The organism is Thermovibrio ruber, assembly GCF_055380895.1.
The window spans coordinates 454,216-569,558 of sequence record NZ_AP042397.1 but is presented as its reverse complement, the minus strand read 5'-3'; the positions used below and the strand labels follow the sequence as shown (position 1 = coordinate 569,558).

Sequence of the window (115,343 nt, the reverse complement as noted above, 5' to 3'; positions counted from 1 at the left end):
AACTCCCCTTAAGAGTAAAACGTCTCCCTTTTTAAGCTCAGAAGCTTTTTTCCAGAGGAGCTCTCCGTCTTCGGTTAAAACTTTAAACATCTGGCCGGGGGTGCACTTTAGGCTGATGCCGCTTCTGAGTTTAACCTCTTTTAACTCTTGAGGGGGCATTACGTAGAGCTCTGTAACCTTTCCGATTCCTGTTGACGTATAAACCTCGTCTCCGACCCTTATGTCCTCTATGTTCTTTAAGCCTTTTGGTGTAAAAACCTTCGTTCCCTTAACAAAACACTCTCCTACGATTCTTGCGCTTTTCTTGTATGGTTTATCGGGATAAAGTCCCAATTGGTACATTGAGTAGAGAATTCTCCTGTGGACTGGCTTAAGACCGTCTCTTGCGTCCGGTAGTGCCCTACCTACGATTACGCTCATTGCGTAATCAAGGTAGGACTGTTTCATTTCATCTTCTATCGGAACCGGTATTATCTTCTCCAACTTTTCCCTCCTATTTGTCGTTGGATTCTTCCTCTCCCAGCTGGTTAATTAACTGGTCGTAGTAAATCTTCTCCATCTCCTCTTCGGGGAAATGGGTAGGTGGAGGATAGTTTTCAACTATCTCATCGTAAGTGGGAACGAACCTTCCACACTCAAACTTTTCGCACATTTTCAGTGCAATTTTACCCCAAGGTGGGGCCGATACGCCTCCACCTGTTGCTCCTCTCCACATGGTTTTGTAGCTGTCCCTTCCGAACCAGACGCTCATTACGAAAGAAGTTGTAAAACCGGTAAAGTAGGTATCCCTGTAGTCGTTTGTAGTTCCTGTTTTTCCTGCTACGTCAAACTGGTCAGTCAGGTAAGAGATAGCGGCTGCCGTTCCCTCTTTAACAACATCCTGCAGAATAGAGCGGAGAATAAATACAGATTGAGGATCAGAAACTTTTTTGAGTTTTGGGTAACCAATGTAGACAGTTCTACCGTATCTATCTTTCACTTTTAAAACAGTGTAGGGTTCTTTGAGTATTCCTCCGCTCTGAAAGGCGGTATAAGCTCTTACTACTCTAAAGAGGTTTGATGGAAAGCTCCCAAGAACGTAGGAGAGGTCAAAAGGAGAGTCAGGGGATATCATCTCAAACTTTATGAGGTTCTGTCTTATTTTCTGTGGGAAGTGCATTGCAAGGTGAAGGGTTGCAACGTTTACAGAGTGTATCAGAGCCTGTCTTAAGGTCATAAACGGAGTAAACCTCTTGTTGTAGTTTTCTGGTTTCCACCAGAGATTTTTCCCCGTTTTTGGGTCTTTTTTATCCATCGGCATTTCTATCGGTTCGTTGGAGACAAAATCAAGGGGAGACCAGCCGTTTTGGAATGCTGTTAGATAGGTAAACGGTTTGGCCGTAGAACCTATAGGTCTTTGAACCTGAAAGGCCCTGTTCAGTTTTGATTTTGAGTAGTCGTTTCCTCCGACAACAAAAATTACTCTTCCGTCTTTATCAACGGCGAAACCTGCACACTGAAGGTCGTCTAACTTGTGGGATTTGCTGTAGAACTCGTTATACTCTGAAAGGACTTGCTGGGCGTAATTTTCTATTTCGGGGTCAATAGATGTGTAGATTGAGTAACCGCCAGTGTAGAGCTGTTTAGGTGAAAGGATACCCTTTTTTAGGATTTCATACTTGACAAAGTCAAGGTCATAACCTGCTGTTCTTGGGTAGTTTGGAGCTTTTAACGGAGTTAGGGGTTCCTTTATGGCCTCTTGATACTGGGCTTCGGTTATGTATCCCTTCTCAACCATTTTCTTAAGGATAAGGTTTCTTCTTTTGAGAGCTCTCTCAGGGTGTTTAAACGGGTTGTAGTATTCAGGACCTCTGATTATTCCTGCAAGGAGGGCACACTGGGCGGGAGTTAGCTGGTTTAAGTCCTCTCCGAAGAGAACCCAAGTAGCGGCTTTTACTCCGTAGGCTCCGTTTGAGAGGTAGATGTAGTTAAGGTATAGCTCCAGTATCTCCTCTTTCGTTAAGTTCTCCTCTATCCTTTTGGCAAGCTCTATCTCTTTTAGTTTCCTCTCTATAGTTCTTTTGGGGGAGAGGAAAACCATTTTTGCAAGCTGCTGTGTAATTGTGCTTCCGCCCTGAACTATCTTTCCCTTTGAGATATCTGTTATTGCTGCCCTTACTATTCCGATTGGGTCTATTCCGCTGTGCTTGAAAAACCTTTCGTCTTCGGCAGTTATTACGGCGTAAATGAGTGTTTTGGGAATTTCACTGTAGGGGGCGTAGAGTCTGAACTTTCCGATGTAGAAGAAACCTATAGGTTTTCCGTTGCTTCCGTAAACTGTTGAGGCAAACGGCGGCATGAGTTGGTTTTTGTAGGCTGTTGATCCAAAGGAAGAAACAGTAGTTACTAATACGACTAAAAAAGCGATTAGAAGCCTTAACATGGGGATCCACCTCGTATTATATTTCCTGCCATGAATGCGAAAATTTATTCTACCCTCTCTAAAGTTGCCAAATACGTTTTAAGTGAGTTTCTCTTTTTCGTGTTAGGGGGTTTTTTCTCTACCTGATGCTCGTTAATTGATAAAATCTCTGTAGAAAAATTTAAACTGGAGAGAGAAAGTGGAGTTTGAAGCAGTAATAGGACTTGAAGTTCATGCACAACTCTTAACGAAGACGAAGATATTCTGTTCCTGTAAGAACGAGTTCGGAGCTCCCCCGAACACCAACGTCTGTCCTGTCTGTTTGGGAATGCCGGGATCCTTGCCGGTGCTTAATAAGAAGGCGGTTGAATACGCCGTAAAGGCGGCTTTAGCCCTCAACTGTAAGATTAACCGCTACTCCGTATTTGCCCGTAAACACTACTTCTACCCAGACCTTCCTAAGGCTTACCAGATTACGCAGTATGAACTTCCCTTTGCCGAGAACGGTTGGGTTGAGATAGAAAAGAGCGACGGAACTAAGAAGAGGATAAGGATAAGGCGTATCCACATGGAGGAGGATGCCGGTAAGACGATCCACGGTGAAGGGTTTGACGATAACTCCTACGTTGACCTGAATAGAGCTGGAACTCCTCTGATTGAAATAGTTTCAGAGCCTGACATATCAACTCCTGAAGAAGCCCGTCTCTACATGCAGAAGCTGAGGGACATACTGGTCTGGATAGGGGTAAACGACGGAAACCTTGAGGAGGGTTCTTTAAGGTGTGATGCTAACGTCTCAATCAAACCGAAAGGGAGCAAGGAGCTCGGGACGAGAACAGAGATAAAGAACGTTAACTCTTTCCGTTTTATCCAGAAAGCCCTTGAGTATGAGATTCAAAGGCAGATAGATGTAGTGAAGAGTGGCGGTAAGATTGTTCAGGAGACGAGGCTCTTTGATTCAAGTAGGGGGATAACAAAAACCATGAGGACGAAAGAGGAGGCCGAGGACTACCGTTACTTCCCGGAGCCTGACCTTCCGCCTCTGATAATAGACGACGAGTGGCTTGAGTCTATAAGGGAGAGTCTGCCGGAGCTCCCCGACCAAGTTAAAGAGAGGTTCGTTGAGGAGTTTCAGATAACTTCCTACGACGCAAGTATTTTAGTTAGGGAGAGGGCTCTTGCCGAGTTCTTTGAGAAGGCGGCAAAGGCTTACAGCGGTGAACCTAAAAGGGTGGCAAACATCATCATTTCAGACTACCTGGGAATACTCAACGAAGAGAAGCTCTCGGTAGAGGAGTCTCCCGTTAAGCCTGAGCAGGTGGCGAAGCTCCTTGAGCTTGTAGATAAGGGGGTTATCTCTATAAGGGTTGCAAAGGAGGAAGTTCTCCCTGAAATGGTTAAAACCGGTAAACCACCGAAGGAAATCGTTGAAGAGAAAGGTTTGGTTCAGATTTCCGACGAGTCTGCCCTTAAGGAGATAATTAAGAAAGTCCTTGCAAGCAACGAAAAGGCCGTTAAGCAGTATAAAGAAGGGAACGAGAAACAGAAGCAGAAAGCTGTTAAGTTCCTAATTGGTCAGGTTATGAAGGAGACCCGCGGAAAGGCCAACCCGAAGCTCCTGAACGAGCTCATTCCACAGGTTTTAGACGGGGAGGGGTAGGAGCTCCTTCCCCTTCAAGTTTTCCGAAAGACAAATTTTCTTCCTTTACTGTTACTGTTGTCATTTTTATTTTTTCGTTTGCAAACAGTAATAGTAATCATTAAATTGACATTAAAGCCGATAACAGGAGGTATCTTTGGATAGGAGGAATTTCCTCAAAAAAACACTTCTTGGAACTGGTGCACTGGTTGTTGGGGGAGCTCCCGCCGTTGCCAAGGTAGCAGAGGCTGCAGGTAAGAGAGACGTTCCCGTCTTCGGCCCCGATTTAAAGACGGTAGGAGGCAGGAAACACACTCCTTTCGTTAAAGCTCCAAAGAAAGTGAAGGCAGGAGATTGGTTTGACGTTTTCGTTGAAGTTGGCCACTACAAGCCCCATCCCAACACGATGATCCACTGGATTGAGTCTGTTTCCCTCTGGATTGACAATTTTGAAGTGGCAAGTGCAAGGTTTAGAGCAACTCAGGGAGCTCCCAGGGCTACATTTACAGTAGAGGTTGACAGACCTGGTAAAGTTACACTTAGAGGTTTCGGATACTGTAACATCCACGGTCTATGGGTCAGCCTTCCTGTTGAGGTAGAGGTAGTTTGAAGGGAAAGTTAAGGGAGTTCTACTTGAAAGTTCGGCGGCTGCCGAAGAGGAAACTGATTCTCTACTCGGTGGCTGCCAAACTCGTAGAAGTGGCCATTTCGGCTTACTTAATCAAGAAGTTTTTGCTCCGTTAAGTTCAATAAACATCCTTTCTGGTTCATAGGTTCCCCAAACCGTCGGGTAGAAGTTCTTAACCCTATTCCTTGCAGCTTCCAATACTAAGGGAGCCGCTATGTAGATGAGGGGCTGCTGGTAGGCGATTATGTAGTAAGCCTTCTTGTAGAGCTCCACCCTCTTTCTAAAGTCAAGTGTTGTTGCGGCTTCCTCAAAAAGCCGGTCAACCTCTGCTTCCCACTCCGTTTCCGGCTTTTTCTGGTTTGGGTTCCACATGTGGAGCTGTCCGCTACTCATCCAGACGTTCTTACCGCCATTGGGGTCTATTGAGCCTGTAAGCCCTATTATTACTGCGTCAAAGTCGTGGGTGTGGAGGAGCTTCTCAACCAAGTTGTTAAAGTCTAAGGCCTGAAAATTTACCTTTATCCCGAGCCTTTTCAGGTCATACTTGAGGATTGCTCCTATCTGAACTCTTGCTGGATTGTTTGAGTTTGTTAGAAGGTTAAACTCAACTCTGTAACCGTCTGGAGTTTCAAGCCAGCCGTCTCCGTTCCTGTCTTTTAGGCCTATTAAGGCAAGGAGCTGTTTTGCCTTTTTCAAGTTATAGGGGAACTTCGGGTAGTTTGGATCCCAGTAGAGCTTGTTTGCAGGCGTAACAGGAGCGTAAACAGGGTAGCCTAAGCCGTTGTAAACTGTTAAGACTATCCCTTCTCGGTCTACAGAGTGGGAAATTGCCCAACGGAATAGCCTGTTCCTGAAGAGTTTTAGTTTCCATTGGGGAAGATTTCCCCTTTTCTGGTTAAAACAGATGAAGTCTGCCGTTAAAGAGGGGCCAAGGTTGTATATAGTGTAGTCCCCTCTTTTCTCTCCCTCTTTGAGCTCCGGGTAGTCATCTCCCCTAATGCTGTAAAAATCAAGCTCTCCTGCTTTAAACCTAAGTAGTTGAGTGTTTTGGTCTGGAAGTATCGCCTTTACCTTTTTATCAACGTAAGGAAGTCTCTTTCCCCGGTTATCAAACTTCCAGTATCTTCTGTTTCTTTCGTAAATGAGATACTGACCGGGAACGTATCTGACTAACCTGTAGGGGCCAGTTCCAACGAGCTTTTCAGGAGGAGTTGATACCGTCCAAAACTCCATAAATTTATCGCTCTCAACAGCTTCCTTTACTACATGTTTTGGGAAAATTGGAGCTGAAAGGGAGTATAGGAGCGGGGCAAAGGGAACGGGAAGTGTAAACTCAACGGTGAGGTGGTCAACTTTTCTCACCTTTGGGAGCTCTTCCTTAACCGTAAAGGAGTCTTTCGTTGAGTTGGGAATTTTCGGGTTAAAGTAGATGCGGTTATACGTATAGACAACGTCGTCTGCCGTAAAGGGTTTTCCGTCAAACCAGAAGACGTTTTCCCTTAGGTGGAAAATCCACCTCAGGCCGCCTTCTCTGAACTCCCACGATTTGGCGAGAGCCCCCCTGGGTTTTAAGGTTTTCAGGTCAACATCTGTTAAACCTTCAAAGAGCTCTCCTACGGCCTCTGTTGATGAGGTTTCGTTTGCAAGGACTAAGTTAAAGGTCTTTGGGTCTGAAGAGGTTGCCGTGTAAAGAGTCCCACCGTAAACTCCCGGCAGGAACTCTGCCTTTTCAAGGTCAACTCTTTTTCCGGTTTCAAACTTTCTCTTCTTGGCCTTCGGCTCCAGAAAAAAAAGAGGAAGTGCGAAGGGGGATAGAGCCAAAGCTCCACCAAAGAGCAATAGTTTTAGAATAGTTCTCCTTTCAAGTATAAAGCCATTGCCGTTCAACCTTTTTCTCCCGTTGAAAACTTATAGAAAAATCCTAAATTTAGGATAGCCAAATATTAGCTGGTGCCCCGCCAGAGTTTCCACTCTAACCCAATTCGGAGGTTTCAATGGCAAATCAGAAAATCAACTATTGGACAACTATTGTAGAAAAAGTTGATTCAATTTTGGGGAAAGAGGGAGTTCTTGCCGTTCAGGAAGTTCCCGGAAGAGGAAGAGTTTTAGTAGGCTACAGGCCTCAGTTCGTTATAGACGCCCTTAATCAAGTCATCGGGGCAAACAACTGGGGTTATGAAGTTCTTGACCACTCTTTAGAGAAGGTTGAGAACAAAAAAGGTGAAGTTAGATACTTGGCTTGCGTTAAGTTAAGGCTCTGGTTAATGGAAAAGGAATCTGCAAAGGACGTTTTTGGAGGGAGTGAGAACTACACTCCTGGAGATGCCCTTAAGGGAGCCGTTACAGACGCAATTCAGAAAGGGCTTTCTCTCTTTTCAATCGGAAGGAAAGCCTACAGGGGAGAGTTAAAGGAGCTCCTGCCCCGTAAAGAGCAGGAGAGGGAAACGAAGGCAACATCAAGACAGGTTGAGTTCATCAAAAGGCTCGCTCAAGAAACGGGAACCGACATTTCTAAGCTCAACCTGAACCGTCTTACTTCTGAGAGAGCATCAAAAATTATAGAAGAACTAATGGCAAAGAGGAAGGTAAGTTAATTCTCGGCGGGGCACCAGCTTGTATAATTGAACCCGGAAAACTTGGAAAAGAGAAGAGGGAGTAAATGGCAAACGGAGAAAAGTACGACGCTTCTGCGATAAAAGTTCTTGAAGGTCTTGAGGCTGTTAGGAAAAGACCGGGAATGTACATCGGAGATACAGGGTCTTACGGCCTTCACCACCTTGTGTTTGAGGTTGTTGATAACAGCGTTGACGAAGCTCTTGCCGGTTACTGCACGGAGGTAGAGGTTATTATCCACCCTGATAACTCGGTAACCGTTGCAGATAACGGAAGAGGGATTCCCGTTGATGTACATCCTGAATACGGTAAGCCGGCGGCTGAGATAGTTCTTACCGTTCTACACGCAGGCGGTAAGTTTGAGAAGAAAGCTTACAAGTACTCCGGAGGTCTTCACGGAGTTGGAGTTTCTGTCGTTAACGCGCTTTCAGAGTGGTTAAAGCTTGAAATACACAGAGACGGAAAGGTTTACAAGCAGGTCTACGAGAGAGGAAAGCCCGTTACTCAGTTTGCCTGTGTTGGAGAGACAAAGAAAAGGGGAACTATAGTAACCTTCAAGCCAGACCCGGAGATATTTGAGGTTACAGAATTTAGCTGGGATATCCTTGCAAACAGGTTGAGAGAGCTTGCCTTCTTGAACAAGGGATTGAGAATTACACTCGTAGACGAGAGGGTAGAGCCGCTGAGGAGAGAAGTTTTCTACTACGAAGGTGGAATTGTAGAGTTCGTTAAGAAGATAAACGAGAAGAAAGACCCTCTCTTCCCTGAGCCCATCTACATAACCGGAGAGAAAGACGACGTTTTAGTAGAGGTTGCTCTCCAGTATAACTCAACCTATACGGAGCAGATTTTCAGTTTTGTTAACAACATAAACACAAGGGAAGGCGGAACCCACGTAGCCGGTTTCAGAATGGCTCTAACAAGGGCCATTACGAAATTCATTGAGGAGAACAACCTCCTTCCGAAAAACGCTAAGATTTCTGTAACGGGAGACGACGTTCGGGAAGGCCTTGTTGCCGTTATCTCCGTTAAGGTTCCTAACCCTCAGTTTGAGGGGCAGACGAAGGCCAAGCTTGGAAACTCTGAAGTTCGGCCGATTGTCGCTTCTATCGTTTACGACAAGCTCTGGAGTTTCTTAACTGAAAGGCCGGACGTTGGAAGGAAAATTGCTGAGAAGGTTATAACCGCCGCAAGAGCGAGGGAGGCTGCAAAGAGGGCAAGGGAGCTTACAAGAAGGAAGAGTGCATTGGAGGAGTTCTCCCTTCCCGGAAAACTTGCAGACTGCTCTGAGAGAGACCCTGAGAGGACGGAGCTCTTCTTGGTTGAAGGGGACTCTGCCGGAGGGAGCGCGAAACAGGGAAGAGACAGGCGCTTTCAGGCAATACTGCCACTTAAGGGAAAAATAATAAACGTTGAGAAGGCAAGGATAGAGAAAGTTCTCTCTAACGACGAGATAAAAACGATAATTACTGCCCTTGGAACAGGAGTTGGAAAGAACTTTGACATTAGTAAGCTCCGTTACAACAAGATAATCATAATGACAGACGCAGACGTTGACGGAGCCCACATCAGAACGCTTCTTCTAACGTTTTTCTTTCGCCAGTTTCCCGAAATTGTTGAGAGAGGGCATCTCTACATAGCCCAGCCGCCACTCTACAGGCTTAAAAAAGGGAAGAAGGAGATATACATAAAGAGCGACGAGGAGCTTGAAAGGGTTGTTTTGGAGTTTGCTCTGGACTCTGTGGAGTTCCTCTCTCCCGAAGGTAACCCCTTAAGGGAAGAAGAGGCAAAAGAGGTAGTTGACAAGCTTCTTAAACTCCAGGATGTTCTTTCAATCCTTGCAAGGAAGAGGGACAGGGAGCTCATAAATCTCCTATTAAGGGTTGGGGCCGACTACAGGGAGCTCTACGAGAAGGAAAAGGCTGAAGCCCTTGTAGAGAGGTTTAAAGAGAACCTACCTGATGAGCTCAAGGGAACGGAGTTTGAGATTGTTGAGGACAAGGAGCACTGCTCTTTCAGGATAGTGGCCAGGATTCCCTTTGACAAATACCTCAAAAAAGAGGACGTGATAGACGAAGACCTGCTCATTTCAGACCTGTTTAAGCAGGGAAGGGGTCTGAAGAGGAGGTTAAGGGAGCTCTTAGGAGAACCTCCTTACAGGGTTAAAACTAAAAAGGGAGAAACTCTTGAGTTTAAAACGGCTGATAATCTCTTTAACTACCTAATAGACACAGGTAAGGAAGGGATATACATTCAGAGGTACAAAGGTCTTGGGGAGATGAACCCTGAGCAGCTGTGGGAAACTACGATGAGCCCAGAAAACAGGACGCTCCTCAAGGTTACCGTTGAAGACGCCGTTCAGGCAGACGAGGTCTTTACTGTTCTGATGGGAGATAAGGTTGAACCGAGGCGGGAGTTTATCCAGAAGTTTGCAAAAGAAGTTAGAAACCTTGACGTTTAAGGGGGAGCTGTGAATTACCAGCTCCTCTTCGTTTACGGAACCCTCATGAAAGGGCTGTCAGCCCACGCGTTTCTCGTTGATTCCCACTTTGTTTCCCACGGAATTCTCTACGGAGCTAAGCTTCTCCACCTTAAAGACGGATTTCCCGGAGTCATTGAAGGCGAAGGAACCGTTTTCGGAGAGGTTTACAGGGTAGACGACCTTACGCTTAAGGCTATAGACCTGTTTGAAGAATTTAACGAGCTCTTTCCAGAAGAGAGTTTCTACATAAGGAAGTTAAAACCTATAAGGCTCATTCCTATGAACGAGTTTGTAGAGGCTTGGGTTTACGTTCTTAACCCTATACTCCTTGAAGACTTAGAGTTTACGGAAGTTCCCTTTGGAAACTGGAGGGAGTTTCTGAGTAAGTTCTTAAAGATGTAAGGGGCAGCAGGGCTACCCCGAAATTCTGTCGTGGCCTACTACAACCTTTCCTGCCCAGTCGGAAAGAATCCTACAGGCAACGTCAACGCCGCTTCCCGCTGCCGTTGCAACCATAGTTATCTCCCCGGCAGCAAGTCCTGCAACGAAAACGCCTTCTTTCTTAGGTTTTAGTGCAATCTTTCCGGGCCTCGGAGAGCGTGGATGGGGAATCACCTCTACTAAATCCGTTTTAACGTCAAAGGAGTGGAAACCTGTTGCAAAAACAACCAGCTCCGCCTCAAACTCCCTACCGTCGGACAGAACAACCTTAAAGTTTCCCTTTTCTCCGGTTACCTCTGATACCTCTCCTTCTGTGAGGTTAACATCTTCAAACTCCTCAACCTGAGTCCTTAAGAACTCAAGGTATTCCTCTCCGCTGGTTCCCCTTTTCACTCCCGGAACGTTGTTTAGAACTGCCTTAAGGACGTCGGAGTTCCCGCTGTCTACCACTAAAAACTTCTTTCCACTTGCAAACTCAAACCTCTTTGCTCCGTCTGCAAGGGTCAAGGCACAGGAAAGACCTGCAACTCCTCCGCCTACAACTGCAACGCTGTACATTCTCTCCTCCTCGTTTTTAGTTAAAAATACTTCTATGTAGTATTATTTTCAAACTCCGAAGGAGGTTATTGTGAAGTCTTACACGGAGTATCTGACTTTCAAAACGAAAAAGAGAAGAGACCTTGTAAGAATTACCGATACCGTTAAGGAGGCCGTTAGAAAATCGGGAGTTAAAGAGGGACTGTGTCTTGTCTCTGCAATGCACCTTACTGCTGCAGTTATCATTCAGGATGACGAGGAGGGGCTCCACGAGGACATATGGGAGTGGCTTGAGAGGTTGGCTCCCTTTAAACTGGACTACAAGCACCACAAAACTGGTGAGGATAATGGAGACGCTCACCTAAAGAACCTTTTAGTCCACCTTCAGGTAGTCCTTCCAATAACTAACGGAGAGTTAGATCTTGGCCCCTGGCAGGAGATATTCTACGCAGAGTTTGACGGTCAAAGGCCGAAAAGGGTGATAATAAAGATTATTGGAGAGTAGATGAAAGAGGCCGTTTTAGTAACCTACATGGGAGCTCCCTCAAACCTTAAAGAAATTAAACCCTTCCTCTACCGGCTCTTTTCAGATAGAGACTTAATAAACTTTGGAGTTCCTTCACTTCTTCAAAAGCCCCTTGCCTACCTGATAGCTACCTTTAGAGCTCCGAAGGTCAAACCTCAGTACGAAGCTATAGGTGGAGGAAGTCCTTTAGTTGCAAATACCCTTGAGCAGGTTAGGTTGGTCTCTGGAAGAGTAGGTTTAAAAACCTACGCTGGAATGCTCTACTCTAAGCCCCTTCTTGAAAAGACTGCAGAACAGATTGTGGTTGACGGAGTAAAGAAGCTCTACCACATAACCCTTTACCCTCAGTTCTCCTACGGAACAACTGGTGCCTGTATAAGAGATGTTGAAAGGCTTTTAAGCGAAGAAGTAGCCAAGATAAAGCACGTTAAATCCTGGACTAATAATCCTTTTTACATTCGTTGGATAAAGGAGTTGGTAGGAAAGAAGTTAGAAAGGCTATCTCCTGATGAAACTGTTGTTCTCTTCTCAGCCCACAGCCTTCCGAAGTATTTTGTTGAGGAAAAGGGAGACCCGTACCCTAAAGAGGTTAGTTCAACTGTTAAGAAGGTAATGGAAGCTTTTACCGATTTTAACTACAGAATTTCCTACCAGAGTAAAGTCGGTTCTATTGAGTGGCTTGAGCCTTCAACGGAGGAAGAACTTCACAGGATAAAGGAGGAAGGGTTTAAGAACGTAGTTGTTTTTCCAATTAGTTTTGTCTCTGAACATGTAGAGACCCTCTACGAGCTTGATATTGAATACAGTAAAGTAGCCCGTGAGCTTGGGCTTAACTTTTTCAGAGTTAAGCTTGACCATAAGCATCCCCTCTTGATAGGTGCCATTTCTAAAGAGATTAATAAATTGAGAAATGAATAAAAGTTTGAGGGAATAGAATGAAGGTCTGTGTTGTTGGAGCTGGAGTTTCGGGTCTTTCTGTTGCTTTCTACTTAAAGAGGAGGGGAGCTGAGGTTGTTGTCCTTGAAAAGGATAGAGAACCTGGCGGTAAGATGAGAACTGTTTATGAAAAGGGCTACATCGTTGAAGCTGGTCCCAATGGCTTTTTAGATGGAAAGCCCTACACCCTCAACTTGGTTAAAGCCCTTGGAATTGAAGAGAAACTTTACAGGAGCTCCGACAAGGCAAGAAAACGCTTCATATATACAAACGGTAAGCTCGTAAGGCTTCCGGAGAACCCGATAACCTTCCTCTCAAGTTACCTGATGTCTTGGAAGGGGAAACTTAGGCTTTTAGGAGAGTTCTTCGTTCCTCCGAAAAGAGACGGTACAGATGAGACACTTGGGAACTTTGTGAGGAGGAGGTTAGGGGAGGAGGCTTTAGAGAAACTCTTAGATCCGATGGTTGCCGGTATATTTGCAGGAGACCCAGACAGAATGAGCCTTAAGGCAGCTTTCCCCACTATCTACAACCTTGAAAAACAGTACGGCGGTCTGATTAAAGGGCTTATTGCAAAGATGAAGGAAGCCAAAGAAAGTGGGAAGAGTTCTTCCGGCCCTGCAGGTCCAGGAGGGGTCCTTACCTCCTTCTTAGGTGGAACAAAGGACTTAATTAATGCACTATCAGAGAGTTTAAGTGAGGAACTCCGAACAGACGTTTCTGTTGAAAGGATTGAAAGGTCTGAAAGGGGCTGGGTTGTTACCTGGAAAGAGAAAAGTGGGGAGTTTACAGACCGGTTTGACCACTTAATCGTTTCAACTCCTGCTTACGCTGCGGCTGAGCTCCTAAAGGGGGTTAGCGAGGAGCTCTCAGAGCTCCTTTCAAAGATTGAATACTCTCCGATTTCTGTTGTTGCTCTTGGGTTTCAAAAGAAAGGGTTAGGACACGACCTTGACGGCTTTGGATTCTTAGTTCCAAGGAGTGAGGGGAGGAAAATATTGGGAGCTCTTTGGGACAGTTCAGTTTTTCCAAACAGAGCTCCAGAAGGTAAAGCACTCATAAGGGTGATGGTAGGAGGGGCGAGGCAGCCCGAACTTGCTCTTTTACCGGAAGAGGAGCTTGTAGAGATTGCGTTAAAAGAGCTCCGCCGGATAATGAAAATTCGCCACTACCCGGAGATGGTTAAGGTCTTTAAACACGAAAAAGGGATTCCTCACTACACCTTAGGCCACTGTGAAAGGGTTGACAGAATATTTGAGATTGGAGAGCAGTTGGGGAACCTTCACTTTTGTTCAAACGCATACAGGGGAGTTGGAGTAAACGACTGCACAAAGCTTGCCCAGGAAACTGCTGAGAGAATAGCGGGAAAATGAGAAAAGTTAGGCTTTTAGACTGGCAGATAAAAGTTGATGTAGTAATTCAGAAAGGTACAAACAGACCGATTGAAAAGAGAGCACTTGAAGAGGGAGTTGAACTTTGAGGGAGAAGTTCTTAAAGGTCCTCCAAGAGGAAGAAAAGCACCTTAAGCGATTGAAAGAGGCCTACTCACTACTTAAGGAGTTAGGTTATGAACTTCATTTAAATGGTAGGTCTGTAGAAGAGCTCTTAAAGATTAGGAAAGGAACTATGGCTCTTGACCAGATTGCCTACCGTTTTTCAAAACTTCAAGGTTCCTTAGGAAAACTGCTCAGGGCTGTTGAGAGTCTTTCAATGGTTGATGTTTTCTCAACGGCCGAAAAGTTGAGATTTCCGGTTAGTGAAGAGAAGTAGTTTGAGCTCAGGGAGTTGAGGAACATAATTGCCCACGAGTATGAGGAGAAACGGGTAAAATAGCTGAGCTCGTTAACAGGGTTTACGGGGAGCTCCCCTACTTACAGGAACTCGTTGAATACATTTCAAGGAGGGTTAAATGATACCGCGCTACACTCTTCCTGAGATGGGGAAGATTTGGGACGAACAGAACAAGCTTAGGAACTGGTTAAAGGTTGAAGTTGCAGCTGTAGAGAGCTGGGCAGAGATAGGGAAGATTCCGAAAGAAGCAGTTGAGAAGATTAAAGATAAAGTTAAGCCCTACCTTGAGGGAGAGAAGGACTTTGATACCAAAAGAATTGCGGAGATAGAGGAGGTAACGAACCACGACGTTATAGCCTTCCTCACCTACGTAAAAGAGATAGTCGGAGACGAAGCCAAATACCTCCACTTTGGAATGACCTCTTCAGACATGCTTGACACGGCTTTTGCCCTACAAATAAAGCAGGCTGGGGAGCTTCTACTGAAAGATATTGAGAGGGTAATGGAGGCCATAAAGAAGAGGGCATTTGAACACAAGATGACAGTTATGGTTGGAAGGACCCATGGAATCCACGCAGAGCCCATAACCTTTGGCCTAAAGCTTGCCATATGGTACGACGAGATGAGGAGACACTACGAGAGGTTAAAGGCTGCAACTGAGAGGGCAGCAGTAGGGAAGATTTCAGGAGCCGTTGGAACCTTTGCGAACATAGACCCAAGGGTTGAAGAGCTTACCTGTAAGAAGCTTGGAATCGGCTACGCAAAGGCTTCAAACCAGGTTGTTCAGAGGGATAGACACGCAGAGTTTCTCTGTGCCTTAGCTCTTACCGCCTCATCAATTGAGAAGTTCGCAACAGAAATTAGACACCTTCAGAGGACTGAAGTTAGAGAGGTTGAGGAACCATTCAGGAAAGGACAGAAAGGCTCATCTGCAATGCCACACAAGAGAAACCCGATACTTTCAGAGAGACTCTGCGGTTTGGCAAGGGTTGTAAGGAGTTCCTCTATAGTCGGAATGGAGAACGTACCTCTTTGGCACGAGAGGGACATCTCCCACTCCTCAACGGAGAGGACTGTTTTTCCAGACGCCTGCATCGTTTTAGACTACATGCTTCAGAAGTTTGCAAACCTTATGGAGAACCTTGTCGTTTACCCTGAAAACATGATAAAGAACCTTAACCTTTTGAAGGGATTAATCTTCAGCCAGAGAGTTCTTCTGACCCTTATAGAAAAGGGAGGCCTTTCAAGGGAAGACGCTTACGCAATAGTTCAGGAAAACGCCATGAAGGTCTGGAACGAGGGAGCGGACTTTAAGGAACTCCTCAAAAAGGACGAAAGGGTAAGAAAGGTTCTAACAGAGAAGGAGATTGAAGAGATATTTGACCTCTCCTACCATACAAAACACGTTGACTACATATTCAAGAGAGTTTTCGGCGAGTCTTAAGGTCGGCCCCTGCCGGCCTTTACATCTTTTCCATCAGGCTGTAGAGCTCTCTCCTGTAAAAGATCAAAAGGGCATCTTCTCCTACCTTTAACTTTCTTAAAGGTTTAACCTTAAAGGCCTTTTCAATTGAGCCGAAGCTCCCTCTGAATGCTGGTACTCCGTCTTCCCCTAAAACTTTTGGAGCGTAAAAGAGGGTCAGTTTATCTACTAAGTTTTCCGAAAGGAGTGACCAGGCGAGGAGCGCTCCTCCCTCACACAGAACGGAGTATATTCCCAGTTCCTCCTTTAGCCTCGTTAATGCTTCCTTTAGGTCTAACCGGTCTCCAAGGTCAAAGACGGGTAATAACTTTACTCCCAAGTCTTTAAGTATTCCTGCCTTGTAGGAAAGGAGAGATTCCTGAGCGGTAATAACGATTAACTCTTCCGGTCTCTCTTTTACCAGGTAGCAGTTTGTCGGGATTTTGAGCTGTCTGTCAACGACTACTGCAAAGGGCTGTCTATCAACGGGAAAATCCCTAACGGTCAGTTTTGGGTTGTCTTTTAAAACCGTTCCTATTCCGACCATTACGGCGTTGTGCCAACTCCTCAGTTTCTGGACAAAATTCCTTGCGGCCTTACCGGTTATCCACTTTGAGTTTCCGTTTTTGTCTGCAATCTTCCCGTCTAAAGTGAGGGCGAGTTTCAAGTTTAAAAAGGCTCTCTTTTTCAAGATGTTTACGACGAAGTCTTCAATGAGCTCAAAGCACTTCTTTTTTAAGACCCCAATTTTTACCTTAATTCCGGCAGACCTTAACCTCTCAACCCCTCCGGCTGCTACAGGGTTGGGGTCTCTTATGCCGATTACTACCTCTTTTACTCCCGCCTTTATTATTCTTTCTGTGCAGGGTGGGGTTCTCCCGTAGTGATTACACGGCTCTAAGGTAACGTAAAGAGTTGCTCCCTTTGCCCTCTCTCCTGCCCTTTCAAGTGCAATCGCCTCGGCGTGGGGAAGTCCCGCTCTTTTGTGGTATCCCTTAGCTATTACCTTGTCGTCTTTTACCAATACGGCCCCAACGGCAGGGTTGGGCAGAGTCTTCCCCTTTCCTCTGTAGGCTTCTCTTATGGCGAGGTTCATAAACCTGATGTCTTCAAGAGTAACCTTTTCCATTAGAGATTCCTATGGAAGATGTAGAAGAGAAGAAGCCCGATAAGGAAGATGAGAATCCCTATCTGGGCTCTTATCTTTTTCTTCGTTTTCAAGATCTACTCCCTGAGGAAGTTCATTGCCTCTCTTACCTCTTCCATCGTTTGGGAGGCAATTTCCTTTGCCTTCTCTGAACCTTCCCTGAATATGTCTATTAGCTCGTTCCTTTTTGAGAGGAGCTCTACTCTTTTACTCCTTATCGGCTCTAAGAACTTATTGAGGTTCTTTGCAAGCTCCCTCTTACACTGAACGCATCCTATCTCTCCTTTCCTGCAGGACTCCTCTATCTCTTTAACTCTCTCTGGCTGGGTGAATATTTTGTGGTAGGCAAAGACCGAGCAGACCTCAGGATGTCCCGGGTCTGTTTTCCTGACCCTTGCAGGGTCTGTAACCATTGACATTACCTTTTTCTTTACCTCTTCTTCCGTATCTGAAAGGTAGATGCAGTTTCCGTAAGACTTGCTCATCTTTCTGCCGTCTAACCCGGGGAGTTTGGGAGCTTCAGAGAGGTAGGGGCGTGGTTCCGGGAAGAGTTCTCCAAAGAACCTGTTGAAGCGCCTCGTTATCTCTCTTGAGAGCTCTAAGTGTGGAATCTGGTCTATCCCAACTGGGACTGTATCTGCCTTGTAGATGATGATATCTGCAGTCTGAAGGACTGGATATCCTAAGAAGCCGTAGGTTGCAAGCTCTCTGTCTTTCAGGTTCTCCATCATCTCTTTGTATGTTGGGTTTCTCTCAAGCCACCTAACGGGAGTTACCATTGAGAGGAGTAGGTGGAGTTCCGCGTGTTCCTTAACCCACGACTGGACGAAGAGGACGCTCTTTTCAGGGTCTAAGCCGGAAGCTAACCAGTCTGCCATCATCTCAACGGTGTTCTCTGAGAGTTTACTGGTGTCGTGGTAAGAGGTGGTTATTGCGTGCCAGTCGGCTATAAAGAAGAAACTTTTAGCCCTGTCCTGAAGCTTTAGCCAGGTTTTGAGAGCTCCAAAATAGTTCCCAAGGTGGAGCTTTCCGGTTGGCCTCATCCCTGAGAGAACTCGCTTAATGTCTTTCGGTTCCTCGTACTTCTCAAGGGCTATTTTCATCTCTTTGTCAACGTTGCTTACAAGGAACTCCCTCTTCACCCTTACTCCTCCACCTTCTCGTACTTCTCCATAATTCTTCTGTAAACTTCCTTGTAGCTCTCAACCACCTTGCCCATGTCTTTCCTAAACCTGTCCTTGTCTAAAACCTCTCCTGAAGACTTGTCCCAGAGCCTGCAGGAATCCGGAGTTATCTCGTCTGCAAGGAGAATCTCTCCGTTATGTCTTCCAAACTCAAGCTTAAAGTCAACAAGCTCAATGTCTATCTCGTCAAAGAACTTCTTGAGGAGTTCGTTTACCTGTAGTGCCGTTTTCGTCATGTAGCCTAACTCTTCCCTTGTTGCCCATCCAAAAAGGTAAACGTGGTTTGGGCAGACCATTGGGTCGTGGAGCTCGTCGTTCTTGTAGAAGTACTCAACCAAAGGCTCTTTAAGTGGAGTCCCTTCCTTAACTCCATATCTCCTTGAGAAGCTTCCAGCTGCTACGTTCCTTACGACAACCTCAACAGGGATAATTTCACACTTCTTGACTAAGATCTCCCTCGGAGAGAGCCTCTCAACGAAGTGGGTCTTAACCCCATTTTTTTCAAGGTACTCAAAGATAACGGTAGTTATTGCACAGTTGATAACTCCCTTGTCCTCAAGGACTTCCTTTTTCGCTCCGTCAAAGGCTGTAGTGTCGTCTTTAAAGTAGGTTATGACAAGGTTTTCGCTGTCTGTAGCGTATATTGTCTTTGCCTTACCTTCGTAAAGCTTTTCCCTCTTTTCCATAGTCCCTCCGTTAACTGTTTGCCTAATTATAAGCCATTGGGGTGTATAATAATTTGCTCTACAACCTTGTGTGAGAGGAGAGATGAAGGAGTTCTGCGGAGTATTTGGCATATACAACAACCCCAACGCAGCCTACTACACCTACTTAGGCCTTTACGCCCTCCAGCACAGGGGACAGGAAAGTGCGGGTATAGCAGTTACAAACGGTGAGAGGATTACATACCACAGGGACTTCGGACTTGTCTCTTCAGTTTTTACAGATGAAAGTTTGAAGAAACTTTCAGGTCACGTTGCCATAGGCCACAATAGGTACTCAACTTCGGGGGCTTCAGACTCTCCAGACAACGTTCAGCCCATCGTCGTCTCCTATAAAAACGGGCAGATGGCGATAGCCCACAACGGAAATCTTGTTAACGCCTTGGAGCTCCGGGAGCAGCTTGAGGAAGAGGGTTCAATCTTCAGAGGAACTTCAGACTCAGAGGTTATCGTTCACTTAATAGTGAAGTCAAAGAAGAGGAAGTTCTTAGAGAGGCTAATGGGAGCTCTCTCAAAGCTTAAAGGGGCTTATTCCCTTTTAGTTATGACGAACAAGAAGCTGATAGCTATAAGAGACCCTTGGGGTTTTAGGCCTCTCTGTATGGGAGAGCTTGACGGAAGCCCGGTTTTTGCCTCTGAAACCTGTGCATTTGACCTTATTGGAGCAAAGTACATAAGGGACGTTGAGCCTGGAGAGGTGGTTCTGATTGAGAACGGCCAGATTGAGAGCTTCAGGATACCGGGAAGTGACGGGGCAAGGAAATCTCAGTGTATCTTTGAGTTTGTTTACTTTGCCCGTCCGGACAGCAAGATATTTGGAAGAAGCGTTTACCAGGTTAGAAAAGAGTTTGGAAAGCTCCTTGCAAGGGAAAACCCTGTTGATGCAGATATCGTCATTCCGGTTCCAGATTCTGGAGTTGTTCCAGCCCTCGGCTACTCCCAGGAGAGCGGAATTCCCTTTGAGATGGGATTGATAAGGAACCACTACGTTGGGAGGACGTTCATAAAGCCCCAGCAGAAGATGAGGGACATTGGAGTTAAGGTTAAGCTCAACCCCGTGCCGGAGCTCCTTCAAGGTAGAAGGGTCGTTGTAGTTGACGACTCAATCGTAAGGGGAACGACCAGCAGGAAGATAGTAAGAATGCTGAGGGAAGCCGGGGCTAAGGAAGTTCACATGAGGATTAGCTCTCCTCCAACCAAGTGGCCTTGCTACTTTGGAATTGACACTCCAACGAGAGACCAGCTTATAGCCTCAAGCCACTCCGTTGAAGAGATATGTAAATACATAGAGGCAGACTCTTTGGGTTATCTTTCGTTAGACGGAATGGTAAAGGCTGCTGGCGGAGACGAGGCCGGTTACTGCACCGCCTGTTTCAACGGAGACTACCCGATAAACGTTCCGGAAAGGATAGTTGAACAGGCGAAGAAAGAGTAGTGGTGCGCCTGGCGGGATTCGAACCCGCGACGCCAGGATCCGGAGTCCTGGGCTCTATCCAGCTGAGCTACAGGCGCGTTTTGTTAATCAATAATATAAGTGGCTGAAAGAGATATGAAAAGTCGTCAGGTGAAGCTCTGTTATCTTCTTTATGCCGTTTCTTTAGTAGCTTTTATAGTTTTAGCTATGAAAGTTGTTAACGTTCGTTCAAAGTGCACAGGGGAAAAGGCCAGGATTTCAAAGCTCGTTTCCGAGATTAGGTCTTTGAAAGATAAGAATAATAGACTTATTGTAGAGTTCTACAGGGAAGTTCGTCCTAAGGTTGTGGACGAAGAGACAAAAGACATGAAGATACTCCACGAGAATGAGGTAAAGTATCTTAAATGAGGCTGCTTTTTTATATAAGGGATTTTCTCTTAAGGGTTTACGGTTTTATAAAACCATTTAAAGATGACCGGTTAAACCTATTTTTTTTCTTGTCTGTTCTGTTGGCTATTATCTATTCCTATAGGATTTTTGACCTCGCACATTTTAAAAAGGACTACTGGATAGAGAAGGTAAAGAGTCAGTTTGCCGGAGTAATAAAGCTATTCCCTCCAAGGGGCTCTATCCTTGATAGGAACGGAACAGTTCTTGCAGCAAGTGAAAAGGTTGTTTCCTTTTACGTGAGGCCTTCAGAGGTAAAAAACTGGGATTTATTTAAGAAAATAATTCTTAGAGACGAGTATGTTCTTAAAGAATACTCTCAGCTGAAAAAAGTTTCCGTTGAGGAAGTAAAATCCCTTCTTTCTCCTTTCTCGTCTATAACCGAAAAAGACCTTGATGATGCCTACAGGAAAAAGTTTACTCTTGTAGAGAGGAAAGGGAGGGAGATAAAGGTTCCCTTCGTTTGGCTTAAGAAGAGGCTTTCTTTGGGAGTAGATGAGAGCTCCGCAGCAGTAATGGTTGCTTTGAGAATTTACTACACCCTTTCTGGTGAAAACCGATTTCGGAAGAACTACCCTGACCTTATCGGTTTAACGACAGAGTATAAGAGGGTCTATCCTTATGCTGTAGGTTCAACAGTTGTCGGTATAACCAGTCCGTTCGGTGAAGGTCTTACTGGACTTGAAAGGTATCTGGAGAAGAAAGGATTGATTATTGGTAAAACGGTGGAGCTCTGCGGCAGTAAAGATGCAAGGGGTCGGGTTTACCTTGGAAAAAACGCTACAGTTTTCGTTACGAAGGAGAAGGGGAAAAACGTTGAGTTGACTATAGACGGAAACATTCAGTATATAGTTGAGAAAGTTATCTCTGAATACGGTGAAAAGTGGCACCCGCAATTCATAAATGCCGTTCTCATGGATCCGAATACCGGAGAGATACTTGCTGCAGCTTCCTGGCCTTTCTATAACTACGATGGCCCGAAGGAAGGAGGTTCCTTAACTCCCCGCTATGCCGTTACTCCTTACGAGCCCGGTTCTGTTATGAAACCTTTGGTCCTTGCAGCAGCCCTTAACGAGAGCCTTATAACTCCAAATACTGTTTTTTTCTGCCCTGCCCACTACAAGGTTGGAGATAAAACGTTTAAGAACGAGTTCTACGGTAGAGATGTTAAGCTCAGGGCCTGGGAGATTATTCAGTATTCCGACAACGTAGGAATTATTCAGGTAGCCCAGCTTCTGGGGAAGGAAAAACTCTATAAATACTATAGGGCTTTCGGCTTTGGAGAGAAAACGGGAGTGGAGCTCCCCGGAGAGAGCCATGGAATATTGAGGCCATGGCAGAAGTGGAGAGACGTTGACTTTGCTACTCTTGCCTTTGGTCACAACATTTCAGTGACAACTCTTCAACTTGCCGCTGCCTACTCGGCACTGGTGAACGGAGGTGTTTACTACAGACCGACATTTCTAAGGGCCTTGGTTGACGATAAGGGAAAGGTTATAAGGCGTTTTGAGCCCATTCCTGTAAGGAGGGTTATCTCTGAAAAAGTCTCTAAAGAGATGAGGAGAGTTTTAACTATGGTTGTTGAGGGAGGAACTGGAACAGCTACGAAGTTTGAGAACTTCTACGTTGGAGGAAAAACGGGAACAGCTTTAAGTTACAACCCCAAGATCCACGGCTACGATAAGACAAAGATTAACGCTACATTTGCCGGCGCTTTTCCAATGACAGATCCTAAGTACGTTCTTGTTGTAAGTGTGGTTGAACCGAAAGTTCCGAAGAACATGCTCTGGGCGAGTAAAATTGCTGTTCCGATCTTTAGGGACATTGCAGAGAGGGTTCTCCTCTACGAGAGGGTGGCTCCCGACAGGAGAGAATACTTTGTAAAAGGCTGCTGCGTAAAATCTAAGGAGTTTAACCAAGGTTTCGTTTTTAAAAACGGCCTTCAGCAGAAGAAAAATTAGTAGAATACGGCGGAAAATAAAAGGATAGAGAGGTTCAGAATGGTTGTTATAGAACTCCCCGATGGTTCTAAACTGGAGTTTGAGAAGGAAACAACTGTAAGAGAGGTTGCCAGCAGGATTTCAAAGAGTTTAGAGAAGAACGCCGTTGGAGCTCTCTTCAACGGAGAGTTAATAGACCTTCACACTCCCATAAGGGAGAGCGGGAAGATAAGGATAATTACCCAGAAAGACCCTGAGTCTTTGGAGATTTTAAGACACAGCGCCGCCCACATCCTTGCAAAGGCAGTAAAAAGGCTCTACGGCTACGATAGGGTAAAGCTTGGAATAGGGCCTGCAACTGAGGAAGGGTTTTACTACGACTTTGACCTTCCTGTCTCCATCTCTGAGGAAGACCTTCCAAAGATTGAAGAAGAGATGGAAAGAATTGTTAATGCAAAAGAACCCTTTAGGAGGCAGGAGGTAACAAGGGAAGAGGCAAGGGAGCTCTTTAAGGACGACCCTTACAAGTTGGAGCTACTTGAGTCTATTCCGGAAGATGAGCAGGTAACCATCTACTGGCTCGGAGAGGACTTCTACGACCTGTGTAAAGGTCCCCACGTTGAACACTCCGGAATGGTTAAGGCCTTTAAGCTTCTCTCTGTTGCTGGTGCCTACTGGAGAGGGGACTCAAGGAACAAAATGCTCCAGAGGATATACGGAACCGCTTTCTGGAAGAGGAAAGACCTTGATGAGTACCTCCACAGGCTTGAGGAGGCAAAGAAGAGGGACCACAGGGTTTTAGGTAAGCAGCTTGACCTCTTCTCAATATACGAGGAGGCTGGCCCTGGGCTTGTCTTCTGGCATCCAAACGGTGCGATAGTTAGGCAGGAGATAGAGAAGTGGGCTGAGGAGGAGCACAGGAAGAGGGGTTATCAGAGGATATACACTCCCCACATAATGAAGGCAGACCTCTGGAAGACCTCAGGCCACTACAACTTCTACAGGGAAAATATGTTTTTCGTTCCGGTCGTTGAACATGACGAGGAGGAGAGGCTCGGAAACGACGAAGTTCCGCTTACCTGTGAAGAGATAGAGAGGGCAAACTGGTACGCCGTTAAGCCTATGAACTGTCCAGGCCACATCCTCATCTACAAGTCACAGGTAAGGAGCTACAGAGATCTACCAATCAGGTTCTTTGAGTTTGGAACTGTCTACAGGTACGAAAAGAGCGGTTCACTTCACGGTCTACTTAGGGTTAGAGGATTTACTCAGGACGACGGCCACATCTTCTGCCGTCCTGACCAGCTGAAGGAGGAGATACAGGGGGTTTTGGACTACGTTATGGAGCTCCTCTCAACTTTCAAGCTTGACTACGTAATAAATATCGGCACTAAACCAGAGAAGTATATAGGGACAGACGAAGCTTGGGAGCACGCAACTCAAGCCCTTATAGAGGCCCTTAAGGAAAGGGGATTTGAGTACAACATAGTTGAAGGAGATGGAGCCTTCTATGGCCCTAAGATTGACATAGCCGTTTTAGATGCAATCGGAAGGAAGTGGGACGGACCTACAATTCAGGTTGACTTTAATCTCCCTGAGAGGTTTGACCTTACCTACGTTGACAGGGATGGTCAGAAGAAGCGTCCCGTTATGGTCCACAGGGCAATAATGGGAAGTATAGAGAGGTTCATTGGCCTTCTGATAGAGCACTACGCTGGCCTATTCCCTACTTGGCTCGCTCCAACTCAGGTTGTAATTATTCCCGTCAGCGACAAGTTTTTAGACTACGCTGACGAGGTTTACAGGAAGCTCAAGGATGCTGGAATAAGGGTAAAGCTTGACGACGAGAGCGCTAAAGTAGGCTACAAGATTAGGAAGGCCGAGACGATGAAGATTCCCTACATGCTCATAGTTGGACAGAAGGAGCAGGAGAGTGGAACTGTTTCTGTCCGCTCTAAGAAAGAGGGAGATTTAGGAAGTATGGAACTTTCTCAGTTTTTGGATAAAATCCTAACGGAAATTAAGGAAAAGACCTAAAACCAAATGAGGAGGAGGTAGGCCATCAGTAAGAAGCTCAACGAAACAAGGGTTAACGAGAAGATTAGGGCGAGGGAGGTTCTGGTAATTGACGAGGACGGAACTAAGCTGGGGGTGATGCCAACGATGGAGGCACTCAACTTAGCAAGAGAAAAGGGTTTAGACCTTGTTGAGGTCTCTCCAAACGCCAACCCTCCCGTCTGCCGGATAATGGATTACGGAAAGTACAAGTACCAGATGCAGAAGAAAATGCATGAGGCGAAGAAGAAGCAGAAGACCGTTGAGGTAAAAACGGTTAAGGTTCGTCCGAGAACTGACGAACACGATATGCAGGTGAGGATAAAGCAGGCGAGGAAGTTCCTTGAGAAGGGGAACAAGGTTAAGGCCGTTGTAATGTTCAGAGGAAGGGAACAGGCACACGTTGACATAGGGGAAACTCAATTGATGAAGATTTACGAGGCGGTTAAGGACATTGCAGAGATAGAGAAGAAACCCAAGAAAGAGGGCAGGGACATGATAATGATACTTGCTCCGAAGAAGAAATAGACTATAATTTCAGCCCGTTTAAAACCTTAAGGAGGCTTGAGGATGCCAAAGATAAAGACCCGCAGGTCTGCAGCCAAGAGGGTTAAGGTAACGGCGACAGGGAAGATTAAACACTGGTCTCCCGGAAAGAGCCACATCCTCACTAAGAAGAGCCGTAAGAGGAAGAGGAAGCTCAGGAAGGCCAGATACCTTGAGGGAGCCCAGGCTGCAAACTACAAACAGCTTGTAATTTACATGTAAGATGCTGCGCAGGCTCTAAGTCCCTTAAAGGGCGCCTGCAGCTCACAAAAGGAGGAAAAAGATGAGAGTAAAGTACAGCCCGAGAAGGAAGAGAAGGAAGAAGCTGAAGAAGCTAACCAAGGGTTACTTCGGCGGACGTTCAAGGCTCTACAGGACGATGAAGATTGCTGTAATGAAGTCTCTCTTCTACGCCTACCAGCACAGGAGAACTAAGAAGAGGGACTTTAGAAGGCTCTGGATTGCCCGTATCAACGCTGCAGTAAGGCCTTTCGGTATTAACTACAGCAGGTTCATAAATGGCCTGAAAAAAGCTGGAATTGAACTTGACAGGAAAGTTCTTGCAGATATTGCAGTAAGGGACCCTGAGGCATTTAAGGTAATCGTTGAGAAGGCAAAAGCTGCTCTTCAGTAACTCTTTAGCTTTTAAAACTGGAAAGCCCGCCTCAAGGCGGGCTTTTTATTTTCCTCTCTTAGTTTTAGGTTAAAAATTAACGGTTTGGAGTCTTCAGTTGAAGCTCCACAGGGAACTTAGTGAGAAGTTAGGTCTTAAAGAGCTCATAGCTATCGGCGTTGGAGGAATGATTGGAGGGGGTATCTTCTCCGTTTTGGGAGTTGCTGTTGGGTTTGCAGGCCACGGAGCTCCCCTCTCTTTCCTAATAGACCTTCTGATAGCCCTTGCTGCAGGATACCACTACGTAAAGCTTGCTCTCACTTTTAGGGACGACGGAGCCAGCTATACCTACTTGAGAAGAGCATTTCCAGATAAACCTTGTATAGCCGGAATTGAGGGCTGGACTGTAATAATCGGTTACATCGGAACTTTAGCCCTCTATGCTTTTACCTTTGGAGCCTACGGAGCAGACATTTTGGGTTGTCCGAATTCGGGAGCTCTCAGGGTTTTCCTCTCAGTTTCCGTTCTCCTTTTCTTCTTTCTCGTTAACCTTAAAGGAGTGAGGATATCTGGAATAACTGAAGACCTAATAGTTTACTCAAAGATTGCAATTCTCTTCCTCTTTGCAGTTATCGGCCTAAGTAGAGGGCTTCACGGTTTTTCTCCTCTATTCAATAAAGGAGTTCACTCAGTCTTTTTGGGGGCAGCTGTTATTTTCGTTGCCTACGCGGGATTCCAGCTGATAACTAACGCAGTTGTTGAAACTGAAGATCCCGATAAAAACATTCCTCGGGGAATCTACGGTTCTATACTCATTACCGGTGCTATTTACTTTCTTCTCTCAGTCGTCGCCGTTGGGACTCTTTCCTACGAGGAGATAGTTAAGTCAAAGGAGTATGCCCTTGCTGCCGTTGCAGAGCCGATACTCGGGATTTGGGGAAGGTTTTTAATAGGTTTTGCTGCCCTTCTGGCTACGAGCTCTGCAATAAACTCAACCCTCTTCGGCGCTTCAAGGATGGCTGCAGAGATGGCCGAGGAGGGTATGATGCCTAAGTTCATGGCAGTTAGGAACAAAAATGGTGTTCCAGCTGTTTCCCTTTTAGTCCTTACGCTTTTTGCCCTTGCCTTTACTTCTCTGTCAACTTTGAGCGTTATTGCAGAGTTCTCAAGTATAACTTTTCTTTTGGTTTCAATAGGGGTTTCGGTGGCAAACCTTAAGTTAAGGGAGCTGACAAAGGCCAACTTGAGGTTAGGCCTATACGGTCTTGTGTTAATGGTGATAACCTCTTTAACTTTCTTCGTCTACCTCGCCTTTGTTAACAGAGAGGAGCTCCTATCCATTCTTTTTATCTACTTAGTAACGGGAGTTCTTTCCTACCTCTACATCAGGTTTTCTACCCTAAGAGGAGCTCCCCGTTTTCCATCAGCTTAAACTCCTTGCCTTTAGCCTTCAAAGTAACCGTCGGTTTTTCAATTAACAGGTCAATGTGAACGTTTGCCCTAACCTTTCCTCCGAAAGAGCTGTTGTCTCCAATGGCTATGTGGCACGTTCCAAGTATCTTTTCAGCCTCTAAGATGTTGTCAAACCTTACTGTTTTTTCGTTTGTTCCGATACCAAACTCTGCAACGTTTCCGGCGTTCTTCTCCCTGTGAAGAAGGTTGTTTAGAAACTCTGAGAACTCTTCTTCTCCTTTAACTTCCTTCACTACTCCGTTTTCAACTTCTAAAACTACCGGCTCTTTTAACTCCCTGTTTGGAGCGTATTTTGTTACAAACCTTCCATTTGCTGTTCCTTCAACGGGGGCTATAAAGGCCTCCCCTGCCGGAAGGTTTCCAAAGTCTCCAGGCGAGCAGAGTTTTCCAGTGTCTGCAAGGCCTTCTCTTCCTTCAACTGAAAAGGAAATTTCAGTTCCTAAAGGACAGGTTACCGTAACCTCTTCGGCGTCTGTTAAGAGTGATGCTATTTCATTTGAGCGCCTTGCAACCAGGTTCCAGTTTGCCTGAAGAGATGTATAGAACATGAAGGGCTCAAAGAGGGGCATACTGGCAAAGCGTATAGACAGAAACTCTGTGCAGAGCTTTCTAAAGAGCGTGTGGCTTATTGAGTGCTGGTTAACTGCTAAAACTGCAGTTGGGAGCTCCTCGGGAGAGGTCGTCTCAAGGAGAATCTCTTTAACTTCAAGCTCGTCTCCCTCTGAAATCTCCTTCTTTACTATCCTCTCAAACAGACTTTTTCCTTTAACCTCTGCTAAGAACTCCTCTCCGAAAGCTACTTTCCACACTTCTTCAGGCGGTTCAAGTCCGTGCCTTCCCGTCGGTCTGTAGGTAAGGTGGAAAACGTTCGGCGTAAACTCTGTTCCGAACCAGAAGAGGAGCTCTCCTACCCTCTCTTTAAACGTGTCTGTAAGTATTAAAACTTTATCTACCCTGTTTACGCAGAGGTTGTGTTTAAATATGTTCCTCACCCCTCTTATCAGTTTTTTGTCCTTCCAGTCGTACATTTTCCCCTCCTAACTGAACGTTTTCCTTGCCCTTTCTATCACTTCCTCTGCAACTTTTCTTGGTATTCCTATCTTTACCAGCTCCTCAGGTGTTGCCGCTGAGAGTTCCCTCAAGTCAGGGTAGAACTTCTCTATGAGTTTTCTCCTCTTTACTCCAAGTCCCTTTATACCGTCTAAAGGACTCTTGAGCAATTTACTGGTTCTCACTTTTCTGTTGTAGGAAAGGGCAAACCTGTGGGCTTCGTCCCTTAGGCTCGTAAAGAACCTGAAGAGGAGTGGGTATTTCTTCGTCTCAACGACCTCCCCGTCGTCTGTAAAGACGATTTCTTCCCTCTTTGCAATTGAGAAGACCCTGAAGTCCAGCCCTAAAGAGTCTCTGACCCTTATCGCAACGTTGAGCTGTCCTAACCCTCCGTCTATTAAAGCGAGGTCTGGCTTTTTAACTTCCCCTTTCTTTATCCGTTTGAACCTTCTGGTTAGGAGCTCCTCCATCGCTGCGTAGTCGTTTACTCCTTCAAGGCTCTTTATCCTGTAACGTCTGTAGTCGTCTTTTACGAATTTTCCTCTCTCCCAAACAACGCAGGAGCCGACGGTTGCCTCTCCCTGAAGCGTTGAGATGTCAAAGGTTTCAACCCTCTCAGGGAACTGTTCGTAGAAGACCCTCTCAAACTCTTCCTTTAACCTTTCAAGGTCGTAGCTGACCTTTACTGTCTCCCTGTTCCGTTTAACGAGAGGAAGGAGTTCCTCAGGTATCCTTTCAGCTTTAAAGGAAGGGTCTAAAACCCGAAAGTTCGTCAGTATTTTCTCTGGGAACTCTCCGTTTCCGTAGCTGTTCTTTACCCAAATTGTTCCGACTACAGACTCGTCAATCTTGGGTTTTCCGTATGAGAACAGGCTCTCAAGGAGCTCCTCGTCCCACGGGTCAACCGGGTCAAAAGAGAAGGTCTCCTTCCCGTAGATTATCCCGTTCCTCACGGTCAGTTTAACTCCGTTAAAGAGGCCGCTTTTCTTCTCTAAGTAGTAGATGTCGCAGTTCGGATAGGAGTCAAAGAGGAGAGAGCTCCTTGAGTAAACCTCCTTAACTGCCAATAGCTGGTCTCTCAAAGAGGCAGCTCTCTCAAACTCCAACCTCTCTGCTGCCTCTTCAATCTCCCTGTAGAGCTCCCTTATCAGCTCCTTAACTTCTCCCTTTAGGAAGGAGAGAGCTCCCTCAACCTGTTTTGAGTATTCCCTCTTACTCACTAAACCACAGCAGGGGGCTGTACACCTCTCTATGTAGAACTGAAGGCACGGCTTATCCCTCTTCTTTAACTCCTTACACTTCCTAAGCTTGAAGGTTTTGTGAAGGAGCTCCTTTAACTTCCTTGCATTCTTGGGTGGAATGAACGGGCCAAACTTCTCCCCCTCAACAGAGTCCTTTTTCCTTACAACCTTTACAGTTGGGAACTCCTCGTCTGTAATTACTAAGTAAGGGTAGCTCTTGTCGTCTTTTAAGAGGACGTTAAAAGGAGGAAGGTGTTTCTTTATCAGCTCCGCCTCAAGCTCTAAGGCTTCCCTTTCATTCTTAACCACTATGTATTCAAAGTCTTTAGACGCCTTTACAATCCTGTAGCTCTTTTCGTTAGGGTCGGTTGACGAAATGTGAGATGAGAGTCTGTTCCTGAGTGACTTGGCCTTACCGACATAGAGAACGTTTCCCTTCTCGTCTTTAAACAGGTAAACGCCGGGAAGGTCTGGAACTTCCTTCAGTTTCTCCTTCATCTTTCTGAATAAGAAGCACAGGATGTTGGGGTCTCGTATATTTCAACCCTTGAGCACTTAACGTTTAACGGCTCCACGTTCTTTGAGACGAACCTGTAGAAGAACCTTGATAGATTTTCAGATGTCGGGGAGCCTTTAAAGAGGGCTATTCCGTCAATTAGTCTCTGGTAAAAATCCGTCAGCGGCGAAGTCTCCTTTGAGGAGTAGTTGTTGAGAGTGAAGAACCGGTATTCCTTGACTTTTTCCAGGGAAATCCTCTCCAACGTTCCCGTTTCAACTCTAAAGTCTGGGTTTACCGCCGTAAACTGTGCCTTCCCAAAGGGAACTGTTAGGTCTTCTCCATCTAAAAGTCCTAACTTACTAAAGAGAAGCTCAAAGGCCGGGTCGTCTATTCCTACTATCAGCTTATGGTCAAAACAGTCGTCAATGAACTCTTTCAGCCACTTAAGGTGGCCAAAATCTGTAACCATCTGAGACGGGTCAAGTTCTTCTGACCTTAAGTAAACAACCAACCTGTAGTTGTGTCCGTGTCCGGGGAGGCGTCTACACTTGGGGTAGGAGCTCCCAGCCCACTCGGGGTTTAGCCTTTGTGAGTGGACAGAGTGGGCAGCAGAGAACTCAAAAGTCTTTGAAATCTCAAACATTACTTTCCCTCCGGGTTAAAGTTTAGGAAACTCACAGTCGTTGTTCCGTAGTGTCTCTTCTCAACCAGCCACTCTTCATCTTCCGGTATAAAGGGGTTCTTCTTCGGCTCCTCAAGAATTAATAGGCCGTCCCTGTCTAAAAGCCCTAACCTTCTGACCATGTTTACAATTCTCGTGTAGTAACCCTTTTCGTAGGGAGGGTCTGCGTAGATAAAGTCAAAGACCTCTCCTCTCCTTGAAAGTTTTTTAAGGGCGTCTGTATAGTCTGAACAGATGATTTCATACTTTTCCCTTGGGACTTTAAGCCTTTCAAGGTTCTCCTTTATAAGCTTGCAGAACCTCCTGTCGTTCTCAACGAAAACTACCCTATTTGCTCCACGGCTTAACGCTTCTATTCCAACTGCTCCCGTTCCTGCGAAAAGGTCTAAGAACTTCGTTCCCTCTAAGTAGTTGTTGAGTATTGAGAAGACTGACTCTTTTACCCTCTCAGTTGTCGGCCTTAGAAGTTTTGTGTCTTCCTTCTTAGGCATTGACTTGATTAACCTGCCTCTATACCTTCCTCCTAAAACCCTCATTTTCTCTCCGGTATTGAATTTCCAAGTTAAATTTAATGGCTCAGGAGGAGTTGTGAAGGGCGTTTTAACTCTACTCTTTTTTCTGTTTATACATTCCTCTGTAAGTGCAGGAGAAGTTCCCCAAACCCTCTTAAACCTCTTTAAAGGGGTAAAGACTGCTCAAATAGTTTTCAGCCAGAAAACAGTTGTTCCCGTCGCAGGAAACGAGGTTACGCTCTACAGGGGAGAGATTTTCTACAAGAGGCCTCTAAAGTTCCTATGGAGGTATACTTGGGGAAGCAGGATGTTCATCGTTTCAGACGGGGAGCTCCTTGAGACCGTTTTTGACGACGGTTCTTGCCAGCTCTCTTCTATAAAAGGAAATTTAGACCTCTTTCCACTGCTTTTATTGGCAGAGTCTCCTGATAGGTTCCTCAAAAGGTTTACCCCCGTGGAATACCTAAAAGAGGGGAGTGGTGAGGTTATCACTTTTAAGTCAAAGTACAGTGATTCCTTTTTCAAGAAGATTACGTTCTTCTTTGAGGAAGGGAAGTTGAAGGAGTTAAAAACTGTTCAGAGTGACGGAACGGAGGAGACCTTTAAAGTGGAAAGGGTAGAGCTAAACCTTCCTCTGAAGGATTCTCTCTTTCGGGTTAAAGAGTGTAAGCCGGCCGACGCCGGCTAAGGAGGGTACCATGGGAACTAGAAGGAGGGAGGGTGGCAAGGAATATAGTCGGTTGTTTAGAATATGTCAAGTGTTGTAATGTTAGACCTTCTTCTCCTTGTGGTATCTTTAGTCTCCACATCTTTTCAGGAGGAGCTCTTGAAAAGAACCGTCTGCACCTACTGTGGAGTCGGTTGCGAGCTGGGCTTTAAAAACGGAGAAGTTGTCCCTCTAAAGGAAGGAGTTGTCAGTAAGGGAAAGCTCTGCATAAAAGGGCGTTTTGGCCACCAGTTTGTAAACCACCCTGAAAGAATAAGGGGAGCTATCGTTAGGGGGGAGCTCCTTGATGAGTTAGGCTACAACAGGAGCTCCTTTAAGGAGAGAGAAGGCTTCTTTGAAGTTCCCTACAGTGTTGCCTATGAAATTGTGGCAGAAAGACTAAAGTCAATAAAGGAGAGGTTTGGGGGCACTTCCTTTGCAGCTATTGGAGGAGCGAGGACAAACTGCGAGAGCGCATACCTCTTTCAGAAGTTTTCAAGGGAAGTTGTTGGAACTCCCCACGTTGACAACTGTGCAAGGATATGCCACGCTCCTTCACTTAAAGGACTCAGGATAACAGTTGGAGAGGGAGCAGCCTCCATTTCCTTTGACGAAATTTACAACGCAGAGTTCATTTTCGTTTTGGGTTCAAACACCACGGAAGCCCACCCTATTGTAAGCCACCGAGTTATAGAACAGGTAAGGAAAGGAGTCCCGCTGGCAGTTTTAGACGTTAGAGAAATTGGCCTCTATAGGTTCGCAAAGTATAGGTTGACTATTCCCTTTGAGTCAAACCTTCTCTTTCTAAACTCCCTTTCAAGGGTTATCGTTGAGAGGGAGCTTTACGACAGGGAATTCGTGAAGACGATGGTTTCAAACTTTGATGAGTTTAAGGAGAAAATCCTCTCAGACGACCTTTCAAGGCCGGAAGTTTTTAGGGAGCTCCCGGGCTACGAGTATTTAACCGACGAGGTTTACAAACTTGCAGAAGAGATTTCGCAGAAGAAAACCGTCTTTATGTGGGGGCTTGGAATAACCGAGCACCTTGACGGAAGCGAGTCAGTTGCCGCGATTGCTAACGTTGCACTTTTGACCGGAAACGTTGGTAAGGAAGGCTGCGGACTTCTCCCTTTAAGGGGACAGAACAACGTTCAGGGAGCCTGCGATGTTGGAATGCTTCCCTACTTCCTTCCAGACTACAGAAAACCTAAAGTTGAGGGCTACAAGACTCCCGAGATTATAGATGCCATTTTAAGGGGGGAGATAAGAGCTCTCTGGGTTATGGGAGAGGACATTGCACATGTTCACCCGAACCAGAACAAAATTAGGAAAGCACTTGAGAAATTGGAATTCTTGGTCGTTAACGAGCTCTTTCCCTGTGAGGTTACAGAGTTTGCAGACGTCGTTTTTGGAGTAAAGAGCTGTTACGAGAAGACCGGAGTTTATGTAAACGCAGAGAGGAGGCTCCACCTCTCACAGCCGATCTTTGAGTCAGAGCTCCCAGATGACTGGGAGGTAGTTTCTGAGGTCTCAAAGAGGTTTGGAGCCGACTTTGGTTTTAAGAGTAGTGAAGACGTTTGGAACGACTTGAGGAAAAACGCCCCCTACAGGTTTGGAGGGGCAACTTACGAGCTTTTAAAAGAAAACTTCCTGAACGCTCCCCAGTGGCCTGTGAAAGACGGAAGGGGAACTCCAATTCTGTTTAAGGAGGGTTTCCCGACCACAGATGGTAAAGCAAAGCTCTACTACTCTCCCTACAAACCGAGGGGAATGGTTGAGGAGTTCCTTAAAACCGGTAAACCCTCAGACTTCTACTTAACGACTGGTAGGATTCTCCCCCACTACAACAACGCCAATCAAACTTCCAGGTGTGAGACCCTTGAAAAGTTTAAGATATTCAAGGAAGACGTAGTTTACGCAAACCCCGAAGACAGGGAAAAGTTTAAGGGAGCAGAAAGGGTAATCCTCGTTTCCGATTACGGAAAAACTTCTCCTCTTCCCGTTGAGTTCAATCCCCACGTAAAGCCGGGAACTCTCTTTGTTACCTTTCACAGGGCGAGGAGCCGTGTTAACTTCCTCTTCGGAGACGAGTCTGACAGGTTCGTAAAAACCGCAAGGTTTAAATCTATTAAAGTAAGGGTTGTTCCAGTTGAGGCTTAAGAAGTCTTTAGGCCAGCACTTTTTAAGGGATAAAAGCGTAGTTAGGAGGATTGTTGACTTAGGGAGCATTACGCCAGAAGACAGGGTTGTTGAGATAGGGCCCGGCGGTGGAGCTCTCACAGAGGAGATACTGAGGAGAAAACCGAAAGAGCTCATTTTGGTTGAGGTTGACCCTCGGTGGGTTGAGTATTTAAAGGAAAGGTTTGGTGATTATGTAAAAATCTTCAACGCAGATGCAACTGAGTTTGACTTCTCCCAGCTCGGTAAAGGTTTAAAGTTTTTCGGAAACCTTCCCTACAACGTTTCAACTGCAATCATCAGGAACCTCTTAGGACACAGGAAGTCCCTTAAGGAAGGCCTATTCATGGTTCAGAAAGAGGTTGCAGAGAGGTTGGCCGCAAGGAGCGGAAAGGAGTACGGTTACCTTCCGGCACTTCTTCAGCCGTTCTTTAAAGTAGAGAAACTCTTTGACGTTCACCCGAAGGCCTTTACTCCGCCGCCGAAAGTTTGGTCAACCGTTTTTAAGCTGACTCCGGCCGGCTTTGATATGGAGGAAGAGGAGCTCCTTTCGTTTGAAAAGTTTTTAAAGAGGGCCTTTTCCCACAGAAGGAAGAAACTGAAGAAGAACCTCGGCTTAGACTCTTTTCCTTCCGGGTTTGAAGAGCTTGCCGATAAAAGAGCTGAGGAAGTTCCACCGGAAACCCTCCTGTCCCTTTTCCGCTCCCTTAGAAAGGTTTGACTCTAAGCTTTTAGAGTTTAAATTAACTCAACATAAAACTCCTGAAGGAGGTTTGCCATGGAGCTCTGGGTTAAGGCAAACGGTGAAACCGTTAAGCTTCAGGGCTCTTTAAGGGCAATCTTTGAAAGGCTCACTCAGGAGTTTAAGGAATCTCCACAGATCCTCGCCTTCAACGGAACAAAGAGGGAGAGAAGGCGCTTTAAGAGGGAGCTCCGCTGTGCCGGAAAAGACCTCTTAAAGGCTGCCGAGAACTATCTTAACTGGTATAGGAGCTGTAAGAGGCTCTTCAGCTAAGTTTAAAAGCCGGGGAATTTCCCCGGCAAACTTTCCCGCTCCTTTCCCTTCTTTGGTGCCTAAAACTACACTAAAGATTCAAGAGTAGACAGAGCTCTTAAGAGCTTTCTCCTTTCAACACGGGAGTCTGTGTCTTCAAGAACTCCGTTTTTTACCCGTTCCTGGTGGAGCTTTTTCAAAGCTTAATCCCCTGTATTGTTTTATAATTCCCTGTGCACAAATAAAAGGGGTAGAAGTATGGCTGAAAACGGAAAAATTTCCCATCTCAGAGAAGAGTTTACCAGCAAACTGAAAGGTGTTTCAACGGTAGAAGAGTTAGAGAAATTGAGAGTTGAGTTTATAGGAAGAAAGGGAAAGGTTACTCAGCTCCTTAAAGAGATTCCAAACCTTCCACCGGAAGAGAGAAAAGACTTCGGAAGAGCCTGTAACGTTTTGAAGTCGGAAATTGAAGAGGCCATAAAAGAGAAACTAAAAGAACTTAAGGAGAAAGAGAAGAGAGAAAGGTTAGAGAAAGAGAGAATTGACGTTACTCTTCCGGGAAGGAAGAGGGAGTTAGGAGCTCTCCATCCTGTAACGAAAACCCTGAAGGAGATAGTTAGGATATTTACTTCTATGGGCTTTACAGTAGCTGAAGGCCCTGAGATAGAGACAGACTTTTACAACTTTGAAGCCTTGAACATTCCTAAAGGCCACCCTGCAAGAGAAATGCAGGACACTTTCTACATTACAGACGAAATCGTCCTCAGAACTCACACCTCTCCCGTCCAAGTTCGTGTGATGGAGAAGCACCAGCCTCCCATTCAGATAATCGCCCCCGGAAAGGTCTACAGGAAAGACGCAGACGTTACCCACACTCCGATGTTCCACCAGGTTGAGGGCTTAATGGTTGACGAAAAGGTAACCTTTGCAGACTTAAAAGGCGTCCTTGAGGTTTTCCTTAAGGAGATTTTCGGCTCAGATACAAAAGTTCGTTTCCGTCCCTCCTACTTCCCATTTACAGAGCCCAGCGCAGAGGTTGACATAGGCTGCGTAATCTGTGGAGGGAAGGGGTGTAAGGTATGTAAAGGGACAGGTTGGCTGGAGATTTTAGGTTGCGGAATGGTTGACCCTGCAGTATTCAAGGCAGTAGGGATAAACCCCGAGATCTACCAGGGATTCGCTTTCGGAATGGGAGTTGAGAGGATTGCAATGCTCAAATACGGAATTGACGACCTTAGGCTCTTCTTTGAGAACGACTTGAGATTCTTAAGACAGTTCAAGGGAGCGTAGAGATGAAGATTACCTACAACTGGTTAAAGGAGTTCATTGACATAGACGACCTCTCTCCTCAGGAAGTTGCAGACGTTCTAACAGACGTTGGAATAGAGGTAGACTCAGTCCGATACGCTGCAGAGAACCTTGAGAAGGTCGTTACCGGGAAAATTGTTGAGATTTCAAAGCACCCAAATGCCGACAGGTTAAGAATCTGTCAGGTTGACGTTGGGGATACAGTTCTTCAGATAGTTACTGGTGCAGACAACGTTTACGAGGGAGCAGTTGTTCCTGTAGCTCTCCACGGCTCAAAGCTCCCAGTAGGGGTAAGAATAAAGAGGAGTAAGTTAAGGGGAGTTGTTTCAGAGGGTATGCTCTGCTCTGAGGAGGAGTTAGGGCTTTCTGAGAGTTCCTCAGGAATAATGATTCTCCCGGAGGATACTCCCGTTGGGAAAGATGTAAAGGAAATTCTCAACTTAGATGACTGGGTAATTGAGTATGAGATAACAACCAACAGGCCTGATGCTCTCTCTGTTTTGGGGATTGCCAGGGAGCTCCGCGCCGTTTTAGGTAGAAACATCAGGCTTCCAGATACCTCTTTTGAAGTCGGAGATTTTGAAGCAGAAGACGAGGCCTTTTTAGAAGTTTTAGACTCTGCGGCCTGCCCAAGATACGAGGGTTTTGTCGTTAAGGGAATTGAGAACAAAGAGTCTCCCCTGTGGATGAAAGTAAGGCTCTACTTGGTTGGCCTTAGGCCTATAAACGCCGTTGTTGACGTAACAAACTACGTTATGTATGAAGTCGGTCAACCCCTTCACGCATTTGACCTTGATAAACTGAAGGGAAAAGAGATCATCGTCCGCCGTGCCAAAGACGGGGAGAGAATCGTTACTTTAGACGGAGTTGAGAGGGAACTTTCAAAAGAAGACCTTGTAATAGCAGATGCTGAAAAACCTGTAGCAATTGCCGGAGTTATGGGAGGAGAGGAGAGCAGAACAGACTTTAACACAGTTAACCTCTTCTTAGAGTCTGCTCACTTTGATCCGATGACGGTAAGGAGAACTTCCAAAAGGCTTGGCCTATCAACTGACGCTTCCTACAGGTTTGAGAGAGGAGCAGACATTGAGGCCTGTAAGTTTGCCGGGGAGAGAGCTCTCCACCTCATCCAAAAGCTCGCCGGCGGAAAAGTGGCTAAGGGGAACCTCTCTTTCTACCCGAAATCCTATACTCCAAAGGTTATAGTCTTTTCTCCAGAGAAGGCCGTTAACCTCCTTGGAGTTCACATACCTGCAAGGAGGAGTGCAGAGATACTCTCAAACCTCGGGTTCAGTGTAAAGAAGGAACAAGATTATTTGGTAGTTAAAGTCCCCTCCTGGAGGAAATACGACGTAGGAAGGGAAGTTGACCTCATTGAGGAGGTCGTCAGGATTTACGGAATGAAGAACGTTGCCAGCACCTATCCCTTAATGCACTCAGAAGTTGAAAGGAATTTCGGATACTTTAAGGTAGAGGAGGTTAAGGAGCTCCTTTCAAACCTCGGCCTAAACGAGGCTATAAACTACAGCTTCATAGGGGAGAAACTCTACTCAAAGTTTGGTCTTCCGGTAGATAAGCTGATTAAGATAAAAAACCCTCTCTCAGAAGAGTGGGTCTATATGAGGAATTACGTTTTTCCCAGCCTCGTTCAGAACGCCGTTAACAACATAAACAGGAACGAGAAAGACGTATCCCTCTTTGAAGTTACAAGAGTTTTCATTCCAACTGGAGAGGAACTCCCCAAAGAGAAGCTCAGGTTGGGGCTTCTTATAACCGGAAAAGTTCCGGAAGGCCTTTGGAACAAAAGGGAGGCAGACTTCTACGACCTTAAAGGAGTGGTTGAGTCCTTAGGGGAGTTTTTAAGGCTTCCGCTTGAGTTTAGATCAACCGACTCCTACGGTTTCCTTCATCCGGGGCAGTCTGCCGAAATTTTTCTAAACGGAAGATCTGTAGGCTTTATCGGTAAGCTTCATCCGGACGTTAACGAGGCCTTTGACGTTAGGGAGGACATCTACGTCGGTGAGGTTGACCTAGAGGAGCTCCTTAAAGTGTCAGAGGAGGTGAAGGTAGAGTTTAAACCTATACCTAAGTTTCCGCCAGTTATGAGGGACATTGCCGTTTTAGTTGACAGAGATACTCCGGTTTTAGAGATTGAGAGGGTAATAAGGGAGAGCTCTAAGTTCCTTGAAAAAATTTCCCTCTTTGACGTCTATAAAGGAGAGGGGATTCCTGAGGGTAAGAAGAGCGTTGCATTCTCTCTCATTTTCAGAGCTCCCGACAGAACCCTTTCAGACGAGGAAGTTAACAGAATTTTAAGTGTTATAATTGATTCGCTTGGTAAGATAGGAGCTACACTAAGGGGTTAAGAGGAAGGTAAAGTGAGCTTACCGCAAACAGTTGAAGTTGTTATATCTGGAAGGAAGTTTAACATAAAGACAGATAAGAGTCCTGATTACGTTAAGAAGCTTGCCCAGAGACTTGAAGAGATGGTTGAGAAGATAAAGTCGGGCAACAGCAGGGTTACTTTTGACAAGGCCCTCATTGTTGCCTGCTTTTACCTTCTTGACGAGAACGAGTCTCTGAAAAAGCAGATTTTTGAGCTTGGAGAGGAAATAAAGAGGTTGGAAGAGGGAGCGAAGCTCCTCATAAAGCCCAACAACAAGCTTGCTCCCTAACCTTCCCTTAGCCCCTATCTCAACTTAGGGGTTAAACTTGCCGTCAAAGGAACAGTTAAGGAGTTTTGTTCGTCAAAGGAGAAATCTTCTTACAAGAGAGGAGTGGTTAAACCTCAGTAGAAGGTTAGTAGGTAACCTAAAATCTCTCCTTAAGCTCTTTCCCGACGCAGAGTTCTTCCTTTTCTTCTACCCTGTTAACAGAGAGCCAAACCTTCTTCCCCTGGCAGAAGAGCTTCTTAAAACGGGAAAATCTGTAGCCTTTCCGAGGGTAAGCGGTAGAGAGATTCTTCCCGTAAAAGTTTCTTCACTTAAGGAGCTCTCTCCCGGTAGGTTTGGAATTCCTGAGCCGCCTCTTAACTACCAGAAACTTCTCAAAAGTGCCGATGTCGTCTTCGTTCCCGGCCTTGCATTTGACCTTTCTGGGTTCAGGATAGGATACGGAGGTGGCTTTTACGACAGGTTTCTAAAAAACTTTGAACACAGGGTAAGAGTCGGCGTCTGTTTCTCTTTTCAGCTCTTTTCAGAAGTTCCCCACGACCCATTTGACGTTCCTGTTGACTACATTTCTACAGAGAAATTTTGGATAAGGAGGAAAGAATGGAATCAATCCTTGTTGCCATACTGGCGATAGTTTCAGGTCTTGCCGGAGGCTACGTCGTTGGCAGTAAAAAAGGGCAGGTTGTCCGTGAGGAGATTGAAAGAAAGATAAAGGAAGAGGCCAGGGCTGAAGCCCAGAGGATAGTGAAGAGGGCTCAGGAAGAGGCCGAGGAGATAAGGAAGAAGGCCGAAAAGTTTGAGAAGGAAGCTGAGGAGAAGTATGAGGAGCTCCGCAAGAAAGCCATCTTAGAGGCGAAAGAGGAGGTTCTCAAAGAGAGGGAGCGTTTAGAGGAGGAGCTGAAGGAGAAAAGGAAAGAGCTGGCCGAGCTTGAAAAGAGGCTTTTAAGGCGTGAGGAGTATTTAGACAAGAGAGAATCAACCTTAGACAAGAGAGAAGAGAACTTAGACAGGAGGGCTGACTTCTTAGACAAGCTTGAGGCGGAGCTTGAAGAGAAGAAAGCTGAAGTTGAGAGGCTTGAGGCGGAGCTCCTTGAGAAAGAGGTAAAGCTGAGCCAGCTCTTAGACGAAGAGCTCAGAAAACTTGAAGAGATTGCCGGAATGACTAAGGAGGAGGCTCAGGAGGAGCTCCTTCGCAGAATGGAAGAGGAGATTAAGAAAGACCTTGCCGTTAAGTATAAGAGGCTTGAGGAAGAATTTGAACAGACCGCTGAGAGAAGGGCTAAGAAGATACTTGCAACTACTATCCAGAGACTTGCAACGGATGTTGTCGCAGAAACTACCGTCTCGGTTGTTGACCTACCTAACAACGAGATGAAGGGAAGGATAATCGGTAGGGAAGGAAGGAACATCAGGGCCTTTGAGCTTGCAACTGGCGTTGACCTGATTATTGACGATACTCCTGAGGCCGTAACGATTTCCTGCTTTGACCCTGTAAGGAGGGAGATTGCAAGGATTGCCTTAGAGAGGCTCGTAGCAGATGGAAGAATTCACCCTGCAAGGATTGAAGAGGTTGTTGAAAAGGTTAAGCAAGAGATTGAACAGGAGATGCTTGACGCTGCTGAAGAAGTCCTCTTTGAGCTTGGAATAGACAACGTTCACCCGGAGCTAAAAAAACTCCTTGGGAGGCTCAAGTTTAGAACGAGTTACGGCCAGAACGTTCTCCAGCACGTTAAGGAAGTTGCATACCTTGCTGGGATGATTGCTGCCGAGATTGGAGCAGATGTTCAGCTTGCAAGAAGAGCTGGCCTCTTCCATGACATCGGTAAGGCAGTTACACACGAGGTTGAAGGCTCACACGCAATTATTGGAGCAGACATCCTGAAGAAGTACGGAGAGCCTGAAGCCGTTGTTAACGCAGCTGCTGCCCACCACGGAGAGGTTGAGTTTACTACCGTTGAATCTGTCTGTGCTGCGACTGCCGATGCCCTCTCTGCTGCAAGGCCTGGAGCAAGGAGAGAGAGCTTAGAGGCCTACATTAAAAGGATTGAGAAGCTTGAGAGCATTGCTGAGTCCTTTCCAGGAGTTATGAAGGCCTTTGCAATCCAGGCAGGTAGGGAAGTGAGGATAATGGTTGAGCCGGATAAAATAACAGACGAGGAAGCTGCTTTCTTAGCCCACCAGATATCTAAGAAGATTGAGGAGGAAGTTCAGTACCCCGGTCAGATAAAGATTACTGTCATCAGAGAGACGAGGGCTGTTGACTATGCAAAGTAAGAAGTTCTTAGTCGTTGGGACGGCCGGCCACATAGACCACGGTAAAACCACTCTCATAAAGGCGTTAACTGGCATAGATACAGACCGCTGGGAGGAGGAGAAGAAGAGGGGGATGACTATTGACTTGGGGTTCGCCCACCTGGAGCTCCCAAACGGCGTTTTGGTTGGAATCGTTGACGTTCCCGGCCACGAGAAGTTCATAAAGAACATGCTTGCCGGAGCCCACGGTTTAGACCTCGTTCTCTTCGTTATAGCTGCCGACGAGGGAATAATGCCCCAAACGGAGGAGCACTTAACGGTCTGTCAGGTTTTGGGAACGAAAAAAGGAATAGTTGTTCTGACTAAGAAAGACCTTGTTGACGAGGAGTGGTTAGAGCTTGTTAAGGAAGAGGTTAGGGAGTTCACTAAAGGAACGTTTTTAGAGGGAGCTCCCATTATCCCGGTTTCGTCAAAAACTGGAGAAGGAATTGAAGAGCTTTTAAAGGAGCTTGAGAAACTCTCAGAAGAGGTTGAGCCAAGGAGCCCTGAAGGAATACTAAGGCTTCCAGTTGACAGATCTTTTACTGTAAAGGGCTTTGGAACGGTTATTACCGGAACCCTTCTTTCTGGAAAGGTTGCGGTAGGGGACGAAGTAGAGATACTTCCAAAAGGTTTAAAGACGAAAGTAAGAGGAATTCAGGTCCACGGAAAGCCCGTTGAAACGGCGTTTGCAGGCCAGAGAACGGCTGTTAACCTCTCCTCTGTTTCAAAGGAAGACGTGAAGAGGGGAGAACTTCTCTCAACTCCCGGCTACCTGAAACCTACCAATGTGGTTGACGCCGTTTTAGAGCTCTCAAGGAACGCAGACCTTGTAGTTGAGAGCGGTTTTAAGGTCCACTTTCATCACCTTACCTCTGAAACAGAAGGGGAGGTCTACCTGATTGACAGAGACGAGCTTATGCCCGGAGAAAAGGCCTTAGTCCAGATAAGGTTAAGAGAGCCTGTTGTTCCCGTTTACGGAGACAGGTTCGTCGTTAGGAACTACTCACCTGCAAGGGTTATTGGAGGAGGTTGGATAGTTAATCCCCTTCCTGACAGAAAGTTCAGAAGGCGCTTCAGGGAGCGTTATTTAGAGTTCTTAAAACCGTTAATGGAAGAAAAGGGTAAAGAGGAGCTCCTTTTACACCTCATTTCCCACTATCCTGGCCAGTTTGAAGAGGGAGACTTAGTTCAGAGGTTGGGAATTCCCCCTAAAGAAGCAAAAGGGCTTGTAGAGAAGGTCGTTAACGGCGGAAAAATTTTAGTCTTTGACGGAAAACTCTATCCGGCTGGAATTCTTGAGGAGGTTAAAAGGAGAATCGTTGATTCAGTGAAAGAGTTTCATTCCAAGTTTCCCGTTTCTCCCGGTATTAACAGGGAGTCTTTAAGAACTTCTCTGAACTTTCCAGTGGAGCTCTTAAGTCGCGCAATTGAAGAGTTGATAGAGGATGGGGTTTTAGAGGAGAAGGGTTCCTACGTGAAGATTTCCGGTTTTAAGCCGAAAGCTGAGGGAGAGTTTAAAGAGATTGTCTCTCAGTTAGAGAAGGCCTCTAAGAGTGGAGGATTTACTCCACCTTTGTTAAAAGAACTCTCCAAATCCCTCGGAATTCCGGAAGAAAAGCTCTACATAGCAGCCTCTTTCTTGGTAAGGGAGAAGGGATACCACAAAATTGGAGACTTCCTCTTTTCTCCTGAAGCTTTTGAAAAGATAGTAACAGCTCTTAAGGAGCACTTCAGCAAGAAAGAAACCCTCTCTGTTTCAGAGTTTAAGGACTACATTGGAGTTAGTAGGAAGTTTGCGATTCCGATTTTAGAGTACCTTGACTTATTGAAGCTTACAGAGAGGAAAGGGAACGAAAGGGTAAGGGGGAGCTCCCTCTAATGGGAGAACTTCTACTCAACGTCATTCTTCCCGTTTACCTTCTAATCGGCCTCGGATTCATTTCCGGGAAAGTTTGGAAAGACCTTGAGACTAAAACGATTTCAATTGTAGTTCTCTACTTTTTCGCTCCTGCACTCATATTTTCGTCTTTTAGAGAGCTCTCTCTCAACCTAAGCAGTTTCTCCTGCATCTCTCTAACTGCTTTAGGGGTTTTTTTCGGAGTTTACCTCTTCTCTGTTCTTGTAGAGTTCCTCTTACTAAAACAGAGAAATCCGGCCTTTGAGCTTTCGTCTACCGTCATGAATGCGGGCTACATGGGGATTCCTCTTATTCTCCTGATGTTTGGGGAGAGAGCTCTCCCGGTTGCGCTTACCTACATGGTTGTTATGGCTGTCTATCACTTTACACTGGGAATTGTTGTTCTGAAAGGGAGTTTAAAGGAGGGAATTATTTCTGCACTTAAAATTCCTCTCATTTACGCCCTTTTTCTCTCTTTTCTGCTGAAAGGAGCGGATCTCCCGTCAGGAATTGAGAGGATGGTTAAGCTCTCAGGAGACGCCACCCTTCCTCTGATGCTCTTCTCAATAGGTATTAGCCTTTCAAAGATTAACCTTTCAGAGTTCAAGCTGAGCATTCTTGGGACGGGAGTCCGATTTTTCGGAGGGACTTTAATGGCTCTCTTTTTCTCAAAACTATTAGGTTGTTCCCCTTTCCTTCAAAAAGTCTTAGTTGTTCAGTCTTCCCTTCCCTCTGCCATTCTAAACTACGTTCTATGTGAAAAGTTTAGCTCCTCTCCTCAAACCGCAGCTTCAATAATCTTCATTTCAACTCTTTTCTATCCCCTTTACCTCTTTTTCTTAAAGTGGTTGTTGAACTTTCTGTAATAAAATTATCTGAACCTTTATTTGGAGTAGTTATGGGAAAGTTTCTGTTCTTAGCTTCTTTGGTTTTCTTCTTTCCGGCCGTTGCATCCTCCACGGAGATAAGGGATATTCTCTCTGTTTCTCAGGAGGTAAAGCCAGACGTCTACTGCGTTTCTTTAACGGTTTCTACAAGGGGAGAGAGTGAGGCTGATGTGTTGAGGTCTCTTACTAAGGCCGACGACTACGTTAGAGCTCTCAAACTCCCCTACAAGGGCGGGAACTTCACAGTCCTTCCAAACAGGGAGTGGAATCCGGTTGAGAAAAGATACAGGATAGTTGGTTTTGCCGGACGGATAAACTACCAGTTTCTCTTAAAGAGTCCCTCTCAGCAGGAGGAGGTAATCAGAGCTCTTGAGGAGGCAAAGAGGGGAGCTCCCCTAAACTACACGATTTCCTCTGTCGGCTGGTGCATTTCAGAAAGCTTAAGGAAAAAGGTTGAGAAACGGCTGAAGTTAAAGGCATTGAAGGAGGCAGAGTTAGAAGCCTCTCTCTTTGGGAGGGAGCTCCACTCAAGGTGTTCTCTGAAAAAGGTTAACTTCTCCGTTGGAAGACTTCCAGTTCCGTTTGTTTCTATGAAGGCTGAGTCTGTTAGAGCTCCACAGCCTCCCCGGAGCGCTCAAAAAGTAGAGGTAAAAGCGTCTGTTCTTATAAACTGTAAGTAGGAGGTAGTATGAAGGTAGGAACTCCCCTTTCACACAACGCGACAAAGGTTCTTCTCCTGGGAAGCGGAGAGCTGGGAAAGGAGTTTGTAATTGAGGCAATGAGGCTGGGAATTGAGGTTGTTGCAGTTGACTCCTATCAGTTTGCTCCAGCCCAGCAGGTAGCCCACCGCTACTACGTTATAGACATGAAAGACGGAAAACAGATTAAGAACATTGTTTACAGGGAAAAGCCCGACTTTATCGTCCCTGAAATTGAGGCGATAGATACAGACGCCCTTTTAGAGCTTGAAAAGGAAGGTTTTAACGTAATTCCCAGCGGTAAGGCCGTTAAGCTCACTATGGACAGGATAGGGATTAGGAGACTTGCAGCTGAGGAGTTGGGATTAAAAACTTCAGGCTACAGATTTGCAGAAACATTGGAGGAGTACAAAAGGGCCGTTGAGGAGATAGGTCTTCCGGTTGTTGTTAAGCCAGTTATGAGCTCCTCAGGGAAGGGACAGAGCATAGTGAGGACTTCCGACGAAATTGAGAAAGCCTTTTACTACGCTAAAGAGAACGCAAGGGGAAAAGGAAACGCCCTCATAATAGAGGAGTTTATAGACTTTGACTTTGAGATAACCCTGTTAACTGTTAGAACGAGGAATCAAGGAACTCTCTTCTGCCCGCCTATTGGCCACAGGCAGGTTGAGGGGGACTACCACGAGAGCTGGCAGCCTCAGGCCATGAGCGACGTTGCCCTTAAGAAAGCCCAGAAGATGGCTAAAGCTGTAACAGATGCCCTTGGAGGCTACGGAATATTCGGGTGTGAGTTCTTCGTTAAGGGGGATACAGTCTGGTTCAGCGAGGTTTCCCCGAGGCCCCACGACACCGGAATGGTTACGATGGCAAGTCAGAACATGAGCGAGTTTGAGATCCACTTAAGGGCAATCCTTGGCCTTCCAATTCACATAGAGCTCCTCTCTCCGGGAGCTTCATACTGCTTCCACGCTAAGACCTACTCTGTAGCTCCTTCATACGAAGGGTTAGAAGAAGCACTAAAAGAGCCAAACGTTTGGGTAAGGATATTCGGAAAGCCTGCCACAAGGCCTAAGAGGAGAATGGGAGTTGCTGTTGCAAGGGGCGAAACCGTAGAGGAGGCGAGGAAAAAGGCAAAAAGGGCAGCAGAGGCTATGAGGATAGTTGAAAATGGTTAAGCTGGCAACTTTTGGAGGAGGCTGTTTTTGGTGTATTGAAGAGGCCTTCAGTAGGGTTAAAGGGGTTTTGGAAGTCCTTCCGGGCTACGCCGGAGGGGACGTTAAAAACCCTACCTACGAGGAGGTCTGCTCCGGAAAGACCGGCCACGTTGAGGCCGTTCAGGTTAAGTATGACCCAGAGAGAGTTTCGTACAGGGAGCTCCTCATAACTTACTTAACTTCAATAAACCCTACGGATTCCGGTGGCCAGTTTGCAGACAGGGGAAGCCAGTACAGGCCTGTCATTTTCTACCACGACGAGGAACAGAAAGAGTTGGCTGAGAGAGCTCTAAAACTCCTCTCAGAAAGAGGACTGTTTACGGAGCCCATAGCCGTTTCAGTTGAACCCTTTAAGAACTTCTACCCGGCCGAGGAATACCACAGGCGTTACTTTGAGAAGAACCCTATGCACTACTTCTACTACAAGGAAGGAAGTGGAAGGAAGAGGTTCTGCGAGATAGTTTGGGACAAGAAGGGAGGAAGGAAGTTCCTTGAGGAGAACCTTTAAGGCCTATGCCCTTCAGTTTGAAACTGTAGAGTGTGAGTTTGAGAGGAACTACTCCCGGTTCCTCTCGCTTCTTAACTTCTGTGAGAAGAACTCTTTAGTGGTTGCTCCGGAGGTTTTCCCTACCGGCTTTTGCTATCAGAAGGTTGATGAGGAAGTTGTTTTCTCTGAGAGGGTTTGCAGGGAGGTCCTTGACTTCTCAAAGGGTTTAGAAATTGTTTTAGTTTTTTCAGTCTTTGAGAGGGTAAACGGGAAGCTTTTTAACTCGGTAAAAGTCTTTGACAGTGGAAAAGAAATTCTTTCAAGGCCAAAGATTAAGCTCTTTCCACCAACCGGAGAGACTGATTACTTTATTCCCGGAAACTTTGACGATTTAAAGGTTGCGGAAACTTCTCTCGGCGTAGTTGCTCCTGTTGTCTGTTTTGAGATGAGGTTCTACCCTATCCTTGAAAGGCTAAAAAGGTTTGGAGGGGAAGTCTTTACCGTTTCAGCACAGTGGGGTAGGGCGAGGAAGTTTCACTGGGAGCTCTTTAACAGAACGAGAGCTGTGGAGCTCCAGCGGTTCTTTGTCTCGTCAAACGGAACCGGTAAATCGATGGCCGGGAGCTCCGTCATCGTAGACCCCTGGGGGAGGGTAATTTCAGAGGGCGGAGATGCTGAAGGGGTAATCTCCGGAACCGTTGACCTAAAAGTTATAGATCAGGTTGAGAAGAAACTCCCCCTTGATTAACCGGTCTTCTCCTCTCTGTTTACCATCTCTTTTATTCTCTCTTTTAGGAAGTAGTCAATCGTTTCAACCCTAATCTTTATTGAGCCAGAAGGTCTGTTCTCGTCTATCTCGTGGAACGTAAAGTATGGAACTCTGTTTCTTTCAACTATCTCCTCAATCACCGAGTAGATTGGGGCGTCGTGGCCGCACCTGAAGGAGGAGAGGTCTAAAAGGGCGATGTTAGGGTGGCCTGCTCCGTAGAGAGCTCCCCAAACCTTCCTTGTACTGTTCTCGCTGTAGGCCTTCGGCCAAACGTCCCTTATCTTAAACGGGTCTCTAACTGGAAAAACCTTTTTCAGGAACTCGTCTGTTAGAGGCAAGGAGTCTATCGTCAGAATCGGGTAGCCGAGTTTCTGGAGCTCCTCTGTTATCCCGTGGTTTATCCCCGGGTCGTTGTGGTAAGGCCTTCCGAGGACTAATATGGCAATTCTTCCCTCTAACTCAACTTTCCTTAGAACTTTCTCTCCCAGTTTTCTCATCTCTGTTTGGTATTGGTTGAGAGCTTTAAAACCTTCGTCAACAGCCCTGTTGCTCTCTTTCTTCGTCAGAGAGAGAATGTCTTTAAATGCCTTAAACATTTCTTGTTTAAGGAGTTCCTCGTCCTCAAAGTGGAGGATTGGGTCAACGAACTCAACTCCTAACTTTTTAAAAATGTCTTCTTCTTTCGTTAGAACTGCCTTAACCGAAATTGGAGTTGCAGTAACCGTTGGGCAGGCGTGGGAACCTTCTGCGTCCTTGAATAGTGTTTTTAAGGTTGCAACTTTTGGAAAGAGTATGAAGTCCGGCCTCTTCTTTAATAGGTTCCTGACGTGAGCAAGGGCAACTTTACTGGGGAAGCAAGGGTCAATTGCTCCTCCCCGGAGCTCCTCTCTTACCATCTTTTCAGAGGTGTAGTCTGAGAAAACGAACTTTTCAACTCCCAAAGACTCCAAGTAACCTCTAAAGAACGGAGCCAGTGCGTAGAAGTTTAAAACCCTCGGAATTCCTGCCTTTAAGCTCTTCCTCCTCTCAATTGCGTTTTCCCTCGTAAATATTCCGAAAACTTTCTCCTGGTAAACCTTTTTAACCGGGTAGCTCTCAAAGACTTTTTTAGCTGAAATCTCCTGAAGGTTTGGGTTCTCTTTCTTTATCTTCTGGAGTTTCTTAACGACTCCCTTAACGTCGCTTATCTCTAAGACCGTTCCCTTCTCGCAAGGGGCAATGATGTAAAGTTTCTCTCCTAACTTTGTGTTAACCCTAACGAAAGTCCTCTGGCACCTGTTTGTGCAGAAGTTACACCTCGTAGTTTCATCGCTCTTTACGGAGAACTTTAGTGATAGGAGTTCCTCAATCCCTATAAAGTTCGTTCTCCCTTGGTAGTTCCTCATAGCCTCAACCGCTGCTCCAAATGCCCCTGCCTCTCCGGTTATCGGGTGGACAAAGATTTCCGCGTCTGGAACTCTTTCCTTTATGAAGTCGTACTGAGCCTTAACTGTCGCTAAGTTCCTCTGAGTTCCCCCCTGGAGTAGGAACCTCTTTCCAAGCTTCCTCAGGTTCGGCTCCTTAACAACGTAGAGCCAGACGTTCTTAGGTAAGACCTTTGCAAGGCCTGCCATTATCTCGTGGGGCTCCCAGCCAAGCCTCTGAAAGTTAACTATGTCCTGTTCCAAGAAGACTGCACAGCCGAAGTTAAACTTAGGGGCGTATTTTGCTTTAAATGCAACGTCTGCAAACTCTTCTACTCTATAGCCAAACTTCTCTGCAGTTGACTGAAGGAAGTAGCCGTTTCCGGCGGAACACTGTGTATTGAGTTTAAAGTCCTTAACCTCTCCGTTTTTGAGCATCATTACCTTTATGTCCTGTCCTCCAACGTCAACGATTACGTCAACGTCTTCAAAGAAGTGCTTTGCCGATATTGTGTGGGCTACAGTCTCAACAACTGCAATATCTGCCCCAATAGTCTCCTTCAGCATCTCCTTTGCGTAGCCTGTCGTTCCAACTGCCAAGATGGAGAGCTCCGCCCCGTTTCCCTCAACGTGTTCCTTTAACTGCTTTACGACCTGCTTTGTGTCCTCAAGGGGGTTTCCCTTAGAGAGTGTATAAGCAGTTGCGATGAGCCCTCCCTCCTCATCTATCAGAACTGCCTTTGTTGACGTTGAGCCTCCGTCTATTCCTAAGAATGCCTTTACTTTCTCTCCTTTCTTGAATTCATTCGGTTTAAAGGCTTTAACTCCATACCTTTCTCTGAACTTATCTAAACTCTCCCCCGGTTTCAGAAGCCCTCTCTCTCCCGTTTTCGCCTTCAAATAGATTAGGTTCTTCCTGAACTCCTTAAGTCCTTCAGAGCCCTTGTATGGGCTTTCCTCAAACTGTGAAAAGAGTGCAGAGCCTAATGCTGCGTAGAGGTGGGAGTTCTCAGGAAGGAGGAGAGAGTTTTCGTTATACGAAATTTTCTTCTCTTCCCAGATTTTCTCAAGGTGATACCTCCAGGCCTCAACGAGGGCAGGGAAGTAGGTGTTTGGACCTCCAAGGAGAAGGACGACAGGCCTTAAAGTATAACCCCTCGTTAGAACTGCAAGGTTCTGAATAACTATTGCGTTAAAAAGGGAAATTAGGAGCTCGTCTGCCGGAACTCCCGCCTTCTGGAGGCTGTTTATGTCCGTCTCTGCAAAGACTCCACACTTTGCAGCAACCGGGTGAACTTTATTAGGGTCAAAGTGAATAGTTGTTGCAACCTCTAAAGGGAGCTTCAGCTTTGAGACTATCCTGTCAATAGTTGCTCCAGTTCCGCCGGCGCACTTGTCGTTCATCGTTGTAACTTTCCTCCTTACTCCGCCGGCCTCTATCCAGAAGATCATCTTTGCGTCCTGTCCTCCGAGCTCAACGACGGAGTTAACCTCTGGGTGTAGAGTCTCAACTGCAAGGCTGACGGCATTAACCTCTTGAACGAAGTTAACTCCCAAGGACTTTGCTATGTCTCCACCGCCGCTTCCGGTTAAGAAGAGGTGAAAATTCTTTCCTGCTATTTCCTCAAACTTTTTTAGTAGTTTTAGAACCTTCTCGGGCTGTTTTGCTTCGTGCCTCTCGTAGTGGCTGAAGACGACCCTGTTCTCCTCGTCTAACAGAACTCCCTTAACTGTAGTGGAGCCTACGTCTATTCCGGCTTTAAACATTACCCCTCCAGAAGGCCTTTAAGTGCCAAGTTGATTAGCTCGTCAACTGCATCGTCAACAGAATGTATTTTTCCCTCTAAGAGCTCCCTTCCAACTTCTAAAAAGGCTCCTAAAATGGTTGCAGAGACAACGTTGACGTTACACTCCCTTACGATTCCCATCTCCATTCCCCTAAGGAGGGAGCTCTCTATTAGTCTTTTAACCTCCTCAAAGAAACTCTCTAAAACCTCGTCAAACTCAGGGTTCAGCCTGTAAGGGTGATAGAAGATTAACTTTGCTATTTCCCTGTCCTCAACGAAGAGGTTAAGAACCTCTTTTACGTTCTCTCTCAGCTGTTTTAGAGGGTTCTCTTTCGGAAGGAGTTTCAGCCTTCCTGAGATTTCACTTACCAGCTCCTCAAGGACTCTCCTGTAGATGTCGTCCTTATTCTTGAAGTAGATGTAAAAGGTTCCCCTTGCTATTCCCAGTGAGTCAACGATGTCTGATACCGTTAAAGAGTGGAATCCCTTTTCTGAGAAGAGTTTCTTTGCCTTTAAGAGAATCTCCCTTTCTCTCTTCTTCACATTTCCTCCTGAACTGACATGTCAGTTCAATGAAAATTTAATCTTCAGGTGGTAGAATTTCCAAGATTCTAAGGAGGCGGCTATGAAGAGATCTCTCTTCCTGTTCCCTCTAATTCCTTTGGTCGCGTCTGGCTGCGTAACAACGGGAGACCAAAAGGTTAATTCACTTGAAGCGAAGGTTCAGGTTTTGGAAGTTCAGAACCGTTCACTTCAAGAGGAGCTTTCAAAGAAAAGGCGGGAAATTCAGGCTTTAAGGGAGGAGATAACAAAGCTCAAAACTACCGTTAGTAACCTTGAAGACAAGGAACTTAAACAAGAAGCCAAGCAGATTGAGATGAGGAGAGCTCTCCTTGCAGTGAAGAAGACATCTGTTAAGTCTAATTTGGCTCTAAAAGAGGAGTTAAAAGAGATAAAAGCTGAAGTTTTGACTTTAAAGAAAACGCTTTCAGACCTACAGGGGGAGGTAAACTCCCTAAAGAATTGCTGTCAGAGTGGAAATGAGAAATTATCTCAGATTGGATCACAATTAAACAGCCTCTCTTCTCGGTTGTCTGAAGTTGAGGATAAACTTCAGAAGCTGAAGATACCGACAATAAAAATTGAAAAAGTAAAGCCCTCAAAATAAGGTTATTTCATTAGAGAATGGAAGAGTATAAAGAGGAGAACGAGGGCTGCAACTATTAGAATTGTGTTTGAAGTGTATGAACGGCGGTAAGTGGAAGCTACTTTGTCGTAGTTTTCCGGTAATTTTGAAGAAACTCTTCTCTTAACTTCCTTGAGAAGCTCATCAAATCCTGAAAATGAGTCGTCAATAACGGCCAGTTTACCGTCTTTATCTGCAATAAAGAGGAAGTATCTCCTTCCCGGTGTCAGCGAAATCTCTGAAATCTCATTCCACCTGATAAACTTCTTCCCTGTAAGTCCGAAAACTTCAATACCCTCATCTGTTATAACTACTCTCTTCTTTAAAAGAAATATGAAATAAGCAACAACGGGAAGAATCAAAACTGCGAATACTAAAAGGCCGGGTGAGAACCGGCCGGACTTTAAAAAGAGAGCTCCGAAAAACAAAACGTAGGCAACTACCAGTAAACCGTAAGCTAAAACTGTAAAACCTTCCGTTTTAAAAACCTTCTTTTCCCTATCCATTTAACCTCTCTTCTACCGCTTCCTTAAACCTCCTTAAACCTTCAACGATGTTCTCCATAGAGGTGGCATAAGAGAGCCTTAGGTATCCGGGAGCTCCGAAGGCCGTTCCCGGAACTACAGCAATTTTTGCCTTCTCAAGCAGGTAGTCTGCAAGGTCAAAATCGTCTTTAAAGCCTCCCTTCTCAATCAGTTCCTTAACGTTGGGGAAGGCGTAGAAGGCGCCCTTTGGCATTATACAGGAGACTCCGGGAATCTCGTTAAGCTTCTCAACCATGTAGCGGCGCCTCCTGTCGTAGGCTGCTATCCACTCCTTTAAGAAGTCCTTAGGCTTAACCAAAGCAGCAACTGCAGCCTTTTGGGCTATTGAGTTAACGTTTGAAATAGACTGGGAGTTTATTTTAACCATTGCGTCTATTATCTCTTTGGGACCTGCTGCGTAACCAACCCTCCAGCCCGTCATTGCAAAGGTTTTAGAGAGGGCGTTTATGGTTGCCGTTATTTTCTTAATGTCCTCTGAGAGAGACGCAATGCTGGTGTGTTTAAAGCCGTCGTACGTTAGCTTCTCGTAGCACTCGTCTGAAGCTATGAGAATTCCCCTCTCTGCACAGAACTTTCCTATTCTCTCTAACTCCTCTTTCGGAATTACTGCTCCAGTCGGGTTGTGTGGGGTACAGAGGATAAGGAGTTTTGTTCTCTCTGTTACTGCAGGTTCAATGTCTTCAACTGTTAGTGTGAAGTTTTTTACCTCTTTTGTCTCAACAAATACGGGCTTTCCTCCTGCGAACTTTACCTGCTCTGGGTATGTAACCCAGTAAGGTGTTGGGATTATTACCTCGTCTCCTTCCTCTATTACAGAGAGCATCAGGTTAAAAAGAGCCTGCTTCGCTCCGTCAGTTATAACAACCTCTTCAGGCTCATAGTCTATTCCGTTCTCTTCCTTAAGCTTCCTTGCAACTGCCTGGCGGAGCTCCGGTATCCCGGCAGGAGGCGTGTATTTTGTAAATCCCATGTCTATCGCTTCTTTAGCCGCCTCTTTAACGTGCTCCGGAGTATCAAAGTCTGGCTCTCCAGCTCCGAAACCTATTACATCTATTCCTTTTGCCCTTAACTCCTTAGCCTTGCTCGTTATGGCCATAGTCGGAGAAGGAGACATTCTTAGAACTCGCTCTGAAAGTTTCATCTCTACCCCCAAAAAAATGTCGTTGACATTTTACAACCTGTTAATTACCTTTCCCAACCAACAAAGGCAGGAGGAGAGTATGAAGGGAAACAGGTGCCTTACAGCGGAACAGATAAAGGAACTAAAGGAGATCTTAGAACAGAAGAGAAGAGAGGTTTTAGAGGACATAAAGAGGGGGCTTGAAGAGACTGCCCACTCAGAGAGGGAAGTTGGAGACTTAGTTGACATGTCAACTGATGAAATCTTAAGAACCTTTGAAATGAGAATCAGGGACAGGGAGGCTAAGTATTTAAAGAAAATAGAAAAAGCCCTTCGTAAGATTGAGGAAGGAACTTACGGGATATGTGAAAAGTGTGGAGCTTGCATTAACTACGAGAGGCTTAAGCTGAGACCCGTAGCAGAGCTCTGTATAAAGTGTAAGCTTGAACAGGAGAAGATTGAGAGGAAGTTCGGAGAGGAATAGGTGAAGGGGGGCTGACGCCCCCTCTAACAAGCACTCAGCCTACGCTTGCACAGAACGTAATCTCTTCTTCCTCGTTGACAACTCCTCTAAAGTGAACGTCCTTTTCTACCCTTTCAGGTTGAAGCTTTTCAACTATATAGTCAAAAGCTTTAAAGGCGTTTTCGTGGTCTCCACAGGTGTAAACGTCTATTGCAACGTAACCGTGTTCTGGCCAAGTGTGGAAGGAGAGGTGTGATTCTGAGATAACTACAACCCCCGTCGCCCCGTAGGGCTGGAACTGATGGTAGTAGGCTGAGAGCTTGTTGAGGTTGGCGTGCTTTACAGCCCCCTCAAAGATTTCTGCCATTGACTTGGCAGACTTGAGAACCTCTGGATCGCACCCGTAGAGGTCGGCAACGATGTGGACGCCGAGGGTCTTGGCCATTTTCCTTCCTCCTTTATTAAAGGTTAAGGGACTCCTCCCGTTGACGGGTATAATTATAGTCTGAAACTACAATTTGTTAAGTCTTTGTTAAGCCCCACGGGGGAGAAACTGCAAAAACACGTTGTTTATATCTTTTTCCTTTCGTTTTTCGCGCTCTCTTTTAAGAAGTTTGGAACTCCATACTTTCCCTACCTTTTAACTGCAACGCTCATTCTGTTTCTTAACTATGTAATTAGGTTTAAGTTGATGGAGCTCTTCCCCGGCGTTCTTGTAGTTCTTCCCTTTTTAATAGTTCCCCACTTTGTTAAGCCTGAGGGAAATGGGGGGTTGAGTAAGGTTCTGTGGGTAAAAGAATATAAAGATAACTACAAAGTAGCAGTTCTTGAAGGTTGGAAGTATGTAAGACTGAAGGATAATGCCGAGCCGGGAGACTTAGTTAATTCAAAGGGAGAGGTTGTAAAGAGACCCTTATTTTCTCTTAATAGGTTCAGGTTTCATCTCTACCAGAGGATAGAGGAGAGTTTAGATTACCCGATTTCAGCCCTTGCAGGTGCAGTAACTTTGGGCTTTAGATACGAGCTTCCCGCCTCTGTTAAGGGTTACTCTGCCCTTTCCGGTATTTACCACTTTCTTGCGATCTCGGGGCTTCACGTTGGGATAGTCGTGGGAGCTCTCGCACTCCTATTTAAGCTTTTAAGGATGCGAAAGCCTTTAACTCTGGCTTCTATCTGTATTCTTCCCCTTATGCCCCTAACCGGATTACCCCCTTCGGCCTTAAGGTCTTACCTGTTTATGTTCCTACTGGCAGTCGGCCTTGAGAATTACAGAAAGATAACTCCACTCTATCTACTTGGTGTCGTTATGCTCTTTACCGTTCTAACGGGAAAGTTTAACCTCTCGGCAACCCTCTCTTTCAGCGCTGTAGCTGGAATCCTCCTTGCCGTTGAAGGAGAAGGTGGAAAGTTTATAAAGAGTGTAAAGGCTTCTTTTGCCCCTATGTTTTCAACCCTTCCTATCGTTTTAACAACCTTTGGGACTTTCAACCCTTTAAGCTGGCTTACAACGCTTCTTGCCGGTTTCCTCTTTACTCCCTTTCTCATAGGGACTTTTCTTATGGAGATTACCCTTGAGAAAATCCCTGTTGTAAACGCCATTACAGAGTTCTTAGGCTATCAGTTTATCCTCTCTGCCCACTACCTCTTTTCACTAACTAAATGGAGCCTTACGCACTACGAGGCACCCCTTTGGCTTTCAGGGGTAACTATGCTCCTTATGCTTTTCCTATCTCTCTTTTCAAAGCCTGTTTACGCATTCATTCCCCCGTTTCTCCTTGTCCTTTACTCTTTAATTTTTCCTACTGTGATTTCTGGGGTTAGGGTGGAGTTCCCCGGTTGGAAACTCAACTCTTTCTACTTTGTTTCAACGGAGGGACAGAAGTACAGAAACAGCGTTTTAGAGGCCAGCTACGTTTTTCCCGCCACTAAAAAACTTCTCTTTAGGAACACTTTGTTTGATAATCGGCTAAAATTCCTGGGACAAAAAAGAGAGAGGTAGAAGATGCTTGAGCACCTTGGAAGTTTTAAGAGGACACACTACTGTGGAGAGGTTTCTGCTGAGGACGTAGGTAAGAAGGTAAGGGTTGCCGGTTGGGTTGATACTACCAGAGACCACGGAGGAGTCGTTTTTACTGACTTAAGGGATAGAACCGGAAAAGTTCAGATAGTCTTTTCTCCGGAAATTTCAGAGGAGCTTGTTGAAAAGGCCAAGAAACTGAAGCACGAGTTCGTAATAGCAGTTGAGGGAGAAGTTCGTAGAAGGCCTCCGGGAACGGAGAACCCGAAGCTCAAAACGGGAGAAGTTGAGATATATGCAGAGAAACTGCAGATACTCAACAAGTCTCTTCCTCTTCCCTTTCCGATAGAGGACGAGGTAAAGGTCGGAGAGGAGACGAGGCTGAAGTTTCGCTTTTTAGACCTTAGGCGGAAGAAAATGATGGAGAACATAATCTTCCGCCACAGGCTTTATCAAGTTGTAAGAGACGTGTTTAACAGAGAAGGTTTCATAGAGATTGAGACTCCCTACCTTACAAAGAGCACTCCTGAAGGGGCAAGGGACTTTTTGGTCCCAAGCCGTATATACCCCGGTAAGTTCTACGCCCTTCCCCAGTCTCCGCAGCTCTTTAAGCAGATTCTTATGGTTTCAGGCTTTGATAGGTACTACCAGATTGCAAGGTGCTTTAGGGACGAGGACTTAAGGGCAGACAGGCAGCCTGAGTTTACCCAGATAGACTTTGAGATGTCGTTCGTTACGGAAAGGGAGGTTATGGACGTTGCAGAGAAGGTTTTAAGGTCTCTCTATAAAGAGCTCCTCGGCGTTGAAATCGGCGAAATACCGGTAATGAGCTACGACGAGGCTATGGCGCGTTTCGGGACTGACAGGCCTGATACCCGTTTCGGCCTTGAACTTAAAGAGATTACGGACATTGCTAAGGAGTGTCAGTTTAAGGTCTTCAGGACCGTTGCTGAGAAAGGAGGAATTGTTAAAGCCTTAAACTTTAAGGGTGGAGCAAAGCTCTCAAGGAAGGAGATAGATGACTTAACGAAGTTTGTAGGCATATACGGTGCTAAAGGCCTTGCCTGGATTAAAATCCTTCCTGAAGGGCTTCAGTCTCCCATTGTTAAGTTCTTTAGTGAAGGTGAGATGAACAAAATTTTAGAAAGGCTTGAGGCAGAAGTTGGAGACATCCTTTTCTTCGTTGCAGACAAGCCCGATGTAGTCAACGCAGCCCTCTCAAACTTAAGGCTTAAGCTTGGGAAGATGGCAGGTCTTATTGATGAGAGTAAAGTTAACGTTCTCTGGATTGTTGACTTCCCGATGTTTGAGTGGAACGAGGATGAGAACAGGTGGGAAGCTCTCCACCACCCGTTTACAAGCCCTAAAGAAGAGGATGTTGAGAAGCTCCTTGAAGACCCAGGAAGCGTCAGAGCAAGGGCTTACGACATGGTCTTAAACGGAGTTGAGATCGGTGGAGGAAGTATCCGTATCCATAGGGAGGACATTCAGGAGAAGGTCTTTAAGGTTATAGGGCTTTCAGATGAGGAGGCTAAGGAGAGGTTCGGCTTCCTGCTGGAGGCTCTGAAATATGGAGCTCCCCCCCACGGTGGAATGGCCTTCGGACTTGACAGGCTCTGTGCCATCATGAGGAGTGAGGAGTCAATAAGAGATGTTATTGCCTTCCCCAAAACTCAGAGGGGGCAGTGTCTACTTACGGGAGCTCCCGACACCGTAAGGCCGGAGCAGATTGAGGAGCTCCACATAAAGGTAGACCTTCCTGAGGAAAAAGAAAACGATTGAACACTTTCTACAGAACTTTCATTGTTACTATTAGTAAGTATAAAAAGATAGCTTTTGCAGTTTGTCTGGAAAAAGACGGTCAGATAGCTGCGTTAAGTTTTGAGTTGGAGTCAGAGGGGGAATTCCCCCCTCCTTTACTTTAAAAATTCCATGTTCATAAGGTCTTCAAGAAGTCCTTGTAAGTCTTCCTCGTGTTCCATCTCGTCTGTCATTATCTGAAGGGCGATGTTGTATGTAACCGGGTCAATGTCTTTCGTAAAGTCAATTATTTTGTGGTAAACCTCAATGGCACAACGCTCTCCCTTAATGTTCTGCTCTAATATGTTCTTAACGAACGGGTTTTCGGGGGCGTCGTAGCCGCAGTTTGTAAGGTCAAACCAGACCTTTGGAGTTAGGACAGGAGTTCCTCCGAGCTCTAAAATCCTCATTGCCAACATGTCTGCGTGGCGCAGTTCGTCTTGGGCGTGCTGAACCAACTCTGCTGCAACGGCAGATTTCATTGGGCCTTTAACTACCTTAGAGCCTATCCAATACTGGTAGTAGGCCAGCCACTCGTCTGAGAGAGCTCTGTTTAAGAGCTCAACGATTTTGTCTGCATGTTTTCCAACCAGTTCCCTCGCTTTTGTTCCCATGGTATTCCTCCGTTTAAGTTTACAACTTTAACTATAGTGTATTTGAGAACTATTTGCAAGAATTTAAAATACAAACAACTGAGCTATCTGAAAGCTCTTAGTCCTCTCATAACTACCAACTGCCTGTTTTATCTCTCCAAATATCCTTTTAAAATCTTCAGTGGATAAAGCCCTATAGCCTGTCCTCTCCGGTGCATGTAGCGTTTGGTGAGTTTAAGAACTTTTTTGAAGTTAAGACTTTTTACTCTCATACCGGAGAGGATAGGCTTTTTTCTTCGGTTTGGCAATTTTCAAACACCATCAAATTTGGTATTTTATTTCCTGATGGGTTATCATATAATTGATTTAAATCAATCTGCAAATGGAGGGAGGCATTGGTTGAAGAAGACTTAATTCTCAGGGAAATAGAAAACTATGAACTTTTCCACTCCAAAGTTCTAAGGTTGATAGAGAGATCCCGTTTCTCAAAAGAGAAGCTTTACTTACTATTGGTAAAATTCATGCCTTCAGAAACTGCAAAGTTTTTTGCAAGAGATATAGTAAATTCTGTAGTGAATTCCTTCCGCCCAAATGACCCTATACATAAATTTTCCGATGAACTGTTCGTAGTTGCAGTTACTACAACAGCATCAATACCTATTGAGATATTTGAAATTCGTTTAAAAAACAAGATAAGACAATTCTATATCAACAAAGTAAACTTTCTTCTATCCTTCGCTATAGCCCCTTACGAATCAACAAGTTACCTATCTCTACTTAAAATAGCACATAACCGACTCAAAGAAAAACAGGGTGCCCAAACTGAAATTGCGGTATAATAACTACTGTTCTAATTTGGGGGATATATAATGAAAAAATTTCTCCTACCGTTTCTAATTATCTTGTCACCGACTACTTATGCTTTCACCTTAGATAATGCAGAGATAGGAGTTTACAACCCAAACCCATCAGGCTTTATAAGAGATGTCCATCAAAAGGGCTCTATTAACATAGACAAAGACCTTCATCTCTCCTCAACAACCTCATTCTCTGCTAACTACTCTGTGGAAAACTTACCTTTCATTCCAGACTTCAGGATCTCATACACCAAACTTCACTTTCACGGTTCAGGCCCTGCCTCAAAGGACTTCAGTTACAAAGACCTTAGCATAAAGAAAGGAGAACCTGTTTCCTCAAAGTGGGATTTTGACAATATCATCCTTACATTTTATTATCAGCCAATTAATTATTTTAAAAACGACTATTTTAAAACAGAACTTGGATTAACTACAGATTTTATAAATCTAGATTTCTCAATAAAAAATGAAAAATATGGAAGTGGTGAAAACGAAAGTATTGGAGCATTTATACCAACCATTCATCTATACTTTGAGCTTCAACCTATGTACTATTTCGCGTTATACCTAAATTTAGAAGGTTTAAGCTTTACAGAACAAAAAAGGAAGCTTTTCTCACCCGGAATTAAATACTATATTAATAGCCAACTATACTTGAATGGTGGTTTCAAATATGAGAAAATTAAAGTTAGAGATAAAAATGACACAGATTTTGACATCACAACAAGAGGATATTTCTTAAAGGTGGGGATAATATGGTAGATGAGAAGATAAAGATTTTACTACTTATTAAAAATAAATTTTTTGAATCCATTCTAAAGAACTTTTTCTCAGAGAAGTTGCCAGATTTAGTTAAACTTGTAGATAATCAACAAGAAGCAGATATTGTCATTATCGGTCCTAACTACCTCCTGTCTTCTCAGCCTGAGGTTTTTGAAATAATAGAAAAAAAAAAGAGCCTATTATTAGATTTTGACTTTGAAGAGGATGAATTGATAGTTTTACTACACCTTTTTCCTTTCAACGGTATCATTTATAAAGATATGGAAGTAGACAAGCTGAAGAAATGCCTACAAGTGGTTAATAAAGGGGAAGTTTGGATAAGAAGATCAACCTTTGAAAAATTTATTAGAAACGACCTCTCTGTTTCTTCTTTAACTCCCAAAGAGTTACATGTTATTTACTATCTTCTTCAAGGTTTAACGAACAAAGAAATAGGTAGAAAGTTAGGAATAACTGAACAAACAGTTAAGCACTATATTAACTCAATCTTAAAGAAGATAAAAAAACGCAATAGAGTAGATATTATTCTAAGTTTTTATAGGTTCAAAAACTTAATAGCACTTATACTCAAGAGGGAGTCTGCTCTTGCTCAGACCTAAAGTCAGGGAAATTTTAGCAGTGGGCTTCATCTTGTTTTCTCATTCTACTGCTTACTCAGGAGAAGCCAAATACTATTGTGTCCAAGTAATTTCAGCTAAAAGCTATAATCATAAATTAGAAAAAGTCTTCTACCTCCTAAAAGGCTTTCCTGACAGAAGAATTGAAAAGATAGATAACTACTATACCCTCAGAATTGGCTTTTGGAAAAGCAAACGAAAAGCCAAAAAATATTATTCCATTCTCAAGAAGAAATTCCCCGGAGCTTTACTAAGAACTTGCTATAAAATTCCTTCTCGTTGGGTTTTACCTAAAAATTTCATTCACCACTTATCTACAACAAATCCTAACGTAAGAATCAAGAACCTGAAAAGGAGTTTTAGGTCAAAGAAAATAAACTATAAGGAACTGGCTATAAAATACTACACATCTTACACTCCCAAAGCTCCCGAGTTCAAAAGCTTTCTGTTTCCACAGACAAGAACAGGAAAAGAAAAGAGAAATAAGCTCGGAATAGAATCATCTTATAATTCTCTGCTTTTTAAAAAAGATAGCTTCTTAAAGGAGTCATTCTTCACAGAAAATACCAGGGGCGTTATCGGTTTCTCATATATAAAAGACAACAGCCAATCATATGAACTCTTTATTCCAAAACTTATCCTTTTCAAGAAATCTCTTGATCCAACCGAACTTTTTACCGTCAAAGCTGGAATCTTTCAAAGGAGAACTTACTTAGAAAATTTCTCAGCTCCTACTATTTCTATTTCCTGGAAGGCATTTCCAACTTCAGGAGAATTTTCTATTGGGTATACCACAAAGAACGGATACAACGATATAGATTTAAGAAAACTTTTATTTTCTTCCCTCTATCTAAATTACAAATTCACTCCAAAAATTACACTCCTAACTTCCACTCTAACGGAAAATTTAATAAAAAGGGATATAAGTTTCTATCCTTTCAAAGAAAGAACTTGGTTCTCTACAGGTATTAAATATAGTAACTTAGGCTCTATTACCCTTATCACCTCAAGTAAAGGAGGTTATCTAACAGATCTAACCCTGTTTCCCTATGCAAAAAAAGATTTAACAGTAATGTTAGGATTGTCAGTTGACAAAAATCTTCCATTCTCTTTGACATCAAAAGGAAAAATCCATACAGAAATGGCTCAAGACTACCTATTTAACCCAGATCCTTTAAACCTACATCGGTTACTTTTTAAGATTTCAACAAATAGCTATGGAATAACTTTGAATTTCTACAGACTCTCATCAAAGAAGTGTATCTTAGGGGAGAAATTTTCCTCCTTTGAAGAAAGCGGCTTTTTGGGAACAAGCTTTGGAGGATTTTACAAGCTAAGTTTTAAAAAACTTGACTTCGATTTATTTGGAGGTATATTCTTTCCTGGAACAGTTTTCTCAGATAAGAGCCCAAAGGCATCTGGAGGGTTTAACCTAAGAGGAAGTTGGTGAGGATAATTGTTCTCCTGTCCTTACTAATGTTACTGAGTTCCTGCTTACCTTACCAAATAAGCTACTGTCTTCAGGGGAAAATTAAAGATCCAGTATCTTTAGAATCTGTAGCAAAAGAATATTCAAAAAAAGGATTTAAAGAAGGAGCATTTTGCTACGGTTTTGTTCTTCTAAATGAAGGGAAACCTAAAGAAGCATTACCATACCTTTTAAAAGCCTATAAGAAAGGCTTCAAAAAGGCTTCTTACTTCATAGGTAAAGCTTATGAAGTGCTTAAAGAGAGAAACAAAGCCTCTTACTGGTTTTTTAAAGCAATAGAAGACGGAATAGTTAACCAAGACTTTTTCAGAACAGCTCAGTATATATCTAAACCTCAGTTAGATGACCTTTACAGTTTAGGAAAGAAACATCCTATTATCTATCTTTACCTTGGAGATTACTTTTTCCGCTCCGAGCTCTATGAAGCAGCCCTCTATTACTATCAATTAGCAATTCGGTATGGTTTTACAAGAGCAAAACTTATGGCCGGTCTTTCTCTGTATAGGTTAGGGAATAAAGAGGATGCCATTAATACTCTTTACTCTTTATACAAAGAAGGAGACAGCAAAGGGGCAGAGGCCATAGGAATCCTTCTTGAAAGAGAAGCCGACGTTTACGGTGGATGCACAGCTGAGAGGGCTAAAACCCCAAAAGAATTTGTAAAAGAGAGAGCAAAAGTATTTAAAGAAAAGAAAGAACTCTATACTCTTGCAGCCTATTTCTACAGCAAGGCAGGAGACAAAGAGAGTGCTAAAAGGTGTCTTAAGAAAGCCAAGCTTTATTTTCCCCAGCAAAAGGGAAAAAGGCTTCTTCCTACAGATATTAATCAATTCTCTTACAGGGAAGAGCTCCAAACTTGTAGAAAAGGATACGAGTGGTCAGAGTTCTTAATAGCCTCAAAAAGAGGAGAAGAGTTCAAAAGAGCAGCTGAAGATTTTTACACTTCAATGGGCTTTATTATTGAGGATAAATAAGAATGATTATCAAAAGAAACTAGTAAAGCTTTTATTTTTAAAGCCTCAGATATTGAGAGTTCCACGATCTCTTTTTAGGTATTGTCAAAAATAGTAATCATTACTAAATTTCTAACCGAAAATTGAGATTGACAGTAGAATAGAATAAGGTTTAAATTTTCATAAACTAAAGTTCCTAATGACAGTTTAAAACAAAATTAATAATAAATTTCTAACCTTTATAGAGTTTACATACATTCCTCCTCCTTCTATTATTACAAGTGAGGAGCAAAAAGCTCCCAAACTAAAACCAAAGGCTAAGGAGGAGGTACCATGGGAATCAGGAAGCATCTCAAAGCAACCCTCGGACTACTTGCAGTAGGTAGCGTGGCTTTTGCAGGAGCAGCACACGCTGACAATTCAACAGTTGACGTCCAACAAAAGGCTTCAGGAAAGGCTCTATTCGTGAAGCAGAAAGGTACAACAGACCAGTTTGAAATAGGCGGCAACGACAACGTTCTTCTCATCAAGCAAACAGGTAACAACGTAACTCTTGAAGGTTATATGACGGGTGGCAACAACAACGTAGGAAACATCGTTAATAACGAGAAAAAATACCTCGAGATGACTGCAAATGATGGTTCCAACGACCACGACATTGACTTCGTACTTCATCAAGATGGAAGCGACCAAATCAACGTAACATCTGTTAACCTTGTTGGTGGTGGAAGCGAAGAAGGCAAGATTAAAGCAGCGAACGATATTAGCCTCACAGTAGAGCAAAAGGCTGGAGCTAACAAAATAAATGTTGGTTATGTTAAATCTGCAGGTACAATGACAGGAAACGTAACCCAGCAGGACGGTGGAACACTTAATCTTAACTACGTAGAAACAACAAGCGGAAATATGGACTTCACAGTTAACCAAAGTGGCGGTGCTAATAACACAATAACGTTAGGTGATGACATTGCTCCTGTTGAAGCAGGTATCCTTAATGCCAAGATTACACAACAAGCAGGGGATTCCAATAAAGCTAAACTTTATGAGTTTGAAGTTGGAGGAACCCTGACAATAGAAGGTTACAGTGATGATACATTAACCCAAGATGGTGGAAGCAACACTGTTCTTGTCCATGACGTAGAGTCTGCAGGTGACACAACAGTGGGCATAGACCAGTCTGGAAATTCTAACAGGGTTCACGTAGATAAGATAAATGCATCTGCCGGTACGATTTCCTTCAAAGCTAATCAGGAAAACGACAATAACGCTATTGATATTGCAAACCTCACATCAGACGCAGCTGATGTAACCGCAGACATTAACCAAACAGGTGGTAGTGATACTTTCAAAGTTGATACAAGGGTTGAAGCCAATGACAACGTTGCTATAAGTGCTTCACAGTCTGGCAGCTCAGATACTGTTGAGCTTGATACTGTAACCTCTAATTCTGGAAAAGCCCAACTCACCTTCACTCAGAGTGGTTCCTCTGACTCTGTAACTATGGATACAGTAACTGCAGAAAAAGATGTAACTATGAACGTTACTCAATCTGCAGCATCTGACACTGTAGACATCAAGAAAGTTTCTTCATCTGCTGACGCTGTGGACATTACTGTAGACCAGAGCTCTTCCAACAGTGAATTCATAGTAGCTGAAGAAATTAGCGCTAAGAACAAAGTTGACATTAATGTGACTCAAGAGAACGGAGATCTCAACAAACTCAAAGTTAATGACGTTAAGTCTACAAACGGAGCTGTTAGCTTTACAGTTGTCATGAACGGAAGCAATAACTCTATGGGTGGAATTGTCGTAGGCGACGACGCTAACGGTCTTGCGGCTGATTATGATAGTGGTCTCGTTCAGGAAGCTGAAAATGACGCAACTCTAACAGCTAATATTTATGGAGAGAGAAACACCGTAGCTCTTAAGCAAATTGCTGGAACAGATGCTACCTTTACACTTAATATCGGAAGCTCAGGCGCTTCTGTCAACGACAACGAAGTTGATGTATATCAGAATGCTGCAACCTCTGCTTACGCTGACATTGCCGTTACTGGTTCCAACAATACACTTAAGCTCTATCAGACAAGCTCCGGTGCTAATGTTTACGCTGATATTGACATTACTTCCAGCGGTAATAACATTGCTATTACACAGAAAGCTGGAGATGCAGGTGCTTCATATGTCAGGGTCTACTAATAAACCTGTAAACTCTAAAAAGGGGGGGCGATTGCTCCCCCTTTTTTTTATTTTTATTTTAGTATTATTCCTCACCCTGCCCGTTTTAGCTCAATCTCAATCCGAAGTAGGATATCTAATAATTGATCACACAAAAACACCATGGGGGCACAGATTTTATAAAACTTTCACAGAAGTTTGGAAACCTCCTCAAGGAATTAATGGTTACGTCATAATTATCAAAGAAGAAAAACCTTCCTTTAAACAAAGCTGGATTGTTGTAACTGTTGGTGACAACATATATAATAAACCTGTGTATGCTAAGTTACTTAAGCCTACAACTTCCAACTTTGATATGCAAAGATACACCGTATCGGCCTCAAAGCGCGTTTTAAAATTTCTGCTATCAGATTTTCTCAGGGTGAAAAGCCTTGAAAATCAAATGTAGGAGGAAAAATGAAGAAAATTTTACTACTAAGCAGCCTATTTTTAGCTACTACTACTGTTACTCATGCATCTACTTTGAGCTATAAGTTTCTTATCCCGGCTTTCGGTGGTAATCCTGATTATTTCTATGTTTTTAAATCAGAAGCAGATGCCCAAAATATTTACCACGCACCTTCAAAACCAACCTCTAAAACTTCCCAAATAGAAGAATTTAAAAATAGATTACAGTATTTGATACTAAGTAAATTAGCTTCTAAAATTGCAAACGCTGCCTTCGGAGAAGGGGAACTTAACCCTGGAACCTATGAAATAGGAAACTTTCAAATCCAGGTAGTCCCATCAGACACTGAAATCCAAGTTCACTTAGTAGACACAACGACAGGTAATGAAACTATAGTTGAAGTTCCTATGTATAAACAGTAAAATTACTTCTCAAACAATCAGGGGGTAATTAATGATCAACACAGCTCGGAAAGTTGTAGGAGGGTTTATCAGTTTTTTTGTAGTTAGTTTAACCGGTTGTGCATATGCCCCTCCTACAACACACGTTCCTATGACTGTTCAACCTCCGAAGGTTGACGAAGAGCCCCCCGTTCACAGCCTTCTTCAATTCTTACCCTCTCCAAAAGAAAAGATCCCGGTGGCTATCTACAACTTCCGAGATGAAACTGGTCAGTATAAGGTCTATAACAACATAAGCACTTTCTCTACGGCAGTAACCCAAGGAGCTGCCTCTATTCTCATTAAATCCTGCTACGACAGCGGTTGGTTTCTTCCAGTAGAGAGAGAAAACCTTGCAGACATTTTAACTGAAAGAAGAATCATTAGAAACGCAATTGAGCAAGAGTTAAGACAAAAAGGCTTAAAACCGAAAGGCAACATCCTACCACCTTTAAAATTTGCCCCTATTATACTTACGGGTGGAATAATAGGTTACGATACAGACGTCGTAACTGGAGGTTTTGGAGCACGATACTTTGGCGTTGGTGGCTCAACACAGCTACGAAGGGATAGAGTAACTGTTTATCTGAGAGCCATAGCTGCTAAAACTGGAGAAGTTCTTTTAACTGTAACGACAACTAAAACTATTCTTTCCCGTGAAATTGATGTGAATGCATTTAAGTATGTAAAGTGGAAAAGACTTTTTGAATTAGAAACAGGAGTAACAACTAACGAACCGGGGCTCTATGCCCTTCAAGGAGCAATAGAAAAAGCAGTTTACGCCTTAATAATTGAAGGAATAGCAAAAGGATACTGGCAACCTAAAAATCCAGCAGATGTTTATTCTCCTGTAGTTCAAAAGTATTTTAAAATAAAAGTTGATCGGATCAAGGAAGAAGAGGACAATTTAAAGAAAATTTTAGGAAAAGACTTTACAGAAAAAGAAATAGCAAACTATCTTAAAAGGATTAAACAAGAGAGAGGGCTCGTAGTCTGGTTTGAAGGAGAAAAGAAGTCTAAGAAAAAGCAAAGATAAAACTCTATTGAGGTGGTGAAAAGTGGCAGGTGTTAATGCAACTTTTAAGACAGTAATCTCTGCCGTAATGAAGGACGATATTAAAGAACTTTCAAGTTTAATAGAAAAAGGAGTTCCTCTAAACATTTCAGATGAAAAGGGAGTAACTCCTATTCACGTTGCAGCGAAAAAGGGAGCGATTAACAGTATTCAAATATTTAGGAATTTAGGACTTGACTTGTCAGTGCCCGACGAAAAGGGAAGGACACCCACCCATTATGCAGCAGCTGCCGGAAATTTAAACGTATTGGATTTTCTTGCCTCACAAAACGTAGATGTATGCAAAGAAGATAAAGAAGGAAGGACTCCTCTCCACTACGCTGCTGCTGCAGGTAAAGTTGAAGTTGTTCAGTTCCTCAGCAAAAAATGTAACGTTAACTGTCAGGACTTTGAAGGAAGAACCCCTCTTCATTACGCCGTTTCTAAGGGTAACTTAGAAACAGCAGCGAAGCTTCTCCAGTTAGGAGCAGAAGTTGATAAACCAGATAACCTTGAAAAAACACCCCTTATCTACGCAGTGTCAAAAGGTTTTCTCCCAGTAGTCAACCTTCTTCTTGAGAAAGGAGCTTCTCCAGAAGCGCACGATAGCCTTGGAAAAACAGCACTTCATTACGCAATAGAAAGTGGCAATATGGCGCTGGTTAAGCAGTTTTACTTTCTAAAAGATATTCCTACAAAAGAAGGAATATATCCTCTTCATCTCTCTGTTGAGTTAGGAAAGAAAGAAATCACAGAATTCCTATTGGAGTTGGGAGCAGCAGTTAACGTAAAGGATAAACTTGGGAAAACGCCACTACACTATGCCGTAGTTAATGGAAATACAGAAATAGTTAAAAAGCTTATAAAAGCTGGAGCCTCCCCCTACGAAATGGATAAACTCGGTAAAACTCCCATTCATTACGCTATAGCAAATAAAAACAAAGAAATATTAGACTTAATGCTTTCACTAATTGATAAAAGTGCCTTGGAAGGAAAAGGAATACTCCACGAAGCAGCAGCCCTTAACGAGCCAGAAATCATTGAGTTTTTAGTCCAAGAAAAAGGACTCTCAACTGAAGAAAGAGATAAAGAAGGCAGAACACCTTTACACTATGCAGCTATGAAAAGCTCTGTTGACGCAGCAAAAGCTCTTATAAAACTTGGAAGTGATGTAAGAGCTAAAGATAAATTTGGAGGAATGCCTATTCACTACGCTGCAGCAAACAACGGAACCGAACTCATAGAACTGTTTACCAAATTGGGAGTTGATACCGAGGAAACGAATGAATTTGGAAGGACACCACTTCACTATGCAGTTATAAATGAAGCTGAAAAGTCAGTTTCGTTACTCGTTGAAGAAGGAGCAGACGTTAACCTAAAAGATAATACCGGGAAAACGCCACTCCACTATGCAGTTGAAAAGGGAAGAGAAGATTTTGTAGAACTCCTCTGCAAAAAAGGAGCAATACCCAACATAACTGACGAACAGGGTATGTCGCCTCTCCACTACGCAGCGGGGCTAAACTTCCCCGAAATTTCTAAACTGCTCATCCGGTATGGTGCAGATAAAGAGATACAAGACGTGGAAGGTAGGACTCCTCTCCACCATGCCGCTATAACGGGTGCTGTTGAATCAGCTAAAGCTTTAATAGAATTGGGAGCAGATATTAATGCAAAAGATAAGTTTGGTGGAACACCCCTTCATTACGCAGCGGCAAACAACAACGTTAATATTATAGAGTTACTCCTGAAAAATGGAGCTGATACAGAAGTAAAAAACGAGTATGGAAGGACTCCTCTTCACTATGCAGTCGCCAAAGGAGCTAAAGAAGTAACTGAATATTTAATAAACGTTGGTGCCGATGTGAATGCACAAGACAACAAAGGTAGGACAGTTCTCCATTATGCAGTTGAAAATGGTCAAGAGGAACTCATAGAACTCCTTCTATCTGCAGGAGCAAGAATCGGAACACCTGACAACGAAGGCATAAATCCGCTTCAATTAGCCGTAAGGAAAAATCTTACGTCAATTTTAGAGAAATTTATGAAACTTGGAGCAGACCTCTATATGAGGGGAGAACACGGAGAAACTCTTCTACACGAAGCTGCTGCTTACGGAGCTTTAAAATCTATTGAATTTCTATTAGATCAAACAGAACTCTCTGCAAATGTAAAAGACGACTTTGGTAGAACTCCCCTTTGCCTGACAACAAAAAAAGACTTCATAGATGCTGCCCGTCTTCTTGCAGAACGGGGAGCAAACTTAGAATCAAGTGACAATTATGGCAAAAGAATTTCCCACTACTGTGGTATCTACAATGCACATAAAATAGCAAAGATGCTAATTGAAGCTGGTATAGACGTCAATGCAAGGGACTTACTAAAGAAAACTCCCCTTCACTATGCGGCTATAAGCAATGCTGCCGAAACAGCTGAAATTCTTCTTAAGGCCGGAGCCAATCCTCTTGCTAAAGATTCAAGCAAAGCTACACCATTATCTGAAGCTGTAAATAATCAGAAATTCAAAGTATTGAAAGTTATAGCAAAATACCTACCTGATGACTAAAGGACTTGCAGGAGGCGTTCCTTCAACTTCTGGAGTGTCTCCTCCGCTTCTATTTTCTTGTAATCCATATCAGTTATGTAAAAGCTATCTATAACTCTGTTTCCTTCTGTTGCTATTATTGCCCTCCTGAGCCTTGTTCCTGAATCTAAAAGAACTTTTGTTATCGTGTAGAGAACTCCTAACCTATCGGCAGTTGAGACTTCAATAATCGTAAACTTCTCAGAAGTTCTGTTGTCTACCTTTACCTTTGTTTCAGGAAGGGGAACATTTTTCCTGAAGGTTTTAGGTTTTAGAAGGTTACCCAACTCTTCAACGTTAAATCTACCCGCATAAAGGTCAGAAACCATCCTCTCAACCTCTTCTACCCTGTCGCAGGGAAGCGCCTCTCCGGCAACAGTTGAAACCTGAACTGTGTAAACCATACAGTCGCAGTCGTCCTCTATAGCCCTGTTGATATTTGCCCCTTTTATGTTCACACCTAAGTAAGAGAGAATTCCAGCTATTTTGTTGAATAGACCTCGCCTATACTTTGTAACTATTGTTAACTCTGTAAAACCGATGTCTATAAAGCTTTCGTGTGAAATTTCGTAGTCTTTACCTTCCTGTCTAATCCTTTTCATCATAAGGAGGTGCTTTGCTATCTTAGAGGAAGGGTAGGTTATCAGGTAGTCCTTGTCGGCATTCTCAAAGAACCGGTCTACAGACTCAGGCCTAACCTTGCCGGAGAGGAGCTCCTTAACCTTCTCCCTTCTCCTAATTAACTTCTCCTCAATAAGCTCCTCTGCGCTCTTACTCTCCGTAAAGAGGGCAAGGGTAGAGGTGTAAAGCTGCCAGAGAAGTGTACTCTTCCAGTTATCCCAAGCTCCAGGTCCTACAGCTTTTATGTCTGCGTAGGTCAGCAGAAAGAGTTTCTTAAGCCTCTCCTCAGTTTTACACTCCTCTTTAAACTGCTGAATCAAACGGGGGTCTGTAATTTCCCTTCTGAAGGCAAGGTGGGACATGAGAAGGTGATTTCTGACAAGCCACGCCACTTCGTCAATTTCAGCTTCATGGAAGCCCATAGAGGCCATGTAGCGCCTTACTATACCAGAGCCAACTATCTCATGTCTGCCCCTCTTTCCCTTTCCAACATCGTGGAAAAGTGCAGCAATGTAGAGGGTGTGAGGAGTTTCAAGGTCTTGAAGTATCTGTGAGAGCTTCTGTTTCTCTTTAACGGAAGTTCCTGTTGTTCCCCTCTCCTCTAACTTCTCAAGCTCTCTTAAGGTAAGTATTGAGTGGATATCGGTTGTAAACTTGTGGTATGTGTCATACTGAAAGTGGCCTCTAAGCCTTTCAAAGTCCGGCAGGAGAGCTCCCAGAACCTTAGTGTCGTGCATAACCTCCAAAACGTAAGAGAGCCTTTTAGGGTTCTTGAGCATACTGCCAAACTCCTTAAGAACCTCTCTCTTCCTGAAAGACTCCCTCCTCGTCTCTGCAGCTATCTTAAACAGTGAGAAGGCCGTTGAGGAGAGCTCCAGCCCCATATCCTGAATCAGATTAAAGCCTTTAAGGATAAGCTTAGGCTCCTTAACAACCTCTCCTTGACTTTCCTCCTTTACAAAGAGAGTGTTCCTCTCAACGTAGAACTGCCCGAAGTCTCTTACATTATTCCTTTTGAGAAAGGAGAAAAGGGAAGAGCTTTTACCGGAGAGCTCCTCTAAAGAGCTCTTTATAATCTCACCCGTTATTACAGAAAGGTCTATGGCCGAGTTAAAGTAGTTCTTCATAAAGAGTTCAACTCCTTTTCTCTTCTTCGGAAAGCCAAAGAAAGACGCCACCTCCCTCTGCATCTCAAAGGAAAGGATGTCACTCTTCCTTCCGGAGGTAACGTGAAGGTGGTTCCTCACCCTCATTAAAAAGTCGTAGGCGGAGATAACGTCCCTAAAGTTCTGTCTGTCCAGTATCTTCCTGTCTAAAAACCCCGAGTAGTTCTCTATTCCGTAGACAATTTTGGCTATCCAGAAGGCCTCGTGAAGGTCTCTAAGCCCTCCTTTACTCTCCTTTACGTTAGGTTCCTGGTAGTAAACCGTTCCGTAGAATTTTCTATACCTATCCTTTCTTGAGGTGAGTATCTCGTTTATCAAATTTTCTCTGTTTTTAGAGACAAAAACCTTAAACTCTCCGGAAAACTCCGAATCAAGCTTCCGAGAGCCGGCAAGAAAGCGCCTCTGAAGAAGGTTCGTAAAGATTGAAAGGTCTTTTTTAGAAAGGCCTAAAGCCTCATCCAAACTCCTTGGAGAAAAGCCTAAATCGTAGTTTAAGGAGAGGAGAAAGTAGTAGAAAGCCTCTACATCCTCAAGGTGGCTATCGGTTAGGTTTCCCGAGTAGATAAGGTTTACGTCAATGTCCGAATGGAAGTTAAGCTCTCCCCGGCCATATCCACCTAAGGCGTAGAAGACGACGGGAACGTCCCACTTCCCGAAAAAGTGGTTAAAGGCCGGCTTTAAAAGAGAGTCAAGGGCTCTTTTTAACCTTTCTGCAACTTCAAAGCCGGGCTCCTTATTGTAGTGGATCTTTTGGGCCTCTTCAACCTGAAGGAAGAACTTCTCTTTTAAAGCTTCAAGGCTCAATTGGTCAGCTCCGCCAACTTCCACAGTTTGTTAAAGTTCTTCTGGTAGAGCTCCACAAGGTGGCGGTCGTTCTTTATTATTACCAAGTTCTCATCGTTCCTCTTATTTGCATTGGAAGTCCAGTTAAAACTCCCAGTTGATAAGACTTTACCGTCGTAGATGGCATACTTGTTGTGCATCAATCCGCCGCCGCTTCCCCTCTTATAACGAACGGGAATTCCTGCCTTTTCAAGAAGTGGACCAACGCAGTAACGGGACTTACCGTTTCCGTAGTCTATAATTACTCTAATCTTTACTCCTCTCCTGTAGGCGTCTATCAGGGCTTTTGCAATTTTCCTGTCTGTAAAGGAGTAGATGGCAACGTCTATCGTTTTCTCTGAGTGGTTTATCAGGTCTACTACAGCCTCTTCGCACCCTCCTCTTGGAGAGAAGTAGGCCGTCGTCTCTATTTCGCCTGTTCCGGAGTTCCCCTGAGGCTGGGGAGTTTTACAACTGTACGGAAGAAAAAACAGAACAAGTGCAAAAAAGAGAGCTTTTAACCTCAAAGTTCCCCCTACTTTGTTTTGTTTTCTTTAACGACCTTCTCTACAACAGAGGTCTGACCCATAAACTTTGAACCGACAACAGAGAGAAACAGGGAGTTGAGAAGGAAAAGAGCTCCTAAAATTGCCGTCGTCTTAGTAAGGACTGAACCGGTTTCGGTACCGAAGGCCGAACCTGTAGTACTTCCTCCCATCATTGCAACGCCGCCTTCACTCTGGCCGGGCTGAATTATCACAACTAAAATGAGAAGAAGGGCGAGAATGGCCTGAATTATCAGAAGAAACGCAAACATCTATCCCTCCGAGTCAAACTTTACGATTCTTGCAAAGCTCTCAGCCTTTAGGCTTGCCCCTCCCACTAGAGCTCCGTCTATGTCCGGCATCTCAAGGAGGCCTTTTGCATTTTCCGGCTTAACACTTCCGCCGTAGAGGATTCTCGTCCTCTCAGCAAATTCATTTCCAAAGATGTCAGAAAGGAGCTCCCTTATAAACTGGTGAACCTCCTGGGCAAGCTCAGGAGTAGCAGTCTTTCCAGTTCCTATCGCCCAAACAGGCTCGTAGGCTATAACTACCTCTTTCTCTGTCTCAAAACCTTTAAGGCCTTCCCTTACCTGCCTCTCTACAACTTCTTTCGTACTTCCAGATTCCCTCTCCTTTAACGTTTCACCTACGCAGAGAATCGGAACAAGACCGTGTAGAGAGGCAGAAAGGACTTTTCTGTTTATAAGCTCGTCGGTCTCCCCGAATATATGACGCCTCTCTGAGTGACCGAGGATAACGTATGAACAGCCTACGTCTTTCAGCATCAGAGGAGAAATCTCTCCGGTGAAAGCTCCCTGTTCCTCGTAGAACATGTTCTGGCCGCCAAGGGCTATGTTCGTCCCCTCAAGCTCCCTTCTAACAGGGTAGAGGGAAGTAAAAGGCGGGCAGACCAGAATATCCCTATCGTCAACGTCTGAAACTAAACCTTTCAGCTCCCTGACTAAATCCAAAGCCTCTGGGACAGTTTTGTGCATCTTCCAGTTTCCGGCAATTAGAAGCCTTCTCAACCTATCCCCCTTAAGAAGCCTTTGTTAACTCGTATTTAGGCTTACCTGTTTTTACAGATTCAGCGTCAATTATAACCCTCTTTATATCCTTTCTGGTTGGAACCTCAAACATAACATCTGTCATCAGTTTTTCCATTATAGCCCTTAAGCCCCTTGCTCCGGTCTTCCTCCTTATGGCCTCTTTAGCTATCTCCCTTAAAGCGTCTTCAGTAAACTCAAGTTCAACTCCCTCAAGCTCAAGCATCTTCTTGTACTGCTTGACGAGGGCGTTTTTAGGCTCGGTAAGGACTCTGACAAGGTCTTCCTCTTTAAGCTCTTTAAGTGTTGCAACAACCGGAAGCCTTCCGATAAGCTCAGGGATAAGGCCAAACTTAACTAAGTCGTCCGGCTCAACGTGTTTAAGGAGCTCGTCCCTCTCCATCTTCTTCTTATCAACGTCGGCGGTGAAGCCCATTGCACCTTTTCCAATTCTTCTTGCAATAATGTCCTCAAGGCCTACGAAAGCTCCACCGCAGATAAACAGAATGTTTGAGGTATCTATCTGGATATACTGCTGGTGTGGGTGTTTCCTTCCTCCCTGTGGCGGAACGTTTGCTATCGTTCCTTCAAGGATTTTAAGAAGCGCCTGCTGAACTCCCTCACCTGAAACGTCCCTCGTAATTGAAGGGTTCTCGCTCTTCCTGGCAATCTTGTCTATCTCGTCTATGTAGATAATTCCCCTTTCGGCCTTCTCTATGTCGTAGTCGGCAGCCTGAATCAGCCTTAAAAGAATGTTCTCAACGTCCTCTCCGACGTAGCCGGCCTCCGTTAGGGTTGTTGCGTCGGCAATGGCAAAAGGAACGTCTAAGAGTTTTGCCAAAGACCTTGCAAGGAGTGTCTTTCCAGAACCTGTTGGACCGATCAGAAGAATGTTGCTCTTTTCAAGCTCAACGTCATCAACGTTTCCACCAGACATTATCCTCTTGTAGTGGTTGTAAACAGCAACTGAAAGAACTTTCTTCGCCTCCTCCTGGCCGATTACGTACTGATCTAAGAATTCCTTTATCTCCTTTGGTGTTGGAAGCTTCCCAACGCTGACGGGAGCTCCTTTCTTACTCCTCTCCTTCTCCTCGTGGAGCATCTTGTAGCACTCGTCAACACAGAGGTTGCAGATGGCAACCCCTTCAAGGCCGGTTATTAAAGCCTCAACTTCAGACTGACCTCTACCGCAGAAAGAACACCTTTTTTCCGGAATTTTTGTCTCAAACATTACCTCTCCTTCCCTCTCAAAATTTGGTTGCTTTTAATATAGGAGAAGTTAAACAATCCTTTCAATTTCGTCTGCACATAGAATGGGAACGATAAGCTTTTCGGCACCGCGGCTACACACCAAGAGCTGAGAGGAAGGTGAAGAGCTCCTCTTCACTTCTAAACCTCAAAAAAAGATACAGAAAAAGGAAAAGAGTCTATTCCTTCCACAGACAGCCGTTAACTGTTCTATAATCCTTTCCATCGTTACCTTATTCTAAACGAATTAAGGAGGCAAAGTTGGTAAAGGTTAAGGTTTGCGGTATAACACGTCTTGAAGACGCTCTCTCTACCTGCCGCTTCGGTGCCGATGCCGTTGGATTTATTCTCTACCCAAAGAGTAAACGCTTCATAAGAGCAAAGGATGTAAGGAAAATAACTTCTCAGCTTCCGCCTTTTATTTCAAAGGTAGGAGTTTTTGTCAACGAAGACCCGAGGGACGTTTTAGAGATTCTGAGCTACGCCCACTTAGACTTTGCGCAGCTTCACGGAGACGAAACACCTGAAGAGTGTGATTATGTAGGAGCCCACAGAGTTATAAAGGTTTTCCGGCTTAAAAGTGAAAACGAAATTGAAAAGATAGAACCTTACGTTGGAAAAGTGAGAGCGATTCTATTAGATACCTACGATTCAAAAGTTTACGGTGGAACGGGCAAACCGTTTAACTGGGAGATTGCAGTTAGAGTAAAAGAGACTTTCCCAGAAATTCCACTAATACTTTCAGGGGGACTTAACCCGGAAAACGTTAAGAGGGCAGTTGAAACTGTTAACCCGTATGCCGTCGACGTAAGTAGCGGTGTTGAACGTGAACCGGGAGTTAAAAATTTAGAGAAAGTAAAACAGTTCATCAGAAACACAAAGTGCTTTTAAATTCTTCTGATGGTATTTATCGTTTCATTGGAGAGATAAAACAGGCTGTTGGTAGTTATGAGAGGACTAAGAGCTTTCAGATAGCTCAGTTGTTTGTATTAGCTAAGTTTTGCCTGTTCGATCTATGGGTTCTTTTCTTATTCCTCTGGACTTTTTAAACAGCCTCATATTCTAATAACCGAACCGCCTCTTCTTGGGTCTCCGGCTCCTTCAAACTCTGACGTTACCATCTGGACTCCTCCGAAGAAGAGGCTCTTTTCTTTAAAAATTGTTGTTCTGTAGTGTCTTCTGACCTCATAGATGGTCTCTTCGGGGAATCCCGGCTCTAAGAACACTTCCCCGTTTTCGTAGTGGAGGCGGGGAGCTCCCACGCTCTCTTTGGGTTCCATCTTGAACATCAGACTGTTCAGTATAACCTGAACTATGGCACTTCTTATCCTGTTGCTTCCGGCACTTCCCAAGAGAATTAAAGGCCTGTCTCCTTTAAAAACTGCCGTCGGAGACATCATAGAGGGAAGCCTTACGTATGGAGGCCACTTGAAGAAACCTAACGGGTTAAGGTCTTCCTCTCCCAACATGTTATTCAGCATAACTCCAGTTCCGGGAATAACGACTCCCGAGCCCTCTCCGTTTGTAGTAGTTACAGAAACCCCATTTCCTTCAGAATCAAAAACGCTTATGTGGGTTGTGTTTCCCCAAAGGTTCAGTTTCTGTGAGAATAGTTTCTTGTAGGAGGAGAGGAGCTCCTCGTCTTTGAGGAGTTCTTCAAGACCTTCATTGTGCAGATTTTCGTTTATAAAGTCTCTTCTAAACTTCTCAGTTGTTCTCATAGCCTCTATTAGGGCCCCAACGTGCCTTACACTTCCCCACTCCTTAAGGTCAACGTCTGAAAGGAGCTCTGCCGTGAACCCGATGAGAATACCACCTGAGGAGGGGGGAGGGTTTGTAAAAACGGTGAACTCCTTAAACTTTACATTTAGAGGTTTTCTCTTGTAAACCTTATATTTTGCAAGGTCTTCCTTTCTTAAAAGCCCTCCCCTCTTTACAGAGATTTCCTCTATTCTGTCTGCAATTTCCCCTTCGTAGAAAGTCCACTGACCTTCCCGGGAAAGGAGTTCTAAGAAGTCGGCGTAGTCTGGATTTTTAAACAGTGTGTTTTCATCTATCAGTTTTCCGTTTGGGGCGTATATTTTCCTTGCTTCCTCAGTTGCAGTAAATATCGGTTCAAGGAGCTTTACGAAAGAAGCTTGAAGTTTTGAGAGTTTAACCCCTTCTCTTGCGTAGTTTATGGCCGGCAGAAGGACTTCTTTTAAAGGTAGTTTTCCCCTCTCAGAGTGAACTCTTAAAAGCCCTGCAACGAAGCCTGGAACGGCAATAGAGCCTGCTCCTATGTGGAAAACCTGTTTTGTGTTGCCAAAGTCAACCTCTATGGGGTAAAAGTTAGGGTTTTCAATCCTTTTTGGAGGAACGTTAACGAAGAAGTCGTATAGGAGCGGTTTTTCTCCCGGAGAAACCGCCAGTAGGAAACCTCCTCCTCCGGCAGAAGTTAGCGCCGGTTCTGCCATCGGAGCTACAAAACAGGCTGCAACTGCTGCGTCAAAGGCGTTTCCCCCTTCCTTTAGTATCTGAGCTCCTGCCTCTGCAGTCAGGACGTCTCCTGCTGCGATAACTCCTTTCAACAGAGCCTCCGGTTTAAAAGAGATACCTTTACGGCAGCTGAAGTATCGCCGGTTTTCTTTACCGCGTCAACCTGCTCTTCGGCCTGAGTAGGCTCTGTTATCAGGTCTAACAGGAGTTTTGCAGCCTCTTTTCTCCTCCCGAACCGTTTCCCGTAGAGGTTGACGAGACGGTGGAGCTCCTTTCCTACGGTAGACCTTCCCGTTTCTGTTATGAACGCCCCGGAAAGTCCGTGCCTTGCAGCGTTCCACTTATTCTGTGTGTTTATCTGGTGGTATTCCGGTTTGACTCCTTTTTCTGAGAAGAGCTCCCCCACCATCACAGCCAAAGAGACAAGTCCCTCTAACTTTTTGAAATCGGCAACTGCGTCGCACACCCTCAGCTCAACCGTTCCGAAGTCTGGCCTTGGACGGACGTCCCACCAAATATCCTTCAAACTCTCAATAACTCCCGTCCCTTTCAGCCTGTTGTAGAGCTCAAGGAACTGGTTGTAGTCCTGAAAGTGTTGTGGAACGCCGGCTCTTGGCAGCTGTTCAAAGAGCTTTGTTCTGTAAGAGAGTATTCCTGTATTCCTTCCCCTAAAGAAGGGAGACGAGGTTGATAGGGCTAAAAAGAGGGGAGAGTATTTGACAAAAGCGTTGTAGGCGTTCATCATCGTCCCTTCGTCGGGGAAGCCTACGTGGATGTGGAGGCCGTAGATGAGGAAGTTCCTCAAAACTTCTTGAAACTCGTTTAATAGTCTTAAATACCTTTCGTCTTGAGTAACCTTTATCCTCTCAGGGTCTGCAGTAGGGTGTGTTCCAGATGCTGAGAGTAAAAAACCCTTTTCCTCTCCCAATTCACAGACCTTTTCAACTGCGCCTTTTAACTCCTCAACTGCCGACTCAGGTTCGTCGTGAACTCCGGAGACAAACTCAACCATAGACTGGAGGAATTCCTTCTGAACGAGGGTAGTCGGCCTGTGGGAGAAGATTACAGATGAAGACGGTTTCAGGTTTAAGGTTTCAGGGTCAACTAATTGAACTTCAAGTTCAATTCCCACTGTAAAAGGTTTAGACGGCTTAAACTTCACATCTTCCTCAGAAGGGTTTAAATCTTAAAAATATCTTCAAGTATGTCCTCTTCAACCTCGTGGGGAAGTCTGTTTGAGATAACCGAGGCAATTACGGATGTGGAAACTATAATGAGTAGAAGGGCAACGTAGGTTTCCTCGTCAATTACCCCCGATTTTAGTCCAAAGACTGAAGCAACTATTCCAAATGTGAGCCTCATGTTGAAGAAAAGCCCAGCTAACTTGTAAACAGCACCTCTAAACAGGTTTGCCGTTGCGTATATCGTTCCGACGTATTTTGTTATAAAGGCTATACTACCGAGAAAGAGGGAGAGGAAAAGGACCTTCCAGCTTACAACTGAGAGTTTCACGGAGTAGCCGGCCTTGAAGAAGAAGAAGGGGGCCAAGAAGCCGAAGATTATCGCCTTTATTTTCTTCTCTATTATGTGGTCTTTTCTGAAGAGCTCTGCAAAGAATATACCTGTCGTAAAGGCTAAAACGGCCTCGTTGATGTGAACGGTATCTGAGAGGAAACCGAGGGCTACGAGAATTAACAGTATAAACCTCGTTTTAAACTCAATTTGATTTCCCGAGTATCTCTCAAAGAGTTTTTCTCCCCACTTCGGGAGCCTTAGGAGAAGGAGAATAAGTGCAATGGTAAAGAGGAGGTTGTAGATGTTAATTCCCTCAAACAGGAAGCTCATAGTCATCATGCTTGAGATGTCAACGACCATTGCTGCTGCAAGGAGAACCTGACCGGTTGTGTGTTTCAGCAGTCCTTTCTCTTTAAGGAGGGGGTAGACCAGGGCGAGAGAAGTTGTTGAGAGGGCAATTCCTATCAGTAGTGAAGCCTCAAAGGAGTAGTGGAGAACGTAGTGGGAGAAGTAGAAAACGCTTACAAGGGGAAAGAAGAAAGAGGAGAATCCGATAAAGAGGCTCTTGAGGAAGTGTTTTTTCATAAGCTCCGGGTCTGTTTCAAGGCCTGCAAAGAACATGAGGCCTAAAAGTCCAAGATTTGAGAGGAAGTCAATCCAGCGGAGCTCCCCTAACTCTAAAACGTTGGATGCCAAAACTCCCCCTAAGATTTCAAAAATTGAGGAGGAGAACCCCAACTCTAAAGCTCCGACTCCGGCAAGAATTATAAGAATGCTTACAATTAAACTCTCAGTTTGAAGCTTCACGTCTGCCTCCCTTTTAAACTTGAAGGTTACCAAAATGGGGGAGTTGTGAGGAACGTTAAGCTTACGATTGAATACTTGGGAACGAACTACTACGGCTGGCAGTTTATACCGGGTAAGCCGACGGTTCAAGGGAAATTAAAGGAAGTCCTTGAAACTGTTTTGAGGCACGAAGTAAAACTTACAGGGGCAAGTAGGACAGACGCTGGAGTCCACGCCTTCGGTCAGGTTGCAAACTTTAAAACAGAAAGGGACTTAGACCTTTTGCGGCTTCAGAGAGCTCTCAACGGCCTCCTCCCTCCAGACATAAAAGTTGTTGGTATTGAGGAAGTTCCGCTGGAGTTTGACGCAAGGAGGAGTGCAAAGGGAAAGCGCTACAGGTACAGGGTTTTCAACCGAAGTGTCCCGAGCCCCTTTGAGTATAAAAGGAGCTGGTTCGTTCCCTTTAAGCTGAACCTTGATGCGATGAAAGAGGCTTTACGCTTCCTGATAGGAGTTCACGACTTTTCCTCCTTCTACAAAAGGGATAGAAAAAAGGAGGTAAACACAGTTCGGGAGGTAAACGAGATTCTAATAGAGGAAAAGGGCTACTCCGTTGAGCTTGTCTTCTACGGCCGCTCGTTCCTGAGGCACATGGTTAGGGTTATGGTTGCTACCCTAATTAGGGTTGGGGTGGGGGAGTTCCCACCTACTGCCGTTAAAGAAATCTTGGAGGCGAAAGACCGCTCTGCTGCACCCTACTTGGCGCCCCCCGACGGCCTCTACCTTGAAAAGGTCTACTACAGCGACTATCCTTACTGATAACAATTTTCAATTAGAAGGGGTTAGAGATGGCAAAGTTTGTGACACTTGTAATCTTAGACGGTTTCGGATACAGCCCTAACAAGGAAGGGAACGCCATAGCCCTTGCAGACACTCCCTTTTGGGATTACCTGTGGAATACCTATCCTAAAGGCCTTTTGAAAGCTTCCGGTGAGGCAGTAGGCCTTCCTGAAGGGCAGATGGGAAACTCTGAAGTAGGCCATATGAACATCGGTGCCGGAAGGATAGTTTGGCAGGACATCGTAAGGATTACGAAGGCAATAGAGAACGGAGAGATTGAGAATAACCCAGTTTTAAATAAAGCTCTTGAAATTGCTAAAGAGAAGGATGTTAAGCTCCACTTTGTCGGCCTTCTCTCCGATGGAGGAGTCCACAGCCACATTAACCACCTTTTCGGCCTTCTTGAGCTTGCGAAGAAGAGGGGAGTTGAGAAGGTATGTGTTCACCCGATCCTTGACGGAAGGGATACTCCCCCGAAGAGCGCTGAAGTCTACTTGAAACAGCTTCTGGAGAAACTCAAAGAGCTGGGAATCGGATCCGTCGGAACAATGGGAGGTCGTTACTACTACATGGACAGGGATAAAAGGTGGGATAGGACTGAAAAGGCCTATAACGCTATGGTTCTTGGGGAAGGTTACAGGTGTTCAGACCCGATTAAAGCCCTCCACCAGGCCTACGAAAGGGGCGAGACAGACGAGTTTGTTAAGCCCTACGTAATTAACCCAGAGTGTTTGATAGAGGACGGAGACGTCGTCTTCTTCTTTAACTTCAGGGCAGACAGGATGAGGCAGATAGTTTCGGCCATTGGCCTTGAAAACTTCAACGGTTTTAAGAGGAAAACGGTTGTTAAGCCCTCTTACGTTGCAACTATGACGCTTTACGATGAAACGTTCCCCTTTGACGTTGCTTTTCCTCCTCAAGAGCTTAAAAATGTTTTAGGGGAAGTTATCTCAAACTTGGGATATAAACAGCTCAGGATTGCAGAGACCGAAAAGTATGCCCATGTTACCTACTTCTTTAACGGCGGAAGGGAGGAGCCGTTTCCGGGAGAGGACAGGATTTTAGTTCCGTCTCCGAAAGTTGCAACCTACGACCTTAAACCTGAGATGAGTGCTCCTGAGGTTACCGAGAAAGTCGTTGAGAGAATCAAGAGCGGTGAGTATAGGTTGATAGTTCTTAACTACGCAAACCCTGACATGGTTGGCCATACAGGAAACCTTGAGGCAACGATAAAGGCAATTGAAACCGTTGATAGGTGCCTTAAGCAGGTTGTTAAGACAACTCTTGATATAGGAGGAGTCTGCATCGTTACTGCAGACCACGGAAACGCCGAACAGATGATAGACCCTAAGACAGGAGGCCCTTGGACTGCACACACTACAAACCCCGTTCCGTTTGTGGTTGTGAAGGGAACCTGCGGGAGCTACAGAGTTAAGAGAAGGGAGAAGAGAGACGTAGAGCTCCCAGAAGAGTTTGCCGGAGTTCCTGTAGTTGGAATACTTGGAGACATTGCTCCGTCTATCCTCCATATCTTAGGAGAGGAGATACCTCCTGAAATGACAGGAGATGTTATCGTTGAGGGGAAGTTTGACGATTGCAAATTGTAGTTAGAAAATCTAAATTAATATTTGAAGATAAAGCTTGCTAAAGGAGGGAGAGATGAGCATTGAGGTTCTTACTGAGAACCTGAAAGAGGCGATGAAGGCCGACCTTGAGAAGGAAGAGTTTGGTCACGTAAACGTTAGAAAGGCAAGGGAGCTTATTAGAGACCTTGGAGCTTACGTTTTGGATGTAAGACCTCCTGCTCACGTTGAACGCGAGAACGCTGAAGAGGTTGGTATTCCGGGAGCTATTTACATTCCTTATCCGGAGCTCCCCAACCAGCTTGATAGGCTTCCTAAACCTAAGAACCACCCTGTAATCGTCGGCTGTAAGAGAACGAGGCTTGCCAACAGAGTTGCAGGTCTTCTCTTAGCCCTTGGTTATCTTAACGTTTACGTTTTAGACACAGACATAGATAACCTGATTGAATGCCACAGAGCCCACACGGAAGGCTAATCAAAAGGCCGCCTCCTGAACTATATTAAAGACCTAACACAACTTTCAGGAGGCGGCTTTGCTCTCTACAAGTTCAATAGGTAAAGACCTTCAGAAACTCGTCGGAAAAGAGAAGGTAAAAACTTCAAACAGCTGGAGGCTTTCCTACGCCTACGACGGAACTCCTACAGGCTATAAAGGCATTCCTGATGCCGTTGTTTTCCCGGAATCTACAGAGGACGTAGCTAAAATCCTCTCTTACGCCAACGAAAGGGGAGTTCCCGTCTACCCGAGGGGAGCAGGTTCCGGTCTAACCGGCGGCGCAGCTCCTTTAGAGGGAGGAATTGTTATCTCTACAGAGAAAATGAACAGAATTTTAGAGGTAGATGAAGATAATCTCGGAGTTCTAACTGAGCCCGGAGTCGTTACCTATGACCTTCAAAAAGAGGTAGAGAAGAGAGGCCTCTTCTATCCACCAGACCCTTCAAGCTACAAGTATTCAACAATAGGCGGAAACATTGCTGAGAATGCAGGAGGCCCAAGGTGCGTTAAGTACGGCGTAACTAAAGACTACGTAATGCAGCTTGAGGTAATTTTTGCAGACGGGACGGTTTCAAAGGTCGGCTCTAAAGCCGTAAAGTCCGTTGCCGGATACAACCTTAAAGACCTCATCGTAGGCTCAGAGGGAACTCTTGCCTTCATAACGAAGGCATACCTGAAACTCATTCCAAAGCCCGAGTCTGTAAGGACTGCAATGGCCATATTCCCTAAGGTTGAACAGGCCGCTCAGGCCGTTGCCGACATGTTCAAGGCAAAGGTTATTCCAACTGCCTGTGAGTTTTTGGACAAGAACTCAATCGTTGCCGTTGAGAACTACGCAAAGATTGGGCTTCCAACCTACGCAGAAGGTTTGCTTGTCATAGAGGTTGACGGCTACGAGGCCGTTGTTGATGAGTTGATAAACAGGGCAGTTCACGTCTGTAGAGAGGCAGGAGCAACTGAGATAAGGACGGCTTCAGAAGAGAGCGAGAGGGAAGCTATCTGGATGGCAAGGCGGGCAGTATCTCCGGCAATTGTTCAGCTGAAGCCTAAGAAGATTAACGAAGATGTTGTCGTTCCAAGGAGCAGAATTCCGGAACTCATAAAGGGCGTTTATAAAATTGCAGAGAAGTATGACCTTATGGTTGTCAACTTCGGTCATGCGGGAGACGGGAACATCCACGTGAACTTCATGTATGAACCCCACGAGGAGGAGAAGGTTCACAGGGCAGTTAGGGAAGTCTTTGAGTTCACAATATCCTTGGAAGGCTCAATTTCGGGGGAACACGGAATCGGCTGGATGAAGAAGGAGTTTCTGCCCTTAGAAGTTGGAGAGGCTTTAGAGAAAATGAAGGCAGTAAAGAGAGCTCTTGACCCCAACAACATCCTTAACCCGGGGAAAATCTTTGATCTTTAACCACCTAAGGCTTTTTTGAGGTTGAACTCTATCTGAAGCTCAAATGTAAGCGTGTCGTTCTTTATGGAAGGTGGGATAGGGGGGAACTTTGCTTCCTTTATTGCAGTGCACGTAGCTTCAGAGAGTATCGTATTACCTGATAGAGGTTTACACTCAACAGCTTTTCCATCTCTGTTCAGGGAAAACCGAACGGCAACAGGTCCCTCAATTCCTCTCTCCATTGCCTCTAACGGATAGAAGATGCTCTCCTCAATTGCCCTTCTAACGGCGTCTAAGTAGCTGATTGGGAGGTTCCCCTGAACCGGTTTTAAGCTTCCGCCACTTTTCTTTTCTTCACTCTCTTTCTCTGCTACCTCTTTCTTCGGCTTCGTGCTTTTTACTTTTGGCTTCGGTGGCTCTTTAGCCTCTGCCTCTTCTTCCTTACTTTTGCCCAAGCTCCTCTCAACTCTAACCTGTTCAACTTTCCTTTCAGGCCTTATTAGAGAAATCTTTATTACCCTGTTAATTTCCCTTTTAGGGGGCTTCAAAACAGAAAGAGAACCTTCAACGAAAAGAAATTCTAAAAGACCGGCAAGGATAAAGGAAATGAGAAGTCTAATCTCTATTCTCATTCTTTTCCTTTGCAAGCAGTCCTATAGAGTTTATTCTTGCCTTCTGGGCTGCGTCCATAACGGTTACTAAAGACTGGACGGGAGCTCCCCTATCTGCATCAATCACCAGAGAGACCAAGGGATCTTCTTTCTTAAACCCTTTAAACAGCCTTACGAGTTCGTCAAAGGCCATTTTTGTATTTCCGAAGTAAACTGTTCCGTCTCTCTTTATAACAACCGTAACAACCTTTCTCTTAGGTTTGAAGGAGCTCTTCTGGACGGTTTCTGGTGGGTTTGTCTTCATTGCCAGCCCGGGAATGATACTTCCAGCTATAAGAACGAAAAAGGCCAACAGGAACAACATAACGTCAACCATCGGAACGATAATCAGTTCCGGCTTTTCTTCGCACTCGTTGTCTCTAAAGAGGAACATCTCCTCTCCTTAAGCTTGAGATTGTTATAAAATTATTGCACATTTACTCTGGAGGTTGCCTTGAGCTTTGATACAGAGTTTGCCCACAGGGCTATTTTCTACGTTCTTTACTTCCTCTTCTTCCTCTCTTCGGCCGTTTTTATAGAAAGGCTTCTCTACTTCTTCTTTACCTTTCCTGCAGAGAAGAAGCTGCTTCAGAAAGAGCTTGAGAAGGTCGGTGAAAGGGGGGCGGAGCTCCTTTACACTTCATACTTGGTAAAACTTGAAAGGGGCAAGGGACTTTTAATGTTCGTAATAACTGCCTCCCCTCTACTTGGGCTTTTAGGAACAGTTCTTGGAATAATGGAGTCTTTCAACACAATGGCGGAAAAGGGCGTTTCAGACATAGCAGCCGTAAGCAAGGGAATCGCCTTTGCCCTTGAAGCAACAGCCCTGGGTATTGCAGTAGCCGTTATTTCTCTAATCTACTACTACGTAGTTGTAGGTTTTTCTAAAAAGTTTAAAACGGAAATGAAGAAACTGATTGTTGGAATTCTTTCTGCTTAGTTTATCTGAAGTCACCTGAGAGTTTTATAAGCAGGTTCTTCTGTAATCCCTATCATGTTTGATGAAAGCCCTGAATGGGCAAAGAAATTTCAATGCTTCTAAAAAGGCGGTTTAGATGGAAGAAAGTTTTGTTGTTTACGGAAAAAATGCTGTTGTTGAGGCTGTAAAGTCCGGAAAGCAGATTGAGAAAGTCTACTTACAGCACGGGAAGTTTTTTGAGCCGAAGCTCCTTTCCTTTTTAGAGAAGAAGGGAGTTAGGTTTCAGTGGGCTAAGAAGAAGCAGCTTCAGAAGTTGACAGGAACTGAAAAGCATCAGGGAATTGTTGCTCTTATTTCTCCGGTTAAATACGCCGGTTTTGAGGAGCTCCTCTCTGAAACTTTCAAGAAAAGTGGTTTCTTTGTTGTTTTGGATGGGATTACTGAGCCTCAAAACCTTGGAACTATTGCCAGAACCGTTGAGTCATTTGGGGGTGTAGGGATTTTGCTTCCTGAGAAAGGGGGAGCTCCCCTCAACCAGGTTGCAGTTAAGTCGTCTTCTGGAGCTCTCTTTCACTTGAAGGTGAGTAGAGTTGGAAGTTTGGTGGGAGCTCTCGTTGAGTTTAAAGAAAGGGGCGGAACAGTTTACGCAGTTGAAACGGGGGGAGAGGACATAAGAAATGCTGACTTTCGGTTTCCCCTTGCTCTCGTTTTAGGCTCTGAGGGAAGGGGGATAAGCGACGAAGTCCTTTCAGTTTGCGACAGGGTTTTAACTATTCTGACTGTCGGGAAAACGCCTTCTTTAAACGTTTCTGTCTCCTGCGGTATTGCCGTTTGGGAAGTTTTTAAGAGCTCTAGCAACGGTCTCAAGGAGTTTTAGGGCTACTTCCTCTTTCGTTCCTTCTACTTTTTCTGACTTTCCCTTTTTTGAAATTATAATTACGCTGTTTTCGTCCGAACCGAAGGGGGACTTATTTTTGCTTACCCTGTTAGCAATAATGAAGTCAAGGTTTTTCTTCTTTAGTTTCTCTGTAGCGTTTTTAACTAAACTGTCTGTTTCAGCTGCAAACCCTACTACTATTTGGTTTTTTCTCTTTTTCTCTCCTATCAGTTTTAGAATATCTGGAGTTCTCTTAAGTTTTAAAAGGAGCTCTTCCTCTCCTTTCTTTATCTTTTTCTCGGAAAACTCTGCAGGCCTGTAGTCTCCAACTGCTGCAGCAGAGATGTAAACGTCTGCCGACTTGAAATTTTCAAGGGCTTCGTTTTTCATCTCTTCTACGGTCTCTACGTAAACTGTTTTTATTCCGTATGGCGGCCTTAAGCAGGTTTTCCCTGAAATTAGAACAACGTCTGCTCCCATTCCCTTTGCCACTTTTGCTATTTCGTATCCCATTTTTCCGCTTGAGGGGTTTGAGATAAACCTTACTGGGTCTAAGTATTCCCTCGTTGCTCCTGCAGTTACTACTACCTTTTTCCCTTTTAAGAGCTTTGGAATGAACCAGTAGGTAGCGGCGTCAACGATGTCCTCAACGTCTGCAAGTTTTCCCTTTCCCTCTTCTCTGCAGGCAAGGTAGCCGCACTGAGGTTCAACAACTTCCCAGCCTAAACTCTTTAGTTTTTTTAGGTTTTCCTGAGTTATCGGGTTCTCAAACATTCTAACGTTCATTGCCGGGCAGAGGATTCCCTTTCCAAAACAGAGGGCAAGGTCTGTTACGGAGGTATCGGCAATTCCGTAAGCTATTTTTGCTATGGTGTTTGCAGTTGCCGGGGCTATGAGGAGGAGCTCCCCCCACCTTGCAAGCTCCGTGTGTCTAATCTCAGCTCCTCTCTCCGGGACGTTCTCATCGTAAACAGGGTATCCCGAGAGGGTTTCAAGGGTTAGGGGAGTTATGAACTTCTTTCCGGCGGGAGTAATGGCGACTTTAATTTCGGCTCCTTTTTTCTGGAGCTCCCTCAAAACTTCAACTGCCTTGTAGGCGGCAACACTTCCGGTTATTCCAAGAACAACTCTTTTTCCCTCTAAAAGACTCACTTCTTCTTCCTTGTCATCATAGGTTTAAGTTTAATCTCCTGACCCAAGTAGAGACTGAAACCAAAGCTCGTCGTGTAGCTGGTTATTATTGCTGCAGTCATAGGAATGACAACGTCGGCGTGGGTCATTTCTGTAATCATCACAATTGCGGCCAGCGGAGTTTTTGCTCCAGCAGCCAGCGCTGCTCCCATTCCTGCAAGTGTAAAAGTAACCATCTGGTTTGGAAAAATGTGGCCGAAGATGTTTCCGACGGCAGCTCCGATTAAGAGGTTTGGTAGGACAAGTCCTCCTGGAATCCCAAAGCTGAGAGTCAGGCTCGTTACGGCAATTACGCAAAGGACAATTAAGATGTCGATCCAAACTGGGAATAGGTTCTGGGCAAGCTTTGAGACGACTCCCATGTGGGCAGGTGTAGAGAGGAAGTCTACGTCTTTTGTTATAAGGTAAATCAGTAGAAGAAAAGGAAGGGCAATTGCCGTTCCTATAACTGGTCTTATCTGGGTTTCAAAGAACTTTGAGATACAGACTGACGTGTGGAAGACGAAGGTATAGATGTAGATTATCAGGCTAATTACCAGTCCCATAACTACTATGTAAGGAATGGTCTGAAGGTTCCACTCTGGGACTTTTGTAAGGTGGATAAAAGCGCTCTCACCTCTGAAGAAGGAAAAAGTAAGGTAACTGATGATTGAGGCGATTATCATAGGAACGAAGGGGCGGTAGTCTAAGTTATACATTTCCTCAATTTCCATTGCGAAGATGGCACTACCTAAGGGGGCTTTCAAGAGAGCTCCCGTAAATGCTCCGCCTCCGATTAATCCGAGAAGTTGTTTATACCGTTTTCCAAGTCCATAAGCCCTTCCGAACCACTCCCCTAAGACAACTCCAATGAAAAACGAAGGCCCTTCCCTTCCGGCTATAAACCCGCCGGAAAGAACAAAAGTTGAGGTTATGAGCTTTAATAAGACAGTTTTGGCTTTGAGATAGGTTTTAGTCTTTAGATGGAGTATTGCGTAGCCAATTCCCGGTCCTCCTATTACCGGGTCAGCTTTCAGAGCATAACCGACGAGAATAGAGACGGTTAAGGGATATAGGAGAATAAGTATGGTGTTCTGAGAGAGGAGTTTATTTAGGTTTACTATGATAACGTCCATAAAAGAGGCAACAGTTCCGGTGGTAATGCCGACTGCAAAGGCAAACGGTATCCACCTTCCGAAGAAGAGGGAAATAGTTGTAAGGTCAAAGCGGTGGATAAGGTTAGTTCTGGCGCAGCCTTTAATATAGTCCTTAAAGAAACTCCACCGCTCCCCTTTCATTCAATTAATATCCTGCATATTTCCAGTAAATTTCCCTAATTCTACCAAATAGCTTTTTGGCAAGTTCTAAGAGCCTTGCAATTCTCTTTTCTGTTGGCGGGTGGGTAGAGAAGAGTGCCGCTACTGCATCTCCTTTGAGTGGGTTAACTATAAACAGGTGACTCGTTGCAGGGTTAACCTCGCTCTTTACAAGTTCAGGTGGAACTCTCTGGGCGTACTCCTCAAGTTTTTTCAGTGCGCTTGCAAGGGCTTCAGGTTTTCCTGAGATGATACCTCCAGTTTCGTCGGCCTTATACTCCCTTGCCCTTGAAATGGCCATCTGAATGAGTGCTGCTGCTATCGGGGCTAAAACGACCATCAGAACTAAACCTATAACTTCAGCCCAGCCTCCTCTCTCCTCTTCGTCCCTTGTTCCTCCGAAGAGGAGAAACCACTGCGCCATGTTTGCAAGCATTGTAATTGCACCGGCTATTGTTGCTGCAACTGCTTGAATGAGAGTATCTCTGTTCTTAATGTGTGAAATTTCGTGGGCTAAAACGCCTTCAAGCTCGTTTTCGTTAAGGAGTTCCACTATTTTTGGAGTAACGACGACGACTCCGTGCTTCGGGTTCCTTCCAGTTGCAAAGGCGTTTGGAACGTCCATAGGGGCAATTCCAACCTTTGGCTTTGGAATTCCTGCGTTCCTTGCAAGCTTTTCAACCGTCTGGTGGAGCCAAGGAGCCTCCTCTTCAGAGAGAAGCCTCACTCCATACATTGAGAGGACGATTTTGTCTGAGAAGAACCAGCTTCCAAAGTTCATAATGGCTGCCATAAAGAGGGCAACAACCATTCCAGCGTTTCCGCCTAAGAGCTTTCCGAAAAGGAGTAAAATTCCCGTCAGAAATCCCAAAAGAATCGCCGTTTTTATGCTGTTCCAGTTCATTACATTCCTCCTAAAACGAAGAATTTGGCTAAAAATATTGCAGTAATTAAAAATAATACCCAGTTCAAGTCTCTCTACCTGCCGCACAGGAGTTTAACGGCCGTGTAGGTAATGAATCCCAAGCCCATTCCGTCTGAAATGCTGTAGGTGAAGGGAATTCCTGTAAAGGTTATGAATGCCGGTAAGGCCTCGGTTATCTCTTCCCATTTTATTTTTTTGATGGATTCTATCATAAAGTAGCCTACGTAGATGAGAACTGGAGACGTTGCAAAAGTTGGGATTACGGCTATTAAGGGGTAGAAGAAGAGGGACAGGAAAAAGAGGGTTGCAACAGTTACTGCTGTTAGTCCCGTTTTTCCTCCTGCTGCGACACCGCTTACGCTCTCAATGTAGGTGGTAACTGTTGATGTTCCGAGGAAGGCTCCCACCGTTGTTCCAACGGCGTCGCTCGTGAGAGCTCTTCCCACCTTTTTGTCCTCCAGGGGAATTCCAAGCCTCGTGCAGAGGGCTGACAGCGTTCCGACTGTATCAAATACGTCTACCAGTAAGAAGGCCAAAACTACGGGAATGATGGAGTATGAAAAGATGTGTAAAAAGTCAAGCTGAAAGGCTGCTGAGGGTTTCGGGAATCCGAGTATGGCACTCGGTTTTTTAACAAGGCCGAAGGGAACCGAGAGCAAAACTGCAAACAGGATTCCGATGAGAAGGCTTCCTTTTACCTGTTTTTTCTGGAGAACTGTTATGAATACCAACGTAACGAGTGTAATAACGGCCTGGGGAGAGGATATATCGCCTAACTTGATTAGCGTTTCTTTTGAGTAGGTTATTAACCCTGAGTTTTTTAGACCTATTAGAGTTATAAACAGCCCTATTCCTCCCGATATCCCGTAGGCCAAAGAGGTCGGCATTGACTTAAAGATTGCCTTCCGAGCTCCAAATACGGCCATAATGAGGAAGAGAACGCCCTCTATGAAGACGGCGGTAAGGGCAGTTCTCCAGTCAATTCCCATCTGGCCGCAAACTGTGTAGGCAAAGTAGGCGTTTAGTCCCATACCGGGGGCAAGTGCAAAGGGAAGACCAGCGTATATTCCCATCGTGTAGGTGGCTACCGCAGATGCGACGGCAGTTGCAAATATTACTCCCTCTTTTGGAACTCTTGCGTCTGAAAGGATTGCCGGGTTTACGATAAGTATGTAGGACATCGTTAGGAAGGTTGTGAGGCCGGCAAGGAGCTCCCTCTTAACGTCTTCCTTCAACATTTTACTCCGTAGTTTTAAGAAATTCTACCAGCTCTTTGGAATTTTTAACTTTCTCCCTATTTGAGAGTAGATTTTCTGCTTTTTCATCTTGTAGTAGATTGGTCTTCCGTGGGGGCAGGTTTCCCTGTTCTTGCACTTTAGGAACCTCTCAAATAGTTCCTCTATGCCTTCAAACTTGGCAGCCCTATAACCTGACTTTATTGCCCTTTTACACGCCACTTCTGAAACAGACTTAGGACTCTTTTCCGTAAGGCTTTTTACGTCTTCAACTGAGAGGATTTGGGGGAGCTCCGTTATGAACCAGCCCTTTCCGTCTGCTCTGACGACGGCTCCCAGTTCCTTTGCCTTTATGGCTATCTCTTCCGGAACTTTCAGCTCTTTTAGTAGCTTAACAGTTGGGATTTCTCCCTTTTTCAGCTTTTCTATTAACTCCTCGTAGTTGACCCTTTCGTGGATTAAGTGAAGGTCAAAAAAGTAGTAGTATTCCGGGTCGTGGCCTATAAGGAGTGTTCCGTCTGAGCCGATTAACTCTATTGGTGCTGAGTATTTAATCTCTCTCTCTTCTCTTAGAACTAAAAATTTTGGAAGTTCAATTTCAGATGAGAGAGCTCTCTCAACTTCTTTTAAGTATTCGTTGTTCTCTATATAAACCTTCTCCTTTGTAGGGGTTACGTTAGGGTCAAGGAACTGAGGCGGAACGTTTAGAAAGAAGATGTAGCTCTTTACTCCCTTTTCCTCTAAGAGTTTCTCTATTTCCGGGAGCTCCACCGGCCTTCCGTTGACAAATACGAACCTTAAACCCTTTTTCTCCCTTGAGAAGAGCAGCTGAAAGTGTTCTCCCTCAGCCTCTAAAAGCTCCAAACCTCGGCCAAAGAGCTGGGCAACCCTCTCCTTCAGCGAAGAGGCCGGAAATACGGTTTCGTTGAAACGGAAAGTAACGTTGGCGTTTGATAGTGCGTAGGTTTTGACCACCTTGAGGAGGGAGCTCCTCTCCTTCCTTCCTACAGATTTCCTCCTTACCGGTGCATTAAAAAAGAGTTCCTCAACTGAGACAGAAGTTCCCTTCCTGTAAGGGATTGGGGAGTATTCCTCTATAACTCCGCCATTTACAACGATCTTTCCACCGGTTCCGTTTCCGACGGAACTCTTTATCGTCAGTTTTGAGAACTGAGAAATTGCATAAAGGGCTTCTCCTCTGAACCCGTAGGTTTTTAGCCGTTTAAGGTCTTTGAAATCCTTTATCTTGCTCGTTGCGAACCTTTCAACTGCTAAGGGGAGCTCCCTGTAGTTAATTCCGCAGCCGTTGTCTACAACCTTAAAGTTAAACGGGTTTTCAACCTTAACCGAAATCTCCGTGGCTTTGGCGTCTAAGGAGTTTTCAAGGAGCTCCTTTAGAACTGCCGTAGGAGACGAGGCTATCTGTCCCGAAGCTATTCTCCTGATTACTTCGTCAGGGAGTTTCCCAATCAAGTTCCAACTCCAAAAGGTTTTCAGTTAGAAATATAGGAGTTTTCCCTTGAAATCCTCGCCAATAAAGATTTAAAATAGTTGTGGGTTATGAATAGGAATTTTCTATAGGTGGAGGGAGTGATGGAGAAGTTGGTTCTCTGGCTGGAAGAAGTGGGAATTGAGGACGTTCCCCTTGTAGGAGGAAAGAACGCCTCTTTAGGTGAAATGATAAGGAACTTGTCTCCCAAGGGGGTAAACATTCCTGAAGGTTTTGTCGTAACTGCTAACGCTTACAGGTATTTCATAGATTTCAACAACCTTGCCGAGAAGATAAAGGAGATTTTAAAGGGGCTTAACGTTAACGACGTTGACGACCTTCACAGGAGAGGAGAGAAGGTAAGGGAGCTCATAAGGAGTGGAAAGTTCCCCGATGACTTAAAGGGCTTAATTGTTGATTACTACAGGGAGCTCTCTAAAAAATTCAACACAGACGCCGTAGACGTTGCCGTTCGCTCCTCTGCAACGGCAGAAGACCTGCCAAACGCTTCTTTTGCAGGTCAGCAGGATACCTACCTCAACGTAAAGGGAGTGGAGAACCTTCTTAATTCAATAAAGAAGTGTTTTGCATCCCTCTTTACAGACAGGGCTATCTCTTATAGAGAGTCTTTTGGATTTGACCACTTTAAAGTGGCGTTGGCCGTTGGCGTTCAGAAGATGGTTCGTTCAGATCTTGCATCTGCTGGAGTTGGGTTCTCCCTGGATACTGAAAGCGGTTTTAAAGACGTTGTTTTAGTTACCGGTTCCTACGGCCTTGGAGAGATGATAGTAAGAGGAGCTGTAACTCCGGATGAGTGGTTAATTTTTAAGCCGACATTGAAAAAAGGCTATAAAGCGATTATTGAGAAGAAGTTAGGCGATAAACAGCACAAGATGGTTTACGGCGAAACCGAAAAGGAGCCAGTGAAAGTAGTTCCGGTTCCCCTTACAGATAGGGAGAAGTTCTGCCTTTCAGACGAAGAGGTCCTTACACTTGCCAACTGGATATGCCTAATTGAAGAGTATTATTCTAACAAGAACGGCCGCTGGACTCCTATGGACGTTGAGTGGGCAAAAGACGGTCCAACTAATAAGCTCTACATTGTTCAGGCAAGGCCAGAAACTGTCCACTCCCGCAAGGACTACTCAAAGATAACCGTTTACAAGATTACAGAACCCCCTGAGGAGAGGGAGAAAAAAGTTCTGGTTAAAGGTATTGCAGTTGGAAGGAAGGTTGCGGAGGGGAAGGTAAAAGTTCTCATGTCTATAGAGGAAGCAGACCGGTTTGAGAAGGGAGACATTTTAGTTACCGACATGACAGACCCGGACTGGGAACCGATAATGAAAAAGGCTGCAGCGATTGTTACGAACAGAGGCGGTAGAACCTGCCACGCTGCAATTGTTGCAAGGGAGCTCGGGGTTCCGGCAGTTGTCGGAACTGGAAATGCGACGGAAGTTTTAAAGGAAGGTCAGGAGGTAACTGTTTCCTGCGCCGAAGGGGCGGTAGGTTACGTTTACAACGGCCACGTTGACTACGAGGTAGAAGAGGTTGACCTTAATACCCTTCCAAAACCAAAAACTCCCATAATGTTCAACGTTGCAACTCCTGAAGGAGCTTTTGACGTCTCATTCCTTCCAAACTCAGGAGTTGGCCTTGCACGGGAGGAGTTCATTATCAACAACTACATAGGAATTCACCCCAACGCCCTTATAAAGTTTGACGAAATTAAGGAAAAAGATCCTCAGCTTGCTCAGGAAATTGAAGAGAAGACCAAAGGTTATGCTGATAAGAGGCAGTTCTACGTTGAAAAGTTGGCTTTTGGCATAGCTAAGATAGCTGCGGCCTTCTACCCAAAACCTGTAGTCGTTAGGTTTTCTGACTTTAAGTCAAACGAGTATGCGAACCTTTTGGGCGGTAAATACTTTGAGCCTAAAGAGGAAAACCCGATGCTAGGTTGGAGGGGAGCTTCCCGTTACTACTCCCCACAGTTTAAAGAGGCTTTTGGGCTTGAGTGTTTGGCCATTAAGAAGGTTCGTGAGGGGATGGGTCTTGATAACGTAATCGTTATGGTTCCTTTCTGTAGAACTTCGGAAGAGGGAGAAAAGGTTATTAGAGTTATGGAAGAGTATGGCCTTAAGAAAGGTGAAAACGGCCTTCAGGTTTATGTAATGTGTGAGATTCCCTCTAACGTTATTCTCTTTAAGGATTTTGCCCAGCACTTTGACGGCTTCTCAATAGGCTCTAACGACCTGACTCAGCTCACTTTAGGGGTTGATAGGGATTCAAGTCTTGTTGCTCACATCTATGATGAGAGGAACGAGGCCGTTAAGTGGATGGTTGCCCATGCAATTGAGAACGGTAAGAAGTATAACAGGAAAGTAGGTATATGCGGTCAGGCCCCTTCAGACCATCCAGACTTTGCTCAGTTCATAGTTGAGAGGGGGATTGATACGATCTCTATCAACCCGGATTCAATTCTAGACGTTATAAGGGCAGTTTACGAGGTAGAGAAAAAGTTGGGGCTTCACTGAGGAGGGAGAGATGAAGGTTGCTTTCTTTGAGCTTGAAGGGTGGGAGGTTCCGGTTATTGAGAGGGAGCTCCCTCCCCACGGTTTTGAACTAATGAAACTTGAGAAGAGGCCGCTACAGGAGAGTGATTTAGAGGAGATAAAAGACGTTGAAGTTCTCTCGGTTTTTATCTACTCAAAAATCGGCAAACAGGTTATAGACGCTTTACCAAAGCTTAAGCTTATAACTACAAGGTCAACCGGCTTTGACCACATAGACGTTGATTACGCAAAAGAGAAAGGTATAGCCGTCTGTAACGTTCCAGACTACGGAATGGAAACCGTTGCAGAGTATACGCTTATGCTCATCCTCTCCCTCGTAAGGAAGCTCCGTCCGACACTTGAGAGAACGTGCAGAGGAATATTTGACAGGAGCGGTTTAAGGGGGCACGACCTTGAGGGGAAAACTGTTGGAGTTGTTGGAACGGGAAGGATAGGTTCAAGGTTGATAAAACTCCTTTCAGGTTTTGACGTTAACGTTCTTGCCTACGATGTAAAGCCTAAAAGAGAGCTTGTAGAGAGCTACGGTGTTAAGTATGTGTCTTTAGAGGAGCTCCTTAAAAGTTCAGACGTTGTAACCCTTCACGTTCCATACCTACCCTCAACTCACCACTTAATAAACAGGGAAAACATAAAGCTTATGAAAAAGGGAAGTTACTTGGTTAACACATCCCGGGGTTCAGTTGTTGAGACTGAAGCCATCGTCTGGGCACTAAAAGAGGGGATTCTTGAAGGAGTTGCATTAGACACGTTTGAGGGTGAAGAGGTTTGGGTAGAGGAGGAACTGATAATCTTTAGGGGAGAAAAGGACGTCTCTCCGGAGGTTTTAAAGAAGGCTTTAGAGAACTTCGCCCTAGCTCAGTTTGAGAGCGTCATCCTCACTCCCCACAACGCTTATAACACCCATGAAGCCATAATGAGGATTCTCACAAAGACCTTAAAAAACATAATTTCTTTCAAAGAAACCGGAAACTGTATTTACCCAGTAATAAAGAAATGAGGGAGTGAGAATGAAGGTTTTCTTTGAGGATTCAGGTTTTCCCTTTCTTGACTATGAACTTCTCCTTGAGGAGATTGACTACAAAAACCTGCTGAAGCCGTCGGTTATGCCCTTTGTGGAGCTCCCTTCAGAGGAGTATTTAACAGAGATAGAGAGGGTTGCAGGGGGGCTCTCTGAAAACTTTACCACTCTAATTGTTGTTGGAATGGGCGGTTCTTCCCGTGGGGCTAAAGCTTTCCACCAGGCTGTTGGAAAAGAGAACTCCCGTCTTCTATTCCTTGACAACATAGACTCAGATCTTCTGTCAGAAACCTTGAAGGGTATTGACTGGGATAAGACCGCCTTTGCCTTTATTAGTAAATCGGGGAGAACCCTTGAAACTGTATCTCTTATGAACGTGATACTGGATAGGCTGAAGGAGAAGAAACTCCTTTCCGGAGATAGGTTGGTTTTTGTAGGAGACGGGGGAGATGCCTTTCAAAAACTGGCAGAAGAGCTTAACTCTCCGTTTCTTGAGATACCTAAGGAGGTAGGAGGTAGGTTCTCAGTATTTACAGCCGTAGGGCTTCTTCCTGCCTACTTTGCGGGGCACAATGTAACGCGGTTTTTAGAGGGTGCTTATGACCTATTAGACGCGCCGCTTCCCGCCTTTTACCTTGCTGCTGCGAAATACCTACACTATAAAGCCGGTAGGGATATCTCTGTTATTATGCCTTACTCATCCTACATGACAGAGTTTACGGAGTGGTATGCACAACTGTGGGCTGAATCCCTTGGAAAGGACGGGAAGGGACAGACACCTCTTAAGGCCGTAGGAACTGCGTCTCAACACTCAATCCTCCAGCTCTTTGTAGATGGTCCCGACGATAAGTTCTACCAGCTTTTCTTCGTTAACAGTAGATCTTCGGACTTAAAACTCCCTAACAATGCAAAAATTCTTCCCTACGTGGGGGGTAAAACCCTTGGAGAGATTATGAGGGCAGAGTTTGAGGGGACTCTTTACGCTCTTAGGCAAAGGAACAGGCCGATAGTTCGGTTTGAGCTGAGCAGCCTTTCTGAGTATCAGATGGGTTACCTGTTTATGTTCTACATGGTTGCCGTTGTTGTCATAGCAAAGCTCATAGGGGTAAACCCTTACGGCCAGCCGGCCGTTGAGATAGGTAAACGCTACGCAAGGGAAATTTTGGAGAGTGGGAGAGATGGAGGTTTGTCTCAGTGAAGAAGAGCTAATAAAGGTGAATAAGAAGGTTGTTGAGGAGCTCTTAAAGGGAGCTCCCGGCGGAAACGACGTTTCCGTTGAGCTCTGGAACGGAGAGAGGGTCTGGGGGAAGGGTGATAAGCTGGAAATAAGAATAAACAAGCCTTGGGCACTGAGGGAGGCTCTCAGCACCTTCTCAGACTTATCACTTGCTGAAAACTACATCTACGGGCTCATTGACCTTGTTGGTGACATATACCTCGTTTTTCCAATCGTCGACTGGGTGATGGAGAGGTTTAAAACTCTGAAAGAGAAACTGAAGTTCTGGAAGACCCTGAGCCGGATTCCCACACTTGAAGAGTATAGAAAGTGTAGGGCGGAGCTCTCCGGGGAGCTCCATAGTATAGAGAGAGACAGACAGGCAGTTCAATACCACTACGACGTCTCAAACGATTTCTACAAGCTCTTCTTGGACAAGAATATGGTCTACTCCTGCGCCTACTTTAGAAAGCTTACGGACTCTTTAGACAGGGCACAGGAGCAGAAGGTTGACTACATCTGCAGGAAACTAATGCTGAAACCGGGGGAGAAGCTCCTTGACATAGGCTGTGGATGGGGAGCCCTCATAATCCACGCCGCCAAGAAATACGGCGTAAACGCCCTTGGAATAACCTTAAGTAGAAACCAGTATGAGTACGTAAAAGAGAGAATAAAAAAGGAAAACCTTGCCGGAAGGTGTAAAGTTCTCCTTGCCGATTACAGGGAGCTATCCGGAAAAGAGTCCTTTGACAAAATTGTAAGCGTAGGAATGTTTGAGCATGTAGGTCGGAAGAGAGCTCTCACCTACTTCCAACAGGCCTACAAACTCTTAAAGTTCGGCGGAATCTTCCTCAACCACGCAATAAGCTCAAGCTGCAAAGAGTTTGGGAAGCCACCTTCCCAGTTTATCAGGAAGTATGTCTTTCCAGACGGAGAGCTCCTTCCCATCTACCTGACGGTAGAGAAAGCAGAAAAGGCCGGATTTGAGGTTAGGGACGTTGAGTGCTTGAGAGAACACTATACCCTTACGCTTATGCACTGGGTTAAGAACTTAGAAAGGAACTACGAAAAGGCCGTTAAGGTTGCAGGAGAGGAGAAGTTCAGGATCTGGCGTCTCTACATGGCCTCAAGCGCTTACCAGTTCTTAACGGGAAGGATAGGACTTTACCAAACTCTTTTGGTTAAGACCCATCCTACCGGAGAGTCCGGTTTTCCACTTACCAGAGAACACCTTTACAGGGAGGAGGCGTGAAGACAGTATAGACATAAAAGAGGGAGTTGTTACAGAATCTCCAAGGCTAACGTCCTTCTTTCAACCTGCGAGGGATTTTTCTTTAAAGCTTGCCCGTTTAGGTGAGTTTAGTGGTGCGTTGGGAGCTCTCCTCCTTTCAGAACAGGTGTGACTTGTTAGATTCCCGTTTTCGTAGAATATCTAATCATAACAGGACTTATAGAGCGTTGGAGGTTCCTATGGCTGTTGCTTTTGTTTTTCCTGGTCAGGGTTCCCAGTATCCCGGTATGGGAAAGGAAGTTTACGAAGCTTTTCCTGAGGCTAGGGAGGTGTTTGAAGAGGCTTCTGAAGGAGCGGGAGTAGACGTAAAAAAAATCTGTTTTGATTCCTCTGAGTCGGAACTGACGCTGACCTACAATGCCCAGCCTGCAATATTTACCGTCAGTATGGCCGTTCTAAGGGTTATTGAAAAGGCGGAGATAAAGGAAAAGCCCGTCTTGGTTGCTGGTCACTCGTTGGGGGAGTTCTCAGCTGCAGGTTCGGTAGGAGTTTTCTCGGTTTCTGATGGAGCTCTCCTTGTCAGAAAGCGGGGAGAGTTTATGCAGGAGGCCGTTCCTGCTGGAGTTGGAGGTATGAGTGCCATCATCGGAATTCCAGCAGAGAAAGTAGATGAGGTTCTCAAAACCGTAAAAGGTGGGTTTGTTCAGGTTGCAAACTACAACACTCCCGAGCAGACCGTAATTTCTGGTGAAGTAAGAGCTCTGGAGGAAGCCGAGGAGAAGTTAAAGGAAGCTAGGGCTAAGAGGATAGTTCGTCTTGCCGTTTCTGCTCCTTTCCACTCTAAGCTAATGAAACCGGCCGCCGAAAAACTGAAAGAGTTAATGGAGGATATGATCTTCAGTGAAGCAAAAGTTCCTATACTGAACAACGCCGACGTTAAACTTATAAGAGAGCCCAACGAGGTAAAGGACTCTTTCTACAGGCAGGTTTTTTCACCTGTTAGGTGGGTTGAGGACGTTCAGAAGATGGCGGAATTGGGAGTTGACAGAGTTTACGAGATAGGCCCTAAGAACGTTTTGAGGGGGCTTATAAGGAAGATTGACAGGAACATAAGGGTTTTAAGCATTGAGAAGCCAAAGGAGATTGAGAAGCTAATTGAGGAGCTCTCTTAATGCTGAACCTCAGCGAGACTGCAATTGAGATACTGAAAGCCCGCTACCTGAGGCCGGGTGAAACTCCTGAGGAGCTCTTTGAGAGGGTCGCAAGAGGAGTTGCACAGGCGGAGCTCCTCTACGGTCCCGTCTCAAAGGTCAGGGAGTGGGAAGAGAAGTTCTTAGAGCTCATGTTGAACCTTGACTTCCTTCCTAATTCCCCAACTCTTATGAACGCAGGAACGAAGTTAGGGCAGCTTGCCGCCTGCTTCGTCCTTCCCGTTGAGGACTCCATAGAGGAGATATTTGACACCCTCTCTCTGATGGCGAAAGTCCAGAAAACCGGAGGTGGAACGGGCTTTTCGTTTTCTCACTTAAGGCCGAAGGGGGACGTCGTCCGCTCAACCAACGGAAAGGCCTCAGGCCCCGTTTCGTTTATGAGGGTCTTTGACTGCACGACAGACGCCATAAAACAGGGAGGAAAGAGGAGGGGCGCCAATATGGGCGTCCTTTCCTACAACCATCCTGACGTTGAGGAGTTTATAACTGCAAAGCTTGACAAGAAAAGCTTTCAGAACTTCAACATTTCTGTTGCCTGTGAAGATTCATTCTTTGAGGAGCTGGAAAACGATGGAGAGGTTGAGCTTGTAAATCCGAGGGACGGTAAGGTTTGGAAGAAAGTTAAAGCGAGGGAGCTCTTTGACCTGATTGCAGAAGCTGCCTGGGAGTGTGGAGATCCTGGGATTCTCTACGTAGACGAGATAAACCGCCACAACCCGACTCCTGAAATCGGAAAAATTGAGGCGACAAACCCTTGCGGAGAGGTTCCACTTCTACCTTACGAGGAGTGTAACCTTGGTTCAATTAATCTCTCCCACTTTGAGAAAGACGGCTACGTTGACTGGGAGAGGTTAGAAAAGGTAGTTAAGACTGCTGTCAGGTTCTTAGACTGCGTTATAGACGTTAACAGGTATCCCGACGAGAGAATTGAGAGGATGGCAAAGGGGAACAGGAAAATCGGCTTGGGAGTTATGGGATGGGCGGAGCTCCTCATAAAACTGAAAATTCCTTACAACTCAGAGGAAGCCCTTAAACTTGCAGATAGGCTAATGTCTTTCATAAACAGAAAAGCTTTTGAAACCTCTGTTAAGCTTGCAGAGGAAAAGGGAAGTTTCCCAAATATAGATAAGAGCATCTACAGAGGAAAGAAAGTCAGAAACTCAACCAGAACGAGCATCGCCCCTACGGGGACTATCAGTATGATAGCCGGAACGACTCCCAGCATAGAGCCGCTCTTTGCCGTTGCTTACGTAAAGAGAATCCTTGAAGGCAAACCGGCTGTTCAGATAGAGCCCCTTTTTCTTAAATACGCCGGAGACATACTCTCAAATGAGCAGCTCATTGAAGTTCTAAAAATCGGTAGCATCCAGAATGTTTCTGGAATACCGGACGATATTAAAAGGATCTTTATAATGGCCTTAGACGTCCCTCCAGAGTGGCATGTAAAAGTTCAAGCGACCTTCCAGAAGCACGTAGACAACGCCGTTTCAAAGACCGTTAACATGAGAAAAGAGGCAACCGTTGAAGACGTTAAAAGGGTCTTTTTCCTTGGCTACAAGTTGAAGGTAAAGGGAATTACAATTTTCCGCCAAGGTTCAAAAGATGGAGTGATAGAGTTTGGATTAAAATCTGTTGAGGGAATAAATCCAAAAGGCTTGATAAGATTTCAGCCGTGTAGCTGTCAGATGTAGGAGGTTTTCCTTGAAAAGTTTTAAAGTCCTTTTAACTCTCTTACTTCTTTTTCTGTTTCCAGCCTGTGGAGGTGGTGGTGGAGGTGGAAAATCAGGTTCATCAATAACAGTTTCCGGCCAGTTTATCTCAAGCTATGTTGAAGGGTTAAAGGTCTGTTCAGAGAATGGCTACTGTACATATACAGATTCAAATGGCAGATTTTTCTTGAAAGCAGAAAACTTTCCTGTTCACGTTACTTTTTTTGTAGGTAACCTTAAGTTGGGAGATTACACTTTAGAAGAGAACAACGAACTTGTTAACCCGTTTAAACTTGCTGGCAATTCACAGATGGGAGACGTTCTTGCAAAGTTTATTCACGGAATGGCTGGAGACACGGGCGGTGGCTTTAAAACCCTAAACTTTTCAGGCCTTAAAGTTTTGAATACGAATCTTTCTCCTGAAAAATCTCTCCTTGATGCTGTTAAGAGCGGTGAAGATGTTAATGTGGAGCTCCAGAACAGCTCAGGAGAAACTTATTCTGTTAAGTATCTTCCGGAGGATAACTCTGTAAAACTCTGTAAAACCGACGGGAACTGTTGGGAAGTTAATTACAGACAGTGGTTGGTTCTTGTTTACATGGCCGCAGATAACAGTCTAAACGATAACGCTCTAGGAGACCTTGGGGAGATGGAGGCCGTTAAGTTTAACCCTCAAGTAAAGTTGGTAGTCCTTACAGACTTCATTTCTGAGCCAGACCAGATAACAGAGAGCGATGATATGACGGGAAACTTTGTTTCAGAAAACCTTGGATATGAAGTTGATACGGGAAACTATCAAACTCTGGAAAGTTTTGTCAGGACTTACTATAACCGTTTCCCGGCAAAGAACGTTGCCCTTATTCTCTGGGACCACGGAGACGGTTGGAGGAGTAGGATAGCAGCTTTTGATGATACAAACTCCTCTTTTCTATCCATGTTTCAGCTCCGTAAAGCTCTATCAGAACTCAATTCTGAAGGGATAAATTTTAGCTTAATTGGTTTTGACGAGTGTTTAATGGGTATGGAAGAAGTCCTCTACGATATTAAGGACTTTACAGATTATGCCGTTGCTTCTGAAAACAATGAACCGGGAACAGGTTGGGATTACAGTAAAGTTTTCTCTTACCTTGTTTCTAATCCTAATGCAACCCCTCAGCAGTTTGGAAGAGCCATTGTTGACGCATATAGAGATACTTACTCTTCATCTAATAGCGGTTTTACGCTTACACTTACTCTCTTTTCAAGGGCAGATGTTGAGAGAATTGCCAACGACCTTAATGAGCTCTACAATGATTTAAACGAAAATACCTTTTCGGACTTCCTGTCGGCAAGGAATGCCTCACAGCAAGTTGTCTGCTCTGAAAATTCTTTAGACTGTTCTTACTACTACGTTGACCTCTACTCATTTGCATCTCAGCTATCAGGCAAATACACAGAAGCGAAAAATATCGTTAACACAATTAACTCCCTCTATAAAACCATTATTCCCGGAGCAGACGGAAAGGATCTTCACGGTATTTCTATTTATTTCCCTGGAGATATGAATCAGGCAGAAAATTCAGGATATGAGTGCTATACTGCTAAAACTCTGATAACTTGTTCCTTTGGAAAACAACAGGTTGACGGTTACTACAACCCGTTTGCTGCAGAAACTTACTGGGATGATTTCTTAGCCAAATACCTCTCTTTGGAGTAAGGGATGTTAAGGCTTTTTACTCTCTTGTTTGCTGCTCTACTCTTTGGCTGTGCAACCGTTAGTGTAAACGGTGAGGCTAACGTAAGGCTAACTACAGTAGGAGAAGTTTTGAAAAACTGCTCTTTGATGTTGGGGAAAGAGGTTGTTCTTGAAGGAACTTTTAGAGGTTGGAGCTGTCCGGCAGAGTGCAGAAATCCCGGTATAACCCGTTCTGATGCCTGTATTACGGATTCAACAGGGTGCATCTACATAGCCGGAACTGGCGGCCTTGACCCTCTGACAGACAAAGGGAAGAAGGTAAGGGTTTTGGCCTTTGTATCTAAGAAGGGGAATATATGCTACCTGAAGCCGGAGAAGGTGGATGAGCTTAGGTGAGTTTGAGCTTATCTTCAGAATATCCCAGCTCTTTAAAGGAGCTCCCCACGTTGATTTAGGCATAGGGGACGACACTGCTGTTGTTTCCCTTGGATCAGAGAAACTTCTACTTACATGTGACGCTTTGGTAGAGAATTCCCACTTTTTAGTTCGTTGGAAACCTTTAGTAGATAATCTCTTTTTCTACTTAGGCAGAAAGCTCGTTTCAGTTTCTGTCAGTGATGTAGCCGCCATGGGAGGAGTTCCTGCTTTTTCACTCATAACCCTTGGAGTTAACGCTTCTTTCTCAGAGTCTGACCTTGACTTCTTTTACGGTGGAGTTCGCTCAGCCCTCAACGATTACGGGCTTTCTTTGGTGGGGGGAGATACTGTCAGGAGTGATACTCTCTTTTTTGACCTTTTCCTCGTCGGCAGAGCAAAGGCTGGTTTTATGACGAGGAGCTCCGCTGAGCCCGGGGAACTTGTCTTCGTTACAGGGACTTTTGGAGATGCGAAGGCCGGACTTGAACAGCTCTTAAAAGGGGAAATTTCCGATACCTATCTCGTTAGCCGGTTTTTAAACCCTTCTGCCCGTTTAAAGGAGGGGCAGGGAGCTCTCTCTTTAGGCGTTAAGTGCGGAACAGACGTCAGCGACGGCCTTGTTTTTAACCTCTACACAATTTCTGAGTCGTCAAAAGTGAGAATTGATGTTGATTTGGATTTAGTTCCCCTGTCAGAAAACTTGATCTCCTACTGTGGAAGAAAGAGAGCTCTTTCGCTTGCCCTCTTTGGAGGAGAGGACTACGAGCTTATAATTACCGCACCGAAAGAGAAGAAAAGAGAACTCTTAAAACTCGGGTTTAAGCCTGTAGGAACCGTCTCTGAGGGAAGTGGGGTTTACGGAAACGGGGAGCTCTTTCCCAAAAAGGGCTACGACCACCTGAAGGAGGATTAGTTCATGACTTTTATAGACTCTGTTTTAATGGGAATTGTTGAGGGCTTAACAGAATTTCTTCCTGTTTCGTCAACAGGTCACCTGATACTTACCTCACACCTTTTAGGCTTTAAACAGACAGAGTTTGAGAAGACCTTTGAAATAGCCATACAACTCGGCGCAATTCTCTCTGTTGTTTTTATATACAGAGAAAGGCTTGTTAAGAGTTTAGAGCTCTGGAAGAAACTCATTGCTGCCTTTATCCCTACTGGAGTTTTAGGTCTTTTGCTCCACCACTACGTTGAGGAGCTTTTCAATCCTCTTGTCGTTTCTGCAATGTTAATCCTGTGGGGTATTGTTTTTATACTGGTGGAACTCTTCCACAGCGAGAAAGAACACCACATCTCAAATCCTGAAGAGATAAGCTATCTGAAAGCCGTTGGAATTGGTCTTTTTCAGTCCCTTGCCATGGTTCCGGGAACTTCCCGCTCTGGAGCAACGATAATAGGGGGAATGGTTCTCGGGATGAAAAGGCCTGCTGCTACGGAGTTCTCTTTCCTTTTGGCCATTCCGACTATGTTTGCCGCCACCGGTTTTGAGCTGTTTAAAAACTTTAACTCCATTAACGTTGAAGATTTCAAACTTCTTTCGGTGGGATTTATAACTGCATTTATATCGGCCTTCTTTGCCGTTAAGTGGCTTTTAAATTACGTTAAACACCACAGTTTTATACCTTTCGGCATATACAGGATCATAGTTGGAATAATCTTCCTTTTGGCTTTTTACTTTCAAAATAGTTAAAACTTAAAGCTTGTCGGTTTGTTATAATCAGCCGGGGGTAAAGATGCAGAGTAACGTAACAATGCTAAGCCTTCTAAAAGAGGTTGTAGAGAGGAAGGGATCTGACCTTCACATCGCACCGGGTAGTCCTCCCCGTATAAGGATAATAGGAGACCTCGTTCCTCTGAACGAATACGGCACTCTCACTCCAGCAGATACGAAAAAACTTATATACAGCGTTCTTACAGACTTTCAGAAAAAGCGTCTTGAAGAGGATTGGGAGCTTGACTTCTCCTTTGGGATAAAGAGAGTAGCCCGTTTTAGGGGAAACGCCTATTTTCAGAGGCAGTCTTTGGCTGCTGCCTTTAGGCTTATTCCTTTTGAAATTCCAAGTTTTGATAAGTTGGGGCTTCCAAAGGTTATAGAGAGTTTTGCCCATAAAGATAAAGGCCTTGTTCTCGTAACAGGTCCTACCGGTTCCGGAAAGTCAACAACTCTTGCCTCTCTTCTTAAGATTATCAACGATACCTACCCTTACCACATAATCACGATTGAAGACCCGATTGAGTTTGTTTACGAGCACAGCAAATCGTTGGTTACCCAGAGGGAGTTGGGGAGCGACACCAAGAGTTTTGCCAGAGCTCTCCGTGCAGCCCTTCGTGAAGACCCAGACGTTATTTTGGTCGGTGAGATGAGGGATCCAGAAACGATAGAAGCAGCCCTCACGGCAGCTGAAACTGGCCACCTCGTCTTCTCAACACTCCACACTAACTCAACGGTTGAAACGATAAACCGTATAGTAGACGTCTTTCCAGCTGAAAAACAATCCCAGATAAGAACTCAGCTCTCCTTTGTACTGGTCGGAGCAGTAGCACAGAAGCTGCTAAAGAGAAAAGATGGCAAGGGAAGGGTAGCCGCAGTAGAGGTCTTTATTCCAACACCTGCTATAAGAAACCTTATCAGGGAAAATAAGCTCCACCAGATCTACTCAATGATGCAGACCGGTCAGGCTGCTACAGGTATGATTACACTGAATCAGCATCTTGCGGAGCTCTACACAAGCGGCCTTATAGACCTTGAAGAGGCAAAGAGGGTATCGCCAGATCCTAAAGAGCTTGAATCCCTAATAAAATCACTTTCTAAAGGTTTCTAATGGCTGTCTACAGGTATGTTGGCAGAGACGTTCTCAACAGAAGGAAGAGAGGGCTCATAGAGGCAGACAGTATAGATGCTGCCAAGGAGCTCCTTTTAAGCCGTGGTATAGTAGTAGTAGAAAAACTTTCGGAAGATAAATCTATCTTTAAGAAGAGTCTTGACCTTCCGTTTCTCAACAGGGTAACTTTGCGGGATCTTCTCATCTTTACCCGTCAGCTCCACGCTATGGTTCACGCAGGAATTCCTTTGGTTCAGTCTTTAAGAATCATAAAAGATCAGGTTTCCAACAAGAGGCTTAAGCAGATAATTAACGACATTGCAACCTATATAGAGGAAGGAGGAAAATTCTCAACAGCTCTCTCCCGCTACAGAAACGTTTTTGGAGACCTGTATATCTCAATTATAAGGGCAGCTGAGGAGGCAGGAACCCTTGATGAAACGTTGAGACGTCTTGCCGAATACTTAGAAAAGGTTGAAAAACTTAGGGGTAAGGTTAAAAGTGCCCTGTTTTATCCTATTTTTGTTCTTTTAACTGCAACAGTTATAGTTGTCGGTATTATGATTTTTGTAATTCCTACATTTCAACAGCTATACGCTGACCTAGGTGGCACCCTTCCAGCCCTTACACAGATGGTTATAAATGCTAGTAACTGGCTCAGAGATTATATCGGCTGGTTTATCCTTGCCATATTCTTCTTCGTGGTTTTCTTTGTTCAGCTCCGAAAGGCTTCAAAGAAATTTACATACCTTACAGACCTTGCGCTCTTACAGCTTCCAGTGTTTGGAGAACTTGTCCTCAAGTCAAGTATTGCAAATTTCTCAAGGACTTTCTCTTCTATGCTCTCAAGCGGAATAAACATCCTTGAAGCCCTTAGAATATCTGCAGAAACTTCAAACAACGAAGTGATAAGGAAAGCAATAGAGAAAGTAAGGGAGCAGGTTGAAAAGGGAGTGAGCTTCTCTCTTGCAATGTCAAGGATTTCAGTTTTTCCTTCTATGGTTGTTAATATGGCTGCTATTGGTGAGGAGGCCGGTAACTTAGATGAGATGATGTCAAAGGTTGCAGATTTCTACGAAGAAGAGGTAGACCGCACGGTAGACGGCCTAACTTCCCTTATAGAACCTTTAATGATCGTTTTTATAGGTTCTATAATCGGCGTAATTATAATTGCCCTGTATCTTCCGATCTTTAAAATCGGTGAACTTATTAAGTAAACGAATGGCGGAAAATAAAGGAATAGATAGAAGGTTTCTGAATAAGGATTGGATTTTACACTAATTTAAGTGGAACTCCGGTTAGAGGGGGAGCTCTACAACAAATGTATTCCTATCTACAGTGTAAATTTTCCCCCCGTGATCTTTTACTATCTTTTTAACTATTGAGAGACCTAAGCCCCAGCCTTCTTCTTTTGTTGAAACATAAGGAGAGAAGATCTTATCGGCTATCTCTTCAGGAATTCCAGGGCCGTTATCCTTGAAGACTATGTAGACTCTTCCATCTTTCTCTGTAGTTGATACTTTTATCTCCGTTGCTCCAGCAGAGATGCTATTGTCTATAAGGTTTATCAGAACTTCTCTTATTAGGCTTCTGTCTAACGGAACTTTCGGTATCTCTTCAAGCTCGTACTTGATTTTTACTCTGTTTTCGTAAGGCTCTAAGGTGCTCTTAATGAGGCTGTTTAAGTCTGTAAGTCGCTTTTCCGGAAGGGGGAGCCTTGCAAACTTCCTAAACTCGTCTATGAGCCGTTTTATTACCTCAACCTCCTCCAGTATTGAGTTTACAGCTCTTGAAAGGTTCTCGTCGTTGAGTTTCCCTCTAGAAAAGAGCCTCTTTATCCTCTCTGCATTAAGAGTAATGGGAGTCAAAGGGTTCTTTATCTCATGGGCTATTCTCTGGGCAACTTCTCGCCAAGCTTCAGATTTTTTAGCCCTTACCAGTTCCGTAACGTCTTCAACTATCAGTATTCTGTCTCCTACTTCAGGAGAGGTAATCACCTCTACAGTAAGGAACTTCTCTCTACCATCTATTTCCTCTCTAACCTCCCCCCGGCTTTTATCTTTCTCTATCAGGTATTGGACCGCCTGTTTAAAGTTGGGGTAGCGGGAGAAGATCTCCCAGATTGACTTTCCCTTTGAGTTTTCCGGTAGTTTGAAGAGTTTTTTTGCCTCTTTGTTACACGAAATTACTCTTCCGGAAAAGTCAAATGTAATTATTGCAGGAGAAATGGCGTTTAGAACGTCCTCAAGGTATTTTCTGTTCTCCTCAAGGTTTTTCTGAAGGAGTTTAAGCTGTTCAACCATTGAGTTAAAGGCGTGAGTTACGTGTTTAAGCTCGTCTGTGGCTTCATCTTCCGGTATTTTTACCGATAGGTCGCCGCGGGATATTCTCTCTGTTGCCCTGTAGAGGGCTTCTATTGGGATGGAAATTCTTCTCTCAAAATAGCGGGCAAACCAGAGAGCTCCAAACAGAACGGCTACCCCCATTATTCCAAAAGTAGACGTATAAACTGCCTTTATTGGAGTCTTAAAGGCAACTAACGTTTGGTAGTTTGAGTGTAAACTTTCTATCTGGATTGCTTCCTTTCTAAGTTTTTCTGGAAGTTTTTTTGAGACACAGACAATATTTTTGGAAAGTCTTTTACACACAACTACTTGACCTGACGTTTTGTCAAAAAAAGCGTAACTGGACAGCTGTTTAATCTGTTTTATTTCATCTGTAGACAGGGGAAAGCTTCCCACCACTTCGTCTCTCTTTCCACTTTTTCTGAAGAAACCGTCTATACCGTAAGCCTTTAGAGTGTAGGGGTAGACTTTTCTATAGGCAAGCTGGTTAACTTTTCGCTCAAGGTCAGACTCTAAGAACTTTAAAAAGTCTTCCGTTGTCTCGTAAGAGGTTTCAACGATTCTTTTGACCTGTATCCTTAAGAGTCTGTCAAGTCCCTGGTTTATCACTCCCGTGGCTAAGAATATTGAGAAGAGGGCTGGGCCTAAAACTAGAAGCAGAAAAGCCGTAAATATTTTTACCCGAAGGTTTGTTTTAAAGTGGGGAAAGAAGAAAAGAGTAACGTTTCTAACGAACAGTATAGAGAGAACTGTTATTACTATGAGAATTAGAGCCATTAGAATGTGGAAGAGAGGATTGTTCAGGTAGAACTCTCCTGAAAAGGAGGAGAGGGCAGAAACACCAAAGTAACCGACTATGAATATCCCGAAAAGAAGGAGGAAAGCTAAAGCTAACTTCCTATACACCCACTATCTCTCTCAATTCCGTTACAAATGGAGATGTTGATTTTTTTGGATTTTTCTCAAGTTCTTTAACCTTTTTAATCGCTTTTGGAATTCTATCTATTAGGTCGCAAGCTTTAAGGCTTTCCTGTGTAAGCTCTTGAGCTCCTATATCTCCTGCAAGTGAGTGGAGGAACATGCCGAACTTGGCTGCATCTTCCTCTTCAACTCCCATTCCAAGGAGAGCTCCAACAACTCCCGAGAGAACGTCTCCCGTTCCGGCCGTTGCCATTCCCGGATTTCCTATGACGTTTACATAGGCTTTTCCCTCTTTTGTTGCGACTACCGTCCTTCCGCTCTTTAAAACGGTAGTTACGCCAAAGTGCTGTGCAAACTCAAGGGCTACTTCACAGGGAGCCGACAGTATCTCTTCTTTACTCTTTTTGGATATCCTCGCAAACTCCCCTACGTGGGGAGTAATGATTATTGGGTTTTCCTTCAGTTTCAGGATTTCAGGACTTTCGGAGAGGGCGTTTATTCCATCTGCGTCAATAACCATAGGGAGCTTGCACTCCTTGACGAACTCTCTAACGAACTCGTAAGTCTCGGGATTGTTCCCCAGTCCCATTCCTAAAACGACTACTGAGAACTTGCTCTTCTCAACTGTTTCCAGGACGGCCTCTAATTCCCCTATTCCAAAGTATCCCTTTCCGTCGTCCTTTATCGGGATTGACATGACCTCTGTCAGTTTCGTCTCAAATATCTGATTGAGGGACTCGGGAACTATTACGGTTGAAAGGCCAGCTCCCGTCCTTAGTGCGGCCTCTGCGGCCATTGAGGGAGCTCCTGTCTTCCCGGTAGAACCTCCTATTACTGCAACGTGGCCGAATGTATACTTGTGATCCATTATCTCTCTGGGGGGAAGGGTAAAGAGAACTTCATCTGCCGTAAGGATAAACCTCTCAGGGCCTAACAGGAAGGGGAGGTCTTCTGGAATAGAGATGTCTGTAACGAAGACCTTTCCGCAGCTTTCACAGGCAGGGGGGAATACGTGGGCGATTTTCGGGTATGCAAACGTTACTGTGAAGTCTGCAACAACGTGTTTCCCTATGGTTTTTCCCGTATCTGCTGAGAGGCCTGAAGGGAGGTCTACAGAGACAACTGTTCTGTTTGACCTGTTTATGATGTCAACAACGTCAGCGTAAAAGCCCTCTAACGGTTTGGAAAGTCCAGTTCCAAAGAGGGCATCTATAACTATTTCAGACTCTTTTAAAAGTTCGTAGAGCTCCATCAACCTTTCCGGCGTATCTATAACGTGAACGGGAATGGGTAGCTTTGAGAGTACCTCGTAGTTTAGTTTCGAGTCTCCTTTTAAGTTTTCCGGCTGGCTGGTAAGGGCAACCCTTACTTCGTAGCCTAAGTTGTAGAGGTGTCTTGCAGCAGCCAGCCCATCTCCTCCGTTGTTTCCCTTACCACAGACTACTAAGACGGAGCTCCCCTTTACGTACCTGTATACGACTTCTGCAACTCCTCGGGAAGCGTTTTCCATAAGGACAATCCCGGGAATTCCAACGGTCTCTATCGTTTCCCTGTCTATCTGAGCCATCTCGCTGGCCTTTAAAAGCCTCATAACTCCTCCCCGATTATCCTTTCTTTGCCAGCTCCCTCTCGTACTTTCTCTTTAGTTTTTTGTACCTCTCAAGAGCCAACCTCTTCTGTAGAGGTGAAAGCCTGTCTATGAACACGATACCGTTTAAGTGGTCTATCTCGTGCTGGAGAGCCCTTGCAAGTAAGCCTTCTCCTTCAATTTCAAACTCCTCACCTTCTAAGTTCTGTGCTTTCACCTTTACGTATGCAGCCCTTTTCACCTTCTTGTAAAGTCCCGGAAGAGAAAGGCATCCTTCCTCTTTTACTATTTCACCTTCTTTGGCAATAATTTCAGGGTTTATAAGAACTATTTGTTCTTTACCTTGCCTTTCCGTTTTTGAGTAGAGGTCTATCACAACAACTCTCTTTAAAACACCTACCTGGTTTGCTGCAAGCCCCACACCACCTCTTTTATACATTGTTTCAAACATGTCGTTTACCAAGTTCCTTATTTCGTCGTTAAACTCCTTGACTTCTTCGGCTTTTGTCTTTAAGACGTCGTTGGGGTAGATAACGATATCCCTTTCCATTTAAAGTTCCTCCTAAGGTATTCAAGGCTCTTTAAAACGTCTTCATACGTTTTGTTTTCAAGGTTTAAAATATACTCCTGTTTCAGCTTTTCCATTTGGGAAAAGAGCTCTTCCCAGTTTACCGTTCCTGTTTTCAGTGGAAAATGGTCGTCTTTCACTCCAAGGTTGTCGTGAAGGTGAAATTCGTAGATTCTTCCTCCTAATTCATCAAACCAGACCGAGACGGGAACCCGGGAAAACAGGTTCATGTGACCAACGTCTAAACAGATGCCGACTTTTTCCGGAAGGTTTTCTATGAAGTTCTTTAGGTTTTCAGGAGTTGTGTCAAAAACGTTCTCTAAAGCTATTTTTCCCTGCCACTCTTCCGATACTTCTTTAAACGTTTTAAGGGCTCTTTTAAACCAGCTGTCGTAGAATGGGTCAACTTTCTGGGGATGGTAGCCTGTGTGGAAGACGATAACCTCGGCATTTAGCGCCTTTGCCGCCGTTACCGTTTCAAAGAACCGGTCTCTCGTTGCCTTCAGAACGTAAGGTTCAAGGGCTCCCGGGTTAAGGTCTATAAAGGGAGCGTGAATTGTCACGGGAGCTCCCCTCGCCAGCTTTCTCAGGTTACCGAACTCCTTAAGTGTTAGTGAATCTAAAACTTCTGCCATGAGCTGGAGCTCTACTCCTAGCCCGACCTCTACAAACTTCTCTATCAGCTTAGGGTTTCCCAGTATCTCCTTTCCGGGAACGTGAGCAACGAGTTTCATACACCTTCCTTTATCGTAAAATCTGAATTGTTTAAATTAAACTAATCTGGAGGGATTGTGAAATCAACTGCAGCTGCGATTCTCCTCCTTTTTCTTATTCCCCTTCCCTCTTTTGGATTTCAGCTCTCAGGAGAAGTCGGCTTTTACGGTGTTAACCTAAAGGGAGACTACAACCGTGAGTTAGGCCTTGAGAACTGGAGGGGGAGAAAAAACGGCTACTACTACCGGTTAAATCTGAGAGAAACCTTTCGTTTAAGTGCCGGGACAAATTTTAATTTCTCTGCGATCTCTGGAACTACAAAAGTTCCCTACGTGAACCTGTTTACTTCAAGTGGCGATTCTCTGTTTAGTGGTGGCGTCAAGACTTTTAATGTAAGGGAGCTCTACTTGATTAAGAGGGGTTTCCTGTTTAAAGGTTTTACTTTAAAAGTAGGTAAACAACATTTTGAAGTTCCTGCCCTCTTTAGTGATGACCTGTGGGGAGCGCACTTTAACTACTCCTTTAACGGTTTTAACTTCTTCTGGGATCAGATTGCCGGTTATGAGGGGAAATACCTTCTACCGCGGAGGAAGAACGAGGACGACGTTGATATAGCCGTTTTCGGAGTTAAACGGAAGAGTTTTACTTTCGGAGCTTACAGGATTATGGATGCAAAAGGCGTATACCCGGCAGAGTTCAAAACCGGGCTTTTTTTCAAGTTGGACGGTAGAAATTTCACACTCTCGGGAGTTTCACAGAACGGAAACTTAGGCGGGTGGGGGGAAGTCTCTTTTAATTCTCTGAAGTTTACGGGGGGCTACTGGCAGAAGGGGATAACCTCTTACGGCTACAGAGAGGATCTAAAAGGTGAAGGACTCATATTCAGGCCAACAGAGGGGAACTTGCGTTTTGGGAAGGTTTTTTACTCCTTTAACTTTAAGAAACTTCCCGTTTCTATTTACGCCGCAAGGTTTGAAACCTCTTCCGGAAAGCTAATTGGGAACGAGGCTGGAGGAGAACTTGACTACCCAGTTAAGGGGGGAGCTCTCTTCCTTAAAGGTGCCTTAGGCAGCAGCGGAGCTTACGCACTTTTTGGCGGCTACAGGTGGGGAGTAAGAGTTCCAGAAGGTTATGGAAGTTTAAACGTTAAACTGAAAAACTACTTTAACGTTGTAGGTGAGTATGCAAACTTCCCCCAAAAGTTCTACCCGGCTCAGCTTGAGTATGAAGGTTGGGCAAAAAGCAGCCACGTGGGTTTTTGGCACTCAACCTATAAACTTACGGCTTATACAGATACTTTCCGGTTTAAGGTTTCAACGGGAAGAAACTCTAAGTTTGACTACATTGTTTGGGGAAACACGGCAGATAACTTCCTCTACCAGAGGAGTCACGGAAAGCTCTGGCACTTTGAGGAGCTCTACGCATCAAGCGAAAACTTCCGTTTAGGGCTTCAACCAGTTTCCGTTAAACCTCTCTTTTCCGACTACCTTCCTGGTATTTCATACCGGTTAAACGGTTTTCAGGCTTCTCTCCTCTACCATCGGTTTAACGGCACAAGGGGAAGTCAAGATCACGGAGTTGCCCTTCTCTCCTACAGGAACCTATACTACGCTGCCGTTTTTAACGGGAGTTCTACCCAGTCGGCCTTGTCCTTCTTCTTTGAGAGGGAACACTTTACCCTTGGTGGTGTCAAGGAGTGGGGATACGGCCACAACGTAGACTGGGGAGCTGTCTTTGGTTTAAAGGGCTCTCTCTTTGGAACAGGAGCCTCTGTAGGTTATAGAGTTTTCTCAAATAACCTATCAACTTTTAACTTAAGGGAGTTCTACAGAGACGTTGGCCTTTCTCTTAGGCCAGGAGAAAGGGGAGTTCGCTACGCCACGGCCTCTTTAGAAAGACCTCTAAACTTTTGGAAGTTTTCCCGTTTTTCAACGAAATTGCGCCTTTATTACGACAGGCTCTACAGGTTCTCTGGAAGCTACGTGGCACAGGAGTTTGGTTTGGGAATTATCCTGAATCCCGGGAAAAGGTGCAGCTTGGAGCTCCTTGGTGGTTGGGGAAGTTCTTCAATTAAATACACCGGCCTTAGGTTTAACCTCAGCTGGTAGAATAGGAAACTACGAACTGCGGGAGAGAAGACTTGAAGGTTAACGCTGAGCTTTTAAACCAGATAGATTTTGAAAAAGGAAATGGTCTTGTTCCTGTTGTTGTTCAGGATGAAACCACAAAAGCCGTCCTTATGGTTGCCTACGCAAACCGAGAGGCCCTTGAAAAGACCCTTGAAACGGGCTACGCCCACTACTACTCCCGTTCAAGGGGAAAGCTCTGGAAGAAAGGAGAGACCTCCGGAAACCTTCAGAAAGTTAAAGAGGTTTTCCTTGACTGCGACGGAGATACACTCCTCTACGTTGTTAAACAAAAAGGTGTTGCATGTCATACGGGGGAGTACAGCTGTTTCTTCAGAAAAGTAGCGGAGGAGAAATGAACATAGGTGAAGTTTTGGAAGAACTCTACAGAGTTGTTGAGGAGAGGAAGAGGGAGCTCCCTAAAAACTCCTACACAGCCTCGCTCTTTAAGGCCGGTGAGGACAGGATACTCCAGAAAGTTGGGGAGGAGGCCATAGAGTCAATACTCGCCCTTAAGTCTGGCAATAAGGGAGATGCCGTTTACGAGGTTTCTGACCTTCTCTACCACCTAACCGTTGCTCTTGTAAACAGCGGTATAACCTACGACGAGATATCTGATGAACTCAAGAGGCGGATGAAGTAGTGAGGATAGATAAGTTAGAGAGGTACTTTAAGCCTGAAGAGTT

At 44.7% G+C, this 115,343-nt stretch carries 107 protein-coding genes, 1 tRNA gene and 2 pseudogenes (2 of these 110 only partly in view); 72 read left to right on the top strand and 38 right to left on the bottom strand.

Features of this window, described 5'->3' with window-relative positions:
• The 3 genes and pseudogenes from gyrA to ACZ424_RS02870 form a co-directional block, all read right to left on the bottom strand.
• A protein-coding gene (gene gyrA, locus ACZ424_RS02880; RefSeq protein ID WP_464905205.1) for a DNA gyrase subunit A crosses the window boundary here: on the bottom strand, positions 1–159 show its start. 3,216 nt of this gene lie to the left of the window's left edge; only the first 159 of its 3,375 coding nucleotides appear in the window; the start codon lies at positions 157–159; its stop codon lies off the left edge, out of view.
• Positions 160–267: 108 nt separating this feature from the next.
• Positions 268–447, bottom strand: a pseudogene (locus ACZ424_RS02875) (DNA gyrase subunit A); the annotation flags it as partial.
• 46 nt (positions 448–493) lie between these two features.
• Positions 494–2,422, bottom strand: a complete 1,929-nt coding sequence (locus tag ACZ424_RS02870; protein WP_464905020.1) for a transglycosylase domain-containing protein — start codon at positions 2,420–2,422, stop codon at positions 494–496.
• A 178-nt stretch (positions 2,423–2,600) separates the two neighbouring features.
• Here ACZ424_RS02870 and gatB point away from each other — a divergent pair, with 178 nt between their 5' ends.
• The 3 genes from gatB (at position 2,601) to ACZ424_RS02855 (ending at position 4,784) form a co-directional block, all read left to right on the top strand.
• A complete protein-coding gene (gatB, locus tag ACZ424_RS02865; protein WP_464905019.1) occupies positions 2,601–4,061 on the top strand; it encodes an Asp-tRNA(Asn)/Glu-tRNA(Gln) amidotransferase subunit GatB in 1,461 nt (486 codons plus the stop codon).
• 136 nt (positions 4,062–4,197) lie between these two features.
• The gene (locus ACZ424_RS02860) at positions 4,198–4,650 is read left to right on the top strand and encodes a desulfoferrodoxin family protein (protein WP_464905018.1); all 453 of its coding nucleotides are present in this window, start codon (positions 4,198–4,200) and stop codon (positions 4,648–4,650) included.
• A complete protein-coding gene (locus ACZ424_RS02855; RefSeq protein WP_464905017.1) occupies positions 4,647–4,784 on the top strand; it encodes a hypothetical protein in 138 nt (45 codons plus the stop codon). Before ACZ424_RS02860 ends, ACZ424_RS02855 begins: the two co-directional genes overlap by 4 nt.
• On the opposite strand, the gene ACZ424_RS02850 is transcribed toward ACZ424_RS02855, so the two are convergent.
• Positions 4,762–6,555, bottom strand: a complete 1,794-nt coding sequence (locus ACZ424_RS02850; RefSeq protein WP_464905016.1) for an ABC transporter substrate-binding protein — start codon at positions 6,553–6,555, stop codon at positions 4,762–4,764. The two genes, ACZ424_RS02855 and ACZ424_RS02850, sit on opposite strands and share 23 nt — an antisense overlap.
• 107 nt (positions 6,556–6,662) lie before the next feature.
• Between ACZ424_RS02850 and ACZ424_RS02845 the strand changes: the two genes are divergently transcribed.
• From ACZ424_RS02845 to ACZ424_RS02835, 3 genes are all read left to right on the top strand, one after another.
• The gene (locus tag ACZ424_RS02845) at positions 6,663–7,262 is read left to right on the top strand and encodes a Rad52/Rad22 family DNA repair protein (RefSeq protein WP_464905015.1); all 600 of its coding nucleotides are present in this window, start codon (positions 6,663–6,665) and stop codon (positions 7,260–7,262) included.
• A 65-nt stretch (positions 7,263–7,327) separates the two neighbouring features.
• Positions 7,328–9,742, top strand: a complete 2,415-nt coding sequence (gene gyrB / locus ACZ424_RS02840; protein ID WP_464905014.1) for a DNA topoisomerase (ATP-hydrolyzing) subunit B — start codon at positions 7,328–7,330, stop codon at positions 9,740–9,742.
• A 9-nt stretch (positions 9,743–9,751) separates the two neighbouring features.
• Positions 9,752–10,165, top strand: a complete 414-nt coding sequence (locus tag ACZ424_RS02835) for a gamma-glutamylcyclotransferase family protein (protein ID WP_464905013.1) — start codon at positions 9,752–9,754, stop codon at positions 10,163–10,165.
• 12 nt (positions 10,166–10,177) lie between these two features.
• On the opposite strand, the gene ACZ424_RS02830 is transcribed toward ACZ424_RS02835, so the two are convergent.
• Positions 10,178–10,762, bottom strand: a complete 585-nt coding sequence (locus tag ACZ424_RS02830; RefSeq protein ID WP_464905012.1) for an FAD-dependent oxidoreductase — start codon at positions 10,760–10,762, stop codon at positions 10,178–10,180.
• A gap of 70 nt (positions 10,763–10,832) precedes the next feature.
• Here ACZ424_RS02830 and ACZ424_RS02825 point away from each other — a divergent pair, with 70 nt between their 5' ends.
• From ACZ424_RS02825 to purB, 5 genes are all read left to right on the top strand, one after another.
• A complete protein-coding gene (locus ACZ424_RS02825) occupies positions 10,833–11,246 on the top strand; it encodes a secondary thiamine-phosphate synthase enzyme YjbQ (RefSeq protein WP_464905011.1) in 414 nt (137 codons plus the stop codon).
• Positions 11,247–12,185 (top strand): ferrochelatase, encoded by a 939-nt coding sequence (gene hemH, locus ACZ424_RS02820; RefSeq protein WP_464905010.1) that lies wholly within the window; start codon positions 11,247–11,249, stop codon positions 12,183–12,185.
• Positions 12,186–12,202: 17 nt separating this feature from the next.
• Complete coding sequence (gene hemG, locus ACZ424_RS02815; RefSeq protein WP_464905009.1) at positions 12,203–13,576, top strand: protoporphyrinogen oxidase; 1,374 nt, start codon at positions 12,203–12,205, stop codon at positions 13,574–13,576.
• Between the two features lie 103 nt (positions 13,577–13,679).
• The gene (locus ACZ424_RS02810) at positions 13,680–13,973 is read left to right on the top strand and encodes a hypothetical protein (protein ID WP_464905008.1); all 294 of its coding nucleotides are present in this window, start codon (positions 13,680–13,682) and stop codon (positions 13,971–13,973) included.
• A gap of 139 nt (positions 13,974–14,112) precedes the next feature.
• Positions 14,113–15,438 (top strand): adenylosuccinate lyase, encoded by a 1,326-nt coding sequence (gene purB, locus ACZ424_RS02805; protein ID WP_464905007.1) that lies wholly within the window; start codon positions 14,113–14,115, stop codon positions 15,436–15,438.
• Positions 15,439–15,457: 19 nt separating this feature from the next.
• Here the strand turns inward: purB and ribD are convergent, their stop codons facing one another.
• The 3 genes from ribD to purC form a co-directional block, all read right to left on the bottom strand.
• Positions 15,458–16,585, bottom strand: coding sequence for a bifunctional diaminohydroxyphosphoribosylaminopyrimidine deaminase/5-amino-6-(5-phosphoribosylamino)uracil reductase RibD (gene ribD / locus ACZ424_RS02800; RefSeq protein ID WP_464905006.1), 1,128 nt, complete (start codon positions 16,583–16,585; stop codon positions 15,458–15,460).
• A 95-nt stretch (positions 16,586–16,680) separates the two neighbouring features.
• Positions 16,681–17,667, bottom strand: a complete 987-nt coding sequence (trpS, locus tag ACZ424_RS02795) for a tryptophan--tRNA ligase (protein ID WP_464905204.1) — start codon at positions 17,665–17,667, stop codon at positions 16,681–16,683.
• Between the two features lie 80 nt (positions 17,668–17,747).
• Positions 17,748–18,473 (bottom strand): phosphoribosylaminoimidazolesuccinocarboxamide synthase, encoded by a 726-nt coding sequence (purC, locus tag ACZ424_RS02790; RefSeq protein WP_464905005.1) that lies wholly within the window; start codon positions 18,471–18,473, stop codon positions 17,748–17,750.
• An 82-nt stretch (positions 18,474–18,555) separates the two neighbouring features.
• Between purC and purF the strand changes: the two genes are divergently transcribed.
• The gene (purF, locus tag ACZ424_RS02785) at positions 18,556–19,944 is read left to right on the top strand and encodes an amidophosphoribosyltransferase (protein ID WP_464905004.1); all 1,389 of its coding nucleotides are present in this window, start codon (positions 18,556–18,558) and stop codon (positions 19,942–19,944) included.
• Here the strand turns inward: purF and ACZ424_RS02780 are convergent.
• Positions 19,945–20,021: transfer RNA gene (locus ACZ424_RS02780), tRNA-Arg, on the bottom strand. It abuts the gene before it with no gap.
• Positions 20,022–20,073: 52 nt separating this feature from the next.
• Between ACZ424_RS02780 and ACZ424_RS02775 the strand changes: the two genes are divergently transcribed.
• The 7 genes from ACZ424_RS02775 to ACZ424_RS02745 all read left to right on the top strand — a co-directional run bounded on the left by ACZ424_RS02775 (position 20,074) and on the right by ACZ424_RS02745 (position 26,956).
• Entirely contained in the window at positions 20,074–20,331 is a 258-nt protein-coding gene (locus tag ACZ424_RS02775) for a hypothetical protein (protein WP_464905003.1), read from the top strand.
• Positions 20,328–22,331: a peptidoglycan D,D-transpeptidase FtsI family protein gene (locus ACZ424_RS02770; protein ID WP_464905002.1), complete on the top strand. Its 2,004-nt coding sequence runs from the start codon at positions 20,328–20,330 to the stop codon at positions 22,329–22,331. The genes ACZ424_RS02775 and ACZ424_RS02770 overlap by 4 nt, the downstream gene beginning before the upstream one ends.
• A 39-nt stretch (positions 22,332–22,370) precedes the next feature.
• Entirely contained in the window at positions 22,371–24,347 is a 1,977-nt protein-coding gene (gene thrS / locus ACZ424_RS02765) for a threonine--tRNA ligase (RefSeq protein WP_464905001.1), read from the top strand.
• A 24-nt stretch (positions 24,348–24,371) separates the two neighbouring features.
• On the top strand, positions 24,372–24,893 hold the full coding sequence (gene infC / locus ACZ424_RS02760; protein ID WP_464905203.1) for a translation initiation factor IF-3: 522 nt from the start codon (positions 24,372–24,374) through the stop codon (positions 24,891–24,893).
• Between the two features lie 42 nt (positions 24,894–24,935).
• A complete protein-coding gene (gene rpmI / locus ACZ424_RS02755) occupies positions 24,936–25,133 on the top strand; it encodes a 50S ribosomal protein L35 (RefSeq protein ID WP_464905000.1) in 198 nt (65 codons plus the stop codon).
• Positions 25,134–25,194: 61 nt separating this feature from the next.
• Positions 25,195–25,545 carry a 50S ribosomal protein L20 gene (gene rplT, locus ACZ424_RS02750; protein ID WP_464904999.1) on the top strand — a complete coding sequence of 117 codons (351 nt, stop codon included), beginning with the start codon at positions 25,195–25,197 and terminating at the stop codon, positions 25,543–25,545.
• A gap of 97 nt (positions 25,546–25,642) precedes the next feature.
• Positions 25,643–26,956: an APC family permease gene (locus tag ACZ424_RS02745; RefSeq protein ID WP_464904998.1), complete on the top strand. Its 1,314-nt coding sequence runs from the start codon at positions 25,643–25,645 to the stop codon at positions 26,954–26,956.
• Here the strand turns inward: ACZ424_RS02745 and ACZ424_RS02740 are convergent.
• Genes ACZ424_RS02740 through rsmD form a run of 4 tightly spaced genes read right to left on the bottom strand, consistent with a single transcriptional unit; the run spans position 26,919 to position 31,005 of the window.
• Positions 26,919–28,025 carry an aminopeptidase gene (locus tag ACZ424_RS02740; protein WP_464904997.1) on the bottom strand — a complete coding sequence of 369 codons (1,107 nt, stop codon included), beginning with the start codon at positions 28,023–28,025 and terminating at the stop codon, positions 26,919–26,921. The two genes, ACZ424_RS02745 and ACZ424_RS02740, sit on opposite strands and share 38 nt — an antisense overlap.
• 9 nt (positions 28,026–28,034) lie before the next feature.
• A complete protein-coding gene (gene uvrC / locus ACZ424_RS02735; RefSeq protein WP_464904996.1) occupies positions 28,035–29,786 on the bottom strand; it encodes an excinuclease ABC subunit UvrC in 1,752 nt (583 codons plus the stop codon).
• Positions 29,783–30,430: a 6-carboxytetrahydropterin synthase gene (locus tag ACZ424_RS02730; RefSeq protein ID WP_464904995.1), complete on the bottom strand. Its 648-nt coding sequence runs from the start codon at positions 30,428–30,430 to the stop codon at positions 29,783–29,785. The genes uvrC and ACZ424_RS02730 overlap by 4 nt, the downstream gene beginning before the upstream one ends.
• The gene (gene rsmD / locus ACZ424_RS02725; RefSeq protein ID WP_464904994.1) at positions 30,430–31,005 is read right to left on the bottom strand and encodes a 16S rRNA (guanine(966)-N(2))-methyltransferase RsmD; all 576 of its coding nucleotides are present in this window, start codon (positions 31,003–31,005) and stop codon (positions 30,430–30,432) included. The genes ACZ424_RS02730 and rsmD overlap by 1 nt, the downstream gene beginning before the upstream one ends.
• Before the next feature lie 52 nt (positions 31,006–31,057).
• Here rsmD and ACZ424_RS02720 point away from each other — a divergent pair, with 52 nt between their 5' ends.
• From ACZ424_RS02720 to ACZ424_RS02650, 15 genes are all read left to right on the top strand, one after another.
• Positions 31,058–31,669, top strand: coding sequence for a LolA family protein (locus ACZ424_RS02720; protein WP_464904993.1), 612 nt, complete (start codon positions 31,058–31,060; stop codon positions 31,667–31,669).
• Positions 31,670–31,732: 63 nt separating this feature from the next.
• Positions 31,733–33,847, top strand: coding sequence for a molybdopterin oxidoreductase family protein (locus tag ACZ424_RS02715; RefSeq protein ID WP_464904992.1), 2,115 nt, complete (start codon positions 31,733–31,735; stop codon positions 33,845–33,847).
• Positions 33,837–34,586, top strand: a complete 750-nt coding sequence (gene rsmA, locus ACZ424_RS02710) for a 16S rRNA (adenine(1518)-N(6)/adenine(1519)-N(6))-dimethyltransferase RsmA (RefSeq protein WP_464904991.1) — start codon at positions 33,837–33,839, stop codon at positions 34,584–34,586. The genes ACZ424_RS02715 and rsmA overlap by 11 nt, the downstream gene beginning before the upstream one ends.
• 57 nt (positions 34,587–34,643) lie before the next feature.
• Positions 34,644–34,880, top strand: a complete 237-nt coding sequence (locus ACZ424_RS02705) for a hypothetical protein (protein ID WP_464904990.1) — start codon at positions 34,644–34,646, stop codon at positions 34,878–34,880.
• Between the two features lie 237 nt (positions 34,881–35,117).
• Positions 35,118–36,149 (top strand): phenylalanine--tRNA ligase subunit alpha, encoded by a 1,032-nt coding sequence (gene pheS / locus ACZ424_RS02700; RefSeq protein WP_464904989.1) that lies wholly within the window; start codon positions 35,118–35,120, stop codon positions 36,147–36,149.
• A gap of 2 nt (positions 36,150–36,151) precedes the next feature.
• The gene (pheT, locus tag ACZ424_RS02695) at positions 36,152–38,533 is read left to right on the top strand and encodes a phenylalanine--tRNA ligase subunit beta (protein WP_464904988.1); all 2,382 of its coding nucleotides are present in this window, start codon (positions 36,152–36,154) and stop codon (positions 38,531–38,533) included.
• A 12-nt stretch (positions 38,534–38,545) separates the two neighbouring features.
• Positions 38,546–38,842 carry a cell division protein ZapA gene (zapA, locus tag ACZ424_RS02690; RefSeq protein ID WP_464904987.1) on the top strand — a complete coding sequence of 99 codons (297 nt, stop codon included), beginning with the start codon at positions 38,546–38,548 and terminating at the stop codon, positions 38,840–38,842.
• 37 nt (positions 38,843–38,879) lie between these two features.
• Positions 38,880–39,473 (top strand): 5-formyltetrahydrofolate cyclo-ligase, encoded by a 594-nt coding sequence (locus tag ACZ424_RS02685; RefSeq protein WP_464904986.1) that lies wholly within the window; start codon positions 38,880–38,882, stop codon positions 39,471–39,473.
• On the top strand, positions 39,440–41,113 hold the full coding sequence (gene rny / locus ACZ424_RS02680) for a ribonuclease Y (protein ID WP_464904985.1): 1,674 nt from the start codon (positions 39,440–39,442) through the stop codon (positions 41,111–41,113). Before ACZ424_RS02685 ends, rny begins: the two co-directional genes overlap by 34 nt.
• The gene (selB, locus tag ACZ424_RS02675) at positions 41,103–43,013 is read left to right on the top strand and encodes a selenocysteine-specific translation elongation factor (protein ID WP_464904984.1); all 1,911 of its coding nucleotides are present in this window, start codon (positions 41,103–41,105) and stop codon (positions 43,011–43,013) included. The genes rny and selB overlap by 11 nt, the downstream gene beginning before the upstream one ends.
• The gene (locus ACZ424_RS02670) at positions 43,013–43,897 is read left to right on the top strand and encodes an AEC family transporter (protein WP_464904983.1); all 885 of its coding nucleotides are present in this window, start codon (positions 43,013–43,015) and stop codon (positions 43,895–43,897) included. The genes selB and ACZ424_RS02670 overlap by 1 nt, the downstream gene beginning before the upstream one ends.
• A 32-nt stretch (positions 43,898–43,929) precedes the next feature.
• Positions 43,930–44,598: an SIMPL domain-containing protein gene (locus ACZ424_RS02665; RefSeq protein WP_464904982.1), complete on the top strand. Its 669-nt coding sequence runs from the start codon at positions 43,930–43,932 to the stop codon at positions 44,596–44,598.
• 8 nt (positions 44,599–44,606) lie between these two features.
• Positions 44,607–45,791, top strand: a complete 1,185-nt coding sequence (gene purT / locus ACZ424_RS02660) for a formate-dependent phosphoribosylglycinamide formyltransferase (RefSeq protein ID WP_464904981.1) — start codon at positions 44,607–44,609, stop codon at positions 45,789–45,791.
• Complete coding sequence (gene msrA / locus ACZ424_RS02655; RefSeq protein WP_464905202.1) at positions 45,784–46,338, top strand: peptide-methionine (S)-S-oxide reductase MsrA; 555 nt, start codon at positions 45,784–45,786, stop codon at positions 46,336–46,338. Before purT ends, msrA begins: the two co-directional genes overlap by 8 nt.
• Complete coding sequence (locus tag ACZ424_RS02650; RefSeq protein WP_464904980.1) at positions 46,322–47,065, top strand: nitrilase-related carbon-nitrogen hydrolase; 744 nt, start codon at positions 46,322–46,324, stop codon at positions 47,063–47,065. The genes msrA and ACZ424_RS02650 overlap by 17 nt, the downstream gene beginning before the upstream one ends.
• On the opposite strand, the gene ACZ424_RS02645 is transcribed toward ACZ424_RS02650, so the two are convergent.
• Together ACZ424_RS02645 and ACZ424_RS02640 are read right to left on the bottom strand one after the other, a co-directional pair.
• The gene (locus ACZ424_RS02645) at positions 47,062–50,256 is read right to left on the bottom strand and encodes a BadF/BadG/BcrA/BcrD ATPase family protein (protein ID WP_464904979.1); all 3,195 of its coding nucleotides are present in this window, start codon (positions 50,254–50,256) and stop codon (positions 47,062–47,064) included. The genes ACZ424_RS02650 and ACZ424_RS02645 overlap by 4 nt on opposite strands.
• Positions 50,256–50,819: a TetR/AcrR family transcriptional regulator gene (locus tag ACZ424_RS02640; protein ID WP_464904978.1), complete on the bottom strand. Its 564-nt coding sequence runs from the start codon at positions 50,817–50,819 to the stop codon at positions 50,256–50,258. The genes ACZ424_RS02645 and ACZ424_RS02640 overlap by 1 nt, the downstream gene beginning before the upstream one ends.
• An 82-nt stretch (positions 50,820–50,901) precedes the next feature.
• On the opposite strand from ACZ424_RS02640, the gene ACZ424_RS02635 reads away from it, so the two are divergent.
• Complete coding sequence (locus ACZ424_RS02635; RefSeq protein ID WP_464904977.1) at positions 50,902–51,444, top strand: hypothetical protein; 543 nt, start codon at positions 50,902–50,904, stop codon at positions 51,442–51,444.
• A 2-nt stretch (positions 51,445–51,446) separates the two neighbouring features.
• Here ACZ424_RS02635 and ACZ424_RS02630 read toward each other — a convergent pair whose 3' ends face one another.
• Both ACZ424_RS02630 and ACZ424_RS02625 read right to left on the bottom strand, forming a co-directional pair.
• On the bottom strand, positions 51,447–51,968 hold the full coding sequence (locus tag ACZ424_RS02630; protein ID WP_464904976.1) for a PH domain-containing protein: 522 nt from the start codon (positions 51,966–51,968) through the stop codon (positions 51,447–51,449).
• The gene (locus ACZ424_RS02625) at positions 51,961–53,148 is read right to left on the bottom strand and encodes a pyridoxal phosphate-dependent aminotransferase (protein ID WP_464904975.1); all 1,188 of its coding nucleotides are present in this window, start codon (positions 53,146–53,148) and stop codon (positions 51,961–51,963) included. Before ACZ424_RS02625 ends, ACZ424_RS02630 begins: the two co-directional genes overlap by 8 nt.
• 79 nt (positions 53,149–53,227) lie before the next feature.
• On the opposite strand from ACZ424_RS02625, the gene ACZ424_RS02620 reads away from it, so the two are divergent.
• On the top strand, positions 53,228–53,611 hold the full coding sequence (locus ACZ424_RS02620) for a TraR/DksA family transcriptional regulator (RefSeq protein WP_464904974.1): 384 nt from the start codon (positions 53,228–53,230) through the stop codon (positions 53,609–53,611).
• A 34-nt stretch (positions 53,612–53,645) separates the two neighbouring features.
• Here ACZ424_RS02620 and speD read toward each other — a convergent pair whose 3' ends face one another.
• Positions 53,646–54,035, bottom strand: a complete 390-nt coding sequence (speD, locus tag ACZ424_RS02615; RefSeq protein WP_464904973.1) for an adenosylmethionine decarboxylase — start codon at positions 54,033–54,035, stop codon at positions 53,646–53,648.
• 84 nt (positions 54,036–54,119) lie between these two features.
• On the opposite strand from speD, the gene ACZ424_RS02610 reads away from it, so the two are divergent.
• Positions 54,120–55,589 (top strand): ComEC/Rec2 family competence protein, encoded by a 1,470-nt coding sequence (locus ACZ424_RS02610; protein WP_464904972.1) that lies wholly within the window; start codon positions 54,120–54,122, stop codon positions 55,587–55,589.
• A gap of 3 nt (positions 55,590–55,592) precedes the next feature.
• Complete coding sequence (gene aspS / locus ACZ424_RS02605) at positions 55,593–57,389, top strand: aspartate--tRNA ligase (RefSeq protein WP_464904971.1); 1,797 nt, start codon at positions 55,593–55,595, stop codon at positions 57,387–57,389.
• 134 nt (positions 57,390–57,523) lie between these two features.
• Here aspS and ACZ424_RS02600 read toward each other — a convergent pair whose 3' ends face one another.
• Positions 57,524–58,021 (bottom strand): ferritin-like domain-containing protein, encoded by a 498-nt coding sequence (locus ACZ424_RS02600; RefSeq protein WP_464904970.1) that lies wholly within the window; start codon positions 58,019–58,021, stop codon positions 57,524–57,526.
• 374 nt (positions 58,022–58,395) lie between these two features.
• On the opposite strand from ACZ424_RS02600, the gene ACZ424_RS02595 reads away from it, so the two are divergent.
• The 10 genes from ACZ424_RS02595 (at position 58,396) to ACZ424_RS02550 (ending at position 69,385) form a co-directional block, all read left to right on the top strand.
• The gene (locus ACZ424_RS02595; RefSeq protein WP_464904969.1) at positions 58,396–58,839 is read left to right on the top strand and encodes a hypothetical protein; all 444 of its coding nucleotides are present in this window, start codon (positions 58,396–58,398) and stop codon (positions 58,837–58,839) included.
• 30 nt (positions 58,840–58,869) lie between these two features.
• Positions 58,870–59,619: a porin family protein gene (locus ACZ424_RS02590; RefSeq protein WP_464904968.1), complete on the top strand. Its 750-nt coding sequence runs from the start codon at positions 58,870–58,872 to the stop codon at positions 59,617–59,619.
• The gene (locus ACZ424_RS02585) at positions 59,613–60,239 is read left to right on the top strand and encodes a helix-turn-helix domain-containing protein (RefSeq protein WP_464904967.1); all 627 of its coding nucleotides are present in this window, start codon (positions 59,613–59,615) and stop codon (positions 60,237–60,239) included. Before ACZ424_RS02590 ends, ACZ424_RS02585 begins: the two co-directional genes overlap by 7 nt.
• A complete protein-coding gene (locus ACZ424_RS02580; RefSeq protein ID WP_464904966.1) occupies positions 60,226–61,707 on the top strand; it encodes a hypothetical protein in 1,482 nt (493 codons plus the stop codon). The genes ACZ424_RS02585 and ACZ424_RS02580 overlap by 14 nt, the downstream gene beginning before the upstream one ends.
• A complete protein-coding gene (locus ACZ424_RS02575; protein ID WP_464904965.1) occupies positions 61,704–62,720 on the top strand; it encodes a hypothetical protein in 1,017 nt (338 codons plus the stop codon). The genes ACZ424_RS02580 and ACZ424_RS02575 overlap by 4 nt, the downstream gene beginning before the upstream one ends.
• Before the next feature lie 312 nt (positions 62,721–63,032).
• Complete coding sequence (locus ACZ424_RS02570; RefSeq protein ID WP_464904964.1) at positions 63,033–64,898, top strand: hypothetical protein; 1,866 nt, start codon at positions 63,033–63,035, stop codon at positions 64,896–64,898.
• 31 nt (positions 64,899–64,929) lie between these two features.
• On the top strand, positions 64,930–65,325 hold the full coding sequence (locus ACZ424_RS02565; RefSeq protein WP_464904963.1) for a CsgE family curli-type amyloid fiber assembly protein: 396 nt from the start codon (positions 64,930–64,932) through the stop codon (positions 65,323–65,325).
• Between the two features lie 8 nt (positions 65,326–65,333).
• On the top strand, positions 65,334–65,747 hold the full coding sequence (locus ACZ424_RS02560) for a curli assembly protein CsgF (protein ID WP_464904962.1): 414 nt from the start codon (positions 65,334–65,336) through the stop codon (positions 65,745–65,747).
• A gap of 31 nt (positions 65,748–65,778) precedes the next feature.
• Positions 65,779–66,801 carry a CsgG/HfaB family protein gene (locus ACZ424_RS02555; RefSeq protein ID WP_464904961.1) on the top strand — a complete coding sequence of 341 codons (1,023 nt, stop codon included), beginning with the start codon at positions 65,779–65,781 and terminating at the stop codon, positions 66,799–66,801.
• Between the two features lie 22 nt (positions 66,802–66,823).
• Positions 66,824–69,385 (top strand): ankyrin repeat domain-containing protein, encoded by a 2,562-nt coding sequence (locus ACZ424_RS02550; RefSeq protein WP_464904960.1) that lies wholly within the window; start codon positions 66,824–66,826, stop codon positions 69,383–69,385.
• Here ACZ424_RS02550 and glnD read toward each other — a convergent pair.
• From glnD to clpX, 5 genes are read right to left on the bottom strand one after another with little or no spacing between them, the layout of a single operon-like run.
• On the bottom strand, positions 69,382–71,994 hold the full coding sequence (glnD, locus tag ACZ424_RS02545; RefSeq protein WP_464904959.1) for a [protein-PII] uridylyltransferase: 2,613 nt from the start codon (positions 71,992–71,994) through the stop codon (positions 69,382–69,384). The two genes, ACZ424_RS02550 and glnD, sit on opposite strands and share 4 nt — an antisense overlap.
• Positions 71,991–72,539, bottom strand: coding sequence for a phospholipase D family nuclease (locus ACZ424_RS02540; protein WP_464904958.1), 549 nt, complete (start codon positions 72,537–72,539; stop codon positions 71,991–71,993). Before ACZ424_RS02540 ends, glnD begins: the two co-directional genes overlap by 4 nt.
• Positions 72,540–72,547: 8 nt before the next feature.
• A complete protein-coding gene (gene secG, locus ACZ424_RS02535; protein WP_464904957.1) occupies positions 72,548–72,829 on the bottom strand; it encodes a preprotein translocase subunit SecG in 282 nt (93 codons plus the stop codon).
• Positions 72,830–73,585, bottom strand: a complete 756-nt coding sequence (tpiA, locus tag ACZ424_RS02530; RefSeq protein WP_464904956.1) for a triose-phosphate isomerase — start codon at positions 73,583–73,585, stop codon at positions 72,830–72,832.
• 10 nt (positions 73,586–73,595) lie between these two features.
• A complete protein-coding gene (gene clpX, locus ACZ424_RS02525) occupies positions 73,596–74,834 on the bottom strand; it encodes an ATP-dependent Clp protease ATP-binding subunit ClpX (protein ID WP_464904955.1) in 1,239 nt (412 codons plus the stop codon).
• 278 nt (positions 74,835–75,112) lie between these two features.
• Between clpX and ACZ424_RS02520 the strand changes: the two genes are divergently transcribed.
• Positions 75,113–75,742, top strand: a complete 630-nt coding sequence (locus ACZ424_RS02520; protein ID WP_464904954.1) for a phosphoribosylanthranilate isomerase — start codon at positions 75,113–75,115, stop codon at positions 75,740–75,742.
• Positions 75,715–75,900 (top strand): annotated as a pseudogene (locus ACZ424_RS02515) (hypothetical protein); the annotation flags it as partial. The gene ACZ424_RS02520 and the pseudogene ACZ424_RS02515, both read left to right, overlap by 28 nt.
• Before the next feature lie 6 nt (positions 75,901–75,906).
• Here ACZ424_RS02515 and ggt read toward each other — a convergent pair.
• Genes ggt through ACZ424_RS02500 form a run of 3 tightly spaced genes read right to left on the bottom strand, consistent with a single transcriptional unit; the run spans position 75,907 to position 79,651 of the window.
• Positions 75,907–77,421, bottom strand: a complete 1,515-nt coding sequence (gene ggt / locus ACZ424_RS02510; RefSeq protein ID WP_464904953.1) for a gamma-glutamyltransferase — start codon at positions 77,419–77,421, stop codon at positions 75,907–75,909.
• Positions 77,418–78,491 carry a carboxylate-amine ligase gene (locus ACZ424_RS02505; protein ID WP_464904952.1) on the bottom strand — a complete coding sequence of 358 codons (1,074 nt, stop codon included), beginning with the start codon at positions 78,489–78,491 and terminating at the stop codon, positions 77,418–77,420. The genes ggt and ACZ424_RS02505 overlap by 4 nt, the downstream gene beginning before the upstream one ends.
• A 17-nt stretch (positions 78,492–78,508) precedes the next feature.
• Positions 78,509–79,651, bottom strand: coding sequence for a cation:proton antiporter (locus tag ACZ424_RS02500; protein WP_464904951.1), 1,143 nt, complete (start codon positions 79,649–79,651; stop codon positions 78,509–78,511).
• A gap of 45 nt (positions 79,652–79,696) precedes the next feature.
• On the opposite strand from ACZ424_RS02500, the gene truA reads away from it, so the two are divergent.
• The 4 genes from truA to ACZ424_RS02480 are packed head-to-tail and all read left to right on the top strand — an operon-like array spanning position 79,697 to position 83,963.
• A complete protein-coding gene (gene truA, locus ACZ424_RS02495; protein ID WP_464904950.1) occupies positions 79,697–80,449 on the top strand; it encodes a tRNA pseudouridine(38-40) synthase TruA in 753 nt (250 codons plus the stop codon).
• Between the two features lie 29 nt (positions 80,450–80,478).
• A complete protein-coding gene (gene gpmI / locus ACZ424_RS02490; protein ID WP_464904949.1) occupies positions 80,479–82,077 on the top strand; it encodes a 2,3-bisphosphoglycerate-independent phosphoglycerate mutase in 1,599 nt (532 codons plus the stop codon).
• A 52-nt stretch (positions 82,078–82,129) separates the two neighbouring features.
• Complete coding sequence (locus tag ACZ424_RS02485) at positions 82,130–82,528, top strand: rhodanese-like domain-containing protein (protein ID WP_464904948.1); 399 nt, start codon at positions 82,130–82,132, stop codon at positions 82,526–82,528.
• Between the two features lie 58 nt (positions 82,529–82,586).
• Entirely contained in the window at positions 82,587–83,963 is a 1,377-nt protein-coding gene (locus ACZ424_RS02480; RefSeq protein WP_464904947.1) for an FAD-binding oxidoreductase, read from the top strand.
• On the opposite strand, the gene ACZ424_RS02475 is transcribed toward ACZ424_RS02480, so the two are convergent.
• Positions 83,960–84,574, bottom strand: coding sequence for an energy transducer TonB (locus ACZ424_RS02475; RefSeq protein WP_464904946.1), 615 nt, complete (start codon positions 84,572–84,574; stop codon positions 83,960–83,962). The genes ACZ424_RS02480 and ACZ424_RS02475 overlap by 4 nt on opposite strands.
• Positions 84,558–84,986, bottom strand: coding sequence for an ExbD/TolR family protein (locus ACZ424_RS02470; RefSeq protein ID WP_464904945.1), 429 nt, complete (start codon positions 84,984–84,986; stop codon positions 84,558–84,560). The genes ACZ424_RS02475 and ACZ424_RS02470 overlap by 17 nt, the downstream gene beginning before the upstream one ends.
• A gap of 60 nt (positions 84,987–85,046) precedes the next feature.
• Here ACZ424_RS02470 and ACZ424_RS02465 point away from each other — a divergent pair, with 60 nt between their 5' ends.
• Entirely contained in the window at positions 85,047–85,532 is a 486-nt protein-coding gene (locus ACZ424_RS02465; protein WP_464904944.1) for a MotA/TolQ/ExbB proton channel family protein, read from the top strand.
• A 115-nt stretch (positions 85,533–85,647) separates the two neighbouring features.
• Entirely contained in the window at positions 85,648–86,388 is a 741-nt protein-coding gene (gene rlmB / locus ACZ424_RS02460; protein ID WP_464904943.1) for a 23S rRNA (guanosine(2251)-2'-O)-methyltransferase RlmB, read from the top strand.
• Here the strand turns inward: rlmB and coaBC are convergent.
• The 5 genes from coaBC to mutL all read right to left on the bottom strand — a co-directional run bounded on the left by coaBC (position 86,311) and on the right by mutL (position 92,507).
• Positions 86,311–87,540: a bifunctional phosphopantothenoylcysteine decarboxylase/phosphopantothenate--cysteine ligase CoaBC gene (gene coaBC, locus ACZ424_RS02455; protein ID WP_464904942.1), complete on the bottom strand. Its 1,230-nt coding sequence runs from the start codon at positions 87,538–87,540 to the stop codon at positions 86,311–86,313. The genes rlmB and coaBC overlap by 78 nt on opposite strands.
• The gene (locus ACZ424_RS02450; protein ID WP_464904941.1) at positions 87,537–88,856 is read right to left on the bottom strand and encodes a chloride channel protein; all 1,320 of its coding nucleotides are present in this window, start codon (positions 88,854–88,856) and stop codon (positions 87,537–87,539) included. The genes coaBC and ACZ424_RS02450 overlap by 4 nt, the downstream gene beginning before the upstream one ends.
• 4 nt (positions 88,857–88,860) lie before the next feature.
• Positions 88,861–89,778 carry a zinc metalloprotease HtpX gene (locus ACZ424_RS02445; RefSeq protein ID WP_464904940.1) on the bottom strand — a complete coding sequence of 306 codons (918 nt, stop codon included), beginning with the start codon at positions 89,776–89,778 and terminating at the stop codon, positions 88,861–88,863.
• A gap of 74 nt (positions 89,779–89,852) precedes the next feature.
• Positions 89,853–91,037 carry an NCS2 family permease gene (locus ACZ424_RS02440; RefSeq protein WP_464904939.1) on the bottom strand — a complete coding sequence of 395 codons (1,185 nt, stop codon included), beginning with the start codon at positions 91,035–91,037 and terminating at the stop codon, positions 89,853–89,855.
• 24 nt (positions 91,038–91,061) lie between these two features.
• Positions 91,062–92,507 (bottom strand): DNA mismatch repair endonuclease MutL, encoded by a 1,446-nt coding sequence (gene mutL / locus ACZ424_RS02435; protein WP_464904938.1) that lies wholly within the window; start codon positions 92,505–92,507, stop codon positions 91,062–91,064.
• Between the two features lie 120 nt (positions 92,508–92,627).
• Here mutL and ppsA point away from each other — a divergent pair, with 120 nt between their 5' ends.
• The 12 genes from ppsA (at position 92,628) to ACZ424_RS02375 (ending at position 107,612) form a co-directional block, all read left to right on the top strand.
• Positions 92,628–95,054, top strand: coding sequence for a phosphoenolpyruvate synthase (gene ppsA, locus ACZ424_RS02430; RefSeq protein WP_464904937.1), 2,427 nt, complete (start codon positions 92,628–92,630; stop codon positions 95,052–95,054).
• Between the two features lie 10 nt (positions 95,055–95,064).
• Positions 95,065–96,090 (top strand): hydroxyacid dehydrogenase, encoded by a 1,026-nt coding sequence (locus tag ACZ424_RS02425; RefSeq protein WP_464904936.1) that lies wholly within the window; start codon positions 95,065–95,067, stop codon positions 96,088–96,090.
• Between the two features lie 10 nt (positions 96,091–96,100).
• Entirely contained in the window at positions 96,101–97,309 is a 1,209-nt protein-coding gene (locus tag ACZ424_RS02420) for a glucose-6-phosphate isomerase (RefSeq protein ID WP_464904935.1), read from the top strand.
• Positions 97,290–98,579, top strand: a complete 1,290-nt coding sequence (locus ACZ424_RS02415; protein ID WP_464904934.1) for a class I SAM-dependent methyltransferase — start codon at positions 97,290–97,292, stop codon at positions 98,577–98,579. Before ACZ424_RS02420 ends, ACZ424_RS02415 begins: the two co-directional genes overlap by 20 nt.
• A 218-nt stretch (positions 98,580–98,797) precedes the next feature.
• A complete protein-coding gene (gene fabD / locus ACZ424_RS02410; protein ID WP_464904933.1) occupies positions 98,798–99,730 on the top strand; it encodes an ACP S-malonyltransferase in 933 nt (310 codons plus the stop codon).
• Entirely contained in the window at positions 99,730–101,460 is a 1,731-nt protein-coding gene (locus tag ACZ424_RS02405; RefSeq protein WP_464904932.1) for an adenosylcobalamin-dependent ribonucleoside-diphosphate reductase, read from the top strand. The genes fabD and ACZ424_RS02405 overlap by 1 nt, the downstream gene beginning before the upstream one ends.
• Positions 101,461–101,470: 10 nt before the next feature.
• Positions 101,471–103,174 (top strand): clostripain-related cysteine peptidase, encoded by a 1,704-nt coding sequence (locus tag ACZ424_RS02400; protein WP_464904931.1) that lies wholly within the window; start codon positions 101,471–101,473, stop codon positions 103,172–103,174.
• A 3-nt stretch (positions 103,175–103,177) separates the two neighbouring features.
• Complete coding sequence (locus ACZ424_RS02395; RefSeq protein WP_464904930.1) at positions 103,178–103,549, top strand: hypothetical protein; 372 nt, start codon at positions 103,178–103,180, stop codon at positions 103,547–103,549.
• Positions 103,536–104,483, top strand: coding sequence for a thiamine-phosphate kinase (gene thiL, locus ACZ424_RS02390; protein ID WP_464904929.1), 948 nt, complete (start codon positions 103,536–103,538; stop codon positions 104,481–104,483). Before ACZ424_RS02395 ends, thiL begins: the two co-directional genes overlap by 14 nt.
• Before the next feature lie 3 nt (positions 104,484–104,486).
• A complete protein-coding gene (locus tag ACZ424_RS02385; RefSeq protein ID WP_464904928.1) occupies positions 104,487–105,263 on the top strand; it encodes an undecaprenyl-diphosphate phosphatase in 777 nt (258 codons plus the stop codon).
• A gap of 43 nt (positions 105,264–105,306) precedes the next feature.
• Entirely contained in the window at positions 105,307–106,395 is a 1,089-nt protein-coding gene (locus ACZ424_RS02380) for a type IV pilus twitching motility protein PilT (RefSeq protein WP_464904927.1), read from the top strand.
• Positions 106,395–107,612: a type II secretion system F family protein gene (locus tag ACZ424_RS02375; RefSeq protein WP_464904926.1), complete on the top strand. Its 1,218-nt coding sequence runs from the start codon at positions 106,395–106,397 to the stop codon at positions 107,610–107,612. Before ACZ424_RS02380 ends, ACZ424_RS02375 begins: the two co-directional genes overlap by 1 nt.
• Positions 107,613–107,693: 81 nt before the next feature.
• Here the strand turns inward: ACZ424_RS02375 and ACZ424_RS02370 are convergent, their stop codons facing one another.
• Genes ACZ424_RS02370 through ACZ424_RS02355 form a run of 4 tightly spaced genes read right to left on the bottom strand, consistent with a single transcriptional unit; the run spans position 107,694 to position 112,551 of the window.
• On the bottom strand, positions 107,694–109,646 hold the full coding sequence (locus ACZ424_RS02370; RefSeq protein WP_464904925.1) for an ATP-binding protein: 1,953 nt from the start codon (positions 109,644–109,646) through the stop codon (positions 107,694–107,696).
• A complete protein-coding gene (locus tag ACZ424_RS02365; RefSeq protein ID WP_464904924.1) occupies positions 109,639–111,252 on the bottom strand; it encodes an NAD(P)H-hydrate dehydratase in 1,614 nt (537 codons plus the stop codon). The genes ACZ424_RS02370 and ACZ424_RS02365 overlap by 8 nt, the downstream gene beginning before the upstream one ends.
• Positions 111,253–111,265: 13 nt before the next feature.
• Positions 111,266–111,799, bottom strand: coding sequence for a peptide deformylase (def, locus tag ACZ424_RS02360; RefSeq protein ID WP_464904923.1), 534 nt, complete (start codon positions 111,797–111,799; stop codon positions 111,266–111,268).
• Positions 111,760–112,551 (bottom strand): sugar phosphate isomerase/epimerase family protein, encoded by a 792-nt coding sequence (locus ACZ424_RS02355; RefSeq protein ID WP_464904922.1) that lies wholly within the window; start codon positions 112,549–112,551, stop codon positions 111,760–111,762. Before ACZ424_RS02355 ends, def begins: the two co-directional genes overlap by 40 nt.
• A gap of 57 nt (positions 112,552–112,608) precedes the next feature.
• On the opposite strand from ACZ424_RS02355, the gene ACZ424_RS02350 reads away from it, so the two are divergent.
• The 4 genes in view from ACZ424_RS02350 to ACZ424_RS02335 are tightly spaced (at most 32 nt apart) and all read left to right on the top strand, a layout consistent with a single transcriptional unit that may run on beyond the window.
• A complete protein-coding gene (locus ACZ424_RS02350) occupies positions 112,609–114,639 on the top strand; it encodes a hypothetical protein (protein WP_464904921.1) in 2,031 nt (676 codons plus the stop codon).
• A 32-nt stretch (positions 114,640–114,671) separates the two neighbouring features.
• A complete protein-coding gene (gene hisI / locus ACZ424_RS02345; protein ID WP_464904920.1) occupies positions 114,672–115,016 on the top strand; it encodes a phosphoribosyl-AMP cyclohydrolase in 345 nt (114 codons plus the stop codon).
• Positions 115,013–115,300, top strand: coding sequence for a phosphoribosyl-ATP diphosphatase (gene hisE, locus ACZ424_RS02340; RefSeq protein WP_464904919.1), 288 nt, complete (start codon positions 115,013–115,015; stop codon positions 115,298–115,300). The genes hisI and hisE overlap by 4 nt, the downstream gene beginning before the upstream one ends.
• On the top strand, positions 115,300–115,343 hold the start of the coding sequence (locus tag ACZ424_RS02335; RefSeq protein WP_464904918.1) for a PocR ligand-binding domain-containing protein. The gene runs 286 nt beyond the window's last position; only the first 44 of its 330 coding nucleotides appear in the window; the start codon lies at positions 115,300–115,302; the stop codon falls past the right edge of the window. Before hisE ends, ACZ424_RS02335 begins: the two co-directional genes overlap by 1 nt.

What these genes read in the sequence shown, in the direction of transcription:
- ACZ424_RS02440 (WP_464904939.1), bottom strand. Translation starts at nt 91,037, where the DNA reads ATGTTGAAGGAAGACGTTAAGAGGGAGCTCCTTGCCGGCCTCACAACC.
- ACZ424_RS02670 (WP_464904983.1), top strand. Translation starts at nt 43,013, where the DNA reads ATGGGAGAACTTCTACTCAACGTCATTCTTCCCGTTTACCTTCTAATC.
- ACZ424_RS02355 (WP_464904922.1), bottom strand. Translation starts at nt 112,551, where the DNA reads ATGAAACTCGTTGCTCACGTTCCCGGAAAGGAGATACTGGGAAACCCT.
- fabD (WP_464904933.1), top strand. Translation starts at nt 98,798, where the DNA reads ATGGCTGTTGCTTTTGTTTTTCCTGGTCAGGGTTCCCAGTATCCCGGT.
- purB (WP_464905007.1), top strand. Translation starts at nt 14,113, where the DNA reads ATGATACCGCGCTACACTCTTCCTGAGATGGGGAAGATTTGGGACGAA.
- ACZ424_RS02715 (WP_464904992.1), top strand. Translation starts at nt 31,733, where the DNA reads ATGTCAAGTGTTGTAATGTTAGACCTTCTTCTCCTTGTGGTATCTTTA.
- purC (WP_464905005.1), bottom strand. Translation starts at nt 18,473, where the DNA reads ATGGAAAAGAGGGAAAAGCTTTACGAAGGTAAGGCAAAGACAATATAC.
- ACZ424_RS02375 (WP_464904926.1), top strand. Translation starts at nt 106,395, where the DNA reads ATGGCTGTCTACAGGTATGTTGGCAGAGACGTTCTCAACAGAAGGAAG.
- hisE (WP_464904919.1), top strand. Translation starts at nt 115,013, where the DNA reads ATGAACATAGGTGAAGTTTTGGAAGAACTCTACAGAGTTGTTGAGGAG.
- ACZ424_RS02380 (WP_464904927.1), top strand. Translation starts at nt 105,307, where the DNA reads ATGCAGAGTAACGTAACAATGCTAAGCCTTCTAAAAGAGGTTGTAGAG.
- ACZ424_RS02740 (WP_464904997.1), bottom strand. Translation starts at nt 28,025, where the DNA reads ATGTACGACTGGAAGGACAAAAAACTGATAAGAGGGGTGAGGAACATA.
- ACZ424_RS02365 (WP_464904924.1), bottom strand. Translation starts at nt 111,252, where the DNA reads ATGAGGCTTTTAAAGGCCAGCGAGATGGCTCAGATAGACAGGGAAACG.
- ACZ424_RS02385 (WP_464904928.1), top strand. Translation starts at nt 104,487, where the DNA reads ATGACTTTTATAGACTCTGTTTTAATGGGAATTGTTGAGGGCTTAACA.
- rpmI (WP_464905000.1), top strand. Translation starts at nt 24,936, where the DNA reads ATGCCAAAGATAAAGACCCGCAGGTCTGCAGCCAAGAGGGTTAAGGTA.
- ACZ424_RS02555 (WP_464904961.1), top strand. Translation starts at nt 65,779, where the DNA reads ATGATCAACACAGCTCGGAAAGTTGTAGGAGGGTTTATCAGTTTTTTT.
- ACZ424_RS02420 (WP_464904935.1), top strand. Translation starts at nt 96,101, where the DNA reads ATGAAGGTTTTCTTTGAGGATTCAGGTTTTCCCTTTCTTGACTATGAA.
- ACZ424_RS02570 (WP_464904964.1), top strand. Translation starts at nt 63,033, where the DNA reads ATGGGAATCAGGAAGCATCTCAAAGCAACCCTCGGACTACTTGCAGTA.
- uvrC (WP_464904996.1), bottom strand. Translation starts at nt 29,786, where the DNA reads ATGAAGGAGAAACTGAAGGAAGTTCCAGACCTTCCCGGCGTTTACCTG.
- pheS (WP_464904989.1), top strand. Translation starts at nt 35,118, where the DNA reads ATGGCTGAAAACGGAAAAATTTCCCATCTCAGAGAAGAGTTTACCAGC.
- ACZ424_RS02705 (WP_464904990.1), top strand. Translation starts at nt 34,644, where the DNA reads ATGGAGCTCTGGGTTAAGGCAAACGGTGAAACCGTTAAGCTTCAGGGC.
- ppsA (WP_464904937.1), top strand. Translation starts at nt 92,628, where the DNA reads ATGGAGAAGTTGGTTCTCTGGCTGGAAGAAGTGGGAATTGAGGACGTT.
- ACZ424_RS02665 (WP_464904982.1), top strand. Translation starts at nt 43,930, where the DNA reads ATGGGAAAGTTTCTGTTCTTAGCTTCTTTGGTTTTCTTCTTTCCGGCC.
- thiL (WP_464904929.1), top strand. Translation starts at nt 103,536, where the DNA reads ATGAGCTTAGGTGAGTTTGAGCTTATCTTCAGAATATCCCAGCTCTTT.
- ACZ424_RS02415 (WP_464904934.1), top strand. Translation starts at nt 97,290, where the DNA reads ATGGAGGTTTGTCTCAGTGAAGAAGAGCTAATAAAGGTGAATAAGAAG.
- ACZ424_RS02395 (WP_464904930.1), top strand. Translation starts at nt 103,178, where the DNA reads ATGTTAAGGCTTTTTACTCTCTTGTTTGCTGCTCTACTCTTTGGCTGT.
- thrS (WP_464905001.1), top strand. Translation starts at nt 22,371, where the DNA reads ATGGTTGTTATAGAACTCCCCGATGGTTCTAAACTGGAGTTTGAGAAG.
- ACZ424_RS02585 (WP_464904967.1), top strand. Translation starts at nt 59,613, where the DNA reads ATGGTAGATGAGAAGATAAAGATTTTACTACTTATTAAAAATAAATTT.
- ribD (WP_464905006.1), bottom strand. Translation starts at nt 16,585, where the DNA reads ATGGAAAAGGTTACTCTTGAAGACATCAGGTTTATGAACCTCGCCATA.
- def (WP_464904923.1), bottom strand. Translation starts at nt 111,799, where the DNA reads ATGGAAAGGGATATCGTTATCTACCCCAACGACGTCTTAAAGACAAAA.
- ACZ424_RS02425 (WP_464904936.1), top strand. Translation starts at nt 95,065, where the DNA reads ATGAAGGTTGCTTTCTTTGAGCTTGAAGGGTGGGAGGTTCCGGTTATT.
- rny (WP_464904985.1), top strand. Translation starts at nt 39,440, where the DNA reads ATGGAATCAATCCTTGTTGCCATACTGGCGATAGTTTCAGGTCTTGCC.
- purF (WP_464905004.1), top strand. Translation starts at nt 18,556, where the DNA reads ATGAAGGAGTTCTGCGGAGTATTTGGCATATACAACAACCCCAACGCA.
- ACZ424_RS02870 (WP_464905020.1), bottom strand. Translation starts at nt 2,422, where the DNA reads ATGTTAAGGCTTCTAATCGCTTTTTTAGTCGTATTAGTAACTACTGTT.
- rlmB (WP_464904943.1), top strand. Translation starts at nt 85,648, where the DNA reads ATGGAAGAAAGTTTTGTTGTTTACGGAAAAAATGCTGTTGTTGAGGCT.
- ACZ424_RS02485 (WP_464904948.1), top strand. Translation starts at nt 82,130, where the DNA reads ATGAGCATTGAGGTTCTTACTGAGAACCTGAAAGAGGCGATGAAGGCC.
- msrA (WP_464905202.1), top strand. Translation starts at nt 45,784, where the DNA reads ATGGTTAAGCTGGCAACTTTTGGAGGAGGCTGTTTTTGGTGTATTGAA.
- ACZ424_RS02830 (WP_464905012.1), bottom strand. Translation starts at nt 10,762, where the DNA reads ATGTACAGCGTTGCAGTTGTAGGCGGAGGAGTTGCAGGTCTTTCCTGT.
- ACZ424_RS02590 (WP_464904968.1), top strand. Translation starts at nt 58,870, where the DNA reads ATGAAAAAATTTCTCCTACCGTTTCTAATTATCTTGTCACCGACTACT.
- ACZ424_RS02470 (WP_464904945.1), bottom strand. Translation starts at nt 84,986, where the DNA reads ATGTTCCTCTTTAGAGACAACGAGTGCGAAGAAAAGCCGGAACTGATT.
- ACZ424_RS02845 (WP_464905015.1), top strand. Translation starts at nt 6,663, where the DNA reads ATGGCAAATCAGAAAATCAACTATTGGACAACTATTGTAGAAAAAGTT.
- ACZ424_RS02475 (WP_464904946.1), bottom strand. Translation starts at nt 84,574, where the DNA reads ATGAGAATAGAGATTAGACTTCTCATTTCCTTTATCCTTGCCGGTCTT.
- ACZ424_RS02560 (WP_464904962.1), top strand. Translation starts at nt 65,334, where the DNA reads ATGAAGAAAATTTTACTACTAAGCAGCCTATTTTTAGCTACTACTACT.
- ACZ424_RS02450 (WP_464904941.1), bottom strand. Translation starts at nt 88,856, where the DNA reads ATGAAAGGGGAGCGGTGGAGTTTCTTTAAGGACTATATTAAAGGCTGC.
- purT (WP_464904981.1), top strand. Translation starts at nt 44,607, where the DNA reads ATGAAGGTAGGAACTCCCCTTTCACACAACGCGACAAAGGTTCTTCTC.
- ACZ424_RS02730 (WP_464904995.1), bottom strand. Translation starts at nt 30,430, where the DNA reads ATGTTTGAGATTTCAAAGACTTTTGAGTTCTCTGCTGCCCACTCTGTC.
- aspS (WP_464904971.1), top strand. Translation starts at nt 55,593, where the DNA reads ATGCTTGAGCACCTTGGAAGTTTTAAGAGGACACACTACTGTGGAGAG.
- selB (WP_464904984.1), top strand. Translation starts at nt 41,103, where the DNA reads ATGCAAAGTAAGAAGTTCTTAGTCGTTGGGACGGCCGGCCACATAGAC.
- pheT (WP_464904988.1), top strand. Translation starts at nt 36,152, where the DNA reads ATGAAGATTACCTACAACTGGTTAAAGGAGTTCATTGACATAGACGAC.
- gpmI (WP_464904949.1), top strand. Translation starts at nt 80,479, where the DNA reads ATGGCAAAGTTTGTGACACTTGTAATCTTAGACGGTTTCGGATACAGC.
- ACZ424_RS02635 (WP_464904977.1), top strand. Translation starts at nt 50,902, where the DNA reads ATGAAGAGATCTCTCTTCCTGTTCCCTCTAATTCCTTTGGTCGCGTCT.
- ACZ424_RS02445 (WP_464904940.1), bottom strand. Translation starts at nt 89,778, where the DNA reads ATGAACTGGAACAGCATAAAAACGGCGATTCTTTTGGGATTTCTGACG.
- speD (WP_464904973.1), bottom strand. Translation starts at nt 54,035, where the DNA reads ATGGCCAAGACCCTCGGCGTCCACATCGTTGCCGACCTCTACGGGTGC.
- ACZ424_RS02620 (WP_464904974.1), top strand. Translation starts at nt 53,228, where the DNA reads ATGAAGGGAAACAGGTGCCTTACAGCGGAACAGATAAAGGAACTAAAG.
- secG (WP_464904957.1), bottom strand. Translation starts at nt 72,829, where the DNA reads ATGTTTGCGTTTCTTCTGATAATTCAGGCCATTCTCGCCCTTCTTCTC.
- ACZ424_RS02600 (WP_464904970.1), bottom strand. Translation starts at nt 58,021, where the DNA reads ATGGGAACAAAAGCGAGGGAACTGGTTGGAAAACATGCAGACAAAATC.
- gyrB (WP_464905014.1), top strand. Translation starts at nt 7,328, where the DNA reads ATGGCAAACGGAGAAAAGTACGACGCTTCTGCGATAAAAGTTCTTGAA.
- ACZ424_RS02625 (WP_464904975.1), bottom strand. Translation starts at nt 53,148, where the DNA reads ATGAAACTTTCAGAGCGAGTTCTAAGAATGTCTCCTTCTCCGACTATG.
- clpX (WP_464904955.1), bottom strand. Translation starts at nt 74,834, where the DNA reads ATGTTTGAGACAAAAATTCCGGAAAAAAGGTGTTCTTTCTGCGGTAGA.
- rsmD (WP_464904994.1), bottom strand. Translation starts at nt 31,005, where the DNA reads ATGAGGGTTTTAGGAGGAAGGTATAGAGGCAGGTTAATCAAGTCAATG.
- ACZ424_RS02405 (WP_464904932.1), top strand. Translation starts at nt 99,730, where the DNA reads ATGCTGAACCTCAGCGAGACTGCAATTGAGATACTGAAAGCCCGCTAC.
- ACZ424_RS02630 (WP_464904976.1), bottom strand. Translation starts at nt 51,968, where the DNA reads ATGGATAGGGAAAAGAAGGTTTTTAAAACGGAAGGTTTTACAGTTTTA.
- ACZ424_RS02770 (WP_464905002.1), top strand. Translation starts at nt 20,328, where the DNA reads ATGAGGCTGCTTTTTTATATAAGGGATTTTCTCTTAAGGGTTTACGGT.
- ACZ424_RS02645 (WP_464904979.1), bottom strand. Translation starts at nt 50,256, where the DNA reads ATGTTTAAAGCCGGAATAGACGTAGGCTCCACTACAGTTAAGGGAGTT.
- hemG (WP_464905009.1), top strand. Translation starts at nt 12,203, where the DNA reads ATGAAGGTCTGTGTTGTTGGAGCTGGAGTTTCGGGTCTTTCTGTTGCT.
- rplT (WP_464904999.1), top strand. Translation starts at nt 25,195, where the DNA reads ATGAGAGTAAAGTACAGCCCGAGAAGGAAGAGAAGGAAGAAGCTGAAG.
- hemH (WP_464905010.1), top strand. Translation starts at nt 11,247, where the DNA reads ATGAAAGAGGCCGTTTTAGTAACCTACATGGGAGCTCCCTCAAACCTT.